At 64.2% G+C, this 115,343-nt stretch carries 85 protein-coding genes (2 of these 85 only partly in view); 50 read left to right on the top strand and 35 right to left on the bottom strand.

Annotated features, from left to right (window positions below; all coding sequences use genetic code 11):
* Both mfd and NEK97_RS03910 read left to right on the top strand, forming a co-directional pair.
* Positions 1–2,632 carry the 3' portion of a transcription-repair coupling factor gene (mfd, locus tag NEK97_RS03915; RefSeq protein ID WP_257368599.1) on the top strand. The gene continues 1,001 nt to the left of window position 1, outside the view, so only the last 2,632 of its 3,633 coding nucleotides appear in the window; its start codon lies off the left edge, out of view; its stop codon occupies positions 2,630–2,632.
* A gap of 5 nt (positions 2,633–2,637) precedes the next feature.
* Entirely contained in the window at positions 2,638–3,447 is an 810-nt protein-coding gene (locus NEK97_RS03910; RefSeq protein WP_257368598.1) for a metal-dependent hydrolase, read from the top strand.
* Between the two features lie 130 nt (positions 3,448–3,577).
* On the opposite strand, the gene NEK97_RS03905 is transcribed toward NEK97_RS03910, so the two are convergent.
* The 4 genes from NEK97_RS03905 to NEK97_RS03890 form a co-directional block, all read right to left on the bottom strand.
* Complete coding sequence (locus NEK97_RS03905) at positions 3,578–3,805, bottom strand: hypothetical protein (RefSeq protein WP_211713208.1); 228 nt, start codon at positions 3,803–3,805, stop codon at positions 3,578–3,580.
* Positions 3,806–3,856: 51 nt separating this feature from the next.
* Positions 3,857–4,549, bottom strand: a complete 693-nt coding sequence (deoC, locus tag NEK97_RS03900) for a deoxyribose-phosphate aldolase (protein WP_235519415.1) — start codon at positions 4,547–4,549, stop codon at positions 3,857–3,859.
* Positions 4,550–4,676: 127 nt separating this feature from the next.
* On the bottom strand, positions 4,677–5,546 hold the full coding sequence (locus NEK97_RS03895; RefSeq protein ID WP_257368595.1) for an FAD-dependent oxidoreductase: 870 nt from the start codon (positions 5,544–5,546) through the stop codon (positions 4,677–4,679).
* A gap of 138 nt (positions 5,547–5,684) precedes the next feature.
* Positions 5,685–6,122 (bottom strand): hypothetical protein, encoded by a 438-nt coding sequence (locus NEK97_RS03890; RefSeq protein ID WP_257368594.1) that lies wholly within the window; start codon positions 6,120–6,122, stop codon positions 5,685–5,687.
* A 100-nt stretch (positions 6,123–6,222) separates the two neighbouring features.
* Here NEK97_RS03890 and NEK97_RS03885 point away from each other — a divergent pair, with 100 nt between their 5' ends.
* Together NEK97_RS03885 and NEK97_RS03880 are read left to right on the top strand one after the other, a co-directional pair.
* Positions 6,223–6,828, top strand: coding sequence for a dihydrofolate reductase family protein (locus NEK97_RS03885; protein WP_257368593.1), 606 nt, complete (start codon positions 6,223–6,225; stop codon positions 6,826–6,828).
* 103 nt (positions 6,829–6,931) lie between these two features.
* Positions 6,932–7,363, top strand: a complete 432-nt coding sequence (locus NEK97_RS03880) for a translesion error-prone DNA polymerase V autoproteolytic subunit (RefSeq protein ID WP_235519426.1) — start codon at positions 6,932–6,934, stop codon at positions 7,361–7,363.
* Here NEK97_RS03880 and NEK97_RS03875 read toward each other — a convergent pair.
* On the bottom strand, positions 7,360–8,373 hold the full coding sequence (locus NEK97_RS03875) for a LacI family DNA-binding transcriptional regulator (RefSeq protein WP_255773981.1): 1,014 nt from the start codon (positions 8,371–8,373) through the stop codon (positions 7,360–7,362). The genes NEK97_RS03880 and NEK97_RS03875 overlap by 4 nt on opposite strands.
* Positions 8,374–8,510: 137 nt before the next feature.
* On the opposite strand from NEK97_RS03875, the gene NEK97_RS03870 reads away from it, so the two are divergent.
* Positions 8,511–9,977, top strand: a complete 1,467-nt coding sequence (locus NEK97_RS03870) for a sugar porter family MFS transporter (protein WP_257368592.1) — start codon at positions 8,511–8,513, stop codon at positions 9,975–9,977.
* A gap of 127 nt (positions 9,978–10,104) precedes the next feature.
* Here NEK97_RS03870 and NEK97_RS03865 read toward each other — a convergent pair whose 3' ends face one another.
* From NEK97_RS03865 to NEK97_RS03850, 4 genes are read right to left on the bottom strand one after another with little or no spacing between them, the layout of a single operon-like run.
* Positions 10,105–11,472: an NAD(P)-binding domain-containing protein gene (locus tag NEK97_RS03865; RefSeq protein WP_257368591.1), complete on the bottom strand. Its 1,368-nt coding sequence runs from the start codon at positions 11,470–11,472 to the stop codon at positions 10,105–10,107.
* Positions 11,469–11,885, bottom strand: a complete 417-nt coding sequence (locus NEK97_RS03860; protein WP_257368590.1) for an arsenate reductase ArsC — start codon at positions 11,883–11,885, stop codon at positions 11,469–11,471. Before NEK97_RS03860 ends, NEK97_RS03865 begins: the two co-directional genes overlap by 4 nt.
* The gene (locus NEK97_RS03855; protein ID WP_257368589.1) at positions 11,882–12,592 is read right to left on the bottom strand and encodes an aquaporin; all 711 of its coding nucleotides are present in this window, start codon (positions 12,590–12,592) and stop codon (positions 11,882–11,884) included. Before NEK97_RS03855 ends, NEK97_RS03860 begins: the two co-directional genes overlap by 4 nt.
* Entirely contained in the window at positions 12,589–12,939 is a 351-nt protein-coding gene (locus NEK97_RS03850) for a metalloregulator ArsR/SmtB family transcription factor (protein ID WP_235519438.1), read from the bottom strand. Before NEK97_RS03850 ends, NEK97_RS03855 begins: the two co-directional genes overlap by 4 nt.
* A gap of 227 nt (positions 12,940–13,166) precedes the next feature.
* Here NEK97_RS03850 and NEK97_RS03845 point away from each other — a divergent pair, with 227 nt between their 5' ends.
* The gene (locus tag NEK97_RS03845) at positions 13,167–14,465 is read left to right on the top strand and encodes a Y-family DNA polymerase (protein ID WP_257368588.1); all 1,299 of its coding nucleotides are present in this window, start codon (positions 13,167–13,169) and stop codon (positions 14,463–14,465) included.
* Positions 14,466–14,478: 13 nt separating this feature from the next.
* Here NEK97_RS03845 and NEK97_RS03840 read toward each other — a convergent pair whose 3' ends face one another.
* From NEK97_RS03840 to nirB, 3 genes are read right to left on the bottom strand one after another with little or no spacing between them, the layout of a single operon-like run.
* The gene (locus tag NEK97_RS03840) at positions 14,479–15,636 is read right to left on the bottom strand and encodes a uroporphyrinogen-III synthase (RefSeq protein ID WP_235519442.1); all 1,158 of its coding nucleotides are present in this window, start codon (positions 15,634–15,636) and stop codon (positions 14,479–14,481) included.
* A 12-nt stretch (positions 15,637–15,648) separates the two neighbouring features.
* Positions 15,649–16,683: a uroporphyrinogen-III C-methyltransferase gene (gene cobA / locus NEK97_RS03835; RefSeq protein ID WP_257368587.1), complete on the bottom strand. Its 1,035-nt coding sequence runs from the start codon at positions 16,681–16,683 to the stop codon at positions 15,649–15,651.
* 9 nt (positions 16,684–16,692) lie between these two features.
* Positions 16,693–19,323, bottom strand: coding sequence for a nitrite reductase large subunit NirB (gene nirB / locus NEK97_RS03830; protein ID WP_235519447.1), 2,631 nt, complete (start codon positions 19,321–19,323; stop codon positions 16,693–16,695).
* A gap of 282 nt (positions 19,324–19,605) precedes the next feature.
* Between nirB and nirD the strand changes: the two genes are divergently transcribed.
* Entirely contained in the window at positions 19,606–19,980 is a 375-nt protein-coding gene (nirD, locus tag NEK97_RS03825) for a nitrite reductase small subunit NirD (protein WP_257368585.1), read from the top strand.
* 4 nt (positions 19,981–19,984) lie between these two features.
* Here nirD and NEK97_RS03820 read toward each other — a convergent pair whose 3' ends face one another.
* The 4 genes from NEK97_RS03820 to NEK97_RS03805 form a co-directional block, all read right to left on the bottom strand.
* Positions 19,985–21,730 carry a phospho-sugar mutase gene (locus tag NEK97_RS03820; RefSeq protein ID WP_257368584.1) on the bottom strand — a complete coding sequence of 582 codons (1,746 nt, stop codon included), beginning with the start codon at positions 21,728–21,730 and terminating at the stop codon, positions 19,985–19,987.
* Between the two features lie 99 nt (positions 21,731–21,829).
* Positions 21,830–23,458 (bottom strand): glycoside hydrolase family 32 protein, encoded by a 1,629-nt coding sequence (locus tag NEK97_RS03815; protein WP_257368581.1) that lies wholly within the window; start codon positions 23,456–23,458, stop codon positions 21,830–21,832.
* A gap of 85 nt (positions 23,459–23,543) precedes the next feature.
* Entirely contained in the window at positions 23,544–25,145 is a 1,602-nt protein-coding gene (locus tag NEK97_RS03810) for a glycoside hydrolase family 68 protein (RefSeq protein ID WP_257368580.1), read from the bottom strand.
* A 476-nt stretch (positions 25,146–25,621) separates the two neighbouring features.
* Entirely contained in the window at positions 25,622–26,422 is an 801-nt protein-coding gene (locus NEK97_RS03805; protein WP_235519456.1) for a purine-nucleoside phosphorylase, read from the bottom strand.
* A gap of 122 nt (positions 26,423–26,544) precedes the next feature.
* Here NEK97_RS03805 and NEK97_RS03800 point away from each other — a divergent pair, with 122 nt between their 5' ends.
* Positions 26,545–27,954: an NAD(P)H-quinone dehydrogenase gene (locus tag NEK97_RS03800; protein ID WP_257368577.1), complete on the top strand. Its 1,410-nt coding sequence runs from the start codon at positions 26,545–26,547 to the stop codon at positions 27,952–27,954.
* A 266-nt stretch (positions 27,955–28,220) separates the two neighbouring features.
* Here the strand turns inward: NEK97_RS03800 and NEK97_RS03795 are convergent, their stop codons facing one another.
* Genes NEK97_RS03795 through NEK97_RS03785 form a run of 3 tightly spaced genes read right to left on the bottom strand, consistent with a single transcriptional unit; the run spans position 28,221 to position 33,400 of the window.
* Positions 28,221–29,783, bottom strand: coding sequence for an FAD-dependent oxidoreductase (locus NEK97_RS03795; RefSeq protein WP_257368576.1), 1,563 nt, complete (start codon positions 29,781–29,783; stop codon positions 28,221–28,223).
* Positions 29,780–31,987, bottom strand: coding sequence for a molybdopterin oxidoreductase family protein (locus tag NEK97_RS03790; protein WP_257368574.1), 2,208 nt, complete (start codon positions 31,985–31,987; stop codon positions 29,780–29,782). The genes NEK97_RS03795 and NEK97_RS03790 overlap by 4 nt, the downstream gene beginning before the upstream one ends.
* On the bottom strand, positions 31,988–33,400 hold the full coding sequence (locus NEK97_RS03785; RefSeq protein WP_211713233.1) for an MFS transporter: 1,413 nt from the start codon (positions 33,398–33,400) through the stop codon (positions 31,988–31,990).
* 264 nt (positions 33,401–33,664) lie between these two features.
* Here NEK97_RS03785 and NEK97_RS03780 point away from each other — a divergent pair, with 264 nt between their 5' ends.
* Positions 33,665–35,074: an MFS transporter gene (locus NEK97_RS03780; protein ID WP_235519464.1), complete on the top strand. Its 1,410-nt coding sequence runs from the start codon at positions 33,665–33,667 to the stop codon at positions 35,072–35,074.
* Between the two features lie 65 nt (positions 35,075–35,139).
* On the opposite strand, the gene NEK97_RS03775 is transcribed toward NEK97_RS03780, so the two are convergent.
* The 9 genes from NEK97_RS03775 to NEK97_RS03735 form a co-directional block, all read right to left on the bottom strand.
* Positions 35,140–36,954 (bottom strand): biotin carboxylase N-terminal domain-containing protein, encoded by a 1,815-nt coding sequence (locus NEK97_RS03775; RefSeq protein ID WP_257368571.1) that lies wholly within the window; start codon positions 36,952–36,954, stop codon positions 35,140–35,142.
* A gap of 118 nt (positions 36,955–37,072) precedes the next feature.
* Positions 37,073–37,744: a nucleoside triphosphate pyrophosphatase gene (locus tag NEK97_RS03770; protein ID WP_257368569.1), complete on the bottom strand. Its 672-nt coding sequence runs from the start codon at positions 37,742–37,744 to the stop codon at positions 37,073–37,075.
* A gap of 149 nt (positions 37,745–37,893) precedes the next feature.
* Positions 37,894–40,419, bottom strand: coding sequence for an MMPL family transporter (locus tag NEK97_RS03765; RefSeq protein ID WP_257368568.1), 2,526 nt, complete (start codon positions 40,417–40,419; stop codon positions 37,894–37,896).
* A 1-nt stretch (position 40,420) separates the two neighbouring features.
* The gene (locus NEK97_RS03760) at positions 40,421–41,152 is read right to left on the bottom strand and encodes a TetR family transcriptional regulator (RefSeq protein ID WP_374111507.1); all 732 of its coding nucleotides are present in this window, start codon (positions 41,150–41,152) and stop codon (positions 40,421–40,423) included.
* 137 nt (positions 41,153–41,289) lie between these two features.
* Entirely contained in the window at positions 41,290–41,739 is a 450-nt protein-coding gene (locus tag NEK97_RS03755; protein WP_257368566.1) for a YbjQ family protein, read from the bottom strand.
* 93 nt (positions 41,740–41,832) lie between these two features.
* A complete protein-coding gene (locus NEK97_RS03750) occupies positions 41,833–43,266 on the bottom strand; it encodes a dicarboxylate/amino acid:cation symporter (protein WP_257368564.1) in 1,434 nt (477 codons plus the stop codon).
* 276 nt (positions 43,267–43,542) lie between these two features.
* Entirely contained in the window at positions 43,543–45,225 is a 1,683-nt protein-coding gene (locus NEK97_RS03745) for a DUF885 domain-containing protein (RefSeq protein WP_257368563.1), read from the bottom strand.
* A gap of 65 nt (positions 45,226–45,290) precedes the next feature.
* Entirely contained in the window at positions 45,291–45,536 is a 246-nt protein-coding gene (locus NEK97_RS03740; protein ID WP_257368562.1) for an acyl-CoA carboxylase subunit epsilon, read from the bottom strand.
* The gene (locus tag NEK97_RS03735; RefSeq protein WP_257368560.1) at positions 45,533–47,116 is read right to left on the bottom strand and encodes an acyl-CoA carboxylase subunit beta; all 1,584 of its coding nucleotides are present in this window, start codon (positions 47,114–47,116) and stop codon (positions 45,533–45,535) included. Before NEK97_RS03735 ends, NEK97_RS03740 begins: the two co-directional genes overlap by 4 nt.
* A gap of 211 nt (positions 47,117–47,327) precedes the next feature.
* Between NEK97_RS03735 and NEK97_RS03730 the strand changes: the two genes are divergently transcribed.
* From NEK97_RS03730 to NEK97_RS03645, 18 genes are all read left to right on the top strand, one after another.
* Positions 47,328–48,206: an NAD(P)-dependent oxidoreductase gene (locus tag NEK97_RS03730; protein ID WP_235519487.1), complete on the top strand. Its 879-nt coding sequence runs from the start codon at positions 47,328–47,330 to the stop codon at positions 48,204–48,206.
* A 67-nt stretch (positions 48,207–48,273) separates the two neighbouring features.
* Positions 48,274–49,197: a biotin--[acetyl-CoA-carboxylase] ligase gene (locus tag NEK97_RS03725; RefSeq protein WP_257368558.1), complete on the top strand. Its 924-nt coding sequence runs from the start codon at positions 48,274–48,276 to the stop codon at positions 49,195–49,197.
* A complete protein-coding gene (locus NEK97_RS03720) occupies positions 49,190–49,783 on the top strand; it encodes a PH domain-containing protein (protein WP_257368556.1) in 594 nt (197 codons plus the stop codon). The genes NEK97_RS03725 and NEK97_RS03720 overlap by 8 nt, the downstream gene beginning before the upstream one ends.
* Positions 49,773–50,945, top strand: coding sequence for an adenylate/guanylate cyclase domain-containing protein (locus NEK97_RS03715; protein WP_235519495.1), 1,173 nt, complete (start codon positions 49,773–49,775; stop codon positions 50,943–50,945). The genes NEK97_RS03720 and NEK97_RS03715 overlap by 11 nt, the downstream gene beginning before the upstream one ends.
* Positions 50,946–51,433: 488 nt before the next feature.
* Positions 51,434–57,523, top strand: coding sequence for an Ig-like domain-containing protein (locus tag NEK97_RS03710; protein WP_257368554.1), 6,090 nt, complete (start codon positions 51,434–51,436; stop codon positions 57,521–57,523).
* Between the two features lie 67 nt (positions 57,524–57,590).
* The gene (locus NEK97_RS03705) at positions 57,591–58,562 is read left to right on the top strand and encodes a MoxR family ATPase (protein ID WP_257368553.1); all 972 of its coding nucleotides are present in this window, start codon (positions 57,591–57,593) and stop codon (positions 58,560–58,562) included.
* A 70-nt stretch (positions 58,563–58,632) separates the two neighbouring features.
* Positions 58,633–60,036 carry a DUF58 domain-containing protein gene (locus NEK97_RS03700; protein WP_257368551.1) on the top strand — a complete coding sequence of 468 codons (1,404 nt, stop codon included), beginning with the start codon at positions 58,633–58,635 and terminating at the stop codon, positions 60,034–60,036.
* Positions 60,033–62,519, top strand: coding sequence for a transglutaminase family protein (locus NEK97_RS03695; RefSeq protein ID WP_257368549.1), 2,487 nt, complete (start codon positions 60,033–60,035; stop codon positions 62,517–62,519). The genes NEK97_RS03700 and NEK97_RS03695 overlap by 4 nt, the downstream gene beginning before the upstream one ends.
* Positions 62,509–64,077, top strand: coding sequence for an RDD family protein (locus tag NEK97_RS03690; RefSeq protein WP_257368547.1), 1,569 nt, complete (start codon positions 62,509–62,511; stop codon positions 64,075–64,077). The genes NEK97_RS03695 and NEK97_RS03690 overlap by 11 nt, the downstream gene beginning before the upstream one ends.
* Positions 64,074–64,976 (top strand): PP2C family serine/threonine-protein phosphatase, encoded by a 903-nt coding sequence (locus NEK97_RS03685; protein ID WP_257368545.1) that lies wholly within the window; start codon positions 64,074–64,076, stop codon positions 64,974–64,976. Before NEK97_RS03690 ends, NEK97_RS03685 begins: the two co-directional genes overlap by 4 nt.
* Entirely contained in the window at positions 64,963–66,684 is a 1,722-nt protein-coding gene (locus NEK97_RS03680) for a hypothetical protein (RefSeq protein WP_257368544.1), read from the top strand. The genes NEK97_RS03685 and NEK97_RS03680 overlap by 14 nt, the downstream gene beginning before the upstream one ends.
* Positions 66,681–68,390: a serine/threonine-protein kinase gene (locus NEK97_RS03675; RefSeq protein ID WP_257368543.1), complete on the top strand. Its 1,710-nt coding sequence runs from the start codon at positions 66,681–66,683 to the stop codon at positions 68,388–68,390. The genes NEK97_RS03680 and NEK97_RS03675 overlap by 4 nt, the downstream gene beginning before the upstream one ends.
* Positions 68,391–68,435: 45 nt before the next feature.
* On the top strand, positions 68,436–69,140 hold the full coding sequence (locus NEK97_RS03670) for a hypothetical protein (protein ID WP_257368542.1): 705 nt from the start codon (positions 68,436–68,438) through the stop codon (positions 69,138–69,140).
* A complete protein-coding gene (locus NEK97_RS03665; RefSeq protein WP_257368540.1) occupies positions 69,137–73,591 on the top strand; it encodes an FtsK/SpoIIIE domain-containing protein in 4,455 nt (1,484 codons plus the stop codon). Before NEK97_RS03670 ends, NEK97_RS03665 begins: the two co-directional genes overlap by 4 nt.
* Before the next feature lie 89 nt (positions 73,592–73,680).
* The gene (locus tag NEK97_RS03660) at positions 73,681–74,286 is read left to right on the top strand and encodes a hypothetical protein (protein WP_235519537.1); all 606 of its coding nucleotides are present in this window, start codon (positions 73,681–73,683) and stop codon (positions 74,284–74,286) included.
* Positions 74,287–74,325: 39 nt separating this feature from the next.
* Positions 74,326–76,623, top strand: a complete 2,298-nt coding sequence (ligA, locus tag NEK97_RS03655) for an NAD-dependent DNA ligase LigA (RefSeq protein WP_257368537.1) — start codon at positions 74,326–74,328, stop codon at positions 76,621–76,623.
* Positions 76,620–77,444, top strand: a complete 825-nt coding sequence (locus NEK97_RS03650) for an inositol monophosphatase family protein (RefSeq protein WP_257368536.1) — start codon at positions 76,620–76,622, stop codon at positions 77,442–77,444. Before ligA ends, NEK97_RS03650 begins: the two co-directional genes overlap by 4 nt.
* Positions 77,445–77,454: 10 nt before the next feature.
* The gene (locus NEK97_RS03645; RefSeq protein WP_257368535.1) at positions 77,455–78,663 is read left to right on the top strand and encodes an AAA family ATPase; all 1,209 of its coding nucleotides are present in this window, start codon (positions 77,455–77,457) and stop codon (positions 78,661–78,663) included.
* A 3-nt stretch (positions 78,664–78,666) separates the two neighbouring features.
* Here NEK97_RS03645 and NEK97_RS03640 read toward each other — a convergent pair whose 3' ends face one another.
* On the bottom strand, positions 78,667–80,034 hold the full coding sequence (locus tag NEK97_RS03640; RefSeq protein ID WP_235519544.1) for an LLM class flavin-dependent oxidoreductase: 1,368 nt from the start codon (positions 80,032–80,034) through the stop codon (positions 78,667–78,669).
* Positions 80,035–80,322: 288 nt separating this feature from the next.
* Between NEK97_RS03640 and NEK97_RS03635 the strand changes: the two genes are divergently transcribed.
* Together NEK97_RS03635 and NEK97_RS03630 are read left to right on the top strand one after the other, a co-directional pair.
* Positions 80,323–80,835 carry a GNAT family N-acetyltransferase gene (locus NEK97_RS03635; RefSeq protein WP_257368534.1) on the top strand — a complete coding sequence of 171 codons (513 nt, stop codon included), beginning with the start codon at positions 80,323–80,325 and terminating at the stop codon, positions 80,833–80,835.
* Between the two features lie 55 nt (positions 80,836–80,890).
* Positions 80,891–81,271 carry a RidA family protein gene (locus tag NEK97_RS03630; protein ID WP_257368532.1) on the top strand — a complete coding sequence of 127 codons (381 nt, stop codon included), beginning with the start codon at positions 80,891–80,893 and terminating at the stop codon, positions 81,269–81,271.
* A 16-nt stretch (positions 81,272–81,287) separates the two neighbouring features.
* On the opposite strand, the gene NEK97_RS03625 is transcribed toward NEK97_RS03630, so the two are convergent.
* Together NEK97_RS03625 and NEK97_RS03620 are read right to left on the bottom strand one after the other, a co-directional pair.
* The gene (locus NEK97_RS03625; protein ID WP_257368531.1) at positions 81,288–81,947 is read right to left on the bottom strand and encodes a response regulator; all 660 of its coding nucleotides are present in this window, start codon (positions 81,945–81,947) and stop codon (positions 81,288–81,290) included.
* Positions 81,940–83,613 (bottom strand): sensor histidine kinase, encoded by a 1,674-nt coding sequence (locus NEK97_RS03620; protein WP_257369014.1) that lies wholly within the window; start codon positions 83,611–83,613, stop codon positions 81,940–81,942. Before NEK97_RS03620 ends, NEK97_RS03625 begins: the two co-directional genes overlap by 8 nt.
* Before the next feature lie 199 nt (positions 83,614–83,812).
* Here NEK97_RS03620 and NEK97_RS03615 point away from each other — a divergent pair, with 199 nt between their 5' ends.
* On the top strand, positions 83,813–85,309 hold the full coding sequence (locus NEK97_RS03615; RefSeq protein WP_257368529.1) for a CitMHS family transporter: 1,497 nt from the start codon (positions 83,813–83,815) through the stop codon (positions 85,307–85,309).
* Between the two features lie 48 nt (positions 85,310–85,357).
* Here the strand turns inward: NEK97_RS03615 and NEK97_RS03610 are convergent, their stop codons facing one another.
* Positions 85,358–86,872 carry an LCP family protein gene (locus tag NEK97_RS03610; RefSeq protein WP_257368527.1) on the bottom strand — a complete coding sequence of 505 codons (1,515 nt, stop codon included), beginning with the start codon at positions 86,870–86,872 and terminating at the stop codon, positions 85,358–85,360.
* 94 nt (positions 86,873–86,966) lie between these two features.
* Between NEK97_RS03610 and NEK97_RS03605 the strand changes: the two genes are divergently transcribed.
* From NEK97_RS03605 to NEK97_RS03580, 6 genes are all read left to right on the top strand, one after another.
* Positions 86,967–87,845, top strand: a complete 879-nt coding sequence (locus tag NEK97_RS03605) for a cytochrome c oxidase assembly protein (RefSeq protein ID WP_257368526.1) — start codon at positions 86,967–86,969, stop codon at positions 87,843–87,845.
* 13 nt (positions 87,846–87,858) lie between these two features.
* Positions 87,859–88,968 carry an AI-2E family transporter gene (locus NEK97_RS03600; RefSeq protein ID WP_257368525.1) on the top strand — a complete coding sequence of 370 codons (1,110 nt, stop codon included), beginning with the start codon at positions 87,859–87,861 and terminating at the stop codon, positions 88,966–88,968.
* Positions 88,969–89,033: 65 nt separating this feature from the next.
* Positions 89,034–89,330, top strand: a complete 297-nt coding sequence (gatC, locus tag NEK97_RS03595; protein ID WP_167264767.1) for an Asp-tRNA(Asn)/Glu-tRNA(Gln) amidotransferase subunit GatC — start codon at positions 89,034–89,036, stop codon at positions 89,328–89,330.
* 6 nt (positions 89,331–89,336) lie between these two features.
* Complete coding sequence (gene gatA, locus NEK97_RS03590) at positions 89,337–90,890, top strand: Asp-tRNA(Asn)/Glu-tRNA(Gln) amidotransferase subunit GatA (protein WP_257368524.1); 1,554 nt, start codon at positions 89,337–89,339, stop codon at positions 90,888–90,890.
* Positions 90,890–92,398, top strand: coding sequence for an Asp-tRNA(Asn)/Glu-tRNA(Gln) amidotransferase subunit GatB (gene gatB, locus NEK97_RS03585; protein WP_257368523.1), 1,509 nt, complete (start codon positions 90,890–90,892; stop codon positions 92,396–92,398). Before gatA ends, gatB begins: the two co-directional genes overlap by 1 nt.
* A gap of 102 nt (positions 92,399–92,500) precedes the next feature.
* On the top strand, positions 92,501–93,058 hold the full coding sequence (locus NEK97_RS03580) for a DUF5666 domain-containing protein (RefSeq protein ID WP_257368522.1): 558 nt from the start codon (positions 92,501–92,503) through the stop codon (positions 93,056–93,058).
* A 39-nt stretch (positions 93,059–93,097) separates the two neighbouring features.
* On the opposite strand, the gene NEK97_RS03575 is transcribed toward NEK97_RS03580, so the two are convergent.
* Positions 93,098–94,159, bottom strand: a complete 1,062-nt coding sequence (locus NEK97_RS03575; protein WP_257368521.1) for a formylglycine-generating enzyme family protein — start codon at positions 94,157–94,159, stop codon at positions 93,098–93,100.
* 451 nt (positions 94,160–94,610) lie between these two features.
* On the opposite strand from NEK97_RS03575, the gene NEK97_RS03570 reads away from it, so the two are divergent.
* From NEK97_RS03570 to NEK97_RS03550, 5 genes are all read left to right on the top strand, one after another.
* Positions 94,611–95,642 (top strand): sugar ABC transporter permease, encoded by a 1,032-nt coding sequence (locus tag NEK97_RS03570; RefSeq protein WP_235519571.1) that lies wholly within the window; start codon positions 94,611–94,613, stop codon positions 95,640–95,642.
* 41 nt (positions 95,643–95,683) lie between these two features.
* Positions 95,684–96,607, top strand: coding sequence for a carbohydrate ABC transporter permease (locus tag NEK97_RS03565; protein ID WP_235519572.1), 924 nt, complete (start codon positions 95,684–95,686; stop codon positions 96,605–96,607).
* Positions 96,608–96,677: 70 nt separating this feature from the next.
* Entirely contained in the window at positions 96,678–98,336 is a 1,659-nt protein-coding gene (locus NEK97_RS03560) for a sugar ABC transporter substrate-binding protein (protein ID WP_257368520.1), read from the top strand.
* 48 nt (positions 98,337–98,384) lie between these two features.
* Positions 98,385–99,446 carry a LacI family DNA-binding transcriptional regulator gene (locus NEK97_RS03555; protein WP_257368519.1) on the top strand — a complete coding sequence of 354 codons (1,062 nt, stop codon included), beginning with the start codon at positions 98,385–98,387 and terminating at the stop codon, positions 99,444–99,446.
* Positions 99,447–99,473: 27 nt separating this feature from the next.
* The gene (locus NEK97_RS03550; RefSeq protein WP_257368518.1) at positions 99,474–100,658 is read left to right on the top strand and encodes a Gfo/Idh/MocA family protein; all 1,185 of its coding nucleotides are present in this window, start codon (positions 99,474–99,476) and stop codon (positions 100,656–100,658) included.
* Between the two features lies 1 nt (position 100,659).
* On the opposite strand, the gene NEK97_RS03545 is transcribed toward NEK97_RS03550, so the two are convergent.
* A complete protein-coding gene (locus tag NEK97_RS03545) occupies positions 100,660–101,598 on the bottom strand; it encodes a LysR family transcriptional regulator (RefSeq protein ID WP_257368517.1) in 939 nt (312 codons plus the stop codon).
* A 109-nt stretch (positions 101,599–101,707) separates the two neighbouring features.
* Between NEK97_RS03545 and tdh the strand changes: the two genes are divergently transcribed.
* From tdh to hutI, 4 genes are all read left to right on the top strand, one after another.
* A complete protein-coding gene (gene tdh / locus NEK97_RS03540; RefSeq protein ID WP_257368516.1) occupies positions 101,708–102,754 on the top strand; it encodes an L-threonine 3-dehydrogenase in 1,047 nt (348 codons plus the stop codon).
* 34 nt (positions 102,755–102,788) lie between these two features.
* Positions 102,789–103,982, top strand: coding sequence for a glycine C-acetyltransferase (locus NEK97_RS03535; RefSeq protein ID WP_257368515.1), 1,194 nt, complete (start codon positions 102,789–102,791; stop codon positions 103,980–103,982).
* Positions 103,983–104,173: 191 nt separating this feature from the next.
* A complete protein-coding gene (locus tag NEK97_RS03530; protein ID WP_257368514.1) occupies positions 104,174–105,271 on the top strand; it encodes an FAD-binding oxidoreductase in 1,098 nt (365 codons plus the stop codon).
* Between the two features lie 11 nt (positions 105,272–105,282).
* Positions 105,283–106,515, top strand: a complete 1,233-nt coding sequence (gene hutI, locus NEK97_RS03525; RefSeq protein ID WP_257368513.1) for an imidazolonepropionase — start codon at positions 105,283–105,285, stop codon at positions 106,513–106,515.
* On the opposite strand, the gene NEK97_RS03520 is transcribed toward hutI, so the two are convergent.
* On the bottom strand, positions 106,516–110,898 hold the full coding sequence (locus tag NEK97_RS03520; protein ID WP_257368512.1) for an endo-alpha-N-acetylgalactosaminidase family protein: 4,383 nt from the start codon (positions 110,896–110,898) through the stop codon (positions 106,516–106,518).
* A gap of 274 nt (positions 110,899–111,172) precedes the next feature.
* Here NEK97_RS03520 and NEK97_RS03515 point away from each other — a divergent pair, with 274 nt between their 5' ends.
* The 5 genes in view from NEK97_RS03515 to NEK97_RS03495 are tightly spaced (at most 24 nt apart) and all read left to right on the top strand, a layout consistent with a single transcriptional unit that may run on beyond the window.
* The gene (locus NEK97_RS03515) at positions 111,173–112,090 is read left to right on the top strand and encodes an SIS domain-containing protein (RefSeq protein ID WP_257368511.1); all 918 of its coding nucleotides are present in this window, start codon (positions 111,173–111,175) and stop codon (positions 112,088–112,090) included.
* Between the two features lie 9 nt (positions 112,091–112,099).
* A complete protein-coding gene (locus NEK97_RS03510; protein ID WP_257368510.1) occupies positions 112,100–113,035 on the top strand; it encodes an ROK family protein in 936 nt (311 codons plus the stop codon).
* Positions 113,032–114,000, top strand: a complete 969-nt coding sequence (locus NEK97_RS03505; protein ID WP_257368509.1) for a hexose kinase — start codon at positions 113,032–113,034, stop codon at positions 113,998–114,000. The genes NEK97_RS03510 and NEK97_RS03505 overlap by 4 nt, the downstream gene beginning before the upstream one ends.
* Positions 113,982–114,836: a class II fructose-bisphosphate aldolase gene (locus NEK97_RS03500; protein ID WP_257368508.1), complete on the top strand. Its 855-nt coding sequence runs from the start codon at positions 113,982–113,984 to the stop codon at positions 114,834–114,836. Before NEK97_RS03505 ends, NEK97_RS03500 begins: the two co-directional genes overlap by 19 nt.
* A 24-nt stretch (positions 114,837–114,860) precedes the next feature.
* On the top strand, positions 114,861–115,343 hold the 5' portion of the coding sequence (locus NEK97_RS03495; protein ID WP_257368507.1) for a DeoR/GlpR family DNA-binding transcription regulator. It continues 309 nt past the right edge of the window; 483 of the gene's 792 nt are visible here — the first part of the coding sequence; its start codon is at positions 114,861–114,863; its stop codon lies beyond the right edge, outside the window.

Genomic DNA, 115,343 nt, shown 5'->3' with positions numbered 1-115,343 from the left:
GTTCCTGGAAGCTGCATGGTCAACGGCGTCCGACGGCGGTGCGGCGCCCCTTGACCTGTCGTCCCAAGCCTCCACTGACCTGCACGCTGCCAGTTTCCGGTCCCTGACCGACACCCGCTCCGCGGCCCTTGAACACGGCGTGTCCTGGTGGTCCATCACCTCGCTCGCCTCGGACGAGGACCTGGTCCTGGATATTGACGTACTGAATATGCGTGCCCGCGAACCCCGCGGCTACCAGGGCGACGTGGCCGAGATGCTGGAGTTCATCGGCTCACGTGTCCGCGAGCAGTGGCGTGTTGTTGTGGTCACCGACGGTCCTGGCCCCGCGCAACGCCTTGCCGAGTTGTTCCATGATGCGGAGATTCCCTGCTCCCGCGTGGACTCCCTGGACAAGGAACCCCAACCGGGCATCATCGAGGTGACCACCGCCGCCGTCGGACGTGGTTTTGTCCTTGACGGCCTGAAACTGGGCCTGCTGACCGAAGCCGACCTGCTGGGGCGCGCCACGGCGGGTTCCACCAAGGACATGCGGCGCATGCCATCCAAGCGACGGAACGCAGTGGACCCGCTTCAGCTGCACGCGGGCGATTTCGTGGTGCACGAACAACACGGCATCGGCCGGTTCGTGGAGCTGATCCAGCGCAAGGTGGTTGGCACGTCGTCCTCCGACGCCGGGCTGCGGGAGTACCTGGTGCTCGAGTACGCACCTTCGAAGCGCGGCGCCCCGGGGGACCGGCTGTTCGTGCCCACGGACCAGTTGGACCAGGTGACCCGTTATGTCGGTGGCGATGCCCCGGCACTGAGCAAGATGGGCGGCGCGGACTGGGCCAGCACCAAATCCAAGGCACGCAAGGCCGTCAAGGAAATCGCCGGCGAACTCATCCGGTTGTACTCGGCCCGCATGGCATCACGTGGGCACGCGTTCGCCCCGGACACCCCGTGGCAGCGTGAACTCGAGGAAGCCTTCCCGTACGTCGAAACGCCCGACCAGCTGACCACCATCAACGAGGTCAAGGCGGACATGGAACGGGAAATCCCCATGGACCGGCTGGTGTCCGGCGACGTGGGCTACGGCAAAACCGAGATCGCTGTCCGTGCGGCGTTCAAAGCGGTGCAGGACGGCAAACAGGTTGCCGTTCTGGTGCCCACCACGCTCCTTGCCCAGCAGCACTACGAGACGTTCACTGAACGCTTCTCCGGTTTCCCGCTGCGCGTGAAGCCGGTGTCCCGTTTCCAGAGCACCAAGGAGGCCAAGGAAACGGCGGAGGGGGTCAAGAGCGGTGCCGTGGATGTGGTGATCGGCACCCACCGCCTGCTGTCCAAGGACTTCGAGTTCAAGGACCTGGGCCTGGTGATCGTGGACGAGGAACAGCGTTTCGGCGTGGAGCACAAGGAAGCGCTCAAGAAAATGCGCACCAACGTGGATGTCCTTGCCATGAGTGCCACCCCCATCCCACGAACCCTGGAAATGTCGCTGACTGGCATCCGGGAAACCTCCACCCTTGCCACCCCGCCCGAAGAGCGGCACCCGGTGCTGACATATGTTGGCCCGTACACCAACAAGCAGACTTCCGCCGCCATCCGCCGTGAACTCATGCGCGAAGGTCAGGTGTTCTTCGTCCACAACCGGGTGTCCTCGATCGAGCGGATCGCTGCCCAGATCCGCGAGCTGGTGCCGGAAGCCCGCGTGGAAGTGGCGCACGGCCAAATGTCCGAAAGCCGCCTCGAGAAGATCATCGTGGACTTCTGGGAGAAACGCTTCGATGTGCTGGTGTGCACCACCATTATCGAGACCGGCCTGGACATCTCCAACGCGAACACCCTGATTGTTGATGGCGCGGACAAGTACGGTCTCTCGCAGCTACACCAGCTGCGTGGCCGTGTTGGCCGTGGCCGCGAACGTGCCTACGCCTATTTCCTCTACCCCTCGGAGAAGCCGCTGGGCGAGGTTGCCTTGGAACGCCTGAAAGCCGTGGCGGCGCACAACGAGCTCGGTGCGGGCATGCAGCTGGCCATGAAGGACCTCGAAATCCGCGGGGCCGGCAACCTGCTCGGCGGCGAGCAGTCAGGCCACATCCAAGGCGTGGGCTTCGACCTCTACATCCGCTTGGTGGGCGAGGCTGTAGCCGAGTACCGCGGCGAGGCCGAAGAGAAGGCCGCCGAGATGAAGATCGAGCTGCCGGTCAACGCCCACCTGCCACACGACTACGTGCCCGGCGAAAGGCTGCGCCTGGAGGCCTACCGCAAGCTGGCTTCGGCCATCACTTACGAGGCAATCGACGAGGTACTGGCAGAACTGGTGGACCGTTACGGCGAGCCGCCGTTGCCTGTCCAGAACCTGATCGCCGTGGCCCGCTTCCGGGTGGGTGCCCGCGAAGCCGGGCTGTCCGACGTCGCGCTCCAAGGAAACTTCATCCGGTTCTCGCCGGCGCAACTGCCCGAGTCCAAAACCATGCGGTTGAACCGCATGTATCCCGGTTCCCAGGTCAAGCCGGCGCTGGACGCTGTGCTTATCCCCAAACCCAAGACGGCCAGGATCGGTGGCCGGGATCTCCAGGACGCCGAAATCCTGCAGTGGGCCAACAACGTGATTGAAGCAATCTTCACCGACGTGCCAGTCAAGGCGGGCTAACTTCGATGATGGGAGGACACCACGCCGCGTCGGGAGCCGCGGCGTGGATAGCTATTGCTTCGACCGGCCCCTACGCCCTGGGCTGGTACCCGCTGGATTCCACCGGAATCCTCATTGGCTCCATGGCGACGGCGGGGACGGCACTTGTGTGCGACTGGGATCACCGGCACAGCACCATCGCAAATTCACTGCCACCGCTGTCCAATGCGATTGCGGTAGGGATCGAAAAGGCCAGCGGCGGGCACCGGCAGGGGACCCACTCACTGCTTGGGGCTTCGGCGTTCGTGATCCTCGCAGCGATGGCGGCACAGTTCCAGATGGTGACCCCGGTCGGAAAACTGTCGGTCGGCGCCGGGCTGCTGTGCATGTTCATGATCAACCTCGCCGCGAAGGCATTGAACCTGTTTCCGAAGTCCGGCTGGATCACCAACTGGCTCTTCGCGATCGTCATGGCTGGCCTGGTGACGTGGTTTGCGCCGGACCAGTGGGGGTGGCTGCCACTGTCCATGCTGACCGGCGTCGTGATCCATATTGTGGGCGACATGATCACTGTGGGCGGCGTGCCGCTCCTGTGGCCGATAGTGATCAAACCGCCAAAGTTCCTGCGCAAATCAGTCATCAGCGGAGTGTGGCGGGCCAACGGCGCGTTTTCCATTCCGCTGCTGGGCCGGGCAGGTTCGCGGCGGGAATGGCTGGTGCTGATTCCCGTGAGCGGATACGCCATGGTGGGGATGGGAGTGGCCGCCTGGACCCTTGCGCAACAGCACTGGCCGGGCGTACTCGCGGCGCTTGGAGGCGTCCTGGCGGTGCGGTAACTCGGTGCGGTGACTCGGTGCGGTGGCTCGGTGCGGTGAAGCCGCCAGCCCTTGGCCGCGAGGCGATCCGCCACCACAGACAAGAATGGCCCGGGCAAACGCCCGGGCCATTCCTGCAGAAGTAGAGGGTTTAGCTTTCGCCAGCCGAATCCGAGCGGCCCAGGATGGTCTGCGGGATCCAGAACGCAAGGGCGAACAGGCCCAGGCACACAGCCATCGGCCACGGGTTTTCGAGGCTGAGGAAGGACAGCGAGTAGATAGCGCCCAGGAAGAGCACAATCATCACCAGGAACAGGACAATGCTCTGGCCCAGGTTGTTCTCGCGCTCGATGGGGGCGCTGGTTGCGTTCTTGGACATTCGTTCCTCCTCGGCCCCGCAGGGCTCAAAATCTCTGGCGGTCGGGAAGCCTCAGTAGGCAGATGAACCTTGCTCACCCTTGACAATGGCAATTCCGGAACTCGCTCCGATACGTGTTGCACCAGCTGCAATCATAGCCTGTGCATCGGCCAGCGATCGCACCCCACCGGAGGCTTTGACGCCTATGTCCGGTCCCACCGTCTTGCGCATCAGCGCGATGTCTTCAACAGTGGCGCCACCACCGTTGAAGCCGGTGGAGGTCTTGACGAAGTCTGCGCCCGCTTCAACAGCTGCTTCGCAGGCGATGACCTTTTGCTCGTCGTCCAGCATGGACGTCTCGATGATGACCTTGAGGATTGCTTCGCCGGCGTGCACTGTTTCGGCGACTGCCCGGATGTCGTCCACCAGCGCGCCCTTGTCTGCGGCGCGTCCAGCGGCCATGTTGATCACCATATCGATTTCGTCGGCCCCGTCAAGGACGGCGCCACGGGCTTCGAAGGCCTTGACGTCGCTGGGTGTAGCGCCCATCGGGAAGCCGACCACAGAGCATGTGAGCACGCCCGAGCCCTTGAGCGCTTTGGTGACGGTCTTGACCCAGATCGGGTTCACGCACACTGATTTGAACTGGTATTCGACGGCTTCGGCACACACTTTGAGGATGTCCGCCTCGCTGGCTTCCGGCTTCAACAGGGTGTGGTCGATGTAGGAGGCGATGTTTGCCGGGGTAGCGGCTTCGTTGCTCATGGGATCCTTCCGTGCAGGCGTGGCCGGCCCGGTGGCCGCAGGGTTGTCACTGCCCGTCAAAGGACCATCTTGCCATACGGGCCGGGTAGCCCTTCCGCCGCTTGTGGAAGGGCAACCCGGTTGCCGCCTAGGCCGCCAACGGGGCCAATTGGTCGCTGCCCAAGACACCGAGCATCATGCCCGAAGCGCAGAGCATTGCGGAAGATTCGGCGGAAAGGAGGAGTCCCAACCGGAGGCCGTCGCAGGACGCTGCATCGCCAATTGCCCAGATGCCCGGGACGGAGGTGGCGAGGTCGCGCCCCACGGAGATGCCGCCGTCGGACGCAATCAGGAGCCCAGCGCTTTCGGCGAGGTCGTTGCGGGCCGTCCGCTCCTCGGCCAGGACCACGAGGTCCCCGTTCATGCTGCTGCCGTCCTCGAACACGATGCCGGTGGCCGGTACAGGGGAACCTGCGATGGAACGCACGACGGCGGCAGGGCGGAGGGTGGTGCGCACGGGACGGACTCCGCGGGCCCGGAGCACGGCCTCCGCCTGGCCGGCCGCGGGGCCGTTGCCCACCAGGATTCCCAACGGACGGCGTCCAACGATCCGGGTGAGATCATGGACGGCTTCGCCGATGGTGGCCGCATCATCGATGGTGGAGTAGCTCAGGCTGGCTTCAGCACCGGCGACTGGCGGGAGAGCCGGGGCAGAGCCGGTCGCGATAACCAGCTGGTCGTAGGAGAAGTCCATGCCGTCCACCGTGGTCACAACTTTGGCGTGCGGATCGATGAAGCTGGCCGCCTGGCCGAACCGAACCGAGACCTGTGGAAGTTCGGCCAGTTCGAGGAGCGCCTCCGGGCAGTCGTCGCGGTTGCTGAGCACGGTGATGGTGCCGGTGAAGGGACGTCGCCGGGTATCGGCCGTGCCGGCCAGCCGCCGCACCAAAGCCTGGGCTGCTGGACCTGCGCCTGCGATGACGATGTGGAGGGATGCTGCGGACGGAGTGGCGGACATGTTCGGCCCTTTCGCTGATGACCTGTTTGGTGCTGTTGGTCATCAGCCTAGGCATTCGGTTTTTCGCGGGTGTTTCCCCGCTGTTGCCATCTTTGGCCGATCCGTAGCGTGTTGTTTACCGGCCGGTAATAACGTGCGTCACATCGAGCGTGGGTGGATCCGTGTGTAGACCATGTCGAAGTCGTGTTCCAAGGGTCCGCCGGGGTAGGTTCCGCGTTCCAGGCGTGCGTTGATCACGTTGCCATCGTCGCTGAACCGTCCCACGAATCGCTGGGGCCAGTCCGGGCCGTCCCGGAAAAGCGTCAATACGTTGTCCTTCAGGATCATGTCGTATATGCGTGCGACGCCGCGGGAATCGAAGTAGTGCTGCTGGAGCGCCCCATCGGAGCCTGTGGCACCGATGATGCTCACCGAGTTGGGATATTCCGGCTGTTGCACCGTGGAGTGTTGGATGAGGAAGCCGCCGTTTTCCAGCCACTCGAACGTCGTCCGGCCCTTGACTTCCCGTCCCGGGACGGTGGTTTCCCATTCGCCCACCAGGATGCCAAGTTGCTCCAGCTCTGCAGTACTTGCCATGGAATCCTCCTGAAGGTCTAGCCCCCAGTGTCCGCCTTGGCGCGGCGGTTTGGCGAGGGTTTTGGCGCCACCTTGAGGTTTTGGATGCAATGATGGGCCCATGAGCCAAGTCACATGCGACCTGACCGTGTCCCTCGATGGCTACGTTGCCGGTCCCCACCAGAGCCTGCAGATGCCATTGGGTGAGCGCGGCGAAACCCTTCACCGGTGGCAGTTCGAGGAACGCGAAGCCAATGCCGCCCAGGTGGAAGGGATCCTCGCTGCGGGCGCTTTCATTATGGGCAGGAACATGTTCGCGGGACCGGGTCCTGGTCCGTGGGACGCGGACTGGCGCGGTTGGTGGGACGAGGAACCGCCCTATCACGCGCCGGTGTATGTGCTGACCCATCATGTACGTGAACCCCTTGAGATGCAGGGCGGAACCACGTTCCACTTCATCAACGGCGGAATCGAAGAGGCAATGGCCCTGGCTCGCAACGCCGCGGGGGCCAAGGACGTAGCGATCGCCGGGGGAGCGTCGACTGCCCGGCAGTTCCTGTCGGCCGGGCTGATCGACGAACTGCGGCTCCACATAGCACCTGTGATCCTTGGTGGCGGGGAGCGGCTGCTCGATGGCGTGGGGAACCTCAGGCTCGAACCGACCTCCGTCAGTGGCACCGGACTGGTCACCCACGTCACCTATAGCGTGGGCGGCGTCAAGGACTAGCCCGGCGCTGTGCTGATCTCCGGGGTCCCATAACCCAGGAGAAGAATGTCCCCCAACGGATGTACACTCGAGTATCGAACATATATTCGAATAAAGGTGTGTTGTGGGCGTTATCGTCGGCCCCCGCGTGATAAATGCGGGCTTTTCCCTGGCGTCGGTGCTGTTGGCTCCCGTCGCTGTTGCTGCGGGCTATCCCTCCCCGGCACAAGACTATTTTGACGGCCGGATCGACCTCAATGAGCACTTAATCAAGGACGTGACCAGCACGTACGTGGTGAGGGTTACCGGGCAGTCGATGGAGGGTGCCGGGATCAGCGACGGTGACGAGCTGATCGTGAACCGGGCGCTTGAACCGAAAGACGGGTCCGTCGTCGTTGCCGTGTTGGATGGCGAGTTGACCATCAAACGGCTCCGCATCACCTCAAGGGGCGTGGTGCTCCAGGCGGACAATCCTGCTTTCCCGGACATCACGGTGGCTGCGCTGTCGGAATTGACCATCTGGGGGGTGGCCACCACGTGCCTGCACCACGTTTAGCCGGTGCCCGGCGGTGCGGTGGAATTTCGGACCACCAGGCGCGGCGTGAGGCGGATGTCCGCTGTGGGCGCGTCAGGGTTGGCCAGGCGCTCGAGCGCCACGGAGCCGGCTCGGCGGCCCAATTCGAACGCCTGCAGGTCAACTGACGTGAGATCGATGCCGTGCAGTCGGGACGTCTTCGAATCGTCGTATCCCACCAGTGACAGATCCTGGGGGATGGACAGGTTCATTGCGTAAGCAGCTTCGCGGGCGCCAAGGGCGAGTTGGTCGTTGTGGGTGAAGATGGCGGTCGGCCGGTCTGCCAGGCCAAGCAGTTCCCATGCTGCCCGCTGCCCGGCCTCCTGTGTGAAGTCCTCCGCCGACAACGTCACCGGCGCGAACCCGGCGTCGAGCATGGTTTTCTCGTAGCTCTGCCGACGCGCGGTGTGTCCGTCGTAAATGGGGCCCGCCAGATGGGCGATCCGCCGGTGCCCGAGGCCAAGCAGATGTTCTGTCGCGGCGCGGGCACCGGTCACATCATCGGAGTACACACTGTCCACGCCGTCGACCGGGCGGGTCACGCTGACCAGCGGCACTACCCGGGCCAGTTCCTGCACCTGGTGGTCGGTGTCCAGGAGTGTCGCGGCGATGATGATCCCCACCCTGGCTTCAATCAGGGAGTCCAGTGCGCCCCGATCCACGCCGTCGACCGACCGGGAGACGCTCAGTATGAGCCTGTTGCCATCATGGGGGAGTGCTGTGCGGACGCCGCTAAGGATGTCTGCATAGACCTCGTTTCGGATATCCATCAAATAGAGTCCGACGGCGGAACGGTGCTTGCGTGCCAGATCGGCGGCCGCCGCGTTGGGCCGGTACCCGAGACGTTGGGCGGCCGCGAAGATGGCTTCCCTCGTCTCGTCGCTGACCCCGGGGGCTCCGCGAAAGGCGAATGACACCAGCGTCCTTGACACTCCGACTTCGCGGGCCACATCGCTCTGCGTCGCGGGACGATGCCATTGTTCAGGGGCCATGCCCTCCATCTTCCCATGGCGAATATGAGGCAATGTTCGCCATTTGTTAGTTTGACCTTACATTTAAGCCTTTCGCGCGTTAGTCTGTATCCAGAGCGGGTGGCTATGACCCGCACCACACTGACAAAGGAGTCCTGATGTCTGCTACGCAAATGCAGCGGGGAGGGGCCCGCGGCGTCGCGCTTCCCCCGCTGACCAATGGGCCACATCGAAAACGCCTTGGCCTGGTCGCACTGGTTGCCACGTTTGGTGGCCTGCTGTTCGGCTATGACACCGGCGTCATCAACGGCGCCCTGCGACCAATGACGGTCGACCTCGGCCTCACACCGTTGACCGAAGGCGTCGTCACCAGCTCGCTGCTGTTCGGGGCCGCGGCTGGAGCAGTTGGCGGTGGCCGGCTCTCCGATTCCTGGGGGCGCCGGAAGACCATCATTTTGCTGGCCGTGCTGTTCCTTAGCGGAACGATCGCCTGCGTTTTCGCCCCAAGTTTCGAGGTCATGGTCCTGGGGCGGGTCATTCTGGGCCTAGCCGTGGGTGGTGCATCAACGGTGGTCCCTGTGTTCCTGGCCGAGCTGGCACCCTACGAAATCCGCGGCTCCCTGGCGGGGCGCAATGAACTGATGATCGTCATCGGCCAACTCGCCGCCTTCGTCGTCAACGCCATCATTGGCAACGTCTGGGGTGAATTCGGCGGAGTGTGGCGGGTCATGCTCGCCGTCGCCGCGCTGCCCGCGATTGCCTTGTTCTTCGGGATGCTCAGGATGCCCGAGTCGCCTCGTTGGCTGATCTCCAAAGGGCGGTGGGAGGAAGCCCTTGCTGTCCTGAAGACCATTCGGTCCGTAGAGCGGGCAGAAGCTGAAATGGCCGATGTGAAGCACCTCGCCGACGAGGAACGGGCCTCCCGGGCCACGTCCTGGGCTGCACTGAAGGACAAGTGGATCCTGCGCATCATCCTGGTAGGCATCGGGCTGGGTGTGGCCCAGCAGCTGACCGGCATCAATTCGATCATGTACTACGGCCAGTCGGTGCTGGTGGAGGCCGGGTTCGATTCCAACGCGGCGCTGGTTGCCAACATTGCACCGGGCGTTATCGCGGTAGTTGGTGGCATCATCGCACTGACGCTCATGCAGCGGATCAACCGACGTACCACCTTGCTGCTCGGTTTCACGCTGACCACCGTGTGCCACTTCCTCATCGGTATTGCATCCATTGCATTACCTGTCGGAAACCCTGCGCGGCCCTTCGTGATCCTCTTCCTGGTGGTCGCCTTCGTTGGCTCCATGCAGACGTTCCTGAACATTGCTGTCTGGGTCATGCTGTCCGAGATCTTCCCGCTCCACGTCCGCGGATTCGCCATTGGGCTGTCGGTGTTCTGCCTGTGGATCGCCAACGCACTCCTGGGCCTTTTCTTCCCCACGTTGGTTGCGGGCGTGGGCATTACCGGCACCTTCTTCCTCTTTGGGGTGGTGGGCATCCTCGCGCTGATCTTCATCTACACCCAGGTGCCCGAAACCCGTGGCCGCACCCTGGAAGCGCTGGAGGAGGACGTCACCACGGGCGCCATCTACCTTGTACACAAGAAGGACACCGCGGGAGCCTCCTAGCTTCCGTGTTGGGTGCGGCGTTCGAGCAGGATGGTGTCCCTCCAAGGATCCGGCCGCCGGCCCATAGCTCATGAGTCCGATGCTTCGCCGGGTGCCTACGACCGTAAACCCGTGTCGTTGGTGCTGGTCATGGTGTGGCTGGTTCCCCGCTGCGGCCATGAACCAGACCGGTAGCGAAGCCAATCGTGACCGGGACAGGTTCTGGGGATCCGCAGCACGAATCCGCCGCGTCTTGCCCCTCTGCGGGAAGGCTGGTGGAGCAGACACCGGTTTCGGGCAGTTCAAGCTCCAGCGCGTCCGCTGCTGCGGTGTCGCCGGCGAGGGCGGCTGCAATGGAGCGCACTTGCTCGTAGCCGGTGGCCATGAGGAAGGTCGGTGCCCGGCCGTAGGACTTCATTCCTGCAAGGTAGAAGTCTTTCTCGGGGTGGGCGAGAAGCCTTGCGCCGTGGGGCGGGACGGTTCCGCAGCTGTGGAAGTCCGGATCGATCAACGGTCCCAAGGCTTTGGGGGCGTCGACCGCCGGGTCCAGGTCCAGCCGAAGTTCGGAAAGGATGCCCAGGTCCGGACGGAACCCGGTCGCCGGAATGACATGGTCCACCTCGATGAACCGGCCGTCCGCTGCGTGCACCACCACCGCGCCGGAATCGGTAGTTTCAATGCGGCGGGTGTTGAAGCTTGTCAGGAGCTGCACGCCCCCGGTCTCGACGGCGGTGCGCAGGCGGGTGCCAAGCTGGCCGCGGGCGGGGAGCTCGTCAGCGTTGCCGCCGCCGTAAGCCCTGTCAGGGGTGGAGGCGCGGATGGCCCACGCTACTTCGGTGCCGGGTTTGGTGCGTGCGAGGCGAGCGAGGTCCAGGACCATGTTCGCGGCCGAGTGGCCGGACCCGATGACGAGGGTCCGATGGCCAGCGAAACGGCCTTTCGTGACATCAGGCAGGGGCCCGGTGATGGTCCCGGTGGCGCGCGCTTCATTTTCCCCGGGAACGGAGAGCCCGCTGGAGCCAAGCGGTGCGGGGGTGTTCCAGGTTCCGGAGGCGTCGATGACGGCCCGCGCCACAACCTCGGCCGTATGGCCGTCGTCGTGCTGAACGTACAGGACGAAAGATGTCTGGTCGCGGCCGTGGCTGTGGCCCTTGTCCATCCCTTGCCGTGTAACGGCGATGACCTTGGAACCGGTATGGATCCTCTGCTCCAGGTCATGGGTTGCGGCCAAAGGTTCAAGATATTGGGTGACGATTTCGTGGCCGTAGGGCAGAGCGGTCGGGCGGGGTGCTTCCCATCCGGTGCGTTCCAGGAGGCGGACGGCTGCGGGATCGAGGTTGTATTTCCAGGTGGAGAAGACTCGGATGTGGCCCCACTCCTTGATGGCGGAACCGACGGTGGGGCCGGCTTCGATGACGAGGGGTTCGAGCCCGCGTTCGAGGAGGTGCGCCGCCGCGGCCAGACCGACCGGCCCGGCGCCGATCACCGCGACGGGCAGGGAGTCGTGCTCTGTCATTGCTGTGCTCCTGCCGGGGTGAGGGAGTCAATGAGTGCCTCGACCCGGGTTTTGATCTCGTCACGGATGGGCCGGACGGACTCGACGCCTTTGCCGGCGGGGTCTTCCAGGACCCAGTCTTCGTAGCGTTTGCCCGGGAAGTATGGGCATTCGTCCCCGCAGCCCATGGTGATGACTACGTCGGAGTCCTTGACGGCCTCGGTGGTGAGGATCTTGGGGATTTCGGCGGACATGTCGATCCCGATCTCGGCCATGGCCTCAACCGCTGCTGGGTTGACCTGATCGGCGGGTTGTGAACCAGCGGAGCGGACCTCGATCGCGCCCTGGCCAAGGGTGGTCAGGAAGGCCGCGGCCATCTGGGAGCGTCCTGCGTTGTGGACGCAGACGAACAAGACGGACGGTTTGACGCTCATGAGAGCACCTTTCGATCAGCCGCGGCATCAGCCGGGGAAACATCAGTGGTTTGGGGGTAGAGGAAGCGGACAAGGACCAGTCCGAAGGCGCCTCCGACCAGTTGGGCGGCGACGAAACCAGGGGCGGAAGCGGGCGCGATCCCCGAGAAGGTGTCGGTGAGGGTTCGGGCGATCGTGACCGACGGGTTGGCGAAGCTTGTGGAAGACGTGAACCAATACGCAGCGGTGATGTAACCCCCGACGGCGAAAGCCACCCGGTCGGCGCGTCCGGAACGGATGGTCCCGAACACGATGACCAGTAACCCGGCTGTGGCGATGACCTCTGCCAGCCAGAGACCAGGCCCGCTCCGTTCATGGGTGGAGAATGTGGCTGGCGCCAGGCCGAACATCATGTTCGCCGCGACCGTCCCGACCAGACCACCCACGATCTGCGCCGCAACCAAAAGAGCGGCAGTCCGGGTGTCGATCAGGCGGAGGAACCGTTCAACCAGGGTGACGATGGGGTTGAACGAGGCTGATACCGGCTGCAGGGCCAGGATCAACGCAACCAGGGCCGCGCCGGTGACGAGGCTGTTCTGCAGCAGCTGCAGTCCGACGTCGTTCGGTGACAGCCGGGAGGCCATCACGCCGGACCCGACCACGGCCATGACGAGGAACGCGGTCCCAATGAACTCCGCTCCGGTGCGGCGGACAAGCAAGGGGTTCACTGAGCCTGTCCACCGATCAGGGCCGCCAGGTTCTGCAGCGCTTCGGTGCGGGCCTTGTAGTAGACCCAGACGCCGCGCTTTTCCCGGTCCAGCAAACCTACTTCGTGCAGCACTTTGAGATGGTGGCTGATGGTCGGCTGCGACAACTCGAAGGCATCGTTCAGGTCGCAGACGCACGCTTCGCCGCCCTCATGGGAGGCCACCAATGACATCAGGCGTAACCTCACCGGATCGGCCAATGCCTTCAACAACGGCGCAACACCGTCTGCTTCTTTCTCCGACAGTGGTTCGCGCGCCAACGGCGAGCAGCAGGCGACGGTTTGAACCGGGGTCAATTCCAAAGACATAGACACATGTAAATATTTACACTCATCAATGTTCAAAGCAAGGACGGTCCGTGCCCCACTCGGCGCGCGGGAACGCCAGGATCCCCCACTGGCTTCGATTGCTCAGAGGAGCTTTCTTGTCTGTGGTCGACGCTACAGTTTAAGTATTCGAAAGTATGTTCGAATACTAGGCGTGTCCTGCGCGGGTTGCGTGGGCGTGCGTGATAGCGCGGATCAGGAGGAGATCGATGTCCAAGCCAGCAATCATGCATCGGATGCAGGAGATCGCCCACGTGGATATCAACTGCTTCTACGCATCGGCAGAACGGGCCTTCAATCCGGCGTTGGAAGGCCGGCCGCTCATAGTCCTCTCGAATAACGATGGCTGCGCCGTGACTCGGTCTCCGGAAGCCAAGAAGCTCGGCATCGGGTTGGGAGATCCGTGGTTCAAGCTTGCTCCGCGCGCCAAGGAATGGGGCTTGGTTGCCCTCTCAAGCAACTATGAGCTCTACGGCGACATCAGCTCGAGGGTCATGGAACTCCTTGCCCGCTTCTCGGCGTGGCAGGAGGTCTATTCCATCGATGAGGCATTCCTTGGCGTCAAAGGGCAGCCCGGGGAACTCCTGGAGTTGGGGCGCACCATCAAAATGGCCTGCCAAAAGCATGTGGGGGTTCCGGTGTGCGTGGGAATCGCCGGGACCAAGACCCTGGCCAAGCTGGCCAACAAGTGGGCCAAGCACAACCCCGCGTTCCAGGGGGTGTGCCGCTGGGACTCGATTCCCGAAGAGCAACGCGAAGCGCTTATGGCCAGGCTTTCAGTGATCGAGATCTGGGGCGTCGCCACGCGGCTCACCAAGCGCCTGAATGCCATGGGAATCTTCTCGATCCTGGACCTGGTCCGGGCCGACCCCATTGCCCTGCGCGACAAGTTTTCGATCGTCATGATGCGAACGGTCCTGGAACTCCAGGGCACCCCCTGCATTCCCATGGAAGAAGAAAGAATCGGCAGGGACCAGCTGATCTTCTCCCGTTCCTTTTCCACTCCCATCACCACGGCGGCCGGGATGCGGCAGGTGCTCAGCGTTTACGGGCAAATGGCCAGTGCCAGGTTGGCCAAGCATGATCTGCAGGCCAAACTCCTGACCGCCTTCGCCCAGACCTCCGTCTACAACCCGAATGACAGGTCTTTTCCCACTGTGAGCGTCAAGCTGCCAATGCCCACCTCGGACCCGGGCCTGCTCACCCGGGCGGCGCACGCCTTGGTGCCCAGGATCCAGGAAGGCGTGCGGTACGCCAAAGCCGGCATCATGGTCACGGACCTGCGGCCCAGTGGAAACCAGAAACCCTTGGCCATCTTCGAGAACCCGCACGAGGAACGGGGCATCGGCAGCCTCTTGGAAGAGGTCAGCAAAAAGTACGGACGCGGTTCCATCGGCTTGGGCCATGCGGGAATCAAGGGCGGGCCGGACTGGTCCATGAAAAGGGACATGCTCAGCCCCCGCTACACCACCCATTGGGACGAACTACCCCTGGTGAAGGCGGCGTAGCGTGTCGGAAAGCCTAGGCCCGCAACCGGTAGCCCCGTTTGACGACGGTCTCCACCAGCTTGCCGTCCGGGAGCGACGAGCGCAGCCTGCTGACCGTCATGTCCAAGGCGTGGACGGATCCCCGCAGGTCCAACAGGTCCGAGAGCGCTTCCCTGGACAGGACAGCCCCGCCAGCGCCGAGCAGCGCCCGCAGCAGCAGAAGGGGTGCAGGAGCCAAATCCACCACCTCACCGTTGACCCGCAAGCAGCGGCCCCGCAACTCGATCGTGGCGCTCTTTGTCTCCAACCGCCGGACGTGGTTCAAGGACAGGTGCTCTGTCACAAGGCGGATCAGCGCACCCATACGGTACCTGTCCGGAATCAGGGGGGTGAGCCCGGCGTCCACCAGTGGCTGCGCAGTGACGGGCCCAACAGCTGCGACCGTCACTGGTCCCTTGAGGGCTTCGATGAGGGACCGGTACAGACCCATTTCATGCGCAGTGCTCCACATGGCATCCACTGCAGGGGCGCTGGTGAACGTGAGGACATCCAGGTTCCCGCCAACCACGGCTTCGATCAGGCGCGGCAGTTTGTCTTCGCCATCGGGTTTGACCCAGCGGTACGGTGTCACGGTCAGCACGGTGGCGCCGGACATGCGGAGCCGTTCCAACTGGCGGACATCGGTGTATCCATGCAACTGCACGGCCACGGTCTTTCCCCGCACGCCTTCGGCCAACAGCATGTCCACCAGGGTTGCGGTGGTTTCGTCGCTGCTGATGCCGACGTCGGCAAGTCCAGCCGCGCGGACGGCACCGCGGGCTTTGGGCCCCCGGACAAACATGCGGCAGGCAGACAACGTTTCCAGGAGCTGTTCGCCGATGCCGAAGGAATCAGCGGCCTCGCACCAACGGCGCATACCGTAAGCGGTGGTGGCGATACAGATATCCGGCCGGGCAGCGATGATGGTCCGGGTGTCCTCGATGAGGACCATGTCTTCCTGCACGGGGGCGATCTTCAAAGCGGGGGCGTGCAGAACACTCGCCCCGCGACGCTCCAGTGCCTCGATGAGGTCACGGGAACGGCGGTGCGAGGTAACACCAATGCGGAATCCGTCCAGCGGAGCATCTGCGGCCTCGGATACTTCCGGAGCTGCGGTGGCTTCCTGGACTTCGATGGCACGTGCAACAGTCATGTGTTTTTACCTTCAGGCTTCAAGGAGCGAAGCCGCGAGTCGGCTCAGTTCGGCGGATGCTTCGGCGTGGTTCCGGTTGGCTTCAGCCACCCTGACCACCTCGCCGATGACCAGCACGGCAGGGTTACTGCAACCGGTGGCTGCTGTTTCGATCGTACCGAGTTCGGCGATGGTGGTGCGCTGCCCCGGACGGTACCCGCGTTCCACCACGGCCATCGGCATGTCCGGCCTCATCCCCGCCCGGCGAAGTCCCGCGGCAAGTTGGGGCAGGGTGCCTATGCCCATGAGGACCACGATCGTTCCTCCCAGACCGGCAAGATGGGTGTGCTCTTTCTCGGTCAGGGGAGCGTGGCCGGAGACAACCGTGAACATGTGGCTTACTTCGCGGTGCGTCACAGGAATCCCCGCTGCGGCCGGAACGGAGATGGCGCTGGTGACGCCGGAGATGACACGCACCGGCACGCCCGCCGCAACGCACGCCGCCACTTCTTCGCCGCCGCGTCCGAACACGTAGGGATCCCCACCCTTGAGCCTGACCACGTTTTGGCCAAGCAGGGCAGCTTCAACCATGAGCTTCTCGATGTCGCGCTGGGTGACCTTATGCAGGCCGGGCTGCTTCCCAACGTCCACCAGCTCGGCGGAGGTCAGGCCAGCCAACTCCTGGTAGGGCGCCAGCCGGTCATAGAACACCACGTCGGCGTCGCGCAGGGCCTCCACGGCGCCGACAGTGAGCAGGTCCAGGGCACCCGGACCACCGCCCACCAACGTGACGTTGCCTTCGGCGCCCGCGGCCGGCTCGAACGCTACTGGAATTCCGGCATCGCGGCAGCGTTCCACCAACGGAAGCCAGCCGGCTTCGCCGTCGTCCACCACTGCCACCAGGAACGGACGGTCCGGGAGCCGGCCATCACCTGGGATACCCTCGGGTGTGCTCAGCCGGGACACGTGGGCTCCGGCGTTCCGGTACCGGCGAACTGCTTGGCGGGCAGACTTTTCGGAGCCGGCAACCAGAACGTCGCGGCCGGTGAGATCAATGGTGAGCTGCATGGGGGACCCCTAGTTTTCTGCGTTGACGGTTTCGCTGCGGACCGGGATGGTGGAAGCGATGAGCACGCCGCCCTTTTCTTCGTTCGTGGCCGGACGGATCTGGCCACGCTCCGGAACGAAGGAGATGGACTCGTCCTTCTGGTCGGGGGCGTTGACGAAGGAACGGAACCTGCGGAGGCGCTCGGGATCCTTCAAGGTCTCGGCCCACTCGTCCTCGTAGGTGTCGATGTGTTTGGCCATGGCCGCTTCGAGCTCGTCGGCGATGCCCAGGGAATCGTGTACCACAACGTCCTCGACGTGCTTGATGTCGCCGTCGAGCTCTTCCTGCCACCGGGCAGTGCGCTGCAGGCGATCGGCGGTGCGGATGTAGTACATCAGGTAGCGGTCGATGTACTTCAGCAGCGTTTCATCATCCAGGTCCTTGGCGAGGAGCTTGGCGTGAGCCGGCGTGGCGCCTCCGTTCCCGCCCACGTAAAGGTTCCAGCCGTCGGCGGTCGCGATCACGCCGACGTCCTTGCCACGCGCTTCTGCACACTCGCGGGCGCAACCGGAAACGCCCATTTTCAACTTGTGCGGGCTGCGAAGACCGCGGTAGCGCAGCTCCAAAGCGATCGCCATGGCCACGGAATCCTGGACACCGAAGCGGCACCACGTGGAGCCGACACAGGACTTCACGGTACGCAGGCTCTTGCCGTAAGCCTGGCCCGATTCGAAGCCGGCATCAACCAGTTCCTTCCAGATGTCCGGCAGTTGCTCAAGGCGCGCACCGAACATATCGATGCGCTGGCCACCAGTGATCTTGGTGTAGAGGTTGTACTTCTCAGCCACCGCAGCAATGACGCCCAGGCCCTTGGGCGTAATCTCGCCGCCGGCGATGCGGGGAACCACCGAATAGGTCCCGTCCTTTTGCATGTTCGCCAGGGCACGGTCGTTGGTGTCCTGCAGGGAACCACGCCCGGCGTCCAGGACGTAGGCGGAGTGCTGGCTGGCCAGGATGGAGGCAATGGTCGGCTTGCAGATGTCGCAACCGGCGCCCGTGCCGTACTTGGCCATGATGTCTTCGAAGGACGTGAGCTCCAGGACACGGATGGCATCGAAGAGCTCCTGGCGGGAAAGGCTGATGTGCTCGCAGAGCGCCTTGGAGACCTCGATGCCGGACTTGGTCAGTTCGCCTTCCAGAAGCTTCTTCAGCATGGGAACGCAGGACCCACACTGGGTTCCGGCACGGGTGCAGCCCTTCAGCTCGCCGAGTTCTTGTACGGGAGCGTTGCCTTCGCAGGCGCCGCACCCATTAATGGCATCACGGATGGCACCGGCGGCCACGTTGTTGCAGGAGCAGAGGATGGCATCGTCCGGGAGTTCGGTTTCCGGGGCTTCTCCACCGCCGGCCGCGCTCAGGTAGGCGCCGGGTTCTGCAGGGAGTTCCCGGCCCAGGAGGGGGCGCAGGCTCATGTACGGGGAGGCGTCGCCCACGAAGATGCCGCCCAGAAGGGTCTTGGCATCGTCGGTGGTGACGATCTTCTGGTAAACACCGCGGGCGGGGTCGGCGTAAACGATTTCGAGGGAGTGCTCTGTCTTGGCGAAGGCGTCACCGAAGCTGGCCACGTCCACACCGGAGAGCTTGAGCTTGGTGGCCGTATCGAAACCGGGGAATGTGGCCTCTCCGCCGTGCAGACGGTCGGCAACAATCTCGGCCATGGTGTTGGCCGGAGCAACGAGGCCAAGGCACATGCCACCAAAGTTGGCTACTTCACCGATGGCCCAGATGCCGTCCACCTCGGTGGCGCAGAAATCGTTGATCACCACACCGCCACGCTGGCCCAGGCTGAAGAGTTGCTCTTCGCCCTCCGCAGCGCGGAAGAGATCATCGCGGGGCCTGACGCCGATGGCTACGATCACGATGTCGGCTGCGATGGTGCGGCCGTCGGCCATGAGGACTCCGGTGACATTACCGTCGTCGTCCGTAACCACCTCGGAGGGGAAGACGCCACCGTGGACCGTGAAGCCCTTGGCTTCGATGAGCCGGCCAAGGGCCTGTCCTGCGCCTTCGTCCAACTGGGTGTTCATGAGCCAGGGCGAGCCGTTGATGACAACCGGGGTAGCTCCCAGTTGTTCGGTGCCGGCTGCGGATTCAAGCCCCAGCAGGCCACCACCGATGGTGACGGCGTTGACTTTGCGTCCCAGCTTCTCCGTCAGCCCGGCTATGGCCTGGTTGATGGCCCATACGTCTTCGAGCGTCCGGTAAACGTGGGTATGCTCGGCGCCGGGGATGGGAAGACGGGCGGCATCCGAACCCGAGGCGACCACCAGATGGTCGTATTCGTACTTGTTGCCGGCAGCAGTGAGGACGCTCTTGGCCGCGGAGTCGATCTTGACGGCGCGCTCGCCGGTCTTGAGGGTGATTGCCGGGTGCTCCCACATGGAAGCGTCACCCAGGGTGAGGTCCACGCCGGTTTCGGTGAGCGCCTTACTCAATGCCACGCGGTCGTAGGGGAGGTGGGCCTCTTCGGTCAGCACCGTAACCTGCCAACCTTCAAGTCCGCGGTTGAACATGGCATCAACAAAGCGGTGCGCGGCGGGGCCGCCGCCGACGACGACGATGCGGCGCGGGTTCTCTGTACTTGAAGTGTGTCCGGTCACTGTGGGCCTTTCGCAGATGTTGCCAACGGATCTGTCGCAACTTGTGGTTCCAGCCTAGGGACGGGCAGTTTCGCTTCAGTTTCCCGTTTGTTTCGTGATCTTAACTTCTGCATCACGAGGACATTTCCTCGGGTGTGAGGTCTCTTTTACGAAGTGGACACAATCCGCGCCCCCTGATGAAACACCCGGGTTTTAGCGTGGAGGAGTGGCCGCAAGCGCGGCCCTGTCCGGGGGAGTGACGGCGGAGACTGCCAGCACCCGGACACAGTGAGAGGGGCTGACATGACCGTAATTCTGGACGTTACCGACATTCTTGAGCGTGACCTGCGCGCCGCAGCTACGTGGCAGCGTGTTTGCCCGGTGGACGAGCTCGAACTGGCCTGGGGCGAGGCTGCGTTGATCGGCGGTCGCCAGATTGCGCTGTTCCGTACCGCGCCCACCGAGGTCTTCGCTGTTGCCCAGCAGGACCCGGCGACCCTCGCGAACGTTATGGCGCGTGGCATCGTCGGGTCCAAGGGAAGCCGCCCGACCATCGCCTCGCCCCTGCACAAAGAGGTCTACGACCTCGAAACCGGTGAGTGCTTCACCAACCCCGACCTCCGCCTCGACGCTTTCCGCACCCGTTTGGTGGACGGCTTCATCGAGGTTGAGCTCTAGGAGTTTACAAGCCCAGCGCTTCGCGGACGTCCCCGAGGACCTCGTCCAAGGATGTCCGCGCTGCTTGGCGCGCAGCGGGAAGTTCCGCTGCGGATTCCACCGCCTGGATGACTTCCAGGTAGCACTTCAGCTTCGGTTCCGTACCACTGGGCCGGATGATCACGCGGGTGAGGTCGCGGGTCAGGTACAGCAGCCCGTCCGTGGGAGGCAGTGCATCGCTTCCTTCCGCCAGGTCAGTGAAGACCTCGACGGCGGAGCCCCCAAAAGCTTCGGGCGGGTTGACCCGCAAGCGGTTCATCATGGCGTCCAGCAGGCCCAGGTCCGCCACCCGAATGCTCAGCTGGTCACTCGCGTGCAGGCCGTGCACCAGGTAAAGATCGTCCAGTGTGTCGAAGATCGTCCGGCCCTCCGCTTTGGCAGCTGCCGCCAATTCAGCGATCAGCACTGCCGCCGAGATGCCGTCCTTGTCGCGCACCAGCCCAGGGGCCACACAGTAGCCCAGCGCCTCTTCGTACCCGTAGATGAGTCCTGGAACGCGTGAAATCCATTTGAAGCCCGTGAGCGTTTCCTCGTGCGCGTACCCCGCCGCAGCGGCAATACGTGAGAGCAGCCGCGAGGAAACGATCGAGTTGGCGAAGACCCCGGTGTGCGGCTCGTCGCCGGCGCTGGCGGTCAAACGCGCCACGACATGAGCGCCCAGAAGGGCACCTACCTCGTCGCCGCGCAGCATCCGCCAAGCCCCTGTGTCCGGGTCCAGGGCAGCAACCGCGGCCCGATCGGCGTCGGGATCGTTGGCCAGAACGATGTCCGCCCCTGATTCCGCGGCTGCCGCGAGAGCCAGGTCCAAGGCACCGGGTTCTTCCGGGTTGGGGAAGGCGACCGTGGGGAAGTCCGGGTCAGGCTCTGCCTGCTCGGCCACGAGGGTCACATCGGTGAATCCGGCTGCGTTCAGGACAGAAACGGCCGTTTCGCCGCCGACGCCGTGCATGGGGGTCAAAACAATTTTGAGGTCCCGGGCGGGGAAGTGTTCGCGGTCCACCAGGCTGGCCATGGCCGACTCGTAGTCGGATGCGATGGAGGTGGGCAGGACCGTCCAGCCGCCGTCGGCAAGTTCGATCGATTCCAATGCGCCCACTGCCTGGATCTTTTCCGCGATTTCAGCGTCGTAGGGGGCTACGATCTGGGAGCCGCGGCCGCTTTCGGACACGGCGTGCCGGCCAAGGTAGACCTTGTATCCGTTGTCCTGTGGCGGGTTGTGGCTGGCGGTGACCATCACGCCGCCGTCGCAATCGAGGTTCCTGACCGCGTAGGCGAGCAACGGCGTCGGAAGTGCCGCCGGCATGAGGAACGTTTCGATGCCTGCCGCGGTGAAGATCGCGGCGGTTTCCTGGGCAAAGATGTCCGAGTTGTAGCGTGCGTCGAAGCCGACGACGGCGCGGGGCCGAGTTCCGGGAGAAGCCGCCTCGACCGTTTCGGTGAGGAAGGCTGCCAAACCTGCTGCTGCCCGGCGCACCACCACGCGGTTCATCCGGTTGGGTCCGGGACCGAGGGCTGCGCGAAGGCCGGCAGTGCCGAATTGCAGGGTGCCGTTGAAGCTGTCGCCCAGTTCCTGGATTGCTGCGGCATCGCCGCTGCCGGCGAGTTCCATGAGCTCGGTGAGCTCGGCGGACGTTGCCGGGTCCGGGTCTTGGGAGGCCCACAGGCGGGCGTCGGTGATCAGCTGTTCAAAGGCGGCATCGTTGGATGTCATAGGGACAAAACTATCCTCAAATGGAGGAACAGGGCGCAACGAGGGGTGGGATAACGCCCTTAAGAAGGGTCGTAAAGGGTGAAATCCCGCCCCTTGGCGCTAAAACTGACGCGTTTGCACCGTAAACTGCGTGTCCCCGTCCGTGCTGAACACCGAGGTTCCCGTGTCGTCCCAGTCAGGGAAGAAGGTGTCCGAGATGACGATGGCGCCCTCCCCGGCGAAGACTTCCACGGACGAGGAATCCAGGAGAATCTGGAGGCGGACCTTGGCATCGTTATGGGAGGGAGGCAGCGTGGCCTGGTGGTACGGGCTGAACTTCTCGGAAAAGTTGGTGGTTCCGGCGTTCGAACGGTCTACCTTCACCGTGCGGGTGTCCTTGGCGTAAGTGATCCGCAGGGCTGATTTTCCGTCGTCTGATGCACGGAGGTTCACGCCCGCCTCGCGGGCCGATGTCAGCTCCATCTCCACCTCGAGCAGTTGCGCCCGGGCGGTGAAATCGCCGTCCAGGTGCTGTAGCCCGGAGCCGACGGTGAGGTTTTTGCCTTGGACTGCACTGCCAGCGCGTTCAAGGGCCTCGCGTGCAGCAGTGGCAATGGCCGATCGCAGCTCCAAACGGCGCTCGCCGCGCACCAGTGTCAGTTCGCGCGGGATCGCCATGGATCCGCGCCACGGAGTGGTGGGAACGTGCTGGGCGTAGTCCCAGTTGCCCATCCAGCCCAGCAGCACGGGCTTGCCGCCGGGTGCACCGGAAATGGAGTTCGCCGCATAGTAGTCGGCGCCGTAATCCAGCCACTGCGAATCGGTGGGCGGGGCGTCAGGGGCGGCGGCATCTTCCGCGGTGAACCGTGTGCCGTCGAATTCGCCCACAAAATACTGCATGCCCGACCCGCCCGCGATGCCCCCGGGGTTGATGCTCAACAGCATGACCCATTTCTTCGCCGCGGAGTCTTCCACGGCCATTTCGATGAGTTCCGGAACCTCCCACAGGCCGCCCTGGGCTCCGGCTCCGGAGAAATCACTGAGGAAATCCCAGTGGAGAAGATTGGTAGATTTGAACATCTTCACCACTTGGGCGTCGGCCACCACTGTGGTCATCACCCAGTAGTGGCCCGGCTCGTACCAGGTGATCTTGGGATCGCGGAAGTTGTTGTTGGTGGGAGCGAGGTTCAGCACCGGGTTGCCACGGTACTTCTCCCACGTGGTGCCCTTGTCCAGGCTGAATGCAACCGACTGGGCCTGCGCGCCTTGGGGGAGTGCGCCGTTCTTTCCATAAGCGCTCGTATAAAGGGCCACCATGGGCGGGTTTTCAGCGGACCCGAGGCCGGACGCGTTCTTGGTGTCCACCACGATGCAGCCGGAAAAGATTTCTTCTTCCGGGCTGGCTTCCATGGCTACCGGCTGTTGTTCCCAGTGCACCAGGTCGGTGCTGGTGGAGTGGCCCCAGGACATGTTCCCCCATGAGTTTCCGCGCGGATTGTGCTGGTAGAAGGCGTGGTATGTCCCATCGTGGTAAACCAGCCCATTGGGGTCGTTGAGCCAGTTCTTCGCGGCTGTCAGATGGGCGCCCGGCCGCCAGGGGTCCGAAGCGGTAGGTGCGGTACCCGCGACGGTGGGGGTCGGCGTCGGGCTTTCATCCGGTGAGCAGGCAGCGGCCGAAAAACCAACCACGACGGCGGCACTTGCGGCCAGCAGGTGGCGGCGGGACAGGTGGGGGTTGGGGAGAGTCATGGGGAGAATCCTGAAAGGTTGGGGTGGCGGGGGTGCCGGCACGTGTGGGGCCGGCACCCCCGCCGTGGCCTGACGGCCGGGGGTGTTACTTGTAGAGGCCTTCGCCACCAACACGGACGTTGGTGGGCAGGTAGCCGAACGGGCCGAGGCCGTTCTGGCCGAAGCTGCGGTCAACCTGGGTCACACCACCCTTGAAGTTCATCTTCACGGTGGGTGAGAGCGAACCGCCGCGTACGCCATCGACGTTGTCGATGAACGACTGGACGAGGCCGCCCGGCTGGACGTAGTGCGAGTAGGCCTGGAATTGCCGCCCGTTCTGGCGCGGATCCGGTCCTTCCGGCGCGTTGGCCGGCATGTTCAGGTCCGTGGGGGAGCCCAAAGCCAAGCCGCTGTTATTGACCGGCTGGTAGTCCGAACGAACGCCGTCGCCGACGAAGCCGTACACGCCGTCGGGGCCGCGCATGCCGTCGGCATAGGTGAACTGGTGGCTGATGGTGAACAGGTAGTACTTGTTCTTGCCGTTCTCGTTCTGGATGAAGATCTGCGGACGCTCGGTCTGGTCGTTGACGCAGTTGGCGGACAGGACCGGCGGGAGGAAGCTCCACTTTGTCAGGTCTTTGTTGTCCGCCACAGCCAGGCCCACGTTGGCGGTCTGGTACCAGGCGCCCGTGGTGCTGTTGACCTGGTCCACTGTCTCAGAGTGCGGATCGCCCGGACGGTAGCCCAGGTCTTCCTGCTTGCACTTGTAGGAGCCGCGGGTGCCACCGGTGTTGCCTTCGAACACCATGAAGGTCTTGCCGGGGTGTGCGGGGTCCGCAAACGTGTAGGGATCACGGAAGGCGAAGCCCGGGTTCTGGGCTTTGTTCTGGTACAGCTTTCCGTCCGGCTCAAGCAGCTTGGTGTGCTGGAAACCATCGAAGGTCACGCCGTCCTTGGTGGCGTGGATGGTGCCAAGGGCTTTTGCGATGGCCGCATCCGGGGCAATCCCGCCGCCGCCTGCGTTGCGCTCGGCGACGTCGTAGAACGTGGTGGCCGTATAGAACACATTGATCTTGTTGCCCTGCATGAGGCGCGTGGAGCCGGACCATTCCGTGTTGCCGATGGAGGTGTTGTCCAGGAACAGGTGGCCGCCGTAGTTCCATTTGTCCTTGGCGGGATCGGCGTTGGTCTTGCGGAAGAAGTAGCCGATTCGGGCGTTCCAGTGACGCTGGTCGAAGCCGTAGCCTGCGTGGCGGTCGGCGACGAGGGCGAAGATTACGTCCCAGCCCTTGTAGCTGATCTGGTTCGCGTTCTCGTCCGTCAAGGACCAGGTGTCCCAGACCCAGACGTCGTCGTTCATGGCGGGGAAGTCCTTGGGGATTTCCGGCATGGTGACGTTGGGGCTCATGGAGTTCTGTCCGGGCGCAACGTTGGGGTTGCTCTGGGCCATGATCTGTTTGGCGTCGGCTCGCGTCCACTTGGAGGTGAAGTTCGCGGCGGGGTCGTAGGCCTGTTGCGTGTGCAGGCTCGGCAGGGGGAAGCCGGGCGTTGGCGCCGGCATGGTGCTCGACGGCGGGTCGGCCGGCAGGTTGGCCTGCGCAGCCGGCGTGAGCAGCAGGATGCTGCCTGCCACGCTGGCTGCCGCTGCGACCGCTACTGCCCGTCGCAGACGGCGGCGTGGCCGTTGAGGGGTTGAGTGCGTGTTCATGCTTGCTCTTCTCGCGGAGTGTTGGACTTCGTGGAGTGGGGCGCATGCCCTGATCCCCGGTATGGGGTTTCCCTGCTCCGGCGTCCATCGAGCCGCGGGAGGCGTCATCGAAGGACGCCATCGTTTCGGGAGTGCGGCAAGGCCTTGAGGGGACTTGCTGCCGTTCGCTCCGGCACGTCGACTTACCGGAACGCTCCCACGCTAGACACGTGTTAGGTCGCAAATCAAAGGACGTTTCAGAGGCCCAAAAAGCTACCCGCCGGTAGATGTGCAAGCGCTTACATTGTCAACGTGCGCGCGTGGCATATCCGCGGGAAGCGGGTCAAATGTTTCGGCATAAATCTTATTTATTCTGAGAATTTACTGTGTGTTTACGTGCCGGAAGAATTGTTAGCGCGCACCAATAAACGCAGCCTTAAAGCAGCAATGCGTGGCCACCGGACGGTGACCACGCATGTGACTGACGCAGGGAGCTACTAGAGCTTCGCGATAATCTCCGCCAGCAGCTTGGAGATCCGCTTGCCCGCGGCCTGGCCGGCTTCGAGGACTTCGGCGTGGCTCAAGGGAACGGGGCTGATGCCGGCTGCGAGGTTGGTGACCAGCGAGATCCCGAAGACTTCCATGCCCGCGTGGCGGCCGGCGATCGCTTCCAAAGCGGTGGACATGCCTACAAGGTCCGCGCCGATGCGCTTGGCGTACTGGACTTCCGCCGGGGTTTCGTAGTGCGGCCCGGTGAACTGCGCGTACACACCCTCCTGCAGGGATGGATCCACTTCACGGGCCAGGCCGCGGATCCGCGAAGAGTAGAGGTCGGTGAGGTCAACGAACGTAGCGCCCTCAAGCGGTGAGGTCGCAGTCAGGTTGATGTGGTCGCTGATGAGCACGGGTGTCCCCGGCGTCCAGTCCTCGTTGAGGCCGCCACAGCCGTTGGTGAGGACCAGTGTCTTGCACCCTGCGGCCGCAGCCGTGCGGACACCGTGGACTACCGACCGGACGCCCCTGCCTTCGTAGTAGTGCGTCCTCGCGCCAAGCACCAAGGCCCGCTTGCCCTCCTTGGTCAGGACGGAGCGGATGGTGCCAACGTGGCCCACCACAGCGGGTTTGTGGAAGCCGGGCACCTCCGAGGCGTTAAGGGTCGCGGTGGTCTCGCCGATTAGATCGGCGGCCTCGGCCCAGCCGGATCCCAGCACCAGTGCAACATCGTGGGACTCGATGCCGGTTTCCGCTGCAATGAAGTCTGCGGCGGCCTGGGCGGCTTCGAAGGGGTCTGTGTTCATCAGCTCAGTGTTACTCACTGGTACAAGCTACCTTGCGGCCACGGGACTTTGGTAGGGACGCACGCGTGGGTGAGGGTGGGCTGAGTGGCAGCCGGCGTGGCAATGAGCGAGAATTGAGGATTGTGACCACCCAAGTTGACTTCAGTGCCCCCCGTATCGCGATCCTGGGAGGTGGTCCCGGCGGATATGAAGCTGCCATGGTGGCCGCCTCACTCGGTGCCCACGTCACCATTGTTGAGCGGGCGGGCCTTGGCGGCTCAGCCGTGCTGACCGACGTCGTGCCTTCCAAAACGCTCATCGCAACTGCCGATCTCATGACCCGCGTCGGCGAGGCCGACGAGCTGGGAGTGAAGTTCGACGGCGACGGCGCGGCATCAAAACCCCGCGCCGACCTCAAGCACATCAACGACCGCGTCCTGAACCTGGCCCATGGGCAGTCGAACGACATCCGCGCGGGCCTGGAGCGCCTGGGCGTGGAGATCGTCATCGGTTCGGGCAAGCTGCTGGATAACAACACCATCGAGGTCCTGACCCTCGAAGGCACCCGCACCATTGACGCCGACGCGATCCTGCTGGCCGTTGGCGCCCACCCGCGTGAACTCCCCACCGCCAAGCCCGACGGCGAACGCATCCTCAACTGGGCCCAGATCTACAACCTGGACGAACTTCCCGAGGAACTGATCGTGGTTGGTTCCGGTGTGACCGGGGCCGAGTTCGCCTCCGCCTACAACGGCCTTGGTTCCAAGGTCACGCTGATTTCCAGCCGCGACCAGGTCCTCCCCGGCGAGGACACGGATGCGGCCAAGCTGCTGGAGGGCGTCTTTGAGCGCCGCGGCGTCCGAGTCTTGTCGAAGTCCCGCGCGAACGCGGTGGAGCGGACGGACGACGGCGTGAAGGTCACCTTGGGTGACGGATCGATCGTGACAGGTACGCACTGCCTGGTGTGTGTTGGGTCCATTCCCAACACCGCTGGAATCGGCCTTGAAGAAGCGGGTGTGACGCTCACGGAATCCGGCCACATCAAGGTGGACGGCGTTTCCCGCACCACTGCCCCCAACATCTACGCGGCCGGCGACTGCACCGGTGTGTTCGCCCTCGCATCCGTGGCCGCCATGCAGGGCCGGATCGCGATCGCGCACTTCATGGGCGACGGCGTGAAGCCACTCAAGCTCAACCAAGTTGCGTCCAACATCTTCACCTCCCCGGAAATCGCGTCCGTGGGCGTTTCCGAGGCCGACCTCGCGTCCGGCAAGTACCAGGGCGATGTTGTGATGCTGTCCCTGCTCAGCAATGCCCGCGCCAAGATGCGCAACACCAAGGATGGCTTCGTCAAGATCATCGCCCGCAAGGGATCCGGCACAGTGATCGGTGGAGTGGTGGTTGGCCCGAATGCCTCGGAGCTCATCTTCCCGATCTCGGTTGCCGTCACCCAGAAGCTGCACGTCGATGACGTGGCCAGCGCTTTCACGGTGTACCCGTCCCTGACCGGCTCCATTTCCGAGGCCGCACGCCGCTTGCACGTCCACATGTAGTTGTGACGCCGACGCCCGTTTCGACGGTTCGCAGCGCACCAGACGATTCCTACCGTCTAACGTGCAGCGAACCATCGAAACGGGCGTTTGTGCTTCCTACGTGTGCAGAGCGGCGATGGCTTCAGCGAGGGGCATGTGCAACGCAGGACCGTGGCCCGGCAGGCTGAAGTGTCCGATTCGATGGCTCGCTGCGGAGAATGCCGGGCGCACGGCATGCTCCGCAGCGAACCCCCGAACCCGAGCGGCAAACCAAAAACTATGCGGCTTCAAGCGGCGGCGGCCTGGAAGTGTTTCTCGATGATGCCCTTGATGTCCTCGTGGCACCCGCCGCAGCCTGTACCGGCGCGGGTGGCCTTGGAAACATCGGCAACCGTCGAGCACCCGTCCGCCACGGAGTCGCCGATGCTGGCCGCGCTGACCCCGGCGCAACGGCAAACGGTCCGTTGCGGGTCGGTGCTGGTGGCGCCGCTGTTCAGCTGGTCCGGGCCATCCAGGCGCAGCAGCAAGGACCGGTCCGCGGGGAGTTCGGAAGAGCGCTCAAACAAGACCACCAGTTCGGCAGCAGTACGGGGCATGCCCACGGACACCAAGCCCTCCAGTACACCGCCCCGGGTGGTCATCTTTACGTAGCGGCCGTGCTCGGGATCGGCCCACTGCGAGACCTGCCGGCGCGGGCGCCCGGAAGCAGCACCGGATTCCAATAGCTCGTCATCCCAGGGATCCGCCTGGTTGTCGCCCGCCACGGCAAGGTTGATGCCGCGCGCCTTCAGGACCACCACACCGGGCTTTTCCGGGGGGAGCGCTTCCAAGGCATCCGCTGCGTCCTGTCCGTCGCGGGCCAGGACCACGAGGTACTCGGCCAGCCATTCGGCCTGCCGCCAGCCCGGACCAATCAGGCCGGACGGACCAGGGGCGCTCCGGCAATCGAGGCATGCAGCGTCCGGGCAGCGAACTTCCGCACAGTCACCGATCGCGAACAAGTGGGGCTCGTGAAAGGTCCGGAGGTGGTGGTCCACCAGGATCCCGGCGCCGGTAGGCAGACCACAGCCTTCCGCCAGTTCAATCCGGGGCCGTACGCCACAGGACAACACCAGCAGGTCGCCGTCGATCGCGGAACCGTCATCGAGCAACAGGGCGGAGAAGGATCCTCCGGGACCCGCCGTTTCAACACCGGTGGAGCGGGCGTTGCCCGCCATCCTGACTCCGCCCAAACGCAAGCTGTTGGTGAGCACGGAGCCGCTGCCCCGGTCGATGCTGCGGCCCAGGGGGAAGGGGCCGTTGTGGACGACAGTGACCAGGGCACCCTCCTCGGAAGCGGCCAGCGCTGTCTCCAAGCCCAGGACGCCACCGCCCAGTACCACCACGCGCTTGCCACCTGCCACGGCAGCACGGAGGACGGCGGCGTCCCTTAGATCGCGCAACGCCGTCACTCCTGCCGGAAGCACAGGTCCGGCAGGGTCAGGGTTGAGGCCGGTGAGGTTGGGAATCACGGGACGGGAACCAGTGGCGAACACCAACCGGTCGTAATGCTCTGAGCTGCCATCGGAAAGCACTACGTGCTGGCGTGCCCGGTCTATCCTTTTGACCTTCACGCCCAACCTGACGTCGACGCCGTCGGCCATCAATTCTGCTGCGTCAGCCACGGCGAGGGCCTCGGCAGTGGTCCGACCCACGCCCAGTTCAGCAACCATCACGCGGTTGTAGGCAGCCTCCGGCTCCTGTCCAACCACCATCAGCTGGACCAGGCCCGAACGTACGGCGGGGAGGATTTCGTCCACGAGCCGCGCGGCAACGGGACCGAAACCTACGACGACAATCCGCTCGCTCATAAAGCCTCCTTGACGTAAACCGGCACTCGAACCCCGACGGCGATTGTTGCCGCCGGGGTTGCCCCGGCCTTCTTAACCCACACACGGCTGGTCTTGAACTCCGGCATGCCGGAAATGGGATCTGTGGCCGCCTCCGTGAGGCGGTTGGCATTCTCCTGGCCGGGGAAGTGGAACGGCAGGAAAACAGTGTCGGCCCGGACAGAGTTGCTGAGCTCGGCCCGGCAGAGGACCTCGCCGCGTTCGTTCGTGACCGTGGCGTAGTCGCCGTCGGCAATCCCACGTGAAGCTGCGGTGCCCGGGTGGATCAGCAGCCGCGCCTGCGGTTGGGCTGCCATCAGTGCCTCGACCCGTCGGGTTTGCGCGCCGGACTGGTAGTGCTCCAGCAGCCGCCCGGTAGCCAGTGCCAGCGAGTCATCCGCAAATGAACGCACGGCCCGCTTGGACGGCGTCACGGGCACCATGACGGCCCGGCCATCAGAGTGCGCGAAGCCGTCGCCGAAAAGCCGCGGCGTACCAGTGCTGCCAACGGGGTAGGGCCAGTAGGCAGCCTCCCCGCGGTCCAGCATGGCGTAGTCGATGCCCGAGTAATCGGCCAAGCCGCCAGCGGAAGCCAGACGAAGTTCCTCGAACACCGTCTCTGGGTCGTCGCTGAACGTGGAAGGGGCTTCCAGGATTTCAGCCAGCCGGGCCATGAGCCACAACTCGCTCCGCACACCCGGGGGAGGATTGAGCGCCTTGCGACGGCGGATCACCCGACCCTCCAGGTTGGTCAGCGTGCCCTCCTCCTCGGCCCACTGCGTGACAGGCAGGACCAGATCCGCTTCGGCGGCCGTCTCTGACATGAAGAAATCACAGACAACCAGAAAGTCGAGAGCCCGCAGCCCGGCCGTCACGGCGTTGGTATCAGGCGCTGACACCACAACGTTGGCGCCGTGCACGAAAAGGCAACGGACGCCGTCGGGCTTCCCGAGCGACTTCAGGAGTTCGACGGCCGGCAGTCCCGGTCCGGGGATCAGAGACTCATCGATTCCCCACACCTGGGCGATGTGGGCGCGGGCGGCGGGATCGGTGATTTTGCGGTAACCGGGGAGCTGGTCGGCCTTCTGTCCGTGTTCCCGGCCGCCTTGGCCGTTGCCCTGCCCGGTGAGTGTGCCGTAGCCGCTGCGCGCCGAACCGGGCAGGCCGAGGAGAAGGCTGAGGTTGATCGCGGCGGTGGCCGTGTCCGTGCCGTCCACGTGCTGTTCCACGCCGCGACCACTCAGGATGTAGCTGCCGCCGGTACGGGCACCGTGAGCCAGCCGCCTGGCGGTCTCGCGGATGAGGTTCGCGGGAACGCCGGTGATGGTCTGGACGCGTTCGGGCCAGAAGGCATTGAGGCTGCGCACCACAGCCGCGTAACCGGTGGTCTTTGCAGCAATGAACTCGTCATCCACCAGGCCCTCGTGCACCACCACATGGGAGATGCCCAAAAGGAGGGCCAAATCGGTACCGGGGGTCGGCTGCAGGTGGAGGCCGCCGCCGTCGGACGTCAACGCAGCAGTAGCCGAGCGGCGCGGATCCACCACGATCAGGCCGCCGGCGTCGCGGGCGCCCTGCAGGTGCGGGACGAAGGGTGGCATGGTCTCGGCAACGTTGGAACCGAGCATGAGGATGACGGACGCGGTGTCCAGGTCCGTTACCGGGAAGGGGAGGCCGCGGTCCACGCCGAACGCACGGTTGCCTGCCGCAGCAGCCGAGGACATGCAGAACCGGCCGTTGTAGTCGATGCGGGAAGTCCTCAGTGCCAGGCGCGCGAACTTGCCCAGCAGGTACGCCTTCTCGTTGGTGAGGCCGCCGCCCCCGAAGACGCCCACCGCATCGTTTCCGTGTTGTTTTTGGGTATCCTTGACGGCCGCTGCGATGAGCATGAGCGCTTGGTCCCAGGAGATCGGTTGGTGGACGCCGTCCGATCCCTTGAGGAGCGGTTCGGTGACCCGGCCGTTGTGATGCAACAACGACGCCGATGTCCAGCCTTTGCGGCACAGCCCGCCCCGGTTGGTGGGGAAGTCGCGCCCGGAGACCTCCAGGGGCGCGGCTGGCTGGGCCGGTTCTGCGGTGGGTGCGGGCGCCGGCCCCGGCGCGGCGGAGTCCGTCGTGGCCGGGGTCAGCGTCATGGCGCACTGGAGCGCGCAGTAGGGGCAGTGGGTATTGGCGCCGTTGGGCATCTAGATGTGTCCGATCGTGTTGCGCTTCCGGGCCGGGCGGATGTAGCAGACCCAGCAGACGGTGAGCATCAGGACGTACGCTCCCACGAATCCGTAGAACGCCGGCGTGTAGGAACCTGCGGTGGTGTTGGAGGCGTTGAGCACCTGCGGGATCACGAAGCCGCCATAGGCGCCGATCGCCGAGATCAGGCCCAGTGAGGATGCTGCAAGCCGGGCGGTGGCCGCGCTGCTGGCTCCGTTCCGTGCAGCCCTGCTGGAGGTGGCGAAGATGACCGGGATCATGCGGTACGTTGCGCCGTTACCAAAGCCGCTCGCCAGGAAGAGGAGCAGGAACAGAGTGAGGAAGAGCCAGAAGTTCTTCAGCGGCAACGTCCAGATCATGGTGAGGGTGATCACGGCCATGGAAGCGAAGGAGGCAATGGTCATTCGCGCCCCGCCCATCCGGTCGGCCATGCGTCCGCCGTAGGGGCGGGCCAGGGAGCCGACAAGCGGGCCGAGGAAGGCAAGTGAGAGCGCAACTGCGCCGACGTGGATGGAGGAGAAGTCCGGGAAGTAGTCCTTGATCAGTTTGGGGAAGACGCCCGCGAATCCAATGAAGGAACCGAAGGTACCGATGTACAGGAACGCCATGACCCACAGGTGCGGTTCCTTGAGGGCGGCAAGCGAGCCGGCCACATCGCCTTTGGCGCTGGTGAGGTTGTTCATGTACTTCCAGGCGCCGAAGGCGGCGATGAGGATGAGGGGAATCCAGATGATGCCGGCCATGGGAAGGTTGACGGTTCCCGCCGCCAGGAGCGTGATGGCGATCGGAACAACAAGCTGCGCGACGGCGGCACCCAGGTTTCCGCCGGCGGCGTTCAGGCCCAGCGCCCAACCCTTTTCGCGGGCCGGGTAGAAGAAGGTGATGTTGGCCATGGAGCTGGCGAAGTTGCCGCCACCGAAGCCTGCAAGGGCGGCGATGAGAAGCATGACACCGAACGGCGTTTCCGGGTTGGAGACGCAGATCGCCAATCCCGTGGTGGGGATCAGGAGCAGGAGTGCCGAGACGATGGTCCAGTTCCGGCCACCGAACTTCGGAACCATGAAGGTGTAGGGGATTCGGAGTGTTGCGCCTACGAGGCTGGGAATGGAGATGAGCCAGAAGATCTGGTTGGAGTCGAACGCGAAACCGGCAGCTGGGAGCTGGACGACCACAATGGACCACAGCTGCCAGACAACGAATCCGAGGAATTCGGCGAAGATGGACCAATACAGGTTTCGCTTGGCGATGGACCGGCCTTCAGCTTCCCACTGGCCCTTGTCCTCGGCATCCCAGTTGGCGATCCAGCGGCCGGGGCGGTGTTCAAGGGTGGGGGTGGCGGCAGCAGTGGACTGGACGGGAACCAGTGCATCTGCGGTGCTATCAACAGTCACGGGAGTGCCTCCTTGGTGGGGGACGTTGTTCTTCCAAGGTAGGTTTGGCGCATTTCACGGACGGACGCTGTTTGTAAACGCCCTGTGACATTTCCCTATCGGCGGGGTCACCGGCGCGTGAGGCCGTGGTGAGGTATTGTGGCGCAGACCACATCGTGGGATTTCTGCGGCTGTCCGCATGTTGGACTTGGTTGTCCAGTCAATGGACAGCGGGAACTATTATTGAACTCTCGAATAATCCATGTGAACGAAAGCTGCAACTACATGTCTTCCACCGCACCATCCAAGGAAGGCGAGTCCACTCAGCCGGTGAACTCGCGGGGCAAAGTGATCTTCGCCAGCCTGATCGGCACGACGATCGAGTTCTACGACTTCTACGCTTATGCCACCGCGTCGGTACTCGTCTTCCCGAAGCTCTTCTTCCCGGACGCCACTGATATCAACGCGTTGCTCAGTGCGTTTGCCATCTTCGGCGTGGCCTTCTTCGCCCGCCCCATCGGCGCAGTGGTCTTCGGACACTTTGGAGACAAGATCGGCCGCAAGGGCACCCTGGTCGCTTCGCTTCTGACCATGGGTATTGCCACGTTCCTGATCGGACTCCTGCCTACGGCATCCATGCCGGGTTGGGCCATCCTGGCGCCCATCCTCCTGGTGGTTCTGCGCTTCTTCCAAGGCCTCGCCCTCGGTGGAGAATGGTCCGGCGCGGCTTTGCTCGCCACCGAGAACGCTCCGGAAGGCAAGCGCGCCATCTACGGAACGTTCCCGCAGCTTGGTGCCCCGATCGGCTTCATCATTGCCAACGTCATCTTCATCTGGATGAATGTGGCACTGACCGCCGAAGAGTTCCTCGCATGGGGCTGGCGGGTTCCGTTCATCCTCAGTGCCGTGCTGGTCATCGTGGGCCTCTATGTCCGGTTGAAGCTGGTGGAAAGCGTCTCCTTCACCAAGGTCATCCAGCAGGAGAAGGTCCAGAAGCTGCCCCTCGCAGCCACACTCAAGAGCCACTGGCGCCCCGTGGTGGCCGGTACCTTCATCATGTTCGCCACCTACGTGCTCTTCTACATCATGACCACGTTCACTTTGTCCTACGGCACCAAGCCCACCCTGGCCGGTGCGCAGGCCGCCGCCGAAAAAGCCGGCAAGCCCATGACAGCTGACCAAATCGCAGCATTCGTTCCCGGACTGGGCATTACCCGCTCTGACTTCCTGTGGATGCTGATCATCGGCGTGGTCTTCTTCGGCATCTTCACGGTGGTTTCCGGGCCGCTGGCTGAGAGGTGGGGCCGCCGCAAGTTCCTGCTGGGCGTCACCGCCGGCATCTTCGTCTTCGGTGCGCTCTGGTTCACCATGTTCGGCCCTGGCCAGGCCGCCGCCATGGTTGGACTCATTGTTGGCTTCACGCTCATGGGTCTGACGTTCGGTCCCATGGCCGCCATCCTGCCCGAGCTCTTCCCGGCAAATGTCCGATACACAGGTTCTGCAGTCGCTTACAACCTGTCGTCCATGATCGGTGCCGCCCCGGCATCGTTCGTGGCCATCGCACTCTGGTCGGCAGCGAACGGAAGCACCTGGTTGGTGGGTGTCTACATGGCCGTCGCCGCTGTGGTGACCTTCATCGCCCTGTGGTTGACACGTGAAACCAAGGACACCGACTACGAGAACAACGTAGCCTAAGTACGCCTTAACGACGTCGGCCCCGCACCGTTTGGTGCGGGGCCGACGTCCTTAAGCGGTTGTTCTTAGTCCTCGATGGTGGCGATGACTGCGCCGGCAGCGACGGTCTCGCCCGCCGCGGCGGACAGGCCGCGAACGGTGCCGGCCTTGTGGGCTGTGAGGGGCTGCTCCATCTTCATGGCTTCAAGGACGACGATCAGGTCGCCCTCGGCCACGACGTCGCCTTCAGAGGCTGCCACCTTGACGATGGTGCCCTGCATGGGCGACGTCAGGGCGTTGCCGCCGGCCGCAGCAGCCGTAGCACCAGCGGAACGGGAACGCTTCTTGGATTTCCCGGACTTGGTGCCCGAGCCACTGGAGACGGCAGCCACGCCGCCACCAAGGCCGGATGGCAGGACGACTTCAAGGCGCTTGCCGCCAACCTCGACGACGACGCGCTGGCGCTCACCGGCGTCGGGTTTTTCTGCGCCGGCAGAGTTGGCCGACCATGCTGGGATGCTGTTGACGAACTCAGTTTCAATCCAGCGGGTGTGAACCTTGAATGGCCCCTCAGCCGGGGCGAAATCGGGGTCGGTGACCACTGCCAGGTCGAAAGGAATAACGGTGGGGATACCCTCCACCACCATCTCTTCCAAGGCGCGGCGTGAACGCTGCAGGGCCTGCTCGCGGGTAGCGCCGGTGACGATCAGCTTGGAGAGCATGGAGTCGAAGTTGCCACTGATGACGTCTCCCTGATCCACGCCGGAATCGATCCGGACGCCGGGTCCGGTCGGGTTCTTCAGGGTGGTGATGGTGCCCGGGGCGGGCATGAAGTTGCGGCCCGGGTCTTCGCCGGTGATGCGGAACTCGAAGGAGTGGCCACGGACCTCGGGGTCCTCGTAGCCGAGGGCTTCGCCGCGGGCGATGCGGAACTGCTCGCGGACCAGGTCGATGCCCGTGACTTCTTCGGATACGCAGTGCTCCACCTGGAGCCGGGTGTTGACCTCGAGGAAGGAGATGGTGCCATCCTGGCCCACCAAGAACTCACAGGTGCCGGCGCCGAGGTAGTTGGCCTCCTTGAGGATGGCCTTGGAGGATTCGTAGAGGCGCTTGACCTGCTCTTCGCTCAGGTACGGCGCGGGAGCCTCCTCGACGAGCTTCTGGTTGCGGCGCTGCAGGGAGCAGTCGCGGGTGGAGACGACAACCACGTTGCCGAAGCCGTCTGCCAGGCACTGGGTCTCAACGTGGCGCGGTGCATCGAGGAAGCGCTCGATGAAGCATTCGCCGCGGCCGAAGGCTGCGGTGGCTTCGCGCACGGCAGACTCGTACAGTTCAGGGATTTCGTCCATGGTGCGGGCCACCTTGATACCACGCCCGCCACCGCCGAAGGCAGCCTTGATGGCGACAGGAAGTCCGAATTCCTCGGCAAACTTCAGGATTTCGTCGGCATCCTGGACGGGGTCGGCCGTACCAGGGACCAGCGGAGCCCCCACCTTTTCGGCGATGTGGCGGGCCTGGACCTTGTCGCCCAACGCCGAGATGGCCTCGGGGGAGGGGCCGATCCAGGTGATACCGGCGTCGATGACCTTCGCAGCAAACTCGGCGTTCTCGGCCAGGAAGCCGTAACCGGGGTGGATGCCGTCGGCGCCGGACTGCTTGGCAACCTCAATGATCTTGTCCATCACCAGGTACGACTCGGCAGCGGTGTTGCCACCCAGTGCGTAGGCTTCATCGGCGAGGCGGACGTGGAGGGCGTCGCGGTCAGGGTCGGCGTAAACCGCCACGGAGGCAATGCCTTCGTCCCGGGCGGCTCGGATGATGCGGACCGCGATTTCGCCGCGGTTGGCAATCAAGACCTTGGTGAGAGGGCTGGAAATGGGCTGCGCCGGGTTAGCTGACAAGTTGTTGACTCCTTCTGTCCTTCAGGGAGCCTAGCGTGATTGTGAGGGTTCCGCCCATATTGATGGGGGATTCCGTGTGTGAGGCGATGTTCCTTTGTAGGGTTGCTACAAATTGCTTCTACTGGCTGTTCGAGTTCCACAGCTCTGTGATGCCCACGTTCGCATGCACCAGCAGATCCCGGAGGGTGGAGATGGAAAGCCCGACGACGGCGTGCGGGTCGCCGTCGACCTTGCGGATGAAGGCCCCACCCAGGCCGTCAATGGTGAAGGAACCGGCGCAGTGCAGGGGCTCGCCGGTGGCGATGTAGGCGTCGATCTCGCTTTCGGACATCTGCGCGAAGTGAACTTCCGCGCTGGAGACCCCGCCCACCGTGGCGCCTGTGCCGTCCGGGGACCCGTCGCCGGCATCATCCTGGTCCGCGTCCGCTGCGGTATCCCGGCAGTCAACAAGCCAGTGCCCTGTGTGAAGTACTCCCTGTGAACCGCGCATCCGCAGCATCCGCTCCCGGGCAACCTCCGGGGTGTAGGGCTTGCCGTGGGACTCGCCGTCGAATTCGAAGACAGAGTCGCACCCGATCACCAGGGCGCCTTCGGCTTCGGGGAGGGCTGCAACGGCTTCTGCCTTGGCACGGGCGAGCAGGAGGGCTGTGTCGTGGGCATCCGTTACGCCGTACTTTGCCTGGACGGCATCCTCATCGACGTCCGAGACCAGGACCTCATGCTGGATTCCCGCCTCCGTAAGCAGCTTGGTGCGGGCGGGGGACTGGGAGGCGAGAATCAATCGGGTCACGCCCTCCAGCCTAATACGACGCTCTCTCACATCCCGCCTGCTTCCCGCCGTCCCTCGCTCACGTCCGCGCTTAAACGCCCGACGCTCCATCACTGCCGTGAAGCAAGTGATGGAGCGTCGGGTTGAAGGGTTGGTTACGTGGAGGAGCGTTAGTGGACCAGTTCCTCGGATCCGGCCTTGGGGCGGTCGCTGCGGGTGAGCTTGGCGCCTTCGACGTCCACGTCCGGGAGGATCCGCTGGAGCCACTTGGGCAGCCACCAGGCTTTTTCGCCCAACAGGTACATCACGGCCGGAACGATCGTCATGCGGACCACGAACGCATCGATGAGCACACCGAACGCCATTGCGAAGCCCAGCGGCCGGACCATGGTGAGGTGGCTGAAGATGAAGCCGGAGAACACGCTGACCATAATGATGGCAGCGGCGGTGACCACTGCCGCTGCGTGGCTGAACCCGGAGCGTACTGCGTGCTTGGCGGACTCGCCGTGCATGAACGATTCGCGCATGCCGGACGTGATGAACACCTGGTAGTCCATGGCCAAACCGAACAGCACACCGATCAAAATGATGGGGAGGAAGCTCAGGACGGCGCCGGGGTTGGCGACGTCGAAGATCCCACCCAACCAGCCCCACTGGTACACGGCCACTACGGCACCGAAGGCAGCAGCCAGCGAGAGCAGGAAGCCACCGGTAGCCAACAGCGGAACAACGATGGAGCGGAACACCAGCAGGAGCAGGATCAGCGAGAGGCCCACAACGATCGCCAGATAAGGCGGCAAAGCGGCACCAAGCTTGGCGGACACATCGATGTTGCCTGCAGTCTGGCCGGTCAGTCCGATGGTCACATCGTTCTGTTCACGGATGTCCGTGCCCTTGGCGCGGACATCGGAAACCACCTGGACGGTGCTGGCGCTGGCGGGGCCTTCCTTCGGGATGACCTGGTAAACGGCCGTTCGGAGGTCATCGCTCAAGGCCACAGGCACTGCGGCGATCACGTTGTCCACGCCCCGCAGCTCGTCGGCGACATCGTACTGCTTGTTCTTGGCGTCGTTTTCGCTCAGACCTTCAGGGAACTCGGCGACCACGATGATCGGGCCCGTCATGCCTTCGCCGAAGCTGCTGCGCGTGAGGTCATAGGCCTTGAACGCCTGTGAATCGACAGGTTCGGAACCGCCGTCGGGCAGTGCAAGCCGCAACTGGGAAGCAGGCAGAGCCAGGGCGCCAAGAAGCACGACGCTGGCCACGAGCGCGAACCACGGGTGCCGGGTAACAAGGCCGCCCCAGCCACCGCTGCTGCGCTTCTCTTCGAGGGCGCGGTCGGCCGCTTCGTGGCCCGGTTCGGCATTGTGCTTGGCGGCCTTGGCCCAGGCGCGCTTGGAGATGAGCCGGCGGCCGATCAGCGCCAGGACGGCGGGCGTCAGGGTCAATGCGACGACGACGGCGACCGCCACTGTCGCCGCGGCGGCGACACCCATGACTGCGAGGAAGGGGAGTCCGGGGACCACCAGGGCAGCAAGCGCGATGATCACGGTGAGGCCCGCGAACAACACAGCGTTGCCGGAGGTGCCCGTGGCGAGGGCCGCGGACTCTTCGCCGTCCATGCCTGCCAACAGTTGGCCGCGGTGGCGGTTGACGATGAACAGGGAGTAGTCGATACCCACCGCAAGGCCCAGCATCAGGGCGAGCATCGGGGAGATGGAGCTCATGTCGATCACGCTGGTGAGCGCGAACGTGCCACCGACGCCAACCGCGACACCGATCAAAGCCATCACCAGCGGAAGGCCGGCTGCGACCAGGGTGCCGAGCATAAGGATCAGGACCAGCGCGGCGACGGCGACGCCCACGATTTCGGCAATGCCGAAGATCTGCGAAACGTCCTCCGTAATCTCCTTGCTGGCGTAAGCCGTGACGCCTGCGGAGGAGACCTCGTGAACGATGTCCTGTACTTGCTTGCGGACGGCTGGATCCACTGCGTTGATGGAGGTCTTGAACTGGACCTGCGCAATTGCTGCTTTGTTGTCGCTGGAGACGAACCGGAGCCCCTCCGAGGCGGCAGCCTGCCGCTTCGAGAGGGCCAAGGTGGTGGCGCCGTCGGCCGCTTCCTTTGTGCCGGCGTCGAGCTTTTCCTTGCCCGCGGCGAGCTCAGCGCGCTTGGCACCGAGCTGCGCGTCAATCTGCGCCGGGGTGAGGCCGGAGGCCGCCAGCTGCTGCTCTGCCGCGGCGAGCTGCGCCTCGCCAGCCGTCAGCTGTGCGCGGGAGGCATCCAGTTGGGCTTGACCTGCCGCCGCCTTGGCTTCACCGTCGGCGATTTGGCCGGCCGCGGAATCCAGCTGTTCTTGCGTGGTGAAGGGGTTCACCGTCCCTTGGATGTCGGGCATGTCCTGCAGCTTGTCGAGGGCGGCCGCGACGGCATCCTTCTTGGCCTGGTCGAAACCGGCGTCGCCGGCGTCGAAGACGACGCTCGCGGATCCCCCGGAGGAAGCAGGCAGGGCTTCCTTGAGCTTGTCGGCCATCCGCTGGGTTTCGGTGCCGGGGATGGTGAAGTTGTTGGACATGGTGCCGTGGAAAGCTGCGGCTGAACCGCCCACGGCCACCAGGACGGCCAGCCAGATGGAGATCACCAGCCAGCGGCGCCGGTACGAGAATTTGCCGAGCCGGTATAGGAACGAAGCCATGTCAGAACCGATCTTTGGTGGTTGGAACAGAGGGTGCGGCTGATGCCGGAGATTGTGGGGCTGAAACGTCCGACGGCGGCGCGAAGCCGGCGCCGAGGAGACCCATCGCGTCGATGAGGTGCTGGCGAAGGATGGCGAGGGATTCCGCGGAGAGGTCGGGCCCACGTTCGGCGAACCACACGGTCATGGCCGCCTTGCCGCAGGAGATCACCGACCCGGCCAACGCATGCAAGTAGAGCTCGCTGATGCCTTCACCGAGCCGGCTGCGGGCAGCGTCAATGATTTGCCCGGTGCAATGTTCCCAGGCTTCAAGCTCGGACCGGGCCAACGAGCGGTTGTCCTGGGTGAGGCTGAACAGCTCGGCCATGGGCGCCACGGACATCGGATCTGCGAGTGCCATGAGGGCCGCCCGAGCCGATTCGAGGATGGATTCTTCGGCGGGGCGCAGGCGGAATTGTTCCAGGGCGTGGTCCATGAAGCCGTCGGCTACTGATGCCAGGGCCGCTTCAAGGCTGGGGAAATAGTTAAAGAAGGTCCGTCGGGAAACTCCCGCGCTGGCAGCGATGTCCTCGACGGTGAAATTGCCGGAGCCGTTGCTGCGCAACAGGTCCAGGGCGGCGGACGCGATGGAGCTGCGGGTGGCCGCCTTGTTGAGCTCGCGCCGGGAGGGCACTGCGGCATCGGCAAGGGCAGGCGACTCTGCAACGGCGTCGTGATTGCTGGTTTGGGTCACATACTTACACTAAGTGCAACTTTGCACTCTGCGCAATTTGAAGCGATCCCGGGCAAAAGGGATCCCGTTCTTGTTCGCTCTCCTCACCGTTGAAGGGGAGGAGAGCGAACAAGAACGGGATCTGCCGGGGGCTTGGTTTAGAACTGCGCCGGGGGAGCCGGCGGGGTGGGCTGGGCAGGCGGTGCTGGCTGCTGCGGCTGGGCCGGCTGTTGGGCGGCCGATTTGGTCAAATAGATCGACTGCCCCGTAGCCCCGGGCTCGCCTTCGCCGAGGGGCAGCACGTAGACGGCGGTGCCGTAAGCGCAGACTTCGGTCCAGTTGGTGCCCATTTCGGAGGTGTCGAACCGCATGGCGACGATGGCATTGGCGCCACGTTGCTGCGCTTCGTTGACCATGCGTGCCATAACTTCCTGGCGGCTTTCGTAGAGTGCCTTGGTCATTTCGGGCAGCTCTCCGCCGCCTAGGGAGCGGAATCCGGCAAGCATCTGCGAACCGATGTCCCGTGAACGGACAGTGAGGCCCATGACTTCGCCGAACACGGCGTCGATCCGGTGGCCCGGAATTTCATTTGATGTGACGATCAGCATGCTCAGAGCCTATCCAGCTTTGGGCCCTTTAACAGGGAGATCCCCCGGGGAGAACTCCCCAGGGGATCTACGCCGTTCTAAAACGGGCTGGAATTAGGCTTTCGTTCCCGCGAGTTCCCGTTCATCCGCTTCAGCAGCGGCTTTGTCGGCAGCGTACTCGTCCGCAAACGCTGCACCGTTGCGGGGTGCGTTGTAGAGCGACTCGTCCAGGATGCCCTGGCGCTTTGCCACGATGGCGGGGATCAAAGCCTGGCCCGCAACGTTGACGGCGGTACGGCCCATGTCCAGGATGGGATCGATCGCCAGCAGGAGGCCGACGCCGGCAAGCGGCAGTCCCAGCGTGGACAGGGTCAGGGTGAGCATGACCACTGCGCCGGTGGTGCCGGCCGTTGCAGCGGAACCAAGGACGGAGACCAGCACGATCAACAGGTACTGGCTGAAGTCCAGGTTGATGCCGAAGAACTGGGCTACAAAGATCGCTGCGATGGCAGGGTAGATTGCTGCGCAGCCGTCCATCTTGGTGGTGGCGCCCAGCGGCACGGCGAAGGAAGCGTAGCCGGAGGGGACGCCCAGGTTCCGTTCAGTGACGCGCTGCGTGAGCGGCAGCGTGCCGATGGAGGAGCGGGAGACGAACGCCAGCTGGACCGCGGGCCACACACCGGAGAAGTACTGCTTGACGGACAGGCCGTGGACGCGGACCAGGATCGGGTACAGAACAAAGAGCACCAGTGCCAGGCCGATGTAGATGGCGGCCGTGAACTTGCCCAGAGAACCGATGGTGTCCCAGCCGTAGATCGCAACAGCGTTGCCGATCAGGCCCACGGTGCCCAGCGGAGCGATGCGGATGATCCACCAGAGGACCTTCTGGATAACGGCCAGTGCGGAAGCGTTGAAGGTCAGGAATGCCTCAGCCTGCTTGCCTACCTTGAGTGCGGCGATGCCGACGGCGATGGCGACCACAAGGATCTGGAGCACGTTGAAGCTGACGGAAGTGCTGACCGTTGTGGCAGCGTTGGCGCTTTCGGTCACGGTAGAGCTGGCGCCGAGGCCGAGGAAGTTCTTGGGGAAAAGGCCGATCAGGAAGGCCCACCAGTCACCGGTCTTGCCAGCGTATTCAGCTTTCTGGGTAATGCCAGTGGCTGCCCCGGGCTGCAGGAGTACGCCCAGGCCGATGCCGATCAATACCGAAACCAGCGACGTGATGGCGAACCAGAGCAGAGTGTTCCAGGCCAGACGGGCAGCGTTGGAGACCTGCCGCAGGTTGGCGATCGAGCTCACCACAGCGGTGAAGATCAAAGGAACGACGGCGGTCTGCAGCAACGAGACGTAGCTGGACCCGATCGTCTGGAGGGTTGCGCCAAGGCCGTTGGGGGCTGTCTTGGTGCTGCCTGTGTACTTGGCTATGAGGCCAAGGACGAGGCCCACAATGAGGGCTGCGATGATCTGGACGCCGAAGGAACCGGCCCACTTGGGGAGCCGGAAGCCGGGCTTGCCAGCTGCTGGGGAAGTGTTGGTTGAGGTGCTCACCGGAACACGTTAGGTGTCTGGCCAATAACATAGCGAACGGACGTTGAGAAATGTTACGTGCGCAAAAGTTATTCCTACCGCTCCTGTGACGTTGGCCTCAGCGCGTATTTACCGGCCGGGTCACGGTGGTCTCCGATGAGGACGGGTCCCGGTGAATTTGAGCAGTAGTGGGGAAGATTACACCGGACTTGAGCGAGTTGATTCGGTCGACTGGCTGCACGACCTGCCCCACCGATCGCACCTCGTAGTCACACGGGGCGATCAGTGGGAATAGCCTCAGCCCAGCAACGCCCGCCGCAGCACGTCCAAACCAACAGAGCCGATGTTCAGTGCCTTGCTGTGGAAGGACTTCAGGTCAAAGCCGTCGCGCCCCTCAAGCTCGGCACGGATCTGTTCCCACAGGCGCTGCCCCACCTTGTAGGACGGCGCCTGTCCCGGCCAGCCGAGGTAGCGGGTGAATTCGAATTGGAGTTGGCCTTCGCTGATATCGAGGTTGGCTTTGAGGAAGTCGAAGCCTTTTTCGGGTGTCCAGGTGCCGGTGCCCCAGCGTTCAGGGACAGGCAGTTCAAGGTGGACGCCGATGTCGAACACCACGCGGGCTGCCCGCATGCGTTGTCCGTCCAGCATGCCCATGTGGTCACCCGGGTCTTTGAGGTAGCCGAGTTCCAGCATGAGCTGCTCGGCGTAGAGCGCCCAGCCTTCGCCGTGGCCGGAGACCCAGCAGACGTTGCGCCGCCAGTTGTTCAAGAGTTCCCGGCGGTAAGTTGCCGTGGCGACCTGGAGGTGGTGGCCGGGCACCCCTTCGTGGAAAACGGTGGTGGTTTCGGACCACGTGGTGAAGGTGTCTTCGCCTGCCGGCACTGACCACCACATACGTCCGGGCCGGGAGAAGTCGTCGGAGGGGCCGGTGTAGTAGATGCCACCCTCGTCGGTAGGGGCGATCATGCACTCGAGGGTTTTCATGACGTCGGGAATATCGAAGTGGACGTCGGCGAGCTCGGACACGGCACGGTCGGAGAGTTCCTGCATCCACGCTTTGAGTGCGTCGGTGCCCTTGATCTGGCGCGCGGGGTCGCTATTGAGGATGGCCTTGGCTTCTTCAATGGCTGCGCCGGGCTTGATCTGCGCCGCGACCTTTTCCTGCTCGCCGATAAGCCTCTCGAGCTCCTGAACGCCCCAGGAGTACGTCTCTTCCAGATCGATTTGTGCGCCAACGAATGAACGCGAGGCCAGCGCGTAGCGTTCGCGCCCGACCGCGTCCTTCTCCGGTGCAAGGGGGAGGAGCTCGTCCCGCAGAAAATCGCCGAGGGCGCTGTACGCAGAACGCGCGGCTGCGGTCCCGGCGTCGAGCCTGTCCTGAACATCGGCGGGCAGCGGCTGGCCATTAAGGGCGGCCGATGAAGCCATCTTGGCGAAGAATCCGTCCTCGGCTGCGTATCGGCCGGTCTGCTCGATGACAATCCGGACTTGGCGGGCGGCGGCTACTTTGCCCGACGCGGCAGCGGTCCGGAGGGAAGCGATGTACCCCTCAATCGCCCCGGGAACATTAGCTGCACGGCCGGCGATATGCTCCCACTGTTCCACCGTGTCCGTGGGCATGAGGTCGAAGATCGCACGAATGTCCTGGGCCGGTGAGGCGATGTTGTTGAGGTCGGCGGCGTCCCAACCCGACTCGTGGATCTCCAGCTCCAGTCCGAGCCGCTCGCGCATGGCATCCAGGGTGACGGCGTCCACGTCATCCGAAGGCTCAAGGCCGGCCAGAGCGTCCAATGCCAACCGTGTGGCCTCCGCATGAGCCTCGGCACCGGCGGGCGAATAGTCCTGGTATTCGGTTTCGTGTCCCGGCAGTCCAAGCGTGGTGGCGAAGCTGGGATTGAGTTCGATCAGCTTTTCTGTGTACGCGTCAGCGACGGCATCGATGGCGGACTTCGGGCGTACGGGGGTGTTTGCAGTAGTCACCCACAGAGCCTATCCGCGACGCCGCTTACGTGAAAGGGTTGTTGAACTTTTCTACGAGCGGGAAATTAGCCGCGGCTGCGCTTCCATGCACCCGGACCTGGGCTGGGATCCAGGCGCAGTTGTTGGCGACGGACCCAGTGACGGACGTTCGGCTTGGTTGGGGCCGCTTCCTGCGGTGTCCCAAGGGAAACCACGACGGCGGCAATCGCCGCGAGCTCTTCGGCCGTCGGTTCGCCCTTGACCACCGAGAACAGCGGGGTGGCCGGTTCTTGATCGGGCGCCGTATCGGCGCGGTGCTTCGGCGTGCTCACAGCGGGATGTTTCCGTGCTTCTTGGTGGGCAGGCTGGCACGCTTGTCGCGAAGGGCGCGCAGGCCGCGAATGATCTGCACACGGGTATCCGAGGGAGCGATCACGGCATCAACGTAACCCAGTTCAGCGGCCTGGTAGGGGTTGAGGAGTTCTTCCTCGTAGCCCTGGATGATCTCGGCCCGCTTGGCCTCGACATCACCGCCGGCTTCGGCCACCGCAGCGAGATCGCGGCGGTACAGGATGTTCACCGCACCCTGGGCTCCCATGACGCCGATCTGGGCGGTGGGCCAGGCGAGATTCAGGTCTGCTCCGAGCTTCTTGGAGCCCATCACGATGTAGGCGCCACCGTAAGCCTTGCGCGTGATGACGGTGAGCTTGGGAACGGTTGCCTCGGCGTAGGCATAGAGGAGCTTGGCGCCACGGCGGATGATGCCCTGGAATTCCTGGTCCTTGCCGGGCAGGAAGCCGGGGACGTCCACCAGGGTGATGATGGGGATGTTGAAGGCATCGCAGTGGCGGACAAAGCGGGCAGCCTTTTCCGAGGCGGAGATGTCCAGGGTTCCCGCGAACTGCATGGGCTGGTTGGCCACGATGCCCACAGTGTGTCCCTCAACGCGGCCGTAACCGATCATCACGTTGGGGGCGTAGAGGGACTGCATCTCAAGGAAGTGGGCGTCATCCACGATCTGCTCGATGACCTTGCGCATGTCATAAGGCTGGTTGGCGGAGTCGGGGATCAACCCATCCAAGGCGAGGTCGTCGTCGTCGACTTCCAGTTCCTGGTCGTGCTCCACAACGGGGGCCTCGGATAGGTTGTTGGACGGCAGGAAGTCAAGGAGTTCGCGGACAAACTCAATGGCGTCTGCTTCGTCGGAAGCGAGATAAGTGGAGGTGCCGGTGGTGGCGTTGTGCTGCCGCGCGCCGCCCAGGGTTTCCATATCCACATCCTCACCGGTGACGGTCTTGATGACGTCGGGTCCGGTGATGAACATGTGGGATGTCTTGTCCACCATGACCACATAGTCGGTCAGCGCGGGGGAGTACGCGGCGCCGCCGGCGCACGGGCCCATGATGAGGGAAATCTGGGGGACCACGCCGGAAGCGTGGACGTTGTTGCGGAAGATGTCCGCGAACATGGCCAGCGAGGCGACGCCTTCCTGGATACGCGCCCCGCCGCCGTCGTTGATGCCCACAACCGGGCAGCCGTTGCGGAGGGCAAATTCCTGGACCTTGACGATCTTCTCGCCATTGACCTGGCTCAGCGAGCCGCCGTAGACACTGAAGTCCTGGCTGTAGATGGCGACGAGGCGTCCGTCCACGGTGCCGTAGCCGGAAACGACGCCGTCGCCAAGGGGCTTCTTCTTTTCCATGCCGAACGCGGTGGAGCGGTGGACTGCAAGGGCGTCGAACTCGACGAACGATTCAGGGTCAAGCAGGAGGTCGATGCGTTCGCGGGCAGTGTTCTTACCGCGTGCGTGCTGCTTCTCAATCGCTTCCGGGCCGGAGGGTTGCTCGGCACGTGCCTGGCGGTCGCGGAAGTCGGCAATCTTTCCCGCTGTCGTTGTCAGATCGTGGCTCATCAAGTGTCTCCGGCTCTGTAGCTGATTTTCGCTGGCGCAGTTCGGTGTTGGCGCAAAGCTTAAGTAGCTTCCGTACAAAGAACAGGCCCCGCAGGCCAGTCTAGTGACGCCTTTGCCGCGAACCGCTGTAGAAACCCTACAATTTTCCGCGTCCAAGCCAAAGGCAACGCTATGTTACCCGTCAGTAACATACTTGGGTTAGAGTGTCCCCATGACTTCAAGCAACGACGCTTCCCGCGCACTCCCGAAGGCAGAAACTCCCTACGTGGCCACCGGATCGCTCAAGGGCAGGACCATCCTGATGTCCGGTGGAAGCCGCGGCATCGGACTGGCCATTGCCACTCGTGCAGCCCGCGATGGCGCCAACATTGTGCTGATGGCAAAGACCGGCGACCCGCATCCCAAACTTGAGGGGACGGTCTTTACCGCTGCTGACCAGTTGGTCGCAGCGGGCGGCCAGGCGCTGCCGCTGGTCGGGGACGTCCGCAACGATGACGATGTCGCTGCAGCGGTCGCCGCCGCCGTCGAGCGTTTCGGAGGGATCGACGTCGTCGTTAACAACGCCTCGGCGATCGACCTGTCCCGAACCGACGCCGTGGACATGAAACGCTATGACCTCATGCAGGACATCAACGTCCGTGGCACTTTCCTGCTCTCCAAGCTGGCGTTACCGGCCCTGCGTGAGTCAGGGCACGGCCACATCCTCACATTGTCGCCGCCCCTCAACCTGGACCCCAAGTGGGCAGGGATGCACTTGGCCTACACGATGGCGAAGTACGGGATGAGCCTCACCACTCTCGGTCTCGCCGAAGAGCTGAAGGACGACGGCGTTTCGGTCAACTCGCTCTGGCCGTGCACCCTGATCGACACGGCCGCGATCCGGAACATGCCCGGCGGCCAGCAGATCGTCCAAGCAGCACGTGGCCCGGAGATCATGGCCGACGCGGCGCACGCGGTGCTGACCGGCCAGGGCACCACAGGTAATTTCTTCACCGACGAACAGGTGCTCCGCGCCGCCGGCGTGTCGGACTTCACGCCGTACAGCCTCGGCGCCCCCGAAGACCGCCTGGTGCCGGACATTTTTCTCTAGGCGGATTCCCAGACGCTTTTGGAGCCAGACACCATCCCAGGCCGCCGCAACTGGATAGGATTCAGCTATGGATGCCGAACAGCCAGAGAGCAGCGAGCCGCACGTCCCCTCTGCCCACACAGACCGGCCCGGGCTGGACCGCCAGGCGCTCCTTGAGCCGGACTTCCTGTCGGCAACGGGCATCTCCCAACTGAACATCGTCGAGTCCACAGGATCCACCAACCAGGACCTGGTGCGGGCCGTAACTGTCGAGCCGAAGAAGTGGGCCGACCTCGCCGTGCTGACTGCGGAGCACCAGACTGCCGCACGCGGACGGCTGGACCGTCATTGGGAATCGCCGGAACGCTCCGCCGTGTCTGTGTCCATGGTGCTGCGCCCCGTCACGGCTGACGGCATGCCCGTCCCCACGCAAAGCTATTCGTGGATTTCTCTTCTGGCTGCCGTCGCGTTGCGGGAGGCCCTGCAGGAAACGGCCGGTGTGACCGCGGAGATCAAATGGCCCAATGATGTCCTGGTAAACGGACGCAAGATCGCAGGGATACTGGCCCAGATGACGCCCTTGGGGGACGGGTCGGTCCCCGCGGTGATCCTGGGAGTTGGACTCAACGTGTCCCTGGCCGAAGACGAACTTCCGGTGCCCACGGCCACGTCACTCGCCCTGGAAGGGGCCACGACGACGGACCGCACCGCGCTGCTGAAGAGCTACCTATCGCGGTTTGCGCGGTTGTACCGCAGTTTCTGCAACGCCGAAGGTGACCCGGCTGCCGGCCTGGCCGGGGGACAGTCCCTGCATAAGCGCGTTGAATCCGCCATGGTGACATTGGGTCGCGAGGTCCGGGCCCACTTGCCTGGTGACCATGAACTGGTGGGGCATGCATCCCGCCTTGATGAGCATGGTTCGCTGCTGGTTGTGGACCATGGCGGCAGGGAGCACGTTATTACGGCCGGGGATGTGGTGCATTTGCGCGCCACAGAAAGCGGTTATGCGTAAGGAGTTGCTACCGGGGGAACAGGTCATCGCCGTGACACGGCAGCAGGGCCGAACCTTGTTTCTTCCTGTGCTGGTGTTCATTGTCGTTCCGGCTGTCGCCGCTTACGCCTGTGCCTGGGTGGTCAAAGGCAATGCACAGCGTCTGGCCCCCTTCATTACCGCGGAATGGACGCCATGGCTCATGGGCGCTGCGGTGGTTCTTGCTGCGTGGGTGCTGCTTGCCTACTGCTTCAAACGTGTGCTCCACTGGCGTTCTGTCCGATACATCCTGACGAGCCGCAGGATACTTGCCAAGTACGGCATGTTTCGACGCAATGACTGGCAGGTTTCCCTCATGGCGGTACGTCACGTGGGGGTTCATCAGACGGTGATCCAGCGGGCACTGCACTCCGGGAATATATCCTTGGATACCGGGCACTCCGGAGTGGCCGTGCTGAACGACGTCCCCCTGGTTGGGAGATTCAGGGGCTTCATTCTTGACGCGATGGATGAGCTCCCGAAGGGTGAGGTTTTTGAGGGTGAAGTGCTGAGGGATTTTGACGAGTTGCCGTGGGAGCTGAGAGAAGGTGGAAGAGATGAGCGTTGAGGATCAGCAGTCCGGCGAGGACCTGGACCAGGAGTTCGACGCCGTACCCGAGCCTTCCGCGGACGAGGACACCGAGGCGCGGCCCGCCCCGGTGACCACCGGTCCGCCCACTGGCGTGATGTCCGCGGAGCGCCTCGCCATTAAGGCACTTGAGTCCAAGCTCCTGGGTGGGGAACGCAAGCTCCGCCGTCGTGAAGTTGCCGCCGGTGCCGGCGTGTCCATCCTTTCCGCCCGGAAGATATGGCGAGCCCTGGGCTTCCCGAACTTTGGCGATGAGGACGTTGCCTTCACCGAGCGGGACCAGGCGGCGCTGTCCCGCATCCTTGACCTGGTGCGTGCGGGCCTCCTGACTGAAGAGGCCGCGATTTCCGTGACCCGGTCCATCGGGCAAATGACCGACCGTATGGTGGTCTGGCAAATCGAAGCCCTGGTGGAGGACATGGTGTCCGAACAGGGCATTCCCGACGCCGTCGCCCGCAAGAAATTGGTGGCCCAGCTGCCTGCCCTTGTTGACTCGCTCGAAGAGATCCTTGTCTACTCCTACCGCCGCCAACTCAACGCCGGCGTTCAGCGGCTGGCCGTTCGCGCCGAAGCCGGCTTGCAGGCCAGCGAAGAAGGCCGCGAGGGCGATGAGGACGATTCGCCGTTGCCCCTGGCCCGGGCCGTTGGGTTCGCGGACTTGGTCTCTTACACCAGCCTTTCGCGCCGGATGAATGAGAAGACGCTGGCGCAACTGGTACAGCGCTTTGAGAACAAGTGTGCGGAAATCATCTCCGTCGGCGGTGGCCGCTTGGTTAAGACTGTCGGTGACGAAGTCCTCTACATTGCCGAAACGCCTGCGGCCGGAGCCGAAATTTCGCTGGCGCTCGCCCAGGCCTTCACGGAAGACGAGATCCTGCCCCAATGCCGTGTGTCCATGGTGTGGGGCCGCATCCTTTCCCGGCTCGGCGACATCTACGGGCCTACGGTTAACCTTGCTGCACGGCTCACCACCCTGGCCCAGCCCGGAACGGTTTTGGTGGATGCCATGACGGCTGCGGCACTGGGGCAGGACGACCGCTTTGTCCTGGTTCCCCAGAAGTCCGAGAATGTCCGTGGCTTCGGCGAGATCCATCCCGTCATGCTGGCCCGTGGCCGGGGTAAGGGCCTGGTCCTGGACTAGGGCCCGACGGTAAGCCCCCGCGGCCCTCCGACCACCCACCCCGGACGCTCTCTCACATCCCGCCGTATTCCGCCGGGCGCTCTCTCACTTCCTTGAAGAAAGTGGGAGAGCGTTCCGGTTTAAGGGGGTGGGATGTGACGGAGGGTGGGTGCCTAGCGGTTCGGAAGGTGCGTTTCAAGTCACAGCTTGGCTATTCGATGGATTAACCCGGTAGGCTGTGCGTTGATTCTGCTGACCGTGATGATGGCGGAAGACCGGGCAGTTGTCCCCATCGCGCAACGGCATGCCGAGGCCGTAGGCTGTCAAAGCCAATGGATAGCCGGGTCTCGGGTCTCCTCCGTTGGCCGTGGGGTGCGTGGGATAGTCTTAGGGACTGAAAATTCCGCCGCCGTATGGGGGTACTGCGGAATGCACGGCTGCCGGCACATGCCGGTTGGCCTGGAAGTCGCTGCGTGTGGGCGGCTGTACACAAAGGGAATTTTGGGGCTGTGACAACTTTCTTCGCCAAGCTGGGGCTGAAAAAGCGTCAAAACAGGAAGCTTATTTCGGGCATTGCGGGCACTGCTGCGGGCGCAGTCCTGGTGGCCGGCGCTGTGTTGTATCCGGGGTTCAAAACCACTGAAGTGGACTTGAACGACGGCGGCGTCTGGGTGGTGAGCAAGACCAAGAACGCTGTGGGGCGGCTGAACTATCCCTCCCGCGTCCTCGACGGAGCAGTCACCCCGGCCACCACGACTTTCGATGTGCTTCAGCACGATGGCAACGTCTTTGTGGACGACGAATCCGGTTCCACGATCAACCAGGTGTCGGCCGCCAACCTCAAGCTCGGCGGCGACAAGCAACTGCCGTCGTCCTCGCAAGTCAGCTACGGTTCAACCGTCCTTTCCGTGACAGACCCTGCCCGCGGCAAGGTGTGGGCTTTGTCGCCGTCCACCGTCAACGGCTTCGACGAAGAGGGCACCGAGCCCGTGTTGACGGGAAACCAGGGCCTCGTGTCGGCCGTCGGGGCTGACAACCGCATTTACACAGCGGATCCCGGCAAGGGCGAGATCACAGTCACCACAGTCGACGCCGATGGGGTGCGAACCAACTCCGAGGTCACCAGCGTGGACGGGCTCAAGGGAGCGGGCGACCTGCAGATCGCTGTGGTGGGGGACAAGCCAGTGCTCCTGGACGCCAACTCCGGGAATCTCTTCCTCCCCGGCGGTCGCAAGCTCCAATTGCAGGACGCCCGTGAGGCGAAACTGCAGCAGAGCAGCCAAGACAGCAGCTATGTAGCCATCGCTACGCGCAAGGCCCTCTTGAAGCAGCCGCTGGACGGCGGAACTGCTGCTACCGTCAACGCCGACGGCGAGGGCGTCCCGGCAGCGCCGGTCCAGGTCAGCAATTGCGTTCACGCAGCCTGGGCGGGAGCCAACAAGTACATCCGCGATTGCGATAACGACGCCGATGACAAGAAGAACAACGTCCCCAAGGCAAGTGCCTCGCCGAGCTACGTGTTCCGCGTCAACCGCGATCTCGTGGTCCTCAACGATGTGAATTCGGGCAGCGTGTGGCTGGTCAACCAGAACATGCAGCTCGTCAACAACTGGGACGACGTTGTCCCTCCCAAGAACCAGTCCGATGACCAGGACCAGGAGTCGGCGGACAACAACACCATCAACGTCCTCCCGGACCGCACCAAGCCGAACCGCCCGCCGGAGACCAAACCCGATGAGTTCGGTGTCCGCCCGGGCCGGACATCCATCCTGAGCGTCCTGGACAACGATTCAGATCCCGACGGCGATGTCCTTACCGCTGCTGTGGGGGCGAACGGCCCGAAGGCGGGTGCGCTGGAGAACATCTACGGTGGCTCGGCCTTCCAGATCAAGGTCCCGGCCGAAGCCAAACCGGGGACGGAAGTCTTCGACTACAACGCCTCCGATGGCCGTGGCCTGTCAGCCGGCGGCCAAGTAACACTTCATGTGGTGGGACCGGATGAGAACAAGCCGCCCTTCTTCAAACGCGGCGAGCCCACCACAATGCTGGTGGAACAGGGAAAATCGGTGAGCCAGAACATCCTCACTGACTGGATGGACCCGGACGGGGACGACCTCGTCCTCCTGGACGCAAAGTCTGACAACGACCAGGACCAGGTGAAGGTGCGCCGCGACGGCTTGCTGACCTACCAGGATTCCGGTGCTGCCCCCGGCAAGAAGAACGTCACCATCACTGTTTGGGATGGACGCGCAACCACCACGGGCCGCGTGGTGGTCAACGTGCAGCCGCCAGGCGCCCTCGCCCCGGTGGTAAACGCGGACCACGTCACTGCAGTGGTGGGCCAGGACCTGGTGATCGCACCGTTGAAGAACGACGTTGATCCCAACGGTGGTGCCCTGCGGGTGGCGCATGTCGAGGCTGCCGGTCAAGCGGAGCTCGGCCCGGTGACCGACGGCGGTACCTTCACTTTCCGGAGCAACACCCCGGGCCCGGTCTACTTGACGTACATCGCCAGCAACGGCCCCCAATCCAGCCAAGGCCTCATTCGCGTGGACGTGGAGTCCGGCAAGAACGCGGGAGCCCCGGTAGCCGTCCACGACGTCGCGCTGTTGCCCGTCGGCGGAAGCGTTCTGGTGGATCCGCTGGCCAACGACTCCGATCCATCCGGTGGCGTGCTGGTCCTGCAGTCGGTGACCGTCCCGGATGGCTCGTCCGCTTCTGTGAGCGTCATTGACCATAGCGTCCTGCGCGTCACGGATGTCCTGGGCGCGAAGGAACCCTTCGTTTTCAGCTACACGATGTCCAACGGCCGCGCCTCAGCCACAGGTACCGTCGGCGTCGTCCCGGTGCCGGCTCCCGCCGTCGTCGAAGCTCCGCAGCCGAAACCTGACGAAGTCAACGTCCGCGTCAACGACGTCGTGACCATTCCTGTCCTGGACAACGACACCCACCCGCAGGGTGAAGAGCTGTCCGTGGACCCGGTGCTGGCCCAGGGGATACCGGAGGAAGACGGCAAGGCGTTCATTTCCGAGAAGACCCTCCGTTTCATCGCAGGACCGACCCCTAAGACGGTGCGGGCAATCTACAACGCGGTGGACCCGCAAGGGCAAAAGAGCGCCGCCGCCGTCACCATCCACATCCTGCCGTTGGAGGACACACAGAACTCGCGCCCACAGCCGCAAAACCTGACGGCCCGGGTGGTGGCTGGTGGCAGTGTCCGGATTCCGGTGCCATTGGACGGCATAGACCCCGACGGCGATTCAGTCCAGCTCACCGGTATCGACAGCACGCCCACTATGGGAACGGCGACGGCGGGTAGCAGCTTTATCGACTTCGTTGCCGCCGGTGACGGCGCCGGCACCGATACGTTCCGATACAAAGTGATCGACCGGCAAGGCGCAGTCAACACCGGAACGGTGACGGTAGGCGTCGCACCCCGTGGGGAAAACAACCAGAAACCGGCACCGGTGGATGACGAGGTCAAGGTCCGTCCAGGCCGGCAGATCGCCGTGGACGCCACCGCCAATGACACCGACCCCGATGGCGACATCATCCGTATCCTGACGGACAGCATCGAAGCTGACCAGGGCGTGGATGCCCAAGTCAGCAAGACCAGTGGCCGTGTCCTGGTGACAGCCCCGGCCGTCGAGGGCACCATCAACGTGCGCTACTCGGTGGCTGATGATCGAGATGCCGTGGGTAACGCCACCATCCGTGTGATCGTCAAGAACGACATCCCGCTGCAGGCACCGATCGCACGGGATGATCGTGTAACGTCTGCGCAGACCCTCGGAAAGACGGCCGTGGACGTACCGGTCCTGAAGAACGACGAGGACCCCGACGGCGTAGGCGAGAACCTGAAGATCTCTACCGGCCTGGAAACGGCCCGGCCAGGATCCGACGGCAACGTGGTGGTGGACCTCACCGAGCAGCCGCAACTGGTGCCCTACACCGTGGAAGATGTGGACGGCCAAAAGTCCACCGCCATCATCTGGGTTCCGGGCATCGGCCAGCAGGTTCCCACGCTCGCCAAGGATGACGTAGTGGAGTTGATCTCGGGCCAGTCCGTGACCGTTGATCTCGCCGAGTGGGTGAAGGTCCGTGAAGGACGCTCGCCGCGCCTGACGCAGGTGGACCGCATCAAGCTCATTGGTGCCGATGGCAGCGACCCCGTGGCGAACAACGGAACGTCCATCAAATACACCGCCGGCGCGGAGTACGTTGGTCCCGGTTCGATCAGCTTCGAAGTCACCGATGGTACTGGTCCCGACGACCCCAACGGCCTGAAATCGACGCTGAGCATCCGCACCAAGGTGCTGCCGGATCCGAACAAGAACAACCCGCCCGTGCTGCTCGGCAGTGAACTTGAGGTACCCAAGGGTGACTCTGCCAGCCTGGACCTCGGCAAGCTCACCTCCGACCCGGATGCTGACGACGTCCAAAACATGAAATATGAGCTGGTGGGCGCGGCCCCGAATGGCTTCAGGGTCAATGTCGACGGCAAGTCGTTGAAGGTCTCCGCTGATGATTCGGTGCAGATCGGACAGGGCGGCGCTGTCCAGGTCAAGGCAAAGGATCCCCGCGGGCTGGAAGCGCTGGCTACCTACAAGTTGTCGTTGAGCGCGTCCAACAGGCCCAAACCGGTAGCCAATGATGACGTGGAACCGGATGCACAGTCCGGGAAACCGGTGACCGTCAACGTCCTCGCGAACGATTCGAATCCGTTCCCGGACACGGCCCTGAAGATCGTTTCGGCCGTGGTGGAGACCGGCCAAGGTTCGGCTGAGCCTGCGGGAGACAGCGTCACGGTGACGCCCGGTGGTGGATTCACCGGCACCATGGTTGTTGCCTACACCGTTTCAGACAAGACGGGTGAGTTGTCCCGCTACGCCACGGCACGTGTGCGCCTCACGGTTAAGGACAAACCCGAGGCCCCCACCACTCCGCTGGCCCAAAGCGTCGGGGATCAAACGGCCCTGCTGACTTGGAATGCCCCCGCCGACCGGGGATCGCCCATTACCAAGTACACCGTGTACGGCGAGGGCGGATTCAAGCAGGACTGCCCGGCCAACACCTGCACCCTGACGGGCCTGACCAACAACGTGAAGTACCACTTTGCCGTGACAGCCACCAATGCCATCAAAGAGTCCGAACGTTCACCGGTATCGGCCGAGGTCCGTCCCGACGTCAAACCGGACACACCTGTTGCGCCCACCCTGAAGTTCGGCGACAAGCAGCTCTCCGTGGCGTGGGTTCCGCCGGCCAGCAAGGGCTCACCCGTGAAGTCCTACGATCTGGAAATCTCACCGGCTCCGGCCGGTCAGAACCCGCAGATCCAAAACCTCACCGGCTCCAGCCATGTATGGTCGGGCCTGACCAACGGCGTGGCGTACAAGGTGCGGGTGCTTGCCCGGAATGATGCCAAGGAGCCTTCGGAGTGGAGCCCCTATTCCGCCGCGGAAACTCCTGCGGGCATTCCGGCCACACCTGCGGCGCCGACCGTTTCCGGTGCCGGGTCCGTAGGAACTCAGAGCCAGTTGCAGGTCAGCTGGAAGGCACCCAACAACAACGGTGACGCCATCTCTGCCTATACGTTGACCACTTACCGTGGTGGAGCCGTCGTCGGCACCCAGTCTGTGGCCGCGACGTCGCAGAACGTCACCGTAGCCAATGCCGAGGCTGACTACACCTTCACTGTTTCGGCCACGAACAAGGCGGGTGTCAGTGGGGTTAGCCAGCAGTCGGCCGGCATCCGAGCCGCAGGCAAGCCGGGAACCGTTGGAAGCGGCTCGGTCACGGCGACAGGAACCAGTGGTCAGCTTCGGGTGGCGTTCACGCCGCTTACCGCCGCCGAACGGAACGGTTCCCAAGACAACGAAATCACCTACCGCTGGCAGACGGCCAACGGCTCCGGTCCCATCGGGCGCGGTGGCGGTGACATCGGGGGGCAACCCAACGGCACCAATGTTGCGGTCAACATCATCGCGACGTCGGTCAAGAACGGTATGGCCGGCGACGGCAAGAACATCGGCTCGGGTAACCCGTACGGCCCGCCCAATGCACCGAACGTCAGCGGCGGCAAATCCGCCAAGGGCGACGGCCAGGTCCACTGGACGTGGAACAACCCGAACATGAACGGCCGGCCACTGGACCACTACGAGGTCAGCCTCGACAACGGCGGCTGGACTGGAGTGGGCAAGGCAAACAGCTATGACGCGCCCGGTGGCGGTTGGGACAAGACCCGGCAGCTGAAGGTCCGCGCCGTCACGGTAGTCGCAGGACCAGGCAGTGGAAACGTCGCATCCACGTCCGGTGTCGATCCGACCCCTCCGCCTCCGCCTCCAACACCATCCCAGATCCAGGCGCACAACAGCACGTGCCCCGGCAAGCCGGGTCAGGCTGACACGTACAACCCGAGCGGTCCCACGTGTGGAGTTGGCTGGGTGGAACGCTCGTGGGGCCGGATTGATGTCACCTGCAGGCAGGACATCTACCGCAACGGCACGGCTTGGTACAAGCTCAAGGGATCACCGAAGGATGGCTGGTTCGTCAAGCCCATCACGGTGGACCTTTATGGCCCCGTCCCTCCGCCGTGCTGAACCCGGCCTACGACGCTGGGCAACACCGTCACCCCAACACCCCCTTCACAACGAACAGGATCAACCGATGACCATGACAAACGAGCAAGCCGCGTGGTTTGCAGAGACGTTCGAGAAGCTCGTTGCCAACGTGGGCCAGGCCGTACTGGGCAAGGAACACGTCATCCGGCTGACCTTCACGGCGATGCTGGCCGAAGGGCACGTCCTGTTCGAGGACGCTCCAGGCACCGGTAAAACGTCGCTGGCCCGGGCACTTGCCGCGACGGTCCAGGGTTCGCACAACCGCATTCAGTTCACCCCGGACCTCCTGCCGTCGGACGTGACTGGTGTGACCATCTATGACCAGAAGACCCAGAAGTTCGAGTTCCACAAGGGTCCGGTGTTCAACAACATCGTCCTGGCTGATGAGATTAACCGTGCCTCGCCGAAGACGCAGTCCGCGTTGCTCGAAGTCATGGAGGAGTCCCGGGTGACCGTGGACGGCACCACCTACGACGCCGGCCGCCCGTTCATGGTCCTGGCAACCCAGAACCCGATCGAGCAGGCAGGCACCTACCGGCTGCCCGAGGCCCAGCTTGACCGCTTCCTGATCAAGACCTCCATCGGCTACCCGGACCACGCGTCCACGGTTCGGTTGCTGGGTGGGGCCAACCTGAAGGACCGTTCAAAGGAGCTCACCCCGCTTATCACCACCCAGGCTGTGGCTGATATGGCGGACCTCGCAGCCACAACCCACGTGGACACGGCCGTGCTTGAGTACATTTCCCGCCTGTGTGAGGAGACCCGCAACGCCTCCGAGACCCGCCTCGGTGTGTCCGTCCGTGGCGCACTGGCCATGGTTCGGGCTGCCAAAGTGTGGGCAGCCGGGCAAGGCCGGAACTTCGTGTTGCCGGATGACATCAAGGAACTGGCGCCGGTGGTGTGGACGCACCGATTGGTGATGGATCCGGAAGCCGAGTTCTCCGGTGCCACACCGGAAGTGGTGCTCAACCGCGTCCTCGCCGATGTCGCTGCACCACAGCAGCGCGCCACGGCGTAGCCGGTACTCCAAACCGACCCCGGACCTGCAGTCCGGCACGAACAACTCCGGCACGAACAAAGGTCCCCACATGTCCTCCAGCACACCCCTGAACAGGGCTGCTGATTCGCTCAAGCGCGCTGCCTCGTCGCTTGGCGGCGCCGTCCGCGGCCTCCGCGGTTCGGCCGATCCCTCGGGCAACCGCCTCGACCGGGGTGGCCGAACCAGCAAGGCAAGCAAGCTCCACCCGGCGTCGCTCTGGGCTGAAGCGGCTGGAACGGCCGGTGAGGTCCTGCTCCCGGCCTGGCGCGCAGTCCGGAAAGCCTGGTTGACGTATGCCTGGCCCGTTCTTGCCGTGGTCAGCCTCCTGGGCTGGGTTGTCCTGGCTGCTGCCATCGGGCTGTGGTGGGCCGGTCAGGCCTGGGGTTGGCAGGAAGCGAAGTCGGCCGCGTTGGTGGCCTTCCTCCTGTTTGTCCTGGCCATCGCCTTCATTGTTGGCCGCTCCGCATACGGTGTGGTCCTGGACCTTGCCCGCACCCGTGTAGCTGTTGGAGACGACGCGGTGGGCAGCATCGCCGTATCCAACGTTTCCACCCGGCCCCTCCTGCCTGCGGCGCTTGAATTGCCCGTGGGCGCCAACACCGCGATCTTCCACTTGCCGCGCATGAAACCCGCCCAGGTCCATGAGGACCTCTTCACCATCCCCACAGCCCGCCGGGCAGTGATAGTGGTGGGGCCTGTCCGTTCGGTTCGGGCCGACCCCCTGCACCTCCTGCGTCGCAGGGTGCTGTGGACCGAGCCCGTGGATTTGTTCGTGCACCCGCGGACGGTGTCTTTGGGCAGTTCCGCCGCTGGGTTCATCCGCGACCTCGAGGGCATGCCGACCACCGAGCTCTCAAGCGCCGACGTCTCCTTCCATGCCCTGCGCGATTACGTCCCCGGTGATGATCGTCGCCATATCCATTGGAAGACCACCGCGCGCACTAACAAGCTCATGGTCCGCCAGTTCGAGGAGACGCGCCGCGCGCACCTCGCCATTGCGTTGTCGATCAACACCGACGAATACGACTCCGAGGCGGAGTTCGAAATGGCAATTTCGGTTGCGGCGTCCATCGGCCGCCAAGCCATCCGCGAACAGCGTGACCTGGACGTCCTGACCCAAAAGGGGCCGCTTCGCTGTGAAACCGGCCGCAACCTGTTGGACGACACCACCCGGATTGTCGGGGCACCCATGCGAAAGACCGCCGTCGACCTCGCCCGGAATCTTGCAGACGCTGTCCCGAACGCCTCCGTGGTGTTCTTCGTCGTCGGCAGCCACGTCACAGCGACCCAGCTCCGTACCTCGGCAGCCTCCGTTCCGCCGGGCGTGCGAAGCCTGGCCGTGCGGGTTCAACCCGGGGCCGCGGCGTCCAGGGCCAACATCGCGGACCTGACCGTCCTCACCGTTGGCGACCTGGACGATCTCGCCATTGTTCTTCGAAAGGCGGCAGCATGAGCTCCGCGCCCAACGTTCGCGTCCGGCCCCGTGCGGCCAGGTCTGCGGGACGGACCAGGAATACCGGCGGGGGATCGCCATTCGGTGCAGGCCGCCCCCTGTGGCATTTCGCCGTCGACTTCGCCTCTTTGACAGTGTTGCTGCTGCTCGGCGTTCTTGGCTTCAGCCTCAGCTTCGGGGGAGACCCCCGTTATTTCATCGCAGGCCTGGGAGGTGTGCTCCTGGGACTGGGTATTGCGGTACTGAACGCGCACTTGCGCCTGGGGATGCTCATCACTACCGCCTTGGCCCTTGGCGCCTACCTGCTGCTCGGCCCGGCGCTGGCGGTCCCGGACTCTGCGGCATTCGGCGTCCTGCCAAGCCTGGAGTCGCTGAGGACCTTGCTCCTGGGCGTTGTCTTCGCATGGAAAGACATGTTGACCGTCGGGGTTCCCGTGGGGACCGCGAACGGCACGCTGATCGTGCCGTTCCTGAGCTCGCTGCTCACAGCCCTGGCCGCGGGACTCCTGACATGGCGGCTGAAAAGCCCTTACTGGCCGCTGCTTCCAGTGCTTGTACTGTTCGTTACCGGTATCGCGTTCAGCACCAACGCCGGGTTCCTCAACGTGGAGCGCGGCGTCTCGCTGACCATCGTGTCAATCGTTTGGGCGACGTTCCGCCGCGACGTCCTGCGCCAGAGCAGCACCAGGACCGTTTCGGCCAACAGGCCCAATTCCGACGCCGGTGCGGCCCGCCGCGGACAGCTCCGCCGCCTGGGGACTGCTGCAGCCGTGATCGCCGTTGCGGTTGGCGTCACCGCGCTCGCATCACCCCTGGTGACCGCCAGCGACGACCGGAAGGTCCTCCGCAACACGATCGTGCCCCCCTTCGACCCCCGGGACTACATCACGCCGCTGGCGAGCTTCCGGAATTTCGTCAAGGACGAGAAGGACCACACCCTCTTTACGGTGAAGGGCCTGCCCAAGGATGCCCGGGTCCGGCTCGCGGCACTGGACGCCTTCAACGGCACGAACTACACCATGGACCCGAACAGCTCCGGAAACTTCAGCAAAGTGGGAGATGCCAAGTCGTTGAACACATTGGCTGACGCCGGCAGCCCAGTCAAGGCCACCAACTACACCCTGGACATCAGCATTGAGGACTATCAGGGATACTTCGTCCCGGGTGGCCGCCACACCACTGGCATGAGTTTCGCTGATGCTTCGGGCGCCGCCTCCGGTCTCTATTTCAACTCCGGAACGGACACCGCCGTGACCACCAACGGCATGGCCAAGGGCGACACCTATACGGTCCAGGTCTCCGATCCGGGCACCCTGGAGCACGGCCAGCTGACGCAATACGACTTTGCGAAGATGACCCTGCCTGATGCCCAGGACGTTCCGCCGATCGTGGCGTCGCAGGCCAACGAGATTTCTGCCGACGCACCCACGGCCATTGATCGTGTCCGCCAGATCGAGGCCCATTTCCAAAAGAGCGGGGCATTCAGCAACGGGTTGGTAGCCGACGGCCAGCTTCCCAGCCTTCCCGGCCACAGTGCTGCGCGGATCAGGAACATGCTTTCTGCCAAGCAGATGCTGGGCGACGACGAGCAGTATGCCGTTTCCATGTCGCTCATGCTTCGCCACCTGGGGATTCCGTCCCGCGTCGTCATGGGTTTCTACCCGGATCCCAAGAGCCCCGAGAACGGTGCGGGCGATATCAAGATCACGGGCAAGGACGTACACGCCTGGGTGGAGGTGGCCTTCGACCGGGTAGGGTGGGTGTCGTTCGATCCCACGCCGCCCAAGGACAACGTGCCGATCCCGCCGGACCCGGAGAACAAGTCAAAGCCCAAGCCGCAGGTGCTGCAGCCGCCACCCCCGCCCCAGGAACCTGCGGATCTGCCGCCGGACTCCACTCCTGACGCGTTGGACGCGGACGAGAAGAAGAACAACCCCTGGCTCTTCTGGGGTCCGTTGCTCGCTGCCATCGGGGTTGCGCTGATTCCACTGGGGATCCTGGCCATTCCGCTGTTGCTGATCCTCCTGCTGAAATCACGACGCCGTAAGGCACGCTTCCGTGATGGCCATCCGGCCCAGCGTGTGGGCGGTGGCTGGAACGAAGTACTGAGCCTCGCAACTGACCTGGGTGCTTCCATCGATACCAAGTCCACCCGCCGCGAGTCCGCCACGGTCATCGCGGATGCGTTCCCGTCCACAGGGAGCACCACCACCATGCTCGCCCACCGGGCCGATGCGGCCGTTTTCGGGGCCGGACAGCCCAGCGAGGAAGAGGTGAAGGAGTACTGGAAGATCGTGGATTCGTCCCTGACCGATATCACGGGGAGCGTTGGCTTCTGGAAACGGCAGCAGGCGAGGTTCTCACCGCGGTCGCTGTTGTCGGACGGAAGGGCAGCGCTCCGCCGTCGCGAACAGTCATCAACCACTGCCGGCCGCCGGCGGTTTCGTTTGAAGCGCATGAAGGACTCCACTGATGAACAGTAGCCAGCCAGAACTTTGTCCGGCTTGCCGTCACCCGGTCCGTCCGGGGGCCACATTCTGTACGCAGTGCGGATCTCCCCTGAGCAATCGTGGAGCACGCAAGGAGGGCAACATCAACCACGCCCAAATGGCTGCTCTGGAGTCTTCCGCCCGGCAAGGCCCCACCGATCCCGGTAGTATCTCGGTAGTGTCATCGCCGGTGCACCATGCGCAGGCGGGAACAACAACGACGCCGGACGCAGGACCGGGACCAGGGGGAGGGGCAACAATGACCAGCAAGCTGGAGTTGGTGCCTGCATCCACCGGGAAGCGGCTCGGTGCGGCGGTTCTGGACTGGCTTGGTCCCATCGCCGTCCTGGCCACCACCTTCGCCATTGGCATTGCCGGCATCACCCAGACCCGTAGGAACGGCTTCATTGTCTATGACACCGGGCTGTTGGTCCTCCTGGGCAGCATAGGCCTGGGAGTGACAGTGGTTTACGCGTTTGTGCTCCTGGGATTGGAAGCCAGAACCGGGAACACCATTGGGAACAAGCTGATGGGTATCCGGAGCACGGACTCCGACGGCTACGCACCCGGCGCAGGTGCGGTCTTTGTTAGGGGCATCGTGACCGGGTGTGTCCTGTTCCTCGGCGCACTCGCCTCGGTGATCCTCTCTGCCCTTGGCCTCATTGGTCCGGTCCTGTGGATTGGATTGCCGCTGGTGGTGCTGGGCGCGGTGTGGGCCATCCTGGTTGTCGTCTCCAACGCATGGGACAAGGACGGCAAGCTGCGTGGCTGGCACGACAAGGCCGCGAAGACATTGGCCTTCGATGTTGGTGCAGGGCGCAATCCCGTGACCACCGGCGGCATCCAGGGTCCCTACAGTTTCGCGCCGATGAACCTCCCGCCGGTGCAGCCTGTGACCTCGCCGGTCCCGGGCGGCAGGCCCACCCAACGTGCGCAGGGTGCCCCGACGCAGGTTTCACCGTCGCAGGCCGCGCCCGGCCCAAGCCCGGCGCCGTCCGTGCAGCCATCGCACGACCCCAATCAATGGCGGCCACCCACAGCCCCGCGCCCCGTAACCGTAGCGGGACTGCAACCGACCGTGAACCCGGAAGCCACCGCCGTCGTCCCCCAAGAGGCCCATGCCGCACCGCGGCCTGAACCTGCCAAGCAGCACGGTTTTGCTGCCCACCCGGATGACGACGTCGAACGGACCCAAATGCGGCCCGGGGCCCGCCGGGCCCAGGCGGTACTGAGGATTACGGTCGACGACGGCCAGGATGTTCAGCTCGGCGGCTCGGTCCTGCTTGGGCGGAACCCTGCACCCCAGCCAGGGGAAACCGTGGAGCAATTGCTGCCGGTGTCGGACCCCGGCAGGTCCATCTCCAAAACCCATCTGCACCTCCGGGTTGATGGCGACGGCGTGTGGGTCACCGACCGGAATTCCACCAACGGGAGTGCAGTCACCACGCCTGACGGCATCCAGACCAGGCTCCACCCCGGCGACGCCATACTGGTCCGTCCCGGTTCGACAGTCCACTTTGGCGACCGCTCCTTCCACCTAGGACAAGCATGAATCCACAGCCGTCCACGCCCGCTGACGCCGGCCAGGCATCAGCACCGTCCACCTTCCGCCTGAGTTACGGGTACGGGACCGATCGTGGTCTCCGGCGCGAGCTGAACGAGGATTCGTTCATCGCGGCCGACCCCGTTTTTGCCGTGGCTGACGGCATGGGCGGCCACGAGGCCGGCGAAATAGCCAGCGGCATGTGCGTGCGGACGTTGGGGAGCTCACCCGAACTCGCGTCGGGCGTCCGCACCGCCTCTGCGGCGGAGCTGCAGGCCTGCCTGCTGAACGCCGACGCAGCCATCCGGGCTGCCACCGGAGCCCGGGCAGGGACAACCCTGTCCGGCGTCGTGGTGGTGGAACAGATGGGCCTGCCCTACTGGCTGGTGATGAACATCGGAGACTCCAGGACCTACCGCCTGAGCCAGGGCGAGTTCGCCCAGGTCAGCGTGGACCACTCCGAAGTGCAGGAACTGGTGGACTCCGGTGACATCACTGCCGAACAGGCGGCAGTCCATCCTCGGCGCCATGTGGTCACGCGCGCCTTGGGTACGGGAGATGAAACCGAGGCCGACTTCTGGTTGCTTCCAATCCAGGAAGGCGACCGGATCATGGTCTGCTCTGACGGCCTCAACGGCGAACTCGGCGATGAGCACATGTTCCGCATCCTCAGCACAGTGGCCCACCCGCAGGACGCGGTGGACGCGCTGATCCAGGCGGCTCTGCGGAGCGGGGGCCGGGACAACGTCACCGTGATTGTGGTTGACGCCAAGAACGTGTTGAACGACGCCGGCATCGCAACTACCGCGCCGAGGCCTGAGGTCGCGTCCGAGGTGGAGGAAGACACCCTTCCCAGGGCTTGGGTGAATGGAACTGACCAGCAGGAAGGCGCCGATGGCAAGCAGTAACCACCGCTCGCCGGCCCGATACCAGCACGGTGAGTGGTTCGGCGTGGTCCGTGGGGGGACAGTTGTTCTCCTGGGCCCTGACACGCCACACGCACTCATCGATACAGTGTGGGAGCTGCTGGCATCTGCGCCCGAGGCCCATGAGGTGCTGCACGAAGTGACGGAGGCCTTCGGGGTCTCGCTCAGCCGCATCCCTCCGTTCGGGATCATCGCCGCCACGGATGCCCTGCGTGTTTTCCTCCGCGGGGAGCTCGAATTGCTGGTGCACTTGGAGGACGGCCAGGAACGGATCACCGGGCGGGACGTGACCACCTGGACCGAACGTCGGATCGCGGATGCCCGGGGTTACAGTCTCCGCATCGACAGCAGCACCGGGCCATTGGACCAGTCTTCGTTGAGCGGGGCTGCCCTGAACAGCTTTCCCTTGGCCGAAGGCGTGGTGCTGCTGGCATCCCTTGACGTCCAGTTGGGTACCGGGGCAGGCCGCGCTGTGGCCGAGGCTGACGCTGAAGCCGTAGCCATAGCCGTTCCTGAAACCGCAGCGACCGGGACCCCTGTCTCCGAACCGGTGTCCGACGAAACCATGATCGGCTTCCCGGAGCCCGATCCGGAACCCGAACCGGAGCCCGAGCCCGAACCGGAGCCCGAACCGGAGCCCGAACCGGAGCCCGAGCCCGAACCCGAACCGGAGCCAGAAGAAGCAGCCGAACGTCCCGTCCACCCCAGCACCACCGATCCCTTGGTCCCGTCGCTGGAGAACACCACCAACTACGACCACCTCTGGGATAAGACGGTGATGCGGAACATCGAGGACGCCGCCGTCCGGATCGACGAAGAAGCCGAGCACCCACACGAAGCACCGGCCCCTCCGCCATCCCCGGCAAAGCCCCCGGCTACGGAAACCACAGCGGCAGCGAGCGGGCCCACTCCGTCCGAGTCCGCCGTCGGGCAGGTCCAGGCTGTACCGGCCACGGGCCTCATCGATTCGGTTCCGTGGCTCCGAAGCAGCTCTGGCACGTCAACTGCGGTCGGCAACCCGTCCGCTGCGCCGGCCGTTCAGGCCGCGGAGCAAGTGGCCGAACCCGCACCCCAAATGCCAACGGGTTGGTCGCCTGCCTTGCCACCGCCCCCGCCGTCGGAGACGTCCGGAGGAGCGGACCCGGACCACGACGGCGAAACCATCATGAAGAGCAGTCTTCCCGTCGGTAACGACGCAGCCGCCCAGCAGTCCGGTGCAGCACCCGTCAATGGGCCGAGTGTCCTGGCGCGTGTCTGCCCAGCAAGACATGCCAATCCGCCAACCTACCCGCAATGCTCCGTGTGCGGTATGGCACTGTCCGGGGACGCGGTCCACGTCCCGCGACCCCGGCTCGGCCGCATGCGGCTTTCCACAGGCGAGCTCATCGACCTTGACCAGTCGCTGATTATTGGCCGGCAGCCGTCGGTTTCCCGTGTCCAGGGTGGCACCATGCCCCGTTTGGTCCAGGTGGAGAGCCCTGGCGGGGACATTTCGCGCTCGCATGTCGAGGTGCGGCTCGAGGGCTGGCACGTCATGTTGTGTGACTTGAAGGCCACCAATGGCACCGTGCTCATCAGGGAAGGGCAAGCGCCACGCCGGCTCGCCCAGAACGAGATGGCTATCCTGCTGGACGGCGACATCGCCGAACTGGGTGACGATATTTCATTGCGTTTCGAGGAGATTCTTTGAGTTCCAAGAGGCCCCCCGCGCCGCCTCCACCCATCCCGGGTTTCAAATACATCAGCCTGCTGGGTTCCGGTGGCTTCTCGGATGTTTACCTGTACGAGCAGGACAGGCCGCGACGAAAAGTGGCTGTGAAGGTGCTGCTGTCGGACCTGAAGACCGAAGGTGCGCGCCGCCGCTTCGAATCAGAGGCGAACCTGATGGCGCAGTTGTCGTCACACCCGTACATCGTGACGATCTTCGAGGCCGAGATCACCGAAAACGGTCACTCCTACCTCGCCATGGAATACTGCTCCAGGCCAAGCCTGGACGTCCGCTACCGTCGTCAGCGCTTCAGCGTGGACGAGGTCCTCGCCATCGGGATCCAGGTGGCGTCCGCCGTCGAGACCGCGCACCGCGCCGGAATCGTGCACCGCGACATCAAGCCCGCCAACATCCTGGTCACGGACTACAACAGGCCTGCGCTGACGGACTTTGGCATCTCCGGCACCATCGGCGCCGACACCGAGGACGACGCCGGCATGTCCATTCCGTGGTCGCCGCCGGAGCAGTTCCGCGGTGGCGCTGTTGAAGGTGTCCCGGTGGACATCTGGGCTTTGGGCGCCACCCTCTACACGTTGCTGGCTGGCCGTTCGCCTTTCGTCCTCCCGGGCCAGGACAACTCGCAGCGTGAACTGATTTCTCGGATTACCAACTCGGCCCTTCCGCGCCTGGGCCGTGCCGACGTCCCCGAATCGCTAGAGTTGGTGCTGGCTACGGCCATGGCGAAGTCGCCCGAATCCCGCTACTCCTCGGCGCATGCTTTCGCCCTGGCGCTGCAGCGGATCCAGACCGAACTCAACCTCTCCGTCACGCCCTTCGAAGTGCTCGAAGAACCTGGCCATGGCGACGAGCACCCGGACGACGACTTCGAGGAGACCCGGGTCCGGAGCATCGCCTCCATCGACCCCGACGCTTCCGGAACCGCCACGACCGGGTCTGCCCCGACGTTCCCGGCACGCACATTCCCGTCCACGGTCCCAGGCACAAGCCCGCAGCCAGTGCAGCCCAGGAACCCGCCACAGACGGTGCAGACGCATGCCCAGCTCCAGGCGCGGCCGCAGTTCCGGGTGCCGGACCACACGGCCAACCGTGCCCCGGCCGAGCCGGACACCGCCGAGTCGACTGTCCTCCGTGGCTGGCAGCCTTCCGGCAAAAACGACGACGTCGACGCCACGGTCAGCCGCTCAGGCGCGCCATCGGGTGCCGCACCGGTTGAGCCCCAGCCGGCCGACCACGGCAAGCGGAACCTGTGGTTGGCGGCAACCGGCGCAGCTGTCCTGGTGGTGGCCATTGTGGTGGGCGTTGTCCTGGGGGCTAATGCCCAACCCAAGGCAGCTCCCACTGAGACCAGCAGCAAGCCGCCCGTGGACGCATTGGGTGATGGCGGCGTTCCTGAAGTGACCGGCTTGCACGCTGAGAAGCAGTCCGGTGGCGGGGGACCCGCGCTCATTATTTTCCGGTGGGATCACGTCGAGATGAAGCCCGGGGACACCTTCAAATGGCGGACCAAGTCGGCCAAGTCCGACGGCCCCTACGAGTCGACGCTCGCCACCAACGCGGTGGTGTCGGGTACCACCGCGCCACCGGTATGTATCCAGGTCATCCTGGTCAGGGCTGACGGATCAGCATCACCCGGAGGACCTGACTCCATCGCTTGCCTGGACAAGTAGACGGCTTATGCAACAAAATCACTGCCCACCAAGGAGGCACAGATCATGGGGGATCTAGCAATAGATTTCTGTGGGGAATGGTACGAACCATCCGACGAGGACGTGTTCGACATCGGCCGCGAAGGCGACCTTGAGGTAGATGACAACCCTTACTTGCACCGGCGCTTCCTGCAGATTGCCCGTTACGACGGCATCTGGTGGCTCAGCAACGTGGGCAGCATGCTGTCCGCCACCATCGCCGACGGTTCCGGCGGGATGCAGGCCTGGCTGGCTCCCGGGGCACGGATTCCGCTGGTCTTCAGCCACACCAACGTGATTTTCACGGCCGGTCCAACCACCTACGAGTTCGCCGTGCATTTGAAAACCCCGTCGTTCCGCCACGAAGCACGCGATGAGGACCAGGCAGGCGACACCACCATTGGGCCCGTGGTTTTCACCGATTCGCAGAAGGCGCTGATTGTCGCGCTGGCCGAGCCCATGCTTCGGCGTGACGGCACCGGTTTCAGCGCAATCCCGTCGTCCGCTGAGGCCGCAAAGCGGCTGGGGTGGGCGCTGACCCGTTTCAACCGCAAGTTGGACAATGTGTGCGACAAACTGGACCGCGTAGGCGTGGTCGGGCTGCGTGGGGGAGCCGGGAAACTCGCCACCAACCGCCGTGCCCGCCTGGTTGAGCACGCCGTGACCTCGCATCTGGTGACAGCGGCAGACCTGCACCTCCTTGAAACCATGACTGGAGCAGACGAAGCATGAAGTTCCGCCTGACCCTGCGGCGCGATCCGGCTGAAGCCAAGGACCTCGCCGTCACAGTTGATGGCCGCGCCACCGTCGCGGACATCGCCACCGAGCTCTGGGTGGCGGACCCCGCGCGTAAGGGGACCGAACCGCCGTCGAACCTGTCCATCAGCGTCGACGAAGCGTTCGTCGGTGGCGGGCTTTCCGGGCACGTCCTCCGGCCAACGGACAACCTGCTGGAGTCGGGACTCCGGCCCGGTTCCAAAGTCTCCCTCGCGCAGGTAAGTGAGCAATTCGCCTCGAACGGCCACGCCGACGGCAACAACAGGGGTCCTGCGGCGGCGACCCTGCGCGTCTTGTCAGGGCCCGACGTCGGCCGCGAATTTTCGCTGCCTTTCGGTACCAGCTACATCGGCCGGGACCGGGACGTGGACATCCGCCTTTCGGATCCGCTCACCTCGAAGCGCCATGCGCGGGTCACAGTGGGCGAAACCGTCGAGATCGTTGACACGAATTCGGCCAACGGCCTGCTCATGGACGGGTTGCCCGTGACGCGGGCAACCCTTGGTTCCTCCGATACGGTGACGCTGGGTGACACCACCGTGGGCGTGGTTGCCCTCTCGCGGAACCACAGTGGTGGACCGTCCTCGCCGCTGGTGGACTTCAACCGCTCGCCGCGTGTGCTCCCCAGGTTCGAATCGCCCAAGCGGGTGCCACCGGCCGGTCCGAAGCGTCCCGAGCACCAGCCGTTCCCGTACATCATGCTGGTGGCACCGCTGCTGATGGGTGGCGTGCTTTTCGCCGTCACCCAGAACCTGCTCTCAGTGCTGTTCATGGCCATGATGCCGCTCTTCATCGTCGGCCACTATGTGGACCACAAGATGCAGAGCAAGCGCCAGGCCAAGGAAGGCCACAAACAGTTCACGGCTGCCATGCTGGCTTTCCGCGAGGACATCGACCGGCAGCAAAACATCGAACGGGCGGTCAGGCTGCAGGAAGCGCCGTCCGTCAGTGACACCGTGGACGCGATCTACAAGCTCGGGCCGCTCCTGTGGACCAAGCGTCCAGAGCACGAGCACTTCCTCGGGGTGCGGTTCGGGCTCGGCTCCGCGCCGTCGCGGATCCAGTTCGAGGAACCGGGTGCAAACGAAACCGAACCCCGGTACATGCGCGAAATCCAGGAGTGCCTGCAGCAGGTCCGCGTCATTGAGGGTGTACCGGTCGTTTCGCAGTTGCGCACCTCGGGTTCCTTCGGGGTGGCCGGTGACCGCAGCGTGGTGGACGACGTCGCCCGCGGCGTGGTGCTTCAACTGGTAGGCCTGCACTCACCGGCGGAAGTGGTCTTGGCGGCGCTGACCTCGGCCAGGTCACGGGAACGCTGGGACTGGCTGCAATGGCTCCCGCACGTGGGCTCGGGCCACAGCCCCCTGTCAGGGGACCATCTGGCGGCCGGTCCCGGGGCAGGCGCAGCACTGTTGTCCCGTCTCGAGAACCTCGTGGAAGAACGCGAGTCCATGGCCAAGGAGCCCGGTCCGCAGCTGCGTCCCGGACTTAAGGATGAGCACGAAGAGCTTCCTGGCCCCGTTGTTCCCGCGGTCCTGGTGGTTGTCGAGGACGATGCTCCCGTGGACCGCGGACGCCTCACCCGCCTGGTGGAGAGGGGCCCAGACTACGGCGTCCACATCATGTGGGTGGCCGCGAATGTCCAGTCCTTGCCGGCAGCCTGCCGCGATTTCCTGTCGGTCGACGGCGATCACGGCACAACCACGGGCCAGGTGCGCCTGGGGCGCCACACGTATCCGGTCAGTTGCGAAAGCGTCGATGCGGAGCTGGCGACGCAACTCGCTCGCATGATGTCACCCCTGGTGGATGTCGGAAACCCGCTCGAGGACGACTCCGATCTTCCGCGTGCTGTCTCCTATGCCACGTTGATCGGCAAGGAGCTGATGGACAACCCGCAGGCCGTTGCCGAGCGGTGGCAGGAGAACAACTCCGTCCACGCCACGGCCGTGCCCAACCGCAAAGACAACGGCAGCCTCCGGGCCCTGGTGGGCTCCAAGGGCGTGGAGCCGTTCTACCTGGACCTCAAGAACGAGGGACCGCACGCGCTGGTGGGCGGAACCACCGGTGCGGGCAAGTCCGAGTTCCTGCAGTCCTGGGTCATGGGCATGGCCGCCGCCTACAGTCCGGACCGCGTCAGTTTCCTCTTCGTCGACTACAAGGGCGGTGCAGCGTTCGCGGACTGCCTGCACCTGCCGCACACCGTAGGCCTCGTCACCGACCTTTCGCCGCACCTGGTCCGCCGGGCACTGACATCCCTGCGCGCCGAGCTGCACTACCGCGAACGCCTCCTTAACCGGAAGAAGGCAAAGGACCTGCTGGCACTCCAACGCGAAGCGGATCCCGAAGCGCCGCCGTACCTCATCATCATCGTTGACGAATTCGCCGCACTCGCCACCGAGGTTCCGGAGTTCGTCGATGGCGTTGTGGACGTCGCAGCCCGTGGCCGATCCTTGGGCCTGCACCTGATCCTCGCCACTCAACGGCCCGCCGGGGTCATCAAGGACAACCTGCGCGCCAACACCAATCTCCGGGTTGCGTTGCGCATGGCCGACGAAGTGGACGCGGTGGACATCCTCGGCGTTCCCACTGCAGCGTACTTTGACCCGTCCATTCCAGGCCGCGGTGCCGCGAAGACCGGCCCGGGACGCATCCAGGGTTTCCAGACCGGCTATGCCGGTGGTTGGACCACGGACAAGCCCCAGCGTCCCCGCATCGACATTGTGGAGATGGCCTTCGGATCCGGACCTGCGTGGGAACCGCCCCTGGACCAGCATGGAGAGGAAGAACCTGCCGGTCCCAACGACATTGCCAGGATGACCGGAAACATCATCCGGGCAGCTGACGTCCTGTCGATTGAGCCGCCCAGGAAGCCGTGGCTCAACGAACTGGCCACCACCTACGATTTCTCCAAGCTCCCGAACCCGCGAAGCGATGAGCGCCTCCTCCTCGGAGTGGCCGACGACCCCGCCCACCAGGACCAGCCGACCGTTTTCTACGAGCCGGACAAGGACGGCAACATGGCCGTCTACGGCACGGGTGGATCCGGCAAATCGGCAGCTTTGCGCAGCATCGCCATCGCCGCGGCCGTCACACCCCGTGGCGGGCCCGTGCACGTTTATGGCATCGACTGTGGTTCCAACGGCTTGAAGATGCTCGAGGGTCTTCCGCACGTCGGCGAAATCATCAACGGCGACGACGTCGAAAGAGTCGGCAGGCTGCTCCGCTGGCTCAAGGACGTCGCTGATGACCGGGCAGCACGGTTTGCGGAGGTCCGGGCCTCAACGATCGTCGAATACCGGGAACTGGCCAACAAACCGGACGAAAAGCGCATCTTCATCCTGGTGGACGGTATGTCGGCGTTCCGGGAAGGGTACGAGTACAGCAAGCTGTCCGCGCTCTGGGACATCTTCCTGACCCTGGCCACGGACGGTCGTCCCTTGGGCATCCACCTGGTAGTGAGCGGTGACCGCACCAACTCCGTCCCGGCGTCGCTCCTTGCATCCATCCAGAAACGGTTGGTTCTTCGCCTCAGCTCCGAGGACGACTACATGACCCTTGACGTTCCCAAGGACGTCCTCAATGCAGCTTCGCCTCCCGGGCGTGGACTGCTGGACGGACTCGAGGTCCAGCTCGCCGTGCTGGGCGGCAACTCGAACCTTGCCCTTCAGGCGAGGGAAGTGGCCAAGCTCAGCCAGGCAATGATCCGCCAGGGCCTCGAACAGGCACCCCAGATCCAGCGGCTCCCCGAACTGGTGGACCTGGACATCCTGCCCGGCGGCGCGCCGGACAATCCGGTCATCGGCGTCGACGACGAAACCCTCGGCCCGGCTGCCATTGCGGCCAAGGGTTCGCTCCTGCTCGCAGGCCCCCCGGGCGCCGGGCGAACGGTGGCACTGGTCACCCTGGCGTACGCGCTGCGCCGGTCCAATCCTCGGACCGACCTCATCTACATCGGGTCGCGGCGCTCGGCGGTCGCGGACCTGAACATTTGGAGCAGGTCCCTGGTGGGACCGGACGAGGTCTCGGATGTGGTTGATGACCTGATCGACAAGGCATCGGATAATCCGGGCACCATGGCCATATTCATCGAGGGACTGACAGAGTTCACCGATACGTTGGCCGAGTCCGGCGTCGGGCGGTTGGTCACGGCAGCGATCAAGGCCGACCAATGGGTGGTGGGTGAGTCCGAAACGTCGACCTGGTCGCAGGCCTGGTCCCTCGCCCAGCCTTTCAAATCCGGGCGTCGCGGGCTGTTGCTGAATCCAGGAGACGTCGAGGGTGATTCCTTGCTCAACACCTCGCTTGGGCGGGTCAGCACGGACTTCATTCCAGGACGCGGGTACATCGTGGGGCGCGGAAAAGTACGCAAGCTTCAGATCGCCATGCCGCCCGAGAACCGCAGCTAGGATTTGCCGCCGCGCGGGATGATGTAGGAGGATTTCTCGAAACACCCCCAATTTCGGGGCGCCCCAACGCCCCAGCTGAGGTTACTTTCATGCGACACTCTGTTGTCCCTGCCGTTTTCCTGGCCGCTGGCTTGCTGCTTGCGCCCGCCGCCGCTGCCCAAGCCGTCCCCTGCGGAGGCAAGCTGGCCTGCGCCCCCACCGAGGGAGCAGTGAACCCTTCACCGACCCAGCCGGGGCTGGCGCCGGAACTCGACCAGAAGCCCGCACCGAAGCCGGAACCCACCCGTGTTCGGGAAACCCAGCCCGCACCGGCACCGGTTGCGCCGGCCCCTCCCGTGCAGGTTCCACAACAGCCGGCCGTAACGCAGTTCGTCACCGTGGCACCCCAGGTGGCCAATCCGGCACAAAGCACCCCGGAGCCAACCCAGGCCCCGGAAACCACGGCGGCGTCGGCAACGCCGTCGGCGACTCCTTCAGCGACACCCAGCACTGCAAGCCCGAGTCCCACCAAGTCCTCCAACTGGAACACGCCCGTGGACAAGGGCCACCCAACGCAGGCCGCGGTGCTGGCATCGAACTCCTTCACGGGGCCCAACCTGATGGGCTTGTTCGGCATCCTGGGAGGCGTGCTGCTGGTGGGGTTGGGTGGATTGGGGTTCGCCCTCTGGAGTAAGAACCGGCTCTCCTCCCACTAACAGCGCTTTAATGTCGGTGGCTTGCGGCAAGATAGACCTGTGAGCACACCAGAAATTGCGAATCCGGTAGAAACCACAGGTGAAGGTGCGGCGGCCGCCGTCGTCGAAGCGGAAGGGACCCCGCCTTCAGGGTCGTTGCGGGACGAGTATGAGCAATTGGCCGACCTCGTCCGCAAGTACCGGTATGCCTACTACCAGGAAGACTCACCCACGGTCTCGGACGCCGAGTTTGATGAACTCTACCGACGCCTGGAGGAGCTGGAAGCGCTTCATCCGGAGCTGGTCTCCAACGATTCCCCCACGCAGGAAGTCGGCGGGGAAGTCTCATCGGCGTTCGCAGCAGTGGCGCACCTGCAGCGGATGTACAGCCTTGACGACGTCTTTTCGCTGGACGAACTCGAAGCCTGGGTCCGCAAGGCCGAAGCATCCGTGGCGAAGCTGGGTGACAGGGTGCCGCCTATTCACTGGCTGACCGAACTGAAAATCGATGGCCTCGCCGTGAACCTCCTCTACCGTGACGGCAAACTGGTGCGCGCGGCCACACGCGGAGATGGCACCACGGGGGAAGACATCACCCACAATGTCCTCACCATCAAGGAAATCCCGCGGGAACTCAGCGGCTCCGGTTATCCCACCGAAGTCGAAATCAGGGGCGAGGTCTTCATCCCGTCCAAGGCGTTCACGGAGTTCAACCAGAGCCTGGTGGCTGCAGGAAAAGCGCCCCTCGCCAACCCCCGCAACGCGGCAGCGGGCTCCCTGCGTCAGAAGGATCCGGCCGAAACGGCGAAGCGTCCACTGAGCATGTTCGTCCACGGCATCGGCGCCCGTGAGGGACTGGAGGCCACCAGCCAATCGGAAACCTACCAATTGCTCGCCGAATGGGGACTGCCGGTCAGTCCCTACTCGAAAGTGCTGGACACCTACGAAGGCGTCCTCGAATTCATCGCGCACTACGGCGAGCACCGCCATGACCTCCTCCACGAGATCGACGGCATCGTGGTCAAGATCGATGATTTCGCCACGCAACGCGCCCTGGGCTACACCTCCAGGGTGCCCAGGTGGGCAGCGGCCTACAAATACCCGCCGGAAGAAGTGCACACCAAGCTCCTGGACATCATGGTCAACGTCGGCCGGACAGGACGGGTCACCCCGTTCGGCCTGATGGAGCCGGTAAAGGTTGCCGGTTCCACCGTGGGCATGGCTACGCTGCACAACCAGGATGTGGTGAAGGCCAAGGGCGTCATGATCGGGGACATCGTGATCCTGCGGAAAGCCGGCGATGTCATCCCTGAAATTGTCGGGCCGGTCCTGGCCTTGCGGGACAAACAGGACCCACCGGTCCGCGAGTTCGTGATGCCCACCGAATGTCCCTCCTGCGGCACGCCTTTGGCCCCGTCCAAGGAAGGGGACGTGGATATCCGCTGCCCCAACGCCAAGTCCTGCCCGTCCCAGTTGCGGGAGCGCGTGTTCCACGTCGCCAGCAGGGGCGCGTTCGATATTGAAGCGCTGGGCTGGGAAGCGGCCGTTGCACTGACACAGCCTGCAGAGCCGGAAACCCCACCCCTTACCAGCGAGGCCGGACTGTTCAGCCTGACGCGGGAGGACCTTGCCAATGTCCTGATCCGCCGGGAAAAGCGCTCCAAGGGCGTGGGCACGGGGGAGTTCGAACTCGTCCCGTACTTCTACACCAAGGGAACCGCCAAAACCCCGTCCAAGCCGACGGCGACCACCGAGAAACTCTTTGCGGAACTGGAGAAAGCCAAGAAGCAGCCCTTGTGGCGGGTGCTGGTGGCGCTCTCCATCCGGCACGTCGGCCCCACGGCTTCCCGTGCACTGGCTACGGCGTTCGGCAGCATGGACGCCATCCGGAACGCCACCGAAGAGCAAATGGCGCACGTGGACGGCGTTGGCCCCACCATTGCCGTGGCCATTAAGGAATGGTTTGCCGTGGACTGGCACAACGAGATCGTGGACAGCTGGGCTGCTGCGGGGGTTCGGATGGAGGACGAGCGCGACTCCTCAATGCCCCGGACACTTGAAGGCCTGACCGTGGTGGTCACGGGAACGCTTCCGAACTTCAGCCGGGACGAAGCCAAGGAAGCCATCATCATCCGCGGCGGCAAGGCCTCGGGGTCAGTCTCCAAGAACACCAGCTACCTCGTGGCCGGCGAAAGCGCAGGGACCAAGCTGGACAAGGCTGAACAGCTGGGCATTCCCGTGCTGGACGAGGACGGCTTCCGTGAGCTGTTGGCCAACGGACCTGCGCCCAAGGACTCCGCCGAGGGCAAAGAGGCGGCCGCGGTTGCTGACCCCGTAGCGGAGGCAGCATCCGAATGACCGATCCATTGGAGTTGCTTGCAGTTGCCAAGCGTGCCGCCGCTGCCGGCGCAGCTGTCCTTGCCCGCCGGTCCGTCAGCGGAACCGCCGGGGTGGGCCTGGAAACCACCAATAAAGGGGAAGCGGGCGACTGGGTCACCGCCTTCGATGTCGCGGCGGAGAACGCAGTCCGCGACGCAATCCTGGCCGAACGCCCGCATGATGCGCTCACCGGGGAAGAACACGGAACCACCCGGCCCGAAGACCATTCAGGGTATCGCTGGTCCATTGATCCGCTGGACGGGACCACCAACTTCATCCGCAACATCGTCTACTACGCAACGTCCGTTGCCGTGGCGGACTCCGACGGCGTGTGGCTGGCTGGGGTGGTGCACGCGCCGGCGCTGGGCCGCGTCTACTCGGCCGCCCGTGGACACGGCGCCTGGGTTGAAGCTGCCGGGCAGTCAACACGCCTCGAAGGGCCGGTTCCCGGGCGGAAGGGGTTGATCTTGGCAACGGGCTTCAGCTACGACCCCGCCACCCGCGCAAGCCAACTGCAGGGTCTGGGTGAGGTGATGGACGGCTTCGCCGACGTCCGGCGCCTGGGCTCGGCGGCGTTGGATCTTTGCATGGTGGCCGATGGCACCTTTGACGCCTATGGGGAACGTGGACTGAACGAGCACGATTTTTCCGCGGGAGCGCTGATCGCGGAAGAGGCCGGCTGCTGGGTTCGCCGGCCACGGCTTCGGAGCCCGCTCGACGGCGGGCCGAGCACCGAAGACCGCTTGGCGGCGTGGATGTGCGCCGGGGCGTTGGAACTGTCCGGCAAATTCCCCTTGTGACCACCGCCCTGTGATCACCACACTCGCCATCGCCAACTACCGTTCCATCCGGGACCTCGCCATGGAGTTGCACGGCCTGGATGTCGTGACGGGGGCCAATGGCAGCGGCAAGTCCTCGTTGTACCGAGCCTTGCGGCTGTTGGCCGAGTGCGCAGGCGGGGATTCCGGAAACGTGGTGGGCTCCCTGGCCAGGGACGGCGGTTTGTCGTCCACTTTGTGGGCCGGTCCGGAGTCCATCAGCGAGGCCATGCGGCGCGGCGACGTCCCCGTCCAGGGAACGGTCCGGCGGGAATCCGTGAACCTGAAACTGGGCTACTCCGGTGACGACTTCGGATATTTGGTGGACCTCGGGATGCCGGTTGCCAGCGGTTCCGGTTTTGACGAAGCCACGGGCAGGTCCCGCCGCTCCGCCTTCAGCCTGGACCCCGAGATCAAGAGGGAACAGATCTTTTCGGGACCAGTGGCCCGGCCGGGTTCGTTGTTGGTGGATCGCAAGGGAAGCCTTGCCAAACTGCGGGAACCGGGCGGGGACTGGACTGAGCTCTCCCGGCGGCTGGACACATTCCAGAGCATGCTGACGGAAGTCTCGGACCAGGACCGGGCCCCGGAAGTATTACGTGTGCGGGATTCGGTTCGGTCCTGGCGGTTTTACGATCATTTCCGCACGGACGCAGATGCTCCTGCCCGGCAAGCCCAGATCGGGACGCGGACCCCCGTGTTGCACCATAGCGGAAGGGATCTGGCGGCGGCCCTCCAGACGCTGCGGGAGGTGGGCTTCGAGCGGCAGTTGGATGCCGCCGTCGACCACGCCTTTCCCGGAAGCCGGCTGGAGGTCGCGGTCAACGACGGCAGGTTCAGCGTGGAGCTTCGCCAACCCGGAATGCTGCGGCCCATGAAAGCCGCAGAGCTTTCAGACGGTACGTTGCGGTTCCTACTCCTGACTGCTGCGCTCCTAACGCCCCGGCCGCCGGAATTGATGGTGCTCAACGAACCGGAGACCAGCCTGCATGTGGACCTGATGCCGGCACTGGCTGGATTGATTGTCCAAGCCAGTGCCAGCAGCCAGATGATCGTCGTGACCCATTCCGAGGCACTGCTCAAAGCGCTTCGCGAGAGCGGCGCGGCGCATGAGCATGAGCTGTACAAGGACATGGGCGAAACCAGGATCAAGGGCCTGGGGTCCCTCGAGGGTCCGTTGTGGAGCTGGCCCAAGCGCTAGGGGCTAGAACGCTGAGCCGATGGAGGTGAGCTCCTTGGCTTCGGCGTGGGCGTACTGGCTCTCGGGCCGCTCCAGACCGTAGTGTCCCCGCAAGGTGGAGGCCGTGTAGTCGGTGCGGAAGAGACCGCGTTGCTGAAGGATCGGCACTACCTGGTCCACGAACACTTCCAACCCCGAGGGAAGAACCGGCGGCATGATGTTGAAACCGTCGGCAGCCCCGGCGAAGAACCAATCCTGGAGGGCGTCTGCTACCTGTTCCGGAGTGCCGGAGAAGGTGCGGTGTCCACGCCCACCACCCAAACGGCCGATCAGTTGCCGGACGGTGAGTTTTTCGCGGCGGGCCAGTTCCACGATCAAGGTATACCGGCTTTTGGCCCCCTCGATTTCGTCTTCCGAGGGAAGGTCCGCGGGCAGCTGACGGTCCAACGGAAGGTCTTCGGGGGAGAGCCGCAGGGTCTTGGCGAGTTGCTCCCGAGCGTATTCAGGCTTGATCAGCTGGTCGAGTTCGCGCTCCAGCTTCAGCGCTTCTTCCTCCGTGGAGCCAATCACCGGGACGATGCCCGGCAGGATCTTGATACCCTCCGGGTTACGGCCCACGGCAGCGGTGCGTGCTTTGAGGTCCGTGTAGAACGCCTGCGCGTCGGCGAGGGTTTGATGGGCGGTGAAGACTGCTTCTGCGTATTGTGCTGCGAGGTTTTTGCCGTTTTCCGAGGATCCGGCCTGGACGATCAGGGGGTGGCCTTGGGGGGAGCGCGGTACATTCAGCGGCCCGCGGACCCGGAAATGCTTCCCCTCGTGGTCGATGACGCGGATTTTTGTATCGTCGCCCCACACGCCGGCGGCTTTGTCGGCGAGCACGGCGTCATCGTCCCAGCTGTCCCAGAGTTTCCGGGCCACCTCGATGAATTCCGCTGCCCGTTCGTAGCGGACAGCGTGGGCGGGTTGGTCGTCCACGCCGAAGTTGCGGGCGGCGTCGGGTCCGGCAGTAGTGACCACGTTCCAGCCTGCCCGGCCTCCGCTGACCCAATCCACTGACGCGAAACGGCGTGCCAGGTTGAAGGGGTCGTTGTAGGTGGTGGAGGCGGTGGCGATGAGCCCGATCTTCTGCGTCGCTGCCGCGATGGCGGTCAGCAATACTGTGGGCTCCAGTTTGCCGGCGGGACGGCGGCCCACTTCACCAAACAGGACCGGGGAATCGGCGAAGAAGATGGAGTCCAGCTTCCCGCGTTCGGCTGTTCGGGCCAGCTGCTGGTAGTGCTCCACCTTGGTGACGGCCAACGGATCGCTCTCCGGCAGGCGCCAGGATGCTTCGTGGTGGCCAGTGCTCATGAGGAAGGCGTTGAGGTGGAGGTGGCGCTGTGGTTCGGTCATGGGGGTTCTCCTCGGTTCATACCTGATGGGGGAGGCAAGCTGTGGTGTGGGGCAACTCAAACACGCCCCTCACGGACACCGCCAGCGCTCCGACATGTGCCCGCAACAGCGCGAAACCGGGGTTCACGGCACGCAACCCGGCTCAATTCGACGCCACGGAAGGCAACACAAAAAGTGCGGACGCAACCCGGACAACCGGCGTCCTGACTTCTGTTCATGACTGATAGTTCCATCACGGAAAGCGCTATTTGGCGGTTCCGGCACCGGGACGGCGACTACCATTGGTAGGTGCTTTCCCCGATTACCGTCCGTCCCGCCCTGCCCGAAGACTACGACGACGTTGCCCGCATCACGCAGGACTCCTACGTCACTGCGGGGTACTACGGCGACGCCGACCACCCGTACCTGCAGAAACTCCAGGATGTGGCCGGCCGGGCAGAGCACGCCGACGTGCTGGTGGCTGAGCGTGACGGCGAGGTTATCGGATCCGTGACCGCGGCTCCGGCCGGCGGCGGCTTCTCGGACATCGGCTTGGACGACGAACTGGAACTTCGCACCCTCGTGGTGGATCCGGCAGTCCAGCGCTCCGGGGCTGGCCGCGCGCTGGTCCAGGCTGTCGTGGACAAAGCCAAGGCGATGACCGGGATCAACGCAGTATCCCTGACCACGGGTGCCACGTGGGAGAGCGCCAATGCCCTTTACTCGCGGACCGGCTTTGACCGCGCCCCGCACAGGGACTGGTTCGTGCCCGGCACCGACATAAAACTGTTCGTTTACAGGCTCGAGCTCGGACAGCCATAAAGTTTCCTTCGAAGCGCCGGTCACCGGGCCGGGCGCAACGACAGGAAGGCGCGGCATGCGCAAGATATTCGGCACGGGTTCGGTCTGGGAACAGACCCTTGGCTACTCCCGCGCGGTCCAGGTGGATAACACCCTCTTCATTTCCGCTACGGCAGCTTCCGGCGAAAACGGCATTGTCGGCGATGATTTCTACTCCCAGACCAGGTTCATCCTCGAAAAGCTTGGCTCTGTCCTCGAAGATGCCGGCTTCTCCTATGAGGACGTCGTCCAGTCCAAGCTGTACCTGACCGACATCAGCAAGTGGGAGGACGCCGGCCGTGCCCACGGAGAAGTCTTCGGCGAGATCCGGCCCACGTTGTCCCTGGTCCACGTCCTGCCGTTCCTGGACCCGCAGATGCTGGTGGAGATCGAGCTCGTAGCGCAGAAGTCCGCGTAGCAGCCGAATATTTGGGTCAGCCCGGGATGCCGTACCGGTGTTCCGGGCGACCCGTGGTTCCGTACCGCAGTTGAATTTCGACGGCGCCATCATCAGCAAGCGACGACAGGTACCTTTGCGCTGTTGCGCGGGAAACGCCAACCCGTTCCGCGACTTCGGCAGCGGAGTACTGTTCGCCGGGAAGCAAGGATTCCAGGACCGCGGCTTCGGTGGCGGACCGGGGCTTGGCCGCCGGCGATGCATCCCCTGGAATGAGTGAGCGTTTGGCCCGTTCGATGGTGCCCTGGTCAATGTTGGGCTGTTGGCCGAGGATCCTGCGGTAGCGCGCGTAGGACCGGAGCTGCTGGGACAAGGTTTCAGCGGTGAAGGGTTTGAGCATATAGCCCAAGGCGCCCCGCCGCAGGGCAACGCGGACGGACTGCGCGTCAGAGGCGGCAGTCAGCATCACAGCATCAACATCCAGCTGCCCCAGCAGGTCCAGTCCGGAACCGTCGGGCAGGTACACGTCCAGCAGCACCAGGTCCGGGCGCAGGCTGTGGATCGCCTGCAAAGCCTGGGATACCGACCCCGCAGGCGCCAAGGCCATGAAGCCCGCCACCGAATCGACGTACGCCGCATGCAGCCGCGCGACGTGGAAGTCGTCATCGACGATCAGCACCCTCAGATCCTCAACCACTGCGGTCCTCCCTCTCCGTTGAGCTTGTGGGCCCTTCATCCATGACCCCGGGAATGGTGGCCATGAACACCGCGCCCGGGCCACCCTCGCTGCCGTGTTCCAGGACCCGGACATCACCTCCGCGCCTGCGTGCCAGTTGCCGCACCAAAGCCAGCCCCAATCCTTGTCCAGCCCCCGAGCGTACCGGTTGCGCCGACGTCGTGAATCCTTCGGTGAAGATGTCCTCCGGGTCTGCGGCACCCAGTCCGTCTCCGGAGTCGCCCACTACAAGGTGCAGGCGCCCGGCGTCGTCCAGCAGTTCCACTTCCACCCAACGGTCCGCGGCGGAACCGGCGACGGCGGCACTGACCGCATTGTCTATGAGATTGCCGAGCACGGTGGTGACGTCCTGCGGATCGGCGACGTGGCCACGGACCATGGTCTCCGGCCCGACGCGCAGGCTCACACCGCGCTCGGAGGCCTCCACTCCCTTGGCGCCGATGAAGGCCTGAAGGTAGGCGTCCTGGAGCAGTTCGGCCTGCTCAACGGGAAATTTCAGGGGACCGGTTGCGGAAATCCGGGCGAGGTATTCCTTCGCGGAATCGTGTTGTCCGATGCTCATGAAACCGGCGATGGTGTGGAGCTGGTTGGCGAACTCGTGGCGTTGGGCGCGCAGGGCCGTGGACATGGTCCCGACAGCGTCCAGCTGGCGTGTCAGCTGCTGCAGCTCGGTGCGGTCACGGAGCATGACAACCCAGCCGAGATCCTCTTTCCGATGCCAGGCTTTCCGCGCGCTGGCCACCAAAACCCGGCCGCCGGCCACAAGTTCGACGGGCTCTGCATCCCGGGCCGCAGGCTGCGTCAGCTGCTTGAGCTGTTCGGGGACGCCCGCAGTTGCCCAGTCCTGGCCGGTGGCATCGGGCAGGTCCAGCAGCCGGGAGGCGGCTGCGTTGAAGACGGAGATCCTGCCGTCGGCGGCTATGCCGATCACGCCGTCGTCCACCCCCTGGAGCACAGCCACCTGGTCGTGGACGAGGGTGCTGATCTCTTCCGGTTCCAAGCCGAGCGTGAGCCGCTGCAGCCTGTGCCGGAGGAGGAAGGAGGCCAGCACGCCTGCGAGGAGCGCACCGCCGGCGGTGAACGCAATGGGCACAATGTCGCGTGCCAGGCTGTTGCTGAGGGACTCCACGGAATAGCCCACGCTGACCTCACCCACGATGGTGCCGGCGGCATCGGGGGAGTATACGGGGACCTTGGCGCCGGCTGAGGGGCCCAGCGTGCCGGTATTCCGGGTGGTGATTTCCTTCCCGGCGAGGGCTACGGAGGGGTCGGTGCTCACTCGTTCGCCGAGCCGGGCAAGGTCGGGGTGGGCCAGGCGCAGGCCTGTTTCGTCCGTGATGACGACGAAGAGGGCTCCGGTGCGCGCCCGGACGGCTTCGGCCGCGGCCTGGAGTGGGCCGACTGCCAGCACATCCGCCGGCGGGGTCCCCTCTTCCTTGCTGATTTCCTGGACGCCGGTCCTGATGTCCGGATCTGCCGCGACTGTCCTGGCCAGGGTGAGGGCCTGGTTTTCGGCTTCGTCACCGATCCGTCCGTACACCAACCAGGCGTGGACGGCGCCGCTGAGCAGGACCACCAGCAGGACCACTCCGAGCTGGAGGAGGAGGGTCTGGGTGGAGAACCGCATACCCACCTTGCTGAAAACAGGCACCTTTGCTCCTTTCCTCCTGCTCCATTGAAGCACTGAGCACAATGCGCAAAACGTGCGCAACGAGCACTATCCTGAACAATTCCCTGAAACCCCGGTCCGTGATCGACGCCACCCTATTGTCTGTAGTGCGCATCACATCGATGTGGTGCCCTTCACAGTAGTAAAGGAGCCGGCCATGCTGGTTTTGCTTGGATTCGCAATGATTGCGGTATTCATGGTCCTGATCATGACCAAAAAGTTGACGCCGGTTCTGGCGCTGATCATCGTCCCCACCATCTTCGGTCTCTTCGCAGGGGCAGGCCTGGGCATCGGACCCATGGTCATGGATTCGATGAAGTCCATGACGTCAACGGCCGCGCTCCTGATGTTCGCCATCATCTACTTCGGCTTGATGATCGACGTCGGGCTCTTCGACCCGCTGGTCAAGTTCATCCTCCGCAAGCTGGGTAACGACCCGGCCAAGGTTGTGCTGGGCACCGCGATCCTGGCAGCAGCGGTCTCCCTCGATGGGGACGGTTCCACCACGTTCATCCTCACCACCGCCGCGATGCTCCCCGTCTACCTGCGTCTCAAGATGAGCCCCGTGGTACTGACCTGCGTCGCCGGCCTCGCCAACGGAACCATGAACATCCTGCCGTGGGGTGGCCCCACTGCCCGCGCTGCCACTGCGCTCAAGCTCGACGTCAACGACGTCTTCGTGCCCATGGTCCCCTCGCTCATTGTTGGGCTGATCGTCGTGCTGGTCTTCTCCTGGCTGCTCGGCCTGCAGGAACGCAACCGCCTCCGCTCGGTCGCTCCGGAGATCTGGGGCGACGTCGCCGATCCTGCTGACGCGTTCGACGGCGGCACCGGCCGCGGCGGTTCTGTCGCCGGCGGCTCCGGCTCCGGCAAGGGACACTTCGGATTCGGCCGTACCGGCTCAACTGCTCCCGTCGGCAAGCCGGGCACCGGCGGAGGTTCCGGCGTCGCGGTCCTGGAACGTACCGAAGCACTGGTGGACGACCACGACACCGCCATGGCCGACACCGCGCTGGACCCCAACCGCAAGACCCTGCGTCCAAAGCTTTTCTGGTTCAACCTGGTCCTCACCGTGGCTGTCATGGTCACGCTGGTCGCCAACATCGTTCCCCTGCCGTTCGTCTTCATGGTCGGTTCCGCGATCGCCTTGCTGGTCAACTTCCCCAAGGTCAAGGACCAGGGTGCACAGCTGATCGCCCACGCACCGTCCATCGTCGCCGTTGTCAGCATGGTCATGGCCGCCGCTGTGCTCACCGGTGTCCTGAACGGCACGGGCATGGTGAAGGCAATGTCCGAGTGGCTGGTCCAGATCATCCCTGCCGAGATGGGTCCGTTCATGGCCATCATCACGGGCGTCCTGAGCATCCCCATGACGTTCTTCATGAGCAACGACGCGTTCTACTTCGGCGTCCTGCCCGTCCTCAGCGAAACCGCAGCGCACTACGGCGTTGGTGCAGCGGACATGGCCCGCGCCTCCATCACCGGCCAGCCGTTCCACCTGCAGAGCCCGCTGGTCCCCGCCATCCTGCTGCTGGTGTCCCTGGCAAAGGTGGAGCTGGGTGACCACCACAAGAAGGTCCTGTGGCGGACCGCAGTCATCTCGATCGTGATGCTGGCCGTCGGAGTCCTTACCGGAGCCATCGGCATCGGCTGACCGACGTGGGTGGCAGGAGTGCCCGGCCCCCACACTGACGGCAAATGATCAGCCCACCGGGTTCGTAGCCTGGCAGGTCTGGTCATTTGCCGTTTGTGTGGGGATGTTGCCCTGCGTAGTGCTTTGAGCTGGCTTGTCGCCGGAAACGAAGTCTTCACCGGCGTAGAGCTGCACGCCTTGGATACCCGTCACCTCCTGGACGTTTGCTGCCGGGAGGCCGAACATCCCGGCGATGTCCGCCGCCACGTCGGCGAAGCCGGCCTGGTAGTACACCATGGTTTGGGCGCGGGGTTGGCCCTGCAGCCGGACGGTCTTGGTGTAGCCCGCAGCCGTGACCAAGGCCGCGATTGCGTTGCTTCTGCCGGTAACACCGGTTCCGTTGGCAATGCTGATGGGCTGGAGTGCTTTGTCAAAGGCGGGTTTGGCTTCGGAGCTTGACGGCGCGGGGGAGGGGGTTCCGGCTTGTGTAAGGTCCGCGCTGTTCCTGAGGGCAGCAAAGAGATTCGAGGCTGCGGGTTCATCCAGTCCGAGCCTGTTGGGATCTGACGGGGCCGGGACGGTGGGCACGGTGATGAAGTTCACCTTGGCGGGGTCGATGTTCTTGAGCCGGTCGCCAATGGTCAGCAAGGCAGGAACCGAGGCCAGGCCAGTGTCCACCGTCAGGTTCTTGGTCATCGTATCGGCGATGCCCAGCAGCTTTTGGGGGTCGCTGAGCGTCCCCTCCGACTTCAGTTTCCTGGTGAGGGAGCCCAGGAAGGACTGCTGGGCCTTGATGCGGCCCAGGTCGCCGCCGTCGGCAAAAGCGTGGCGTGTCCGGAGGAACGCCAGGGCCTGGTCGCCTTGCACTTGGGAGGTTCCCTTGGGGAGGTGAAGGCCCGAGTCGGAATCGTCGACGGCGGAATTGACGCACACGTCCACCCCGCCCACCGTGGTGGTCAGCTCTTTGACTGCGTTGAAATCGGCCATCATGAAATGGTCCACTTCCAGCCCGGTGAGTTTGTTGACGGTGTCAACAGCGCAGCCGATTCCTGCCTCGGCCATGGCGCTGTTGATCATCACGCCCGGGCGGGCGTCGTGCTGCTCGTTGCTTGCCTGGTCCTTGCAGGCGGGGACGTCCACCAGGAGGTCCCGTGGGAAGCTGATGACGTTCACGTGGTTGTTGTCCGCGGAGATGTCCACCAGCATCATGACATCGGACTGCCCGTAGCCGGAGGACTGGTCCGCCGTTCCGTACTGGCTGTTCTTACCGCTTCGGGTATCACTGCCCAGCACCAGGATCTGGAGGCGGTCCTTCCTGTCATCAACCGGACCTTCACTTCGCTGGCCGCCTGCTCCAAGGGAAGTGGTGGAGATATTCGATTGAAGCCGCCACAGCCAGTAGCCGCCAAAGCAAAGGACTCCAACGACTGCAGCAGCAACCACAATGACCCCAATCCGGAGCCAGCGGGGGCGTCTGCGGCGCGGTGAACCGGTACTTTCCTCGACAAGGCTTCCTTGTCCGGGGTAGCGGGGAGAATCACCATCCGGTGAGTTGGGGGCGGGGCGTTCGTGGCGACCGATCACGGCACTGGCCTTTCCTCTGGGTGGGGGCGGGCCTATGCTACTGAGCGATTCTGGGAAATACCCAAGGGCGCCCACAGGTGCCTATCATTGCTCTGTGCCGCCCTTTGATGTCCTCGTCAGCGCCTGGCAGATCGACTGGGCAGCTGTGATCATGATCAGCGCTTTCGGCGTGCTCTATGGTCTTGGACTGAAGTCTGCCGCCGCCAATGACCACCGCTGGCCCCTCTGGCGAACCGTCGCGTTCTACGTCCTGGGCCTCGGATCCTTGGCCGTGCTTACCTGCGGGTTCCTCGGAGTCTATGGCTCAGACCTGCGGTGGGCCTTCACAGTCAAGGTTTCCCTGCTCCTGTTCGTGGTGCCGCTCCTGATCGGATTGGGCAGGCCGATCTCACTGGCCCGTGCCGCCTTGCCTCCCTCCGGCATCGAGAGGCTGAACACCGTCCTGGCCCATCCCGCCGTGCGATTGGTCAGCAATTCGCTCGCCGCGCCGCTCCTGGGTTTGGCGCTGTTCTCCACCTTCCTGACCCCTGCCTTCCACACCCTGCGGGCCGATCCTTTGGCGCAGGCTCTCCTGACCATCCTGATTCCGTTGCTGGGCCTTCTCATGGCACTGCCCATCATCGAGGAAGCCGATTTCCAGCGGTCCAGTGCCTACATCACCCTGGAGTTCGTCTTCGTCTTCATCGAGCTCCTTGTCGATGCGGTCCCCGGCATCCTGCTCCGCCTTAACGGGCAGGTGCTCGATCACGTGATGACGACGCAAGCGGCGTTGGGCTGGTTCCCGGATCCCTTGCGTGACCAGCAGTTGGCGGGGGATGCTTTGTGGTTCATCTGTGAAATCGTGGACCTGCCGCTCATCATCCTGATGTTCATCCGGTTTTCGCGCAGCGACAAGCGTGAGGCCCGGGGCTTCGACGACCTGACCGACGAGCAACTGGAAGAACTGAACGCCCAACATCTTCGAGGGCGCTGAGAAGGAGATCGCCATGCCTGACCTTCGCGCCGGCCTGCCCGCGATATGGGCCGACGGTCTGGGACGTGCCAGCATCCGCTCCATCCAGGCCCTGACTGTAGGGGCGCTGGCCTGGGCTGTCATCTGGGCGCTGACCCGTGTCCCACTGGTGTTGATCCCGCTCACGATCGCGCTGATCCTGGCCGCTGCGATCGCGCCGCTGGTGCGTTGGCTTGACCGGCACGGCTGGCCGCGCGCCCTCGCCGTACTGGCCTCGTTCGTGGGAATCCTTGTGGTGTTCGGCGGGATTGTGACGGGGATCGTGTTCCTCATCCGGGCACAGTCGAAAGACCTGACAGCGAAGGCGGTTGCCGGCCTCGACCACCTCCACGAATTCCTGACCTCCGGACCGATCCCGGTGAGCGACGCCCAAATCAACGACACCCGCGAATCGGTACAGCGGTTCTTCACCTCCAGCTCGTTTGGTACGGAAGCACTGACCGGGGCACGGACATTGGGGGAAATCCTGGCCGGAATGGTGCTGATGGCTGTGATCCTGTTCTTCTTCCTCAAGGACGGGCACAAGATCCGCAACTTCCTGATCGGCTTCCTGCCCGCCGAACGCCGCCCCAAAGCGCACATGGCCATCGAACGCAGCGCGGTCGTCCTCGGCGGCTACGTCCGCGGAACTGCCATCGTTGCCGCAACTGACGGAATCATCGTTGGGGTGGCCTTGGCCATCCTGGGCGTTCCCTTGGCGTTGCCGCTGGGTGCCTTTGTCTTCATTGGAGGGTTTATCCCGATCATCGGCGCTACGGCCGCGGGAACCTTGGCGGTCGCCGTCGCCCTGATCTCCAACGGTCCTGTGACCGCCCTGATTGTCCTGGCCGTCGTCATCGGCGCAAACCAGCTGGAACACCACCTCCTGCAACCCATCCTGATGGGCAGGGTCCTCAGCATTCACGGCCTGGCGATCCTGCTGGCCCTTGCTGCCGGCACCATGATCGCCGGAATCGTGGGTGCACTGCTCGCCGTTCCGGTCACCGCCGTCGGATGGACCGTCTTCAAGACGCTGTCCGGGCCGGAACCGGATCAGGAACCTGAACCCGGACCGGACGCTGAAGCAGTTGCGGCTGAGGGCTGACCGAGGCGCGTGCCCGGCCAAGTAGACTGGTTCGGAAAACCAATTGAACTTTGCAGGGGAGATCCATGGCTGCGATCAACCGTGACGACGTCGCGCATCTTGCGCGTCTGGCTCACATTGAAATGAGTGCCGAAGAACTGGACAGGATGGCCGGCGAGCTCGCCGTCATCGTTGATTCGGTGAAGTCCGTCAGCGAAGCCGCGGGAGAGGACGTGCCGGCCACGTCGCACCCGATTCCGCTGACCAACGTGTTCCGTGAGGACGTCGTGGGTCACACGTTCACGGCTGAGCAGGCGTTGTCCGGCGCTCCGGATGCGTACGAGAACCGTTTCAAGGTCCCGGCAATCCTGGATGAGGACTAATTACTGATGACTGAACTGAAGAACGAACTCATCCGCCACTCCGCTGCTGATCTCGCAGCCAAGCTGGCCTCCGGCGACGTATCCGCTGTCGAGGTGACACAGGCGCACCTCGACCGGATCGCCGACGTCGATGGCCAGGTACATGCCTTCCTGCACGTCAACACGGAAGAAGCGCTCGCCGTAGCCGCCGAGGTTGACGCTGCCCGCGCCGCCGGGGGATCCGCCGCCGAGGAACTGCACGCCCTTGCCGGCGTGCCCATCGCCGTCAAGGACCTCATTGTCACCATTGGCCAGCCGACTACAGCTGGTTCGAAGATCCTTGAGGGCTGGCACAGCCCGTACGACGCAACCGTGGTCAAGAAGCTGCGCGCAGCCAAGATGCCGATCCTGGGCAAGACCAACCTGGATGAATTCGCCATGGGTTCTTCCACGGAACACTCGGCATTCGGTCCCACCCGGAACCCCTGGGATTTGGACCGCATTCCTGGTGGTTCAGGCGGTGGCTCCGCGGCCGCCGTCGCCGCTTTTGAGGCCCCGTTGGCACTGGGCACCGATACGGGCGGTTCCATCCGCCAGCCTGGCGCCGTCACCGGAACCGTGGGCGTCAAGCCGACGTATGGCGCTGTGTCCCGTTACGGCGCCATTGCCATGGCGTCGTCGCTGGACCAGATCGGCCCGGTTTCCCGTACGGTGCTGGACTCCGCTTTGCTGCAGGAAGTCATCGGCGGGCACGATCCTTTCGACTCCACGTCCCTGACCGACCCGTTCACCAACCTGGTGGCCGCCGCCCGCATGGGCAACGTAGCCGGGATGAAGATCGGCATTGTGAAGGAACTCCACGGCGAGGGCTACCAGGCCGGCGTCGAGAACCGTTTCAACGAGTCCCTCCAGATCCTCAAGGATGCCGGAGCTGAAATCGTTGAGGTTTCCTGCCCCAACCTGAAGTACGCACTGGGTGCCTACTACCTGATCATGCCGTCCGAGGTGTCCAGCAACCTGGCCAAATTCGACGGCGTGCGGTTTGGCTTGCGCGTCCTGCCCAAGGACGGCCCGATGACCATTGAGCGTGTCATGGCAGCCACCCGCGCGGCAGGTTTCGGTGACGAGGCCAAGCGCCGCATCATCCTGGGCACGTACGCACTGAGTGCCGGATACTACGACGCCTACTACGGCTCGGCCCAGAAGGTCCGCACCCTGATCCAACGCGACTTCGATGCCGCTTTCGCCCAGGCCGATGTCCTGATTTCTCCGACGGCGCCCACCACGGCGTTCAAGCTCGGCGAGAAGCTCGATGATCCGCTGGCCATGTACTTGAACGACGTCGCGACGATTCCGGCCAACCTTGCCGGCATTCCGGGGTTGTCGTTGCCGGGCGGCCTGGCCGACGAAGACGGCCTGCCGGTCGGCATCCAGCTGCTGGCTCCGGCCCGCGAGGATGCCCGCCTGTACCGCGTCGGTGCTGTCCTTGAATCCATCCTTGAAGAGAAGTGGGGCGGCCCGATGCTCGCGCAGGCACCAGCACTTGGCGCTGCCGCAACTACCGCCGGAGGTTCCAACTAATGTCCGTCGACGCAACCCTGAGCTTCGAAGAGGCCATGGAGAAGTACGATCCCGTCCTGGGGTTCGAGGTCCACGTGGAGCTCAACACCAAGACCAAGATGTTCTCCTCCGCTCCGAACGTTTTCGGTGACGAGCCGAACACCAACGTCAACGAAGTAGACCTCGGCATGCCCGGTGTCCTTCCCGTGGTGAACAAGACGGCGGTGGAGTCATCCATCAAGATCGGCCTTGCCCTGAACTGCAAGATCGCCGAATCATGCCGTTTTGCCCGGAAGAACTATTTCTACCCGGACACCCCCAAGAACTTCCAGACGTCCCAGTACGACGAGCCGATCGCGTATGACGGCTACCTCGACATCGAGCTGGAAGACGGCACGGTGTTCCGCGTGGAGATCGAACGCGCACACATGGAGGAAGACGCCGGAAAGCTCACCCACATGGGTGGCGCTGCCGGCCGTATCCAGGGTGCCGACTACTCATTGGTGGACTACAACCGTTCGGGTGTGCCACTGGTGGAAATCGTCACCAAGCCGATCGAGGGCGCCGGAAGCCGCGCACCGGAACTGGCCAAGGCGTACGTTGCGGCTGTTCGCGAAATCGTCAAGAACCTTGGGGTTTCCGATGCCAAGATGGAGCGCGGCAATGTCCGTTGCGATGCCAACGTTTCGTTGCGGCCGCACGGCCGGGAGCGCTTCGGTATCCGTTCGGAAACCAAGAACGTGAACTCGCTGCGCGCCGTCGAGCACGCCGTCCGTTACGAGATCCAGCGCCATGCTGCCGTCCTGGAATCCGGCGAGCCGGTCATCCAGGAGACACGCCACTGGCACGAGGATACGCGGTCGACGACGTCCGGTCGCCCCAAGTCCGACGCCGACGATTACCGCTACTTCCCGGAGCCGGACCTGGTTCCCGTCGTTGCTTCCCGTGAGTGGGTGGAGGAGCTTCGCGCTACCCTCCCGGAGCCCCCGGCGGAACGCCGTAAGCGCCTCAAGGAAGCCTGGGGCTACTCGGATCTCGAGTTCCGCGATGTGGTGAACGCCGGCGTCATGGATTCCATCGAGGAAACCATCGCAGCAGGAGCGTCTGCTGACGTTGCCCGCAAGTGGTGGATGGGCGAGATCGTTGGCCGCGCCAAGGTTGCCGACGTCGAGCCTTCCGAGCTGGGTGTCACCCCACAGGTCATCGTGGAGCTGAACAAGCTGGTTGAAGACGGCAAGATCAACAACAAGATGGCCACCCAGGTCCTGGACGGCGTGCTCGCCGGCGAAGGAACTCCGGCTGAGATCGTCGAGAAGCGCGGCCTGGCCGTGGTGTCCGACGACGGCCCCCTCCTGGAAGCCATCGATGCCGCACTCGCCGCGCAGCCGGATGTCGCGGAGAAGATCCGAGGCGGCAAGGTCCAGGCCATCGGCGCGATCGTTGGCGGCGTCATGAAGGCCACCCGTGGCCAGGCCGACGCCGGCCGTGTCCGCGAGCTGATCCTGCAGAAGCTCGGCGTCGAGGGCTGATCCCCTGGCTTGACCGCAAGTAGCCCGCTGTGGTGCCCGTTCCCATCCGGAACGCCACCACGGCGGGCTACTTTTTTGTCCTGACGCGCGCACAATGGATGCATGGGCACCATCACACCAGGATTTCGAAAGGTCCTCCTTGCCGGTGGGATCGCCGTCGCGTTGACCGGAGGTGGGACCGCCGCAGTGTGGGCGGGCACCCAACCGAGCCCTTCGCCGTCGAGCTCCACCGCCTCACCAAGCCCGACCACCTCAGCGGACACCAAGGCCGCGGAGGGACGCGGAAAAGCTATCCACGGCGAGCACGTCGTGAAACAACAGGATGGCAGCTACCGCACCGTGGTCACCCAGGCCGGAACCATTGAATCGGTGAGCGACTCGGAGGTCACGGTCAAGAGCGAAGACGGCTTCACCCAGCGGTATGCCATCAACGCCGAAACCCGCATCACCAAGATCCCGACGGACCTGTCGCAGCTCCGGAACGGAAAGGGCAAGCCCACGATGCCCTCGGCCACGGTTGCTGAGCTGAAGGCCGGTGACACCGTGCACGCCAGCGGGATCAAGGACGGCACTGCGGTGACCGCGACGCGGATCGTGTCAGGCGAACTTCCGGCAGGACCCAAAGGGAAGCTCGGGCATCGGGCCCACGGCCGCGCCTGAGTCAGAGGCCTGCGCCTGAGTCAGAGGCCTGCGCCTGAGTCAGAGGGCCACTGTCCGGAAACCCAGGTTGGCGCTGGCTGAGTCGGGCGTGTTGGAACTGCGCGCGGACAGCCGGTAGCGGTTGCAGTAGGAATCGTGGCAAAGGTATGAGCCTCCGCGCATGACCCGCCCGCTGCCGATCGTCGGGCCTGGCGGGTTCACCACCGTGCCCTGAGCCTGGCACGTCCTGTAGTACTTGGGCAGGAACCAGTCGCTGCACCATTCCCAGACGTTTCCGCTGGTTTGGTAGAGCCCGTAGCCGTTGGGGCTGTATGAACGGACCGGCGCGGTGGTGAGGTAGCCGTCGTCGAGGTCGTTGCGGACCGGGAAATTGCCTTGCCAGATATTGCAGTTGTGGGCGTCCTGGCCCGGAGTTCCGTTGTGGAGTTCGTTGCCCCACGGGTAGCGTTGCCCGGCCAGGCCACCGCGCGCGGCGTATTCCCATTCGGCTTCCGTGGGGAGCCTGCGGGACGCCCACGCACAGTAAGCCAGGGCATCGTTGTAGGACACGTGGGTCACGGGGTGGTCGGGGATGTCTGTCCAGTTCGAGAGCGGCCCCGCAGGGTGCGCCCAGTCAGCTCCGCGGACATTGAGCCACCAGGGGACCGGGCTGACCCGGTTCAGGATGTCCTCCGGCCGGGCTTTCACGGCCAGGTGAAACACCGCCGAGGTCCCGTAGAGCTCGGACTCGGTGCGGTGCCCGGTGGCGTCGACAAAGCCGGCAAATTGCTCATTGGTTACCGTGGTGGCGCTGATTCGGAACGCCGACACCTGTACCTCGTGCACGGGAGTTTCGCCGTCTCCGTCGTAGCCTTCGCCGAACGGATCACCCATGGCGAAGGTGCCGGCCGGAATGTCGACGTCGGATGTTTCGGTTGCTTCGGATGCTCCGGTTGAGGGCGCCGCACTTTCGACGGCGGTGCCCGCAGCTTTTTCGACGGCGTCGCCCGCCATGGCTCGAACACCTATGGTGTGCAGGGGGAGGGACCGGCCCTGCTCGAGGGATCTGCCCTGATGGGTATGCGTCCGGGCGCCTGCGCCTGGGCTGCAGCAATCTGCCATGTGAACTCTCTGTCTGAACTCGGTCTGCTAGTACTTTAGCGGTGCCGGAGGCCTCGCCCGCGCTGTTGCCCCTGTTTCACCCGCGCCCAGCGCACGCCGTGCACCCCTAGCACCCCTTGTCCGCACCCCTGGCACGCACCACTTGCCGCCCAGCGCACCCCGTACACCCCTGGCACGCACCCGTTGCCGCCCAGCGCACCCCGTGCACCCCTGGCACGCACCCCTTGGCGGCCTGCGCACCAGCACTTACGGGGCGAATGGCGCGTGCAGGTGCGGAGCGCCGCCACGGAAGCGCCACCCTGCACCAACAAAGTGATGGAAAGTGATTTCTGTGATCAGTTTCAATCATGTTCTTGCAAAAGTGGAAAGCGTCACTTAGCGTTTGTTAAACGGTTAACGAGCGTGGCCTGAATCACATTGATGATTTGGGCTCAGCACTTGAGGAGACAGCATGAACTCGACGACGGAACAGGCTCCGGCATTGCCCGAAGCTCGCCGAGTCCCGGCCAGGGCGGGCAGCAAGCCACCCGGAACCGGCCCAAAGAAGCGGAAGGGCAAGGCCCCGCAGCAAAGCTTCCGGTCACGCCTGCGTCGAGACAAGCAGATGCTGCTCATGATGGTGCCGGGCGTGGCCTTCCTGCTGCTCTTCTTCTACATTCCCATCCTCGGCAACGTCATCGCGTTCCAGGACTACCAGCCCTACTTGGGCATCGGTGACAGCCTGTGGGTTGGCTGGCAGAACTTCGTGGAACTGTTCGGAAACCCGGACTTCCTCCACGCTTTCTGGAACACCCTGTACCTGGCAGCCTGGCAACTGGTCTTCCTGTTCCCGGTGCCCCTGGTGCTTGCCCTGATTGTCGACTCGCTGATCAGCACCCGGGTCCGCAAGATCTTCCAGAGCATCGCCTACCTGCCGCACTTCCTGTCCTGGGTCCTGGTAATTGCGTTCTTCCAGCAAATGCTCGGTGGTGCGGGATTCGTCAACAACCTGCTCCGTGATTGGGGCATGGACCCGATTCCGTTCATGACCAACCCCGAGACCTTCCCTCTCATGGTGGTGGTCCAGATGATCTGGAAGGACGCCGGCTGGGCCATGATCATCTTCCTGGCAGCCCTTGCCAGCATTGACGCGTCACTCTACGAAGCAGCCGCGGCAGATGGTGCAGGGCGCTGGCGCCGGATGTGGCACATCACCCTCCCCGGGCTCCGGCCGGTGATCGTTCTGCTGCTGATCCTTCGGATCGGCGACATCCTGTCCGTCGGCTTTGAGCAGTTCATCCTGCAGCGTGACGCAGTAGGGGCCGGAGCTGCGGAAGTGCTGGACACCTTCACCTATTACACCGGCGTAGTGGGCGGCGGTTGGAGCTCCGGCGCAGCAGCCGGGCTCGCCAAAGGTGTGGTCAGCGCCCTGCTGATCTACGGCGCCAACAAACTTGCCCACCGTTTCGGAGAAGACGGAATCTTCGCAAAACAAGCGCGCTGAGAGCCACGCAGGCCCGCGCGGCAGCCGCACAAGGAGAACCCATGGCAACAACACTTTTCACCAGGAAACCCCGGGAACTGACGTACAACCCCAAACGCCCGGTGTGGAAGGAAAAACCTTCCGCGCTCTACCAAACGGTCAAAGCAGTCGTCCTGATCGTCTTCAGTATCTCCATCCTGACCCCCATCCTGTTGGTGGTTTCGACGTCCCTTGCGGATACGGAGCAGCTCGTCAAGGCAGGCGGGTTCGTCCTCTGGCCGGAGCGACCCACGTTCGAGGCCTATGCCACCATCTTCAAAGGCCCCATGGTCCTGCAGTCGCTGGGCGTGAGCATGCTGATCACGGCAGTAGGCACCATCCTGGCGCTGTTCGTGACCATCACCATGGCCTACGCCACCAGCCGCACTGTCCTCTTCGGCCGGCCGGTGATCCTGGCAGTGCTGTTCACGCTGCTTTTTGCACCGGGCCTGATTCCGTCCTTCCTCATGATCCGTCAGCTGGGGCTGCTGGACTCGCTGTGGTCGCTGATCCTTCCCGGCATTTTCGGTGCCTTCAACTTTGTGGTCATGCGGTCCTTCTTCATGAACATCCCCGGGGAACTGATTGAAAGCGCCAGGATCGACGGCGCCAACGACTGGCAGATCCTGTGGCGGATCGTCATGCCGCTGTCCAAAGCCGTGATCGCCGTCGTCGGGCTGTTCTACGCGGTTGGTTTCTGGAACTCCTTCTTCAATGCACTGCTCTACATCAACGACCACTCCAAGTGGCCCATCCAGTTGCTGCTCCGCAACTTCGTAGTCCAGGGCAGCGGTGCCGCAGATCAACTCGGAATCACCACTACGCCTCCGCCGCAGTCCATCCAGATGGCCGTCGTCGTGGTTGCCCTGGTCCCCATCCTGATGGTCTACCCGTTCCTCCAAAAGCACTTCGCCAAGGGCGTCATCACCGGCGCAGTGAAGGGCTGACCGCATCCGCGGACCCGCCAAAGAACTGACACAACACACCATGAAGCAAGTAACCAGAAAGGGTTATGCCATGACGAGCACTACCTCACAGGCTGGATTCAGCCGCCGCGGTTTCCTTGGCCTCGCAGGCCTGGCCGTGACCGCCGTCGGCCTGTCCGCCTGCGGTGGTGGCGGGTCCGCAGGCAACGGAGGCGCCGCCGCCTCAGCCTCGGTCAAACTGCCCACGTACAAGGAATTTACCGGGGTCACCCCCGATATTGCGGGCAATGCCAAGGGCCTCCAGGCCGGGTACTTCAAGCTGCCCACCGCCGTGCAGTCCGTGAAGACTCCGCCCCTCAAAGGCAAAGTGACCGGGCTGACCGAAACCTTCGACACCATGAGCCCCGGGCTGAAGGACAACCCGTTCTGGCAGCGTCTCAACGCCAAGCTCGGCGGCGACCTGGAGCTGCAGATCGCAGAGGACATTGGCGACGGCTACCCGGCGAAGTTCGCCACCGTCCTTGCCAGCAACGATCTCCCGGACATGATGTGGGTTCCGCCGAACCAGGGCATCCCCAACGTCGGCCCCATGCTGGAAGCCAAGTTCCAGGACCTGACGCCCTACCTCTCGGGCGACGCCGTCCTTGAGTACCCCAACCTCGCGGCCCTCAAGCCCGATTCCTGGAAGACCGCCGTCGTCAATGGCAAGATCTGGGGGGCTCCCATCCCGAGCACCCCGTTCGGCCAGGTCTATGTGGGCAATCATGCTGTGTGGGAGCAGGTAGGGGGCTTTGAGGCCGGCAGCGCTGATGAGTTCCTGGACAAGGCCAAGGAACTGACGCGTCCCGGTGAGCAGAAGTACGCGTTGGAGCCCGCCTACATCAATGCCCTGCACATGGTCACGGAGTGGTTCGGCGCCCCGAACAGCTGGGCTGTGAATAAGGACCGCACGTTGACGCACCTCTACGAAACCGACGAATACCTGGCCGGTGTGGAGTTCACCGCCAAAATGTTCGCCGCCGGTGTCTTCTACCCGGACTCCAAAGCCACCGACATCCGTTCGCGCGTAGCCAATGGGAGCGTCGCGGCCCAGGTGGTGGTGGGTCCGCACGACATCCGCAGCTACCGCTCGCTGAACAAGGACGCCCAGTTCGACATTCTGATCCCGTTCAGTGCCGACGGCAAGGTCAAGCCCGTCTACGACATGGGGTACGGAACAGTCGGTTTCACGCCATTCAAGAAGGCGGACGAGGGCAAGATCCGCGAGCTCCTCGGGCTGATCAACTACCTGTCGGCGCCGTTCGGCACCGTGGAATACATGCAAAAGAACTTCGGCGAGCTCGGCCAGGACTACACCATCGACGCCTCCGGCACCCCGGCACGCACCGAAACCGGCACCACCAACGCCCCCGGCCTGGTATCGGCGTTGAACATCATGGCCAGTCCGGAAAACGTTATTTTCAACCCGGGCTTCGACGACGACACACGCTACGTCAGCAAGCAGGAGGAAAAGCTCCTCGAGTTCGCGTGGCGCAACCCCACCAACGGTTCCTACTCGGACACCAACGCCAAGGTGGGCGCCAAGATCACCAAGCAACTGCGCGACAAGGTAGTGGACATCATCACCGGCCGCGCCAAGATCGACGAACTCAAGGACGCCGTGAAGCGCTGGAAGAGCGAGGGCGGCGACAAGATGCGCGACGAGTACCAGGCCGCGTTGGACCCCAACGCCCCGGTCTTCAGGAGCTAGCCTCAGACCAACAACGAAGAAACCAAGCACGTACCAGCAGGGGGAACCATGGCAAAAACAAGCAGCACCGGAGTCCGACCCACCATCCGTATGGTGGCCGAATTGGCGGGCGTCTCCACGGCCACGGTTTCCTATGTCCTCTCGGGTCGCCGCGGTGATGGCGGACCAGGTGTTTCGGATCCGACGGCGGAAAAGGTCAAGGCCGCTGCGGAGCGGCTCGGCTACCGCCCCAATCAGGCAGCCCGTGCCATCCGGACCGGCCGTACCAACACCGTGATCCTGTCGCTTACCATGCTGTCCGATCCCTGGTCCCTGTCCGTCATTGAGGCCGTCCAGAAGGCGGCCGCCCCGCTGGGCATCACACCGATGATCCTCGGAGATGCGGACTGGGTGAAGGTCCTGGGCACGCATAACGCCGACGCCGTGTTCGTGGACGCTGTCAGCAAGGGCCAGCGGGATGAACTTCGTAAGCTCGCCGAGCACGGAACCACCCTGGTGGTCTTCGACGAAGGGTTGGACGCTGAAGGGTTCGACGTTATCCGTTCCATTGCCGGGCCTGGCTGCCGCATGGCCGTGGAGCACCTGCTCCACGGCCATCGGAAGATCGCTTGCCTGACTCCGGCCACGGCCCAGGGAACCTCCGGTGGGGCACGCTACAGGGCCTACTCCGAAGCGCTCGCAGCCGCCGGAATTGCGGAACGGGAAGACTACGTGGGCTTGTTCGATGGCACCAGCGCCGGGGCCTACGCTGCGGCAACGCGGGTACTCAGCATGCCGGACCGGCCTACTGCTATCTACGCCACCACGGATTTCGCCGCAGTCAGCGCCATCAACGCCGCCCAACGCCTGGGGCTGGCCGTGGGCACCGATGTAGACATCATCGGCGTCGGCAACACGGTGGAAGGTGAACGGATGTCGCCGTCGCTGAGCACTGTTGGCCCAGTGGACTTTTTCGACAAGCTGGCCCGGCTGCTCCTGCGACGTGCCACCGGCCAGACCGGAGACTCTGCCGGAGGTGCCGCAAAGGAGCCGGGTGTCCTGGACTTCCCCTGGCACTTGTTCGTGCGTGAATCGGCGCCGCATCGCAGCGCCGCAACCAGACTTTACTAATGAATCAGCAGAAGGAAATTTCACACCATGGAAAAGGATTTGAAGGTCGGCATCGTAGGTTTTGGCCTGCGGTCGGGGCTTTGGAAGCATGCCCACAAGCCGGGCGAAGGCTCTGAAGTCACCATCGTTTGCGACCTCAGCGAACGCGGCCGCGCAGACGCTGCTGAACGCATCCCCACCGCGCGGATCACGGATGATCTTGAGGAGCTGCTGGCCAGCGGCCTGGACGCCGTACTGGTCCTGACCCCCGATAACCAGCACGCCGCCGTCGCCGTCCGTACGCTCAAGGCGGGCATCCCCACCTTCTGCGAGAAGCCGCTGGACATTACCGTGGAGGCCGCGGACCTGATCCTGAAGACTGCTTACCAAACCGGTACCCGGCTCTACGTCGGCCACAACATGCGCCACATGCCGGTGGTGGTCCAGATGCGCCAGCTCATCGAGGACGGCAGGATCGGTGACGTTAAGGCGGTGTGGTGCCGGCACTTCGTGGGCCACGGCGGTGACTACTACTTCAAGGACTGGCACGCGCAGCGGGCCAACGTCACGTCGCTGTTGCTCCAAAAAGGTGCCCACGACATTGACGTGATCCACTGGCTGGCCGGCGGGTACACCAAGCGGGTTGCCGCCGTCGGCGATCTCGCAGTCTACGGCGACGTGCCGAATCGAAGCGATAACGCCGGAAAGCGCATGGGCGACTGGTTCTCCATGGACAACTGGCCGCCCACGGAGCAGAAGGACCTGGCGGAGGTGATCGACGTCGAGGACATTTCCATGATGAACATGGTGCTGGACAACGGCGTCCTGGCCTCCTACCAGCAGTGCCACTTCACGCCCGACTACTGGCGGAACTACACCGTGATCGGCACCAAGGGCCGGATCGAGAACCTCGGTGACGGGCCGGGGGAGACCATCAACGTGTGGACCAGCCGGTCGTCCGGCTATGCCGCGCCGGATGAAGTCATCACTATCCAGGACGGCGAAGGCGGCCACGGCGGTGCGGATCCGCGCCTCATCGATGAATTCCTGCGGTTTGCCTCCGATGGCGGCCAAACCCAGACCAGCCCGATCGCCGCGCGGCAAGCCGTGGTGGCGGGCATCCTGGCAGCCGAGTCCCTGCGTGGCGATGGCTCCGCACAGGAAGTGCCGGAACTCCCGGCCGAGCTGGTGGAATATTTCGACGCCGGCCAGCCCGCCCTGGTCCGCGACTGAGCTAGCGGGGACTGGACAGCTCGATGAGCTCGGTTATGACGGTTTGAAGTGACTCGCAAACCGTCATGACCGATTTTCTTTTGAGAGCCTCAGGCCGGGCGAGGATGTCGATTTTGCGGACGGAATTCACTCCGGCCAGCGGGCGCAGCACCACGCCTGCGTCCAGCACGCGTCGGGCCGTAAACCTGGGCAGCAAACCAATTGCACCACCGGCCGAGACCAGCGCCGCAACGGTGGAATAGTCATTGATGCGGTGCAGCACCTCCGCGGGGCGCCCGCTCACGGCCACGACGGCGGCCAAGACATCCGCGGGGGAGTAGCCATCGCGGCTGGTCACCCAGGTTTCATCGACGACGTCGGAGGGCTCCAACTCGGTCCGGTCCGCCAAAGGGTGATGCGCGGGGAGCGCGATGTCCAACGGCTCGTCGGCCAATGGAATCACCGCGACCTTGTCTTCGGGCCAGGGCGGGCTGTTGTCCATCCGGTGCGCCAGGACAAGGTCGTACCGCGCGGCCAACCCGGGGAAATCCTCCTGGGCCACGTCTTCGTCGGACAGCCGCAGTCGTGGTGACATCCCGCCGTCGGACGCTTTTTCTGCTGCCAGCAGTGCGGCCAAGGGCGCGAACAATGCTTGCCCGGCACTGTGGAAGGCGCTCACGCTGACAGGCGCGTCCGGAGCGTCGTGGTAGGCGCCGATCGCGGCCCGCGCATCTGCCATGGCGTTGACGACGGCGGCACCCGCTTCCGCGAGGACGCGGCCGGCGTCGGTCAGTACCAAAGCCCTGCCCTCCTTGCGGGTTAAGGGCACATCCACCGACCTCTGCAGGAGCGCGAGCTGTTGGGACACGGCGGACGGGGTGACCATGAGGGTCTCCGCCACGGCCTTCACGCTGCCGAGGTCCCCAAGTTCGCGAAGCATCTGCAGCTGATGAATTTCCATTAGCAAATCCTAAATCGTTGATTGAGAAGAATCTAGTTGTGCTAAATCGTTGGCGGAGCTTCAATGGACTCAGCAGCAGCGAAGCAGCCCTAGGCCAGTGAGGAATCCCATGAAGGCTCTCTACAAATCCGGACCCCACGCAGGGTTTGAACTCGTCGACCGTCCCGAGCCCGAAGCCGGCCCCGGCGACGTCAAGATCCGGGTCATGACCACCGGCATCTGCGGCACCGACCTCCACATCCAAAGCTGGGACGCCTGGGCGCAGGGGATCATCGAGGCACCCCTCATCGCGGGCCACGAGTTCTACGGTGAAGTGGTGGAAATCGGCGAGGACGTCCGCGACGTCAAGGTAGGGGACCGGGTCTCCGGTGAAGGCCACGTGGTCTGCGGAATTTGCCGCAACTGCCGTGCCGGACGCCGCCAGATGTGTATCCACACCGTCTCCGTCGGCGTGCAGCGCGATGGCGCGTTTGCAGAGTACGTTGTGATCCCGGAAACCAACGTTTGGGTCCACCACGACGAATCCGTTACCCCGGAACTCGGCGCCATCTTCGACCCCTTCGGCAACGCCGTGCACACCGCATTGAGCTTCCCGCTGGTCGGCGAAGATGTGCTCATTACCGGTGCCGGACCCATCGGACTGATGGCCATCGCCGTCGCCCGCCACGCCGGTGCCCGCAAGATTGCCATCACCGACGTTTCCGCGCCCCGCCTGGAACTGGCCCGGCAGATGGGCGTGGACCTCGCGGTTGACGTGTCCAAGATGCGTGTCCGCGACGCGCAGCAGGAACTGGGCATGCGTGAAGGGTTCGACATTGGACTGGAAATGTCCGGACACCCCACGGCACTGCCTGAGATGATCGACAACATGAACCACGGCGGACGCATCGCCATGCTGGGCCTGCCCAGCCAGTCCATCGACATCGACTGGGGCAAGGTTGTCACCCACATGCTCACCCTGAAGGGCATCTATGGCCGTGAAATGTTCGAGACCTGGTACGCCATGAGTGCCATGCTCTCCTCCAACCCGGTGCTCCACCGCAGTATCTCCGCAGTGGTCACCGACAAGCTCTCCGCATCCGACTGGGAAAAGGGCTTCGACATCGCCCGCAACGGTACCGGCGGAAAAGTGGTCCTCGACTGGACCGAACTCTAACCGGACCGAATTCCCCTCACCCTTAGGAGCACCCATGTACTCAGCCATCAAAGACCAACTGCAGGGCGAACTCGACGAGATCCGCAGCGCCGGACTCTTCAAGACCGAACGCCACATCGACTCCCCGCAGGCCAGCCACATCGCTGCCGGCCAACTCGGCCAGCCCGCCAACAAGGTCCTGAACTTCTGCGCGAACAACTACCTGGGCCTGGCCGACCACCCGGACATCATCGCCGCGGCCAAGTCCGCCATGGACGAGCGCGGCTTCGGCATGGCTTCCGTGCGTTTCATTTGCGGTACCCAGGACCTCCACCTGGAACTGGAGGCCCGCGTTTCGGCGTTCCTGGGCACCGAGGACACCATCCTGTTCTCCAGCTGCTTCGACGCCAACGGGGGTGTTTTTGAGTCGCTGTTCGGTCCGGAAGACGCCATCATCTCCGACTCCCTGAACCATGCCTCCATCATTGACGGCATCCGCCTGAGCAAGGCCAAGCGCTTCCGCTACGCCAACCAGGACATGGCTGACCTGGAAGCGAAGCTCGTTGAGGCCTCCGGTTCACGACGCAAGATCATCGTCACCGACGGCGTCTTCTCCATGGACGGCTACCTGGCACCCCTCGAAGCCATTTGCGACCTCGCCGAAAAGCACGACGCCCTGGTCATGGTGGACGACTCGCACGCCGTTGGCTTCATGGGACCCACCGGTGCCGGCACCCCCGAGCACGCCGGCGTTTCAGACCGGGTGGACATTTACACGGGCACCTTCGGCAAAGCCCTCGGCGGCGCCTCCGGCGGCTACGTTTCCGGCCGCGGCGAGATCGTTGCCATGCTCCGCCAGAAGGCGCGCCCGTACCTGTTCTCCAACTCCCTTGCCCCGGCCATTGTTGCCGCGACCATCAAGGCGATCGAACTGGTCCAGGAATCCGGCGAACTGCGCACCCGCCTCTTCGAGAACGCTGCCCTGTTCCGCCGCCGCATGAGCGAGGAAGGCTTCGAACTGCTCGACGGCGAACACGCCATCATCCCGGTCATGTTCGGCGACGCCGTCATGGCGGCACGGGTGGCGGACCAGATGCTCCAGCACGGCGTTTTCGTCACCGCTTTCAGCTTCCCCGTCGTGCCCAGGGGCGCCGCCCGGATCCGCGTTCAGCTTTCGGCTGCCCACAGCGCGGACGACGTCGAAGCGTGCGTCCAGGCGTTCGTCAAGAGTCGCGCCGCGGTCGCCTAAGCCCGACGCTCTCTCACGTCCCGCCCGTTTGGGCCCAACGCTCTCTCACGTTCCGCCCGTTTGGGCCCAACCCTCGCTCACGTCCTTCAGTAAATTGAGTGAGGGTTTGGGTTTTGTGGGTGGGGTGTGAGTGAGGGTTTGGGTTTTGTGGGTGGGATGTGAGGGAGGATCTGTTCTGACAGGATGGAGCCATGGCTTCGAATTATGACGTGGTAATCGTTGGCGGCGGCATCGGGGGGCTTTCCCTGGCCGCGGCACTGGCAGGCAAATGCACGGTTGCATTGGTTGAGGCCGAACAGTCCTTGGCTTTTCACACGTCTTCGCGTTCCGCAAGGCAACTCATCCCCAGCTATGGTCCGGCCGTGGTGCAGGACCTGACCGTCCGAACACTGGAGATGCTGGGGGAGAGGGATGCGCAGTCAGCGGAGCCGATCCTCACGCCCCGGGGCTTCATGCTGGTGGGGGACGAGGAGACCGTACGGGCGGAAGCCAGCGGCAACATGCACCCTATTTCCCACGATCAGGCCATGCAGCTGTGCCCGGCCCTTAACCCTGATTCCTTCACGGCCGCGGGCCTGGATAATGGGTCGTTCGGCTGCAACGCCCCGCTCCTTCTCGAGGAACACCGCCGTACGGCCGAAGCTGCCGGAGTGGACATCATCACCGGGGCCAAGGTGCATTCGGCACAGCGGCTGGGCAGTGGCTGGCAGGTGGGGGCAGGAACCGAGGGGTTCCAGTCCGGCGTCGTGGTTAATGCGGCCGGTGCCTGGGCGGACGAGCTGGCCGTCATCAGCGGTGTGGAGAAGCTGGGGCTTCAGCCGTATCGCCGGACGGCGGCGATCGTCAACGTCGACCATCCGCTGACGCCGGAAACGCCCATGGTTTGCGCCGCGGACGATTCCTTCTATTTCCGGGCCGAGGGCCGGCAGGTCCTGATTTCGCCGTCGGAAACGGTGCCGAGCGGTGCCGAAGATGCCAAGCCGTACCCTGGTGACGTGGAGGCTTTGATCACCAGGCTCAACGCCGTGACGTCGATGGGAATCCGGTCCGTGGACCGCGCCTGGACGGGGCTGAGGACCGAAGCCGCGGACGGGATCCCGGTGGTGGGATTCGACGCCGAAGCGCCTGGCTTCTTCTGGCTCGCCGGACAGGGCGGCTACGGTTTCCAGACATCGTCCGCCATAGCGGAGCTGGCCGCAGCACTCATCCTGGGGGACGTTGAAGCCGACAGTCCGGAATCCCGGACAGCGGAGCAACTCGCGGCAGTACGCTGGTCCATCCGGCGCTGAACAATAGGGTCATGAGCGGAAACACGAACAGCGGCAGCACACTCATCACCAACATCGGCGAGCTGATGACCCAGGACTTGGAGCACCGGGTCCTCAAGGATGCGGCAATCGTCATCGAAGGTGAGCGCATCGCATGGCTGGGGTCCAGCACGGATGCCCCGTCGGCTGACGAAATGATCGACGCCGAGGGCCGCGCCGTCCTGCCCGGCTGGGTGGATTCGCACTCGCACCTGGTCTTCGCAGGTGACCGCACTGCCGAGTTCGAGGCCCGCATGGCCGGCGAAAGCTACAGCGCGGGCGGAATTGCCGTCACCACCGGCGCCACACGATCAGCCAGCGACGACGAACTGACCCGCCTTGTGCGGGACCGCGTGGCCGAGGCAGTCTCCCAAGGCACCACCTACCTGGAAAGCAAGACCGGTTACGGGCTGGACGTGGAAAACGAGGCCCGCAGCGCCCGAATCGCTGCTGCGGAAGTCGATGAAGTCACCTATCTCGGCGCGCACCTGGTCCCGAAAGGGTCCGACCCGGAGGAGTACACGGACCTGGTCTGCGGTCCCATGCTCGACGCCGTCCTGCCGTACGTCCGGTGGGCCGACGTTTTCTGCGAGCGGGGTGCCTTCACGGAGGACCAGTCCCGCCGCGTCCTGACTGCCGCCCGCGATGCCGGCCTGGGCCTCCGGGTGCACGGCAACCAGCTGGGCGAGGGCCCCGGCGTTGCCCTGGCTGTCGAGTTCGCGGCTGCGAGCGTCGACCACGTTAACTACCTTTCGGACAAGGACGTGAAAGCGCTCGCGGAAACATGGGCCGGCTGGGATCCGGCGACGGGTCAGGGGACGAAGGGGACGGTGGCAACCTGCCTCCCCGCCTGCGACCTGTCCACCCGCCAACCACTGGCACCCGGCCGCGGGCTGATCGATGCCGGCGTGCAGATCGCGCTGGCGGCCAACTGCAATCCCGGCACCTCCTACACCAGTTCCATGGCGTTCTGCGTCACCACGGCCGTGCTCCAGATGCACCTGAGCGTCCATGAAGCCGTCCGCGCGGCAACGTATGGCGGCGCCTTGGCGCTGGGCAGGGAGTCAGGGAACGACGCCGACGGCGAACGGGCGGTGGGTTCGCTCGCCGTCGGCCATCGTGCTGACCTGCACATGCTCAAGGCGCCGTCGGCCACGCACCTGGCCTATCGCCCCGGTATCCCGCTGACGCACTCGGTGTGGCGGGCGGGCGTACGCGCCGTCTGACTATGCGCAGCTGAACTTCGCGTCGGCCCAGTCGCCCCAGTCATCGCCTGCGTCGTCGCCGTTCTTGTCGGCGATCAACTCGATAGTGCTAACACCTGTGATGTCCACGTTGAGGGGCAGTGCTGCCGAGTCGGCGCTGAGGACGGGGGTGCGCAGAAGCTCCCGCCCGTCGCCCTTCACGATGAACACCACTGAGCCGTGCAGGCCCTTGTTCAGCTTGGCGTCGTCGACTCCCACCACGGCGGTGAAAGCGTTGCACTTGGCTTCCGTGGCGATGCTGATCTTCGAGTCGGCATGGACGCCGATTCCCTTGGAGTACACAACGCCGTCGAGCCGCAGCGCTGGCCCGTCGCCAGCGTTCTGCTCACCATTCGCCCGGTCCCGTTCCGCAGGTCCCCAACCGTTGGTGCTGCCGGTCCAGGGCAGGTCGGAGGCGAACACGGTGCCCGACAACACGGGTGCCGGGGGCTCCTGTGCGGTGGAGGAACACGTGAACTTTGCGTCTGCCCAGTCCGCGTGGTCGTTGCCGTTGGAATCACCGGCGTCGTTGGCCACCAGTTCCACGTACTGGGCGCCGGTGACGTCCACGGTGAGCGGCAGGGGAGCACTTGTGGCTCCCAGCACCGGGGTAGTGACCTTGGTGGTGCCGTCAGCCACCACGGAGAACTTCACGCTGCCCCGCGTCGCTTGCGCATCGTCGATGCCCACGATCGCCGTGAAGGCAGTGCAGTATCCGCCAAGGTAGTACCGGATATTACCGTTGGCGTGGGCACCGAGGCCCTTGGCATAAACGGTGCCGTTCAGGGTGAGCGGCGTCCCGTCGCCGGCCCCGGTCCCGCCGTTGGACTGGTCCTTCTCCACGGGTCCCCAACCGTTGGTGGCGCTGACCCAAGGATGGTCGCTGGCGTACACCGTGGCCTGGGGAGGTTTAGGTAAAGTCCGCACCGTGGTGGTGATGCTGAGGGCACGGGTCCCTGCCGGCTCTGTGGTGGTTGAATACTTGGCGCTCGCGGTGATGGGGTAGTCGCCGTCCGCCGAAGCCGGTGCGGTGATCTTCCACGTGGTGGTCAACGTACCTCCGGCGGGCAGGGTTGCAGCCGTGGCGGGAGTGGCCGGGGTTGCCGTCCACCCGTCGGGCAGCGCAAGGGAGATATCCAGCCCGTTGATGGGGGCCGGTTCATCCGAGGTGAAGGTGGTGACGAAGTCCTGGGCCTTGCCCTGCTGGATCACGTCGCCTTGAAGGGCCGCTGAGAGTTGCGCGCAGGCCGGGACCGATTCGGAGGCTCCGAGGTCTTCCACCAGGAGGTTGTCCAGGCTGAAGTCCGAACCGTTGGAGCTGCCCGTTCGCTGCAAACCGACGAAGTAGTCCCCGCAGAAGCCGGTGTCCAGGGTCTGCTCGAACCGGGTAATGGAGGTGGCGGCGTCGATCGCCTGGCTGCCCGTCACTGCCGGGCCGGCTTGCGAGTCGTAGCCTGCGACCCAGGCGTATTGCCCGGCCTTGGAGTTCTGGTAATCGAACGACACCTTGTACTTGTGGCCGGCCTGGAACGGCATGGTTGCCTCGGTGGTGCGGTACACCAGGCCCGGTCCACCGTCCGGGCCAAGGTTTTCGTCATGGGCGATCAGTGACCAGTTTCCGCCCAGTACTTCGTCGATCACGTTGGTGTTCCAGCCCTTTTGGGTGAAGGGTTCGTGGCGCTCGGTGATGTGGGTTCGCGGGTCCGTGGAGCCGCCGGCGTCGCCCTTGACGAACGGTCCCCAGCCTTGGTCCACGTTTTCGAAGTCCTCGCTGAGCACCCCTGTTGTGGCCACCCGGGTGGTTTTCACCGCCCGGAAGTCGTCGACGCGCACTGTGGCATCGCCGTCGGCGGCTGTGACGGCGACTGTGGCTTTGGTGTTGTTGTGGGGAACGTCCACCAGCACGCGGATGCGCTGGAACGAGGTCCCGTGTTTCTCGTCGCCGGCCACGAAGTTCTCGGCGTTGGAGGAATCGATGGTGGTCTTTTCCGTTATCCCTCCAACAGTGACTGAGAGCGTCGTGGGGCGGGTTTTGCCGGGTTCAATTTCCACCCAGGCGCTCACGGATTGGGTTCCGGCGTCCAGCTTCACTTCCTGGCTGATCGACGACGGCGTTGCCCCCAACGCGGCGAAGCGGCGGCCCTTTTCGTCGCGGACCTGCGTGACGGTGCCGGTGAGGTTCCACGGGGAGAGGTCTGCGCCGTTGAAACCGGGGTCGTTGAAGGATGTGCCTTCACCAAAGTCCGCCTTCTTGGGAAGTGCGTTGTCCTTGGCGGTGAGGACGTAGGGCTGCTTGGCATCGGCCGTGACGCTGACCTGGCCGTTGACCACCGGGACATCGGCAACCTTGACGCGGCCGTTGTCGGTCAGTTTGAACAGCTCAAGCGTGCGGGACTTGGCGAACTCCTTGGTCAGGGTCCACGTGCTGGCTCCGCCTGCGGGGTTGTAGTGGTAAAGCTTGTCTGCCTTGCCGTCCTCCTTGGAAGCCCACGGCAGAAGGTACGTTCCACCCTGGAGGACCGATGCGCCGCCAACGGTGATGGTGCGCTCGGCAGCGGTGTTTCCAGTCACGGCCACGCCATCGGCAAGATCGATGCGGTCGGGCGTCCACTTGGTGATCTGGTGATGCTGCAGGAATTTGGCCGGCAGGTTGGCCGTCCACACGTTCTCGCTGAACGCATTGAAGTCGTTCTGCCCGGTCCACCCTTCGAACTCCACAATGTGGCTCACACCGAGCTTGGGGTCCGGGTTCCACACGTCTGATTGGGTGTTGTTGATGAAGCGCAGGATTTGGGAATTGATGCCCTTGTTGGTGGAGCCGCCGTATTTCTCGTCGTTGGCCCAGTGCGACCACGTGTTGTTCCTGGACAGGTGGTCCGCCCATTCGGAGCCCACCCGGAAGCCATTCTTGACGAGTTCCTGCTGCAGCCGTTCGGCGAGCCAACCGAACTCGTAGTAGACGTCCACGTAGACGAAGTCCAGGTTTTTGTCGGTGGCGTCGCGCAGTTCTTTGATGCGTTGGGCGAGCTTGCCGGAGTTGATGTCCTGGCGCTGGTTGATGTAGTAGGACTGGTCCAGCCAGTTCCAGCCGAGGCCCTTGTCCGCCCTCAGGAGGTCTTCGCTGAAGGATTTAGCTTCGGGGTAGATTTCCGTGGCATTGATGTGGACACCGAAGCTGGCGTTCCAGTCCTTGCCTTCCTTGACCAGCTTGTTGAGGTCCTCAAGCCCACCGGCCCGGGTGTTGAAGTTGTTGCCGTAGTCCGTGTTGGCCGAGTCGTGGCCCTCGCTGGTGTAGCCCTTGAGCATCGCCACCTGCCCCAGGCCGTCTGTTGCCAGGGAGATGCGTTTGACGTCGTCAAGGGTGCGGAGGAACGGGTGGGTTGCCTGGGAGGCGAAGTTGAAGGGGATGTGGGTGATCACGTTGTCCGGGGTCTGTTCGCCTTTGTTGGGACTGACTTGGATGGATCTCATGGCGATGGCCGCGTCCTGCCAGTCCACGCCACCGTCCGCGTTGGCGTCGGCTGTGATCGCCACCCGGGTCCACGGCAGTTCCTCGGTACTGTCGGAGCCTTCGGCCCGGTAGAGCCATTGGCCACTCGCCAAGCCCATGGAAACCCCGCCGGCGCCGTCGCTCACTGCCTGGCGCCAAAAGCGTCCGCGGTCTTTGGCGCCCGGCCCGGACGATGTGTCGTAGAGGGCGTTGGATTCAACGGCGGCGCCCAAGGATGCGGTGTTGGCCAGCGCATATGCGGAGCTCTTGGCTGCAGTATCAAGAGGGGTCGAGGCGGTGATGGGTGTGAACTCATCGCCGGTGACGCTCCGGTCCACGGAGAGGTTTGCCGTGGACACCTGGGCGCCTGGCTGCGTGGAGCTGACGGCCACCAGGTTCAGCCGGGGGAGTTGCAGTGTTTTTACTTGGTGCTCCGCCGTGTCCTTGATCTCCGTGACGTTGAACGAGACCACGTTCTTCTTCACGGACAGCCGGGCTTTGATCACGGTATTGCCGAACCCGGGCACGGTGAGGACGTAGTCCCTTGCATCTTTGCCCGAGACAGTCGATGTGCCGCTGACGCTGTACTCCGTGCCGTTGATGGTGATGGTGGCAAGCCGTGCGGTGGTTCCGTCCAGGCGGGCCTTGGTGGCTGTGTCGGTGTAGCCAAGGACTTGCGGAAAGGTGGTGGCCACGTCCACCCCTAGTTGTCCGGAGGTGATGGTGGCGGTGTCGGACGCGCTGATGGTTTCGGAGGGTTGGGTGGCGGCGGAGGCCGCTGCGGGTGGGAGGGCCATGAGGCCCAGCGATGATGAGGCGACGACGCACGCCAAGCTGAGCGAGGCGAGCCGTCCGGGGGATGACAAGCGGGGCATGATGCTCCTTCTTGATTTTTCCAAGCTATTAACAGTCATGTTCTTGCGGACTCAACCAAGACTGCTGCATCGGACAGAAGTTGACAAGAGTTAACAAGCAGTTAACTAAAATGCACACGAAGACACATGATTCCCCATGACCGGCACGGGTCGCACCAATGCGCGGTTCATGAGCAGTCTTCTCCCACGGATGATCCTTGTGAGATCGAAAATGATCGTTTAGTGTTTCTATAGATCAGAAAACGTCATTAACTTGAGTGGGAACGGGAACACGATGAGCGAGAACACACTGGGCGCCTTCATGGAGGAAGAGCTGGTTTCCCAGCCCGAAGTTTGGCAGCGGGCCGTTGAACAGGCGGGATCGGAGCAACTGCTCCCCGCCGACGGCCAGCGCATCGCCGTCATCGGCTGTGGAACATCCTGGTTCATGGCCCAGAGCTACGCGGCTGCCCGCGAATCTGCCGGCAAGGGCGTGACCGATGCGTTCGCTGCCTCCGAGGCTTTCCTGAACCACAACAGCGCCGATCGCCAGTACGACGCCGTTGTGGCCATTACGCGCTCCGGCACCACCACTGAGGTACTTGAGATCCTGGCCGATTTGAAGGGGATCGTCCCCACCGTTGCGATCATTGGTGACACAACGTCTCCGATCATTGACCTGGCGGACACTGTGATTGGCCTGCAATACGCCGATGAGCGATCCGTGGTCCAGACCCGGTTCGCCACCACGGCTTTGGTCTACCTGCTCAGCAGCCTCGGGATCGACGTGCAGCGGGCCATCGAGGACGCCCGTGACGCCGTCAGCGCTCCTGTCTCCCAGGAACTGTTGGACGCGGAGCAGTTCACCTTCCTTGGCACTGGCTGGACAGTCGGCCTGGCCCACGAGGCCGGCTTGAAAATGCGCGAGGCAGTCCAAGGCTGGACCGAGTCGTACCCCGCCATGGAGTATCGCCACGGCCCCATCTCCATCGCTGCCCCCGGTCGTGTCACCTGGTTGTTCGGTGCCCAGCCCGAGGGCCTCGACAATGACATGGCAGTAACCGGTGCCCTGTACGTCCACACAGACAAGCACCCCCTGGCCGAATTGGCCCGGGTACATAAGGTCACCCTGGAACGCGCACGCGTCCGCGGACTCAATCCTGATCTGCCCCGCAACCTGACACGCTCCGTCATTCTCGACGCATCAGCCTAGGCAACCGGCATGGTTCTCGGAGCCGCGGAATCACCTGTCCTGTCCTTCGACGTTGGCGGGACCGACATCAAAGCTGGTTTGGTGGATGCGCGGGGTGAAGTCCTTGGCATGCGCCGGGTCCTTACGCCACTGGACTCCTCCCGGCCGGGCGAGGCGGTGCTGGACCGGCTCGCTGAGCTTGCTGCCGAGTTGGCTGCCGAGTTCCCGGGATCACCCGCCCGGGCAGCCGGAATCATTGTTCCAGGCATTGTCGACTCGGCGGCCGGTGTTGGTGTCTACTCCGCCAACCTTGGCTGGCGCGACTTCCCCTTCACTGCCGAAGCCGAGAAGCGGCTGGGCATCCCCGTCGCTTTCGATCACGATGTTCGATCCGCCGCTGCCGTGGAACACAGCCTGGGTGGGTCCAGGGAGTTCAACGACGTTGTGGTGATGGTGGTGGGAACCGGCATCGCCGCCGCTGTCTTCTCTGGCGGCAAGCCGGTGACAGCGGGCGGGTTCGCAGGGGAGCTGGGCCACGCCCAGGTCCCGGACCCTGATGCTTCCCCCGGGACCGCGGGTTCTACGATCCTCGAAGCCGTCGGCTCGGCCGGAGCCATCGCCAAGCGCTACCACCGCGCCTCGGGAAACAGGGTGAACGGAGCACGCGGTGTGCTGCTCCGCGCAAACGACGGCGACCAGCTGGCGGCCCGTATCTGGGCCGACGCCGTGGACGCCCTTGCCTTCACCATCTGCCAATGCGTCAACATCATCGGAACCGAGGCCGTCGTGATCGGCGGTGGGCTCGCCGAAGCGGGCGAGGAGCTGCTGGAGCCCCTCCGCGCCCGTGTGGACCACATCCTCGATTTCCAGCGACGTCCACAACTGATCCGAGCCCAATTGGGACAGGACGCCGGCCTGTTGGGTGCGGCCCTGAACGCCAGGGCTCTCTTGGGAGGCAAACAGTGAACCGCGCCACCGTGAACCGCATCATAACCGTCACGCCCAACCCGGCCATCGACATGACCTACACCGTGCAGGGCATCACCGAGGGGGCCAGCCATCGCGTCCCGACCCCCTTGAGCAGGGCAGGAGGCAAAGGCATCAACGTGGCCCGCGTGACCCACCAGCTCGGATATCCGGTCCTCGCGATCGCCCCGACCGGTGGCGCGGCGGGGCAAACCCTCGCCGCTGAACTCTGGACCAGCGGGGTTCCGCACACTCTTGTGGGAGTTGCCGCCGAGACGCGGCGAAGCATCGCACTGGTGGACACCGTCGCCGGGGAAACCTCGATCTTCAATGAGGAGGGCCAAGCGCTGCTGCCCGACGATTGGCGCTCGCTCCGGATTGCGGTGGTGGAAGCCGTGAGTGGCAACCGAAACCTTCCCGCCTCGGTGCTGGTCGGCTCGGGCAGCCTGCCGCCGGGCGCGCCTGCTGATTTCTACCCGGAGTTGGTGCGGTTGGCCCACGACGCCGGTATACCGGCCATCATCGACACCTCCGGTCCCGGGATCATCGCTGCCGCCAAAGCCGGTGCCGACATCCTGAAACCGAATCACCACGAACTTGCCGAGGCGACCGGCGAGTCCAGCCTTGAAGCGGCTGCCCTGTCGCTGATTGCCATGGGTGCCCGCACGGTGCTGGTCAGCGCCGGCGCGGACGGCATGCTCGCCTTCGACCATGCGGCCCCGGGCGGTTACTGGAGCGCCCGCTTGCCTGAGGCGCTCAGCGGCAACCCCACAGGGGCGGGCGACGCCGGTGTGGCGGCGGCCGCCGTCGCACTCGCCGAAGGCGTCACTGAACCACGCGAAATCCTTCGCCGGGCCACAGCCTGGTCCGCCGCGGCGGTTCTCATGCCCGCAGCGGGCGAAATCTCGCCGCGCTACCAGGAACTTCAAGACCAACTGATCGTGACATGGAAGGAGACCCAGTGACCCTGGTCAACACACGGGAGCTGATGGACTCAGCCGCAGCCAGCGGCACGGGCCAAGGCGCATTCAACATCATCCACATCGAGACAGCCGAGGGCCTGGTCGCCGGCGCGGAGGCGGCGGGGGTCCCGCTCATCCTGCAGATTTCCGAAAACTGCGCGAAGTATCACGGCGGCCTGGAACCCATCGCGACAGCGGCCCTTGCAATCGCCCGTTCTGCTGCCGTTCCCGTCGCCCTCCACCTGGACCATGCCGAGTCCGAGGACCTCGCGCTCGCCGCGGTCGATCTTGGCTTCGGTTCGGTGATGTACGACGGCGCGCACCTTCCGTATGAGTGGAATGTCGAAGTTACCCAGCGCGTTGCCACATACGCCCACGCAAAGGGCGTCTACGTTGAGGCCGAGCTCGGGAAAGTCGGGGGCAAGGACGGAGCCCACGCGCCAGGCGTCCGGACCGACCCTGCAGAAGCCCATGCATTCGTTGAAGCTACTGGTGTGGATGCCCTGGCAGTGGCTGTCGGCTCGTCCCATGCCATGACCGAACGCAGCGCCGCCTTGGACCTGCACCTGATCTCCCGGTTGAAGTCAGCGGTAGGCAAGCCATTGGTCCTCCATGGCTCCTCCGGCGTCACAGACGAGGTGCTCGTAGCTGCTATCGCCGCGGGTATGACTAAAATCAACGTATCCACACATTTGAACGGGTTCTTTACCCGCGCCGTCCGTGAGTACCTCGATGCCAACCCTGCAGTGGTGGATTCCCGGAAGTACATCAAGGCCGGCCGGGATGCCCTGGTGCTGGAGTCCGCACGTATGCTGACGCTGTTCGCCAAAGCGAAATAGCAAGGAACCCGCGAAAGGCTCGTCATGACCCGCACCGATCGGCTGACCGCCATCCTCGATCTCCTGGCCGAGTCCGGCCATGTGGAAGTCGAGGACATCGTGACGCGTTTGGGCGTGTCGCCTGCAACGGCCCGGCGGGATCTCGACAGCCTCGCCAAGCAGCGGCTGCTCAGCCGAACCAGGGGAGGCGCCACCACCGGGTCCGTTGCCTACGACCTCCCCGGGCGGTACAACCGGGACGATCATGCCGAAGCCAAGCAGGAAATCGCGTTGGCCGCGTCGTCGTTGATCCGCCCCGGAGCCGTGATCGGCCTCAGCGGTGGAACCACCAACACGGCCCTGGCCCAGCTTCTCTCCACCCGCGAGGACCTGAACGCGCCGTCAAACAGGCCTACGTTGACCGTCGTGACCAACGCCATCAACATCGCCTCCCAACTGGCAGTCCGGCCCAACATCAAGATCATGGTGACCGGCGGGATCCTGAATCCCCGTTCCTACGAACTCGTG

The sequence above is a fragment of the Paenarthrobacter sp. UW852 genome, from assembly GCF_024608385.1.
GTDB lineage: Bacteria > Actinomycetota > Actinomycetes > Actinomycetales > Micrococcaceae > Arthrobacter.
The sequence above is the reverse complement of the archived record's forward strand: the minus strand, read 5'-3'. Positions and strand labels throughout refer to the sequence as shown.

Coding starts and splice junctions, on each gene's coding strand:
- NEK97_RS03570 (WP_235519571.1), top strand. CDS start 94,611: ATGAACTCGACGACGGAACAGGCTCCGGCATTGCCCGAAGCTCGCCGA.
- NEK97_RS03790 (WP_257368574.1), bottom strand. CDS start 31,987: ATGCCCAACGGCGCCAATACCCACTGCCCCTACTGCGCGCTCCAGTGC.
- tdh (WP_257368516.1), top strand. CDS start 101,708: ATGAAGGCTCTCTACAAATCCGGACCCCACGCAGGGTTTGAACTCGTC.
- NEK97_RS03580 (WP_257368522.1), top strand. CDS start 92,501: ATGGGCACCATCACACCAGGATTTCGAAAGGTCCTCCTTGCCGGTGGG.
- cobA (WP_257368587.1), bottom strand. CDS start 16,683: ATGCAGCTCACCATTGATCTCACCGGCCGCGACGTTCTGGTTGCCGGC.
- NEK97_RS03700 (WP_257368551.1), top strand. CDS start 58,633: ATGTCCTCCAGCACACCCCTGAACAGGGCTGCTGATTCGCTCAAGCGC.
- NEK97_RS03905 (WP_211713208.1), bottom strand. CDS start 3,805: ATGTCCAAGAACGCAACCAGCGCCCCCATCGAGCGCGAGAACAACCTG.
- NEK97_RS03520 (WP_257368512.1), bottom strand. CDS start 110,898: ATGCCCCGCTTGTCATCCCCCGGACGGCTCGCCTCGCTCAGCTTGGCG.
- NEK97_RS03510 (WP_257368510.1), top strand. CDS start 112,100: ATGGTTCTCGGAGCCGCGGAATCACCTGTCCTGTCCTTCGACGTTGGC.
- gatB (WP_257368523.1), top strand. CDS start 90,890: ATGTCCGTCGACGCAACCCTGAGCTTCGAAGAGGCCATGGAGAAGTAC.
- NEK97_RS03550 (WP_257368518.1), top strand. CDS start 99,474: ATGGAAAAGGATTTGAAGGTCGGCATCGTAGGTTTTGGCCTGCGGTCG.
- NEK97_RS03695 (WP_257368549.1), top strand. CDS start 60,033: ATGAGCTCCGCGCCCAACGTTCGCGTCCGGCCCCGTGCGGCCAGGTCT.
- NEK97_RS03535 (WP_257368515.1), top strand. CDS start 102,789: ATGTACTCAGCCATCAAAGACCAACTGCAGGGCGAACTCGACGAGATC.
- NEK97_RS03910 (WP_257368598.1), top strand. CDS start 2,638: ATGATGGGAGGACACCACGCCGCGTCGGGAGCCGCGGCGTGGATAGCT.
- NEK97_RS03845 (WP_257368588.1), top strand. CDS start 13,167: ATGTCCAAGCCAGCAATCATGCATCGGATGCAGGAGATCGCCCACGTG.
- NEK97_RS03660 (WP_235519537.1), top strand. CDS start 73,681: ATGCGACACTCTGTTGTCCCTGCCGTTTTCCTGGCCGCTGGCTTGCTG.
- NEK97_RS03810 (WP_257368580.1), bottom strand. CDS start 25,145: ATGAACACGCACTCAACCCCTCAACGGCCACGCCGCCGTCTGCGACGG.
- NEK97_RS03530 (WP_257368514.1), top strand. CDS start 104,174: ATGGCTTCGAATTATGACGTGGTAATCGTTGGCGGCGGCATCGGGGGG.
- NEK97_RS03730 (WP_235519487.1), top strand. CDS start 47,328: ATGACTTCAAGCAACGACGCTTCCCGCGCACTCCCGAAGGCAGAAACT.
- hutI (WP_257368513.1), top strand. CDS start 105,283: ATGAGCGGAAACACGAACAGCGGCAGCACACTCATCACCAACATCGGC.
- NEK97_RS03890 (WP_257368594.1), bottom strand. CDS start 6,122: ATGGCAAGTACTGCAGAGCTGGAGCAACTTGGCATCCTGGTGGGCGAA.
- NEK97_RS03875 (WP_255773981.1), bottom strand. CDS start 8,373: ATGGCCCCTGAACAATGGCATCGTCCCGCGACGCAGAGCGATGTGGCC.
- NEK97_RS03735 (WP_257368560.1), bottom strand. CDS start 47,116: ATGAGCCACGATCTGACAACGACAGCGGGAAAGATTGCCGACTTCCGC.
- NEK97_RS03665 (WP_257368540.1), top strand. CDS start 69,137: ATGAAGTTCCGCCTGACCCTGCGGCGCGATCCGGCTGAAGCCAAGGAC.
- NEK97_RS03725 (WP_257368558.1), top strand. CDS start 48,274: ATGGATGCCGAACAGCCAGAGAGCAGCGAGCCGCACGTCCCCTCTGCC.
- NEK97_RS03515 (WP_257368511.1), top strand. CDS start 111,173: ATGAGCGAGAACACACTGGGCGCCTTCATGGAGGAAGAGCTGGTTTCC.
- NEK97_RS03870 (WP_257368592.1), top strand. CDS start 8,511: ATGTCTGCTACGCAAATGCAGCGGGGAGGGGCCCGCGGCGTCGCGCTT.
- NEK97_RS03765 (WP_257368568.1), bottom strand. CDS start 40,419: ATGGCTTCGTTCCTATACCGGCTCGGCAAATTCTCGTACCGGCGCCGC.
- NEK97_RS03650 (WP_257368536.1), top strand. CDS start 76,620: ATGACCGATCCATTGGAGTTGCTTGCAGTTGCCAAGCGTGCCGCCGCT.
- NEK97_RS03690 (WP_257368547.1), top strand. CDS start 62,509: ATGAACAGTAGCCAGCCAGAACTTTGTCCGGCTTGCCGTCACCCGGTC.
- NEK97_RS03600 (WP_257368525.1), top strand. CDS start 87,859: ATGCCTGACCTTCGCGCCGGCCTGCCCGCGATATGGGCCGACGGTCTG.
- nirD (WP_257368585.1), top strand. CDS start 19,606: ATGACCGTAATTCTGGACGTTACCGACATTCTTGAGCGTGACCTGCGC.
- NEK97_RS03815 (WP_257368581.1), bottom strand. CDS start 23,458: ATGACTCTCCCCAACCCCCACCTGTCCCGCCGCCACCTGCTGGCCGCA.
- NEK97_RS03565 (WP_235519572.1), top strand. CDS start 95,684: ATGGCAACAACACTTTTCACCAGGAAACCCCGGGAACTGACGTACAAC.
- NEK97_RS03555 (WP_257368519.1), top strand. CDS start 98,385: ATGGCAAAAACAAGCAGCACCGGAGTCCGACCCACCATCCGTATGGTG.
- NEK97_RS03820 (WP_257368584.1), bottom strand. CDS start 21,730: ATGACATCCAACGATGCCGCCTTTGAACAGCTGATCACCGACGCCCGC.
- NEK97_RS03615 (WP_257368529.1), top strand. CDS start 83,813: ATGCTGGTTTTGCTTGGATTCGCAATGATTGCGGTATTCATGGTCCTG.
- NEK97_RS03705 (WP_257368553.1), top strand. CDS start 57,591: ATGACCATGACAAACGAGCAAGCCGCGTGGTTTGCAGAGACGTTCGAG.
- NEK97_RS03575 (WP_257368521.1), bottom strand. CDS start 94,159: ATGGCAGATTGCTGCAGCCCAGGCGCAGGCGCCCGGACGCATACCCAT.
- deoC (WP_235519415.1), bottom strand. CDS start 4,549: ATGAGCAACGAAGCCGCTACCCCGGCAAACATCGCCTCCTACATCGAC.
- NEK97_RS03715 (WP_235519495.1), top strand. CDS start 49,773: ATGAGCGTTGAGGATCAGCAGTCCGGCGAGGACCTGGACCAGGAGTTC.
- NEK97_RS03850 (WP_235519438.1), bottom strand. CDS start 12,939: ATGTCTTTGGAATTGACCCCGGTTCAAACCGTCGCCTGCTGCTCGCCG.
- NEK97_RS03865 (WP_257368591.1), bottom strand. CDS start 11,472: ATGACAGAGCACGACTCCCTGCCCGTCGCGGTGATCGGCGCCGGGCCG.
- NEK97_RS03840 (WP_235519442.1), bottom strand. CDS start 15,636: ATGACTGTTGCACGTGCCATCGAAGTCCAGGAAGCCACCGCAGCTCCG.
- NEK97_RS03720 (WP_257368556.1), top strand. CDS start 49,190: ATGCGTAAGGAGTTGCTACCGGGGGAACAGGTCATCGCCGTGACACGG.
- NEK97_RS03500 (WP_257368508.1), top strand. CDS start 113,982: ATGGAAGGAGACCCAGTGACCCTGGTCAACACACGGGAGCTGATGGAC.
- NEK97_RS03780 (WP_235519464.1), top strand. CDS start 33,665: ATGTCTTCCACCGCACCATCCAAGGAAGGCGAGTCCACTCAGCCGGTG.
- NEK97_RS03755 (WP_257368566.1), bottom strand. CDS start 41,739: ATGCTGATCGTCACATCAAATGAAATTCCGGGCCACCGGATCGACGCC.
- NEK97_RS03545 (WP_257368517.1), bottom strand. CDS start 101,598: ATGGAAATTCATCAGCTGCAGATGCTTCGCGAACTTGGGGACCTCGGC.
- NEK97_RS03680 (WP_257368544.1), top strand. CDS start 64,963: ATGGCAAGCAGTAACCACCGCTCGCCGGCCCGATACCAGCACGGTGAG.
- NEK97_RS03640 (WP_235519544.1), bottom strand. CDS start 80,034: ATGACCGAACCACAGCGCCACCTCCACCTCAACGCCTTCCTCATGAGC.
- NEK97_RS03620 (WP_257369014.1), bottom strand. CDS start 83,613: ATGCGGTTCTCCACCCAGACCCTCCTCCTCCAGCTCGGAGTGGTCCTG.
- NEK97_RS03670 (WP_257368542.1), top strand. CDS start 68,436: ATGGGGGATCTAGCAATAGATTTCTGTGGGGAATGGTACGAACCATCC.
- NEK97_RS03560 (WP_257368520.1), top strand. CDS start 96,678: ATGACGAGCACTACCTCACAGGCTGGATTCAGCCGCCGCGGTTTCCTT.
- NEK97_RS03630 (WP_257368532.1), top strand. CDS start 80,891: ATGCGCAAGATATTCGGCACGGGTTCGGTCTGGGAACAGACCCTTGGC.
- gatA (WP_257368524.1), top strand. CDS start 89,337: ATGACTGAACTGAAGAACGAACTCATCCGCCACTCCGCTGCTGATCTC.
- gatC (WP_167264767.1), top strand. CDS start 89,034: ATGGCTGCGATCAACCGTGACGACGTCGCGCATCTTGCGCGTCTGGCT.
- NEK97_RS03885 (WP_257368593.1), top strand. CDS start 6,223: ATGAGCCAAGTCACATGCGACCTGACCGTGTCCCTCGATGGCTACGTT.
- NEK97_RS03860 (WP_257368590.1), bottom strand. CDS start 11,885: ATGAGCGTCAAACCGTCCGTCTTGTTCGTCTGCGTCCACAACGCAGGA.
- NEK97_RS03895 (WP_257368595.1), bottom strand. CDS start 5,546: ATGTCCGCCACTCCGTCCGCAGCATCCCTCCACATCGTCATCGCAGGC.
- NEK97_RS03795 (WP_257368576.1), bottom strand. CDS start 29,783: ATGAGCGAGCGGATTGTCGTCGTAGGTTTCGGTCCCGTTGCCGCGCGG.
- NEK97_RS03805 (WP_235519456.1), bottom strand. CDS start 26,422: ATGAACACAGACCCCTTCGAAGCCGCCCAGGCCGCCGCAGACTTCATT.
- NEK97_RS03685 (WP_257368545.1), top strand. CDS start 64,074: ATGAATCCACAGCCGTCCACGCCCGCTGACGCCGGCCAGGCATCAGCA.